The organism is Halomonas sp. M1 (assembly GCF_029581375.1).
In the GTDB taxonomy this organism is placed as follows: domain Bacteria; phylum Pseudomonadota; class Gammaproteobacteria; order Pseudomonadales; family Halomonadaceae; genus Vreelandella.
Window position 1 is genome coordinate 344,661 of sequence record NZ_CP121119.1, and the last position, 115,343, is coordinate 460,003.

Genomic DNA, 115,343 nt, shown 5'->3' on the forward strand with positions numbered 1-115,343 from the left:
AGACACTGCTTTTGATAGCCTTAGTCTTCGTCGCTAGTGCTGCCGTGTTACAGTGGCGGATGCTATCTGTGACTGCGCGCCAAGGCTTGCCGAAGCTCATTATGCGGTTGGCTGTAATGATGGTATTCGGAGCACTAGCCATGGGAAGCTGGCATGCGCTATTTACTGACTGGATCAGTTGGCAGGTCTTTATTTCTCATGCTGCCACCGCTGGCTTGCTGCTACATGCCGTTAGTTTGTGGTGGTTCAGGCGTGAAGAGTGAAAAATGAGATGAGTGGTTAGTTAAAAATAGCTACATTCGAACGAATAGAGCAGCGTTTCCGCTCAAAGTGACGTTTTAAGCACGGTATTTAAGGGTTATTCCCTTGTAATTGATGGTTCTGACCCCATCTTGCGAGCATGGCGCTTGCCACCATGCGCTAGGGTTCTTAAAATCGCCCCTTGAACTTATTATACGCAATCAACACAACGCCCAGCCGCTAGAGGACAATTCATGCAAGTTTCCGTCGAGACGACCTCCCAGATCGAACGCCGTATCACAATTCAGGTGCCGGCTGCCGAAATCGACGAGGCCGTCAGCGCTCGCTTGAAAGACACTGCGAAAAACGTTCGCTTGAATGGTTTTCGCCAAGGCCGGGTGCCGATGGCTGTAGTTCGTCAGCGCTACGGCGATAGTGTACGTAATGAAGTGGTTGGCGAGGTAATGCGTGAGCGTTATGTGCGCGCAATCACTGAAGAGGGTCTTAACCCTGCAGGCTTCCCGCAGATTGAGCCGAAAGTTAATCAAGCGGGTAAAGACCTTGAGTTTGTTGCACTGATGGAAGTTTACCCTCAGGTTGAATTGGCTTCGATTGAAGGTGTCGAAGTTGAGCGTCCTGTGGTGACCGTCAGCGATGCAGATGTCGATGAAATGATTGACACGCTGCGTAAGCAAAACGCCGGGTGGGAAGAAGTGGATGCCGCCGCCGCTGATGGCGACCAAGTGACCATCGACTTTCAGGGTTTCCTGGGCGATGAGCCATTTGAAGGCGGAAGCGCTGAAGGTCATGCCCTTGTTATCGGTTCTAACAGCTTTATACCCGGCTTTGAAGAGCAGTTGATTGGCGCTAAAGCAGGTGAAGAAAAAACCATCAGCGTTACCTTCCCTGACGACTATCAGGCTGAGCATCTTGCCGGTAAAGAAGCGACGTTCAAAGTCACCGTCCACAAAGTTAGCACCCAGAAGCTACCTGAGGTTGACGCTGAATTTATCGAGCGTTTTGGTGTGGAAGGCGGTGACGAGACCCAGTTCCGTGCTGAAATTAAGAAAAATATGACCCGTGAAGCGGCTCAGGCGGTTGATAACCGCGTCAAGCAGCAGGTATTGGATGCGCTGAAAAACGCTAATGAAATCCCTGTACCTAGCGCCTTGGTTCAGCAAGAGACGGATGGTATGAAGCGTCAGGCTGCCCAGCAGTTTGGTTTAGGCGAAGATTTCGACGTTAGTCAGCTGCCCAACGAATTGTTTGCAGAGCAAGCCAAAGGTCGTGTTCAAGTAGGCCTGTTGCTGGCGGAAGTTATCAAGGCTAACGAGCTAGATGCTGATGATGATGCCATCAAAGCTAAGGTCGAAGAGTTGGCTGAACAGTACCAAGATCCATCAGAGGTTGTTAGTTACTATATGGGTAACGAACAGCTAAAAACCCAGGTGAAGTCTGCCATTCTTGAAGAGAAGGCGGTAGAGAAGCTGCTGGAGCAAACCAATGTCAAAGACGTTGAGATGTCTTATCAGCAAGCGCTAGCGGCTGCTCAACAGCAGGCTGAACAAGATGAGAACGCTGAAGAGGGCGAGCAGGCAAGCGCCTGATCTCATTGAGTAGCGCACCTTTAACGGGTGCGCTTTTCCCTTACCGGACGCAAGGAATCACCCGAATGAGTGAATTTGATATTCAAAACGCCGGCGGTTTAGTGCCCATGGTGGTTGAGCAGAGCGCCAAAGGGGAAAGAGCCTACGATATTTATTCACGTCTGCTAAAAGAGCGTGTCATCTTCCTGGTAGGCCCAGTAGAAGATTACATGGCGAATTTGGTCGTCGCGCAGCTGTTATTTCTTGAGTCGGAAAATCCTGATAAAGATATTCATCTCTATATCAACTCGCCAGGCGGCTCTGTGACAGCGGGTATGTCAATTTACGACACCATGCAGTTTATCAAGCCTGACGTTTCTACCGTATGTATCGGTCAAGCGGCCAGCATGGGTGCGCTGCTGCTGACAGCCGGTGCGGCTGGCAAGCGCTACTGCTTGCCCAACTCTCGGGTAATGATCCATCAGCCGCTAGGTGGTTATCAGGGGCAAGCGTCGGATATTGAAATCCACACCCGTGAGATATTGGGTATCCGCGAGAAGTTAAACCAGATTTTGGCGCATCACACAGGCCAAGATATCGAGACAGTTGCCAGTGATACTGATCGCGACAACTTTATGAGCGCTCATAAAGCCAAAGAATATGGCTTGATTGACGCAGTGCTGGATAAGCGCCCTACATCCTGATAGCGTGATAGGATTCTGCTTTTCTAACGAGCTTTTCCGGCGGCGTAAGCCGCCGCAGTGATAGAGGTACGCGAATGGCCGACGGCAAAGGCAAGGACGAAGGTGGTAAGCTGCTTTACTGTTCGTTTTGCGGTAAAAATCAAAACGAAGTACGTAAACTAATTGCAGGCCCGTCCGTATATATCTGCGATGAGTGTGTCGACTTATGTAATGACATCATTCGCGAGGAAGTTCTCGAAGCCGATGCCGAGAGCGATGAGGAGCGTTTACCTACGCCCCGCGAAATACGTCACACATTAGACGACTACGTTATCGGGCAAGATCGCGCCAAAATGGTGCTTTCTGTAGCGGTTTATAACCACTACAAGCGCTTAAAAGCAGACGTACGTGATGGCGATGTGGAGCTAGGTAAATCTAATATTTTGCTCATTGGTCCTACCGGTAGCGGTAAAACGCTGCTAGCAGAAACCATGGCGCGGCTATTAAATGTGCCTTTCACCATTGCTGATGCAACAACATTAACGGAAGCAGGCTACGTGGGTGAGGATGTCGAAAACATCATCCAGAAGTTGCTCCAGAAGTGTGATTACGACGTCGAAAAAGCTGAGCGCGGAATTGTCTACATCGATGAAATAGATAAAATTTCACGCAAATCTGATAACCCATCCATCACACGGGATGTATCAGGTGAAGGTGTACAGCAGGCGCTGCTTAAGCTAATTGAAGGTACGACCGCCTCTGTGCCGCCGCAAGGTGGCCGTAAGCACCCGCAGCAAGAGTTTGTTCAGGTAAACACGGGTAATATTCTGTTTATCGTAGGTGGTGCGTTTGCTGGTTTGGATAAGGTTATTCGTGATCGCGCTGAGAAAGGCGGCATTGGCTTTAACGCCAGCGTGAAGAGTAAAGAGTCCTCGCGTGGTGTTGGCGAGCTGCTTGCGGATGTTGAGCCAGAAGATTTAGTGAAATTTGGGTTAATACCCGAATTCGTAGGTCGACTTCCGGTAATAGCAACGCTCACCGAGCTAACCGAAGATGCACTGGTACAGATTCTGACCGAGCCCAAGAACTCGCTTGTGAAGCAGTATGCCAAGCTCTTCGAAATGGAAGATGTCACACTTGAATTTAGGGATGATGCACTGCGCTCAGTGGCGGCTAAGGCAATGGAGCGTAAAACCGGTGCCCGTGGTTTGCGCTCTATTCTTGAGTCTGTCCTGCTTGACACTATGTATGAGATTCCTTCGCTGGAAGGTGTCAGCAAAGTGGTTATTGACGAGTCTGTAATTGCAGGAGAAAGTGAGCCACTGTTGCTCTACTCCCAAGAGGAAGCTCGCGTTGATGGCACTGACGGCTAGCCAGTTGGCTTGCACTGCGGCCTAGCATATGTCGCTTGTGTTGAACCAGGGGGTCGCCTAGGCGACCCCCTGCTATTAGGCATAATACATTTTTGTGGCATGCTTTTAGTTATAGTGCTTTTACATAGTGTTCTTGTACAATGTTTGTGCAAGTGCTTTTCATGCTGTGAGGTGCTTGTTCAAGTACCCTTAAAGTACACATCCGATTTTGAGGAACGTCTGCGATGCAGCAGAACGCCGAACAGACACAATGTCTACCCCTGTTGCCACTGCGGGATGTCGTTGTTTACCCGCAAATGGTCATCCCTCTTTTTGTTGGCCGTGAAAAATCTATCCAAGCCTTGGAAGCGGCGATGGAGGCCGACAAGCGTGTACTGCTGGTGGCTCAGCGCGAGGCTTCTCAGGATGATCCGGACAACGCAGACCTTTACGCCATGGGGACTGTGGCGGATATTATGCAGTTGCTTAAATTACCAGACGGCACCGTAAAGGTGCTTATTGAGGGTAGTTTTCGAGCTGATGTTGTCACTATTGAAGAAAATGAAGCAGGTTATACTCAGGCCCATTTAGTGGCGCGTGAAAGTGAACCGCTTACCAGTCGCGAGCAAGAAGCGCTGGTGCGCGTGCTGCTAAATCAATTTGAGCAGTACGTAAAACTATCCAAAAAAGTCCCCAACGAAGTTCTTAACTCCCTTTCGGGGATTGAAGACCCGAGCCGTTTGGTGGATACCATCTGCGCTCATTTGTCGCTGAAAATTGGTGACAAACAAGAGCTATTAGAGATGGATCGTGTGCGGGATCGCATCGAACATCTGATGGCGCTAATTGAGTCTGAAATCGATTTGCTTCAAGTCGAGAAGCGCATTCGTTCTCGCGTCAAAGAGCAGATGGAAAAGACCCAGCGTGAGTACTACCTGAATGAACAGATGAAAGCCATCCAGAAAGAGATGGGTGAGCTGGATAATGTTCCTAATGAGACGGAAAAGTACGAGCAGGCCATCCAAACTTCAGGTATGCCCAAAGAGGCGGCTGAAAAAGCGACTCAAGAGCTTAATAAGCTTAAGATGATGGCAACTAACTCCGCCGAAGCTACTGTCGTGCGGTCTTATCTGGACTGGCTAATTGCTGTTCCCTGGAAAAAGCGCACTCGGGTAAAGCATGACTTGGTAAAAGCTCAGCAAGTGCTTGATGAGGATCACTACGGCCTGGAAGAGGTCAAGGCGCGTATACTGGAGTATTTGGCGGTACAGAAGCGCGTACGCAAGATGAAAGGCCCTGTGCTGTGTTTGGTGGGGCCGCCTGGTGTGGGTAAGACTTCTCTGGGGCAGTCCATTGCGCGAGCGACCAATCGTAAATATGTGCGTTTGGCGTTAGGGGGGGTGCGCGATGAATCAGAGATTCGTGGCCACCGGCGTACTTATATCGGGTCGCTACCCGGTAAATTGATGCAGCGAATGAGTCGTGCAGGTGTGAAGAACCCGCTATTCTTACTTGATGAAGTGGATAAGCTGGGCATGGATCATCGTGGTGACCCCGCGTCAGCGCTTTTGGAAGTTCTCGACCCTGAACAAAATAATAGCTTTAGTGATCATTACTTAGAGCTTGATTACGATCTCTCCGAAACGTTGTTTATCTGTACGGCCAACTCGATGAATATCCCTGGTCCGCTGCTTGACCGTATGGAGATTATTCGTCTGCCGGGTTACACCGAAGATGAGAAGCTGGCCATCGCCAAACGCTACTTGTTGCCCAAACAGCTGGAAGCTAATGGCCTCAAAGATGCAGAGCTGGCACTGCAGGATGACGCGTTATTAGAACTAGTGCGTTACTACACGCGTGAAGCGGGTGTGCGTGAGTTAGAGCGCCAAATCGCAAAAGTATGTCGAAAGGTGCTGCGCGAACGTCTAGAGGCGGAGCGGGTCTCTCAAGAGCAGAAAGGTGGCAAATTACAAGCGGGCCAAGTGCTGACCGCTGAAGAGATCGAAGCCTATGCGGGTGTACGCCGCTATAGCTACGGACTAGCTGAGAAAGCGAACCAAGTGGGGCGTGTAACTGGGCTTGCCTGGACCTCCGTGGGAGGGGAGCTGCTCAATATTGAGTCTGTGGTGACGCCTGGTAAAGGCCGCATTAATAAAACGGGTTCGCTTGGCGACGTGATGAAAGAGTCGGTCAGCGCTGCTCAAACGGTGGTCAAGGCGCGTGCGCATGAGTACGGGATCGACCCCCAGCGGTTTGAGACCGAAGATCTTCATATACACGTTCCGGAAGGTGCGACACCGAAGGACGGACCAAGTGCTGGTATTGCCATGGTGACAGCGATTGTCTCGGCCTATACTCAGCGTGCGGTGCGCTGTGATGTTGCCATGACAGGTGAGGTTAACCTGCGTGGAGAAGTATTGCCTATCGGCGGGTTAAAGGAGAAATTGCTGGCAGCTCGTCGCGGTGGTATAAAGACCGTCTTAATTCCTGAGGAAAATCGTCGAGATCTCAAGGAAGTACCGGAAAATATCAAAGGTGCACTTGATATTCGTCCCGTACAATGGATAGATGAGGTGTTAGCGGTAGCGCTTGTGAACAATCAAGTCGATGAAGGTGCCTCGTTAAAAGGTACTGATAAGTCTTTTAGTTCGAATGCCGTAGTCAGCACGCATTAAGCATTAGGGCTCTTTGGAGCTTTAATATTACGTAATAAGTTTGCCCATTGCCGTGTGCAAAGGGCATTCTGCGGCTCGGTCGCTTGACAGGTGTTTCAAGGCATTGCTATAAAACGCAGCTATGCTTTGAGGTTGTAGTACCCGGTGATCGCGCCGTTCAGAGCCATTTTTTGAAACAGTTAAGGGGTGAAGTGTGAATAAGTCCGAGCTGATTGAAGCTATTGCCGCGTCTGCTGATATTCCTAAAGCAGCGGCAACCCGCGCATTGGATGCCATGGTGGAGTCTGTCACCGATAGCCTCAAAAAAGGCGAGAGTGTTTCACTGGTAGGCTTTGGTACTTTCGCGATTAAAGAGCGCGCTGCACGTACAGGCCGGAACCCACAAACGGGTCAGCCAATTCAAATCAGCGCTGCTAAGGTTCCCAGCTTTAAAGCCGGAAAAGCGCTGAAAGACGCCGTCAACTAATTGGCGCATTTGTTGTAATCTAATGGGCGCATCGCATCCGCGATGCGCCCATGTTATTTTCTAGCCCGTTATTTGGGGCGATGGTTTTTGCTGTAATAATCTGAGGCTAGCATGCTGCAAAGTATTCGAGATGGCTCCAGAAGCTGGGGTGCCAAAATAATCATCGGTGTTATGGTGGCTGCCATGGCACTGTTCGGTATTGAGTCGCTGTTCAGCGTATTTGGCAGTGATCCTAATGAAGTAGCAAGCGTCAATGGCGAGCCGATCATGCGTCAGCAGGTTGAGCTTGAGGTTCAGCGCGCATTACGCTCTGGTCAAGTGCCGCCAGAACAAGAGCGTGCTTTGCGTAATGAAATGCTTGATCAGCTGATTACTCAAAAGCTGTTGACCCAGTATGCAGAGGATGGCGGGTTCTATGTGTCGGATGCCCAGTTGGACCAGATGATTATTGGTCTACCTGAATTCCATGATCAGGATGGCCGCTTCTCATCTGAAGTTTTTCGTAACCGTTTGGCCGGAGCGGGCTATACACCGCTCTCATTCCGAGAAGAGCTCCGGGTAGATATTAAGCGCCAGCACCTTCAGCAAGGTTTAGCATTTAGTGACTTTAGCTTAGCCAGTGAGCAGGAGCGTTTGGCAGAACTGCAGCGCCAGCAGCGTAGCTTCCGTTATTCAATGCTAAGTGCCGATGATGTTGAGCTAGACATCCAAATTACTGAAGAGCAGATGCAGGCGTATTACGATGCCAATCAGTCACGCTTTGAGCGTCCCGAACAGGTGCGTGTTGAGTATGTGATGATTGATCGTCAGGAAATGGCTGCGGGACGTGAGGTCGATGAAGATGCCTTGCGTGCGGCATGGCGCGAACAGAATCGAAGCGCTGATCGCCAAGTGTCCCATATTATGGTGACGTTTGGCGGAGATCGCAGCCGTGAAGAAGCCCAGGAACGCGCGGAGGAAGCGTTGCAGGCTTTGGAAGAGGGAGATACCTTCGCTGAAACGGCTTTACGCTACTCCGACGATACTGCCAGTGCAGAAGAGGGTGGCGACTTAGGCGTGATTAGTCGTGGTTTCTTTGGTGATGCCTTTGACGAGGCTGCTTTTGCGCTGAGCGAAGGTGAAACGTCTCAGCTGGTAGAAATGGACGGCGCTTTCCATATTTTGCAGGTGACTGGCATAGCAGCGCCAACGTTTGAAGAACAGCGCGATGCGCTTCAGCAGGAAGTAGCGCTGCGTGAAGTGAACGATGATTTTAATCGCCAGGTTCAGCGCTTAATTGACGAAAGTTTTGCGGCTGATGATCTGGAAAGCGTAGCAGATGACCTTGGCTTGATGCTCAATCAGACAGACTGGTTAGCCCGTGGCGAAGGCGAGGGTGCGTTATCCGAACCGGGAGTGCTGGATGAAGCATTCAGTGCTGACGTGCTTGAAGAGGGTTATAACAGCGAAGTGATCGAACTTGACGACGATCGTCGTCTGGTACTTCGCGTCGCCGAGCATCGTGAACCTACCCGTCTAGATTTGGATGATGTGCGCGACGAAGTCGAAAGTGCTGTCGCTGCACAGCAGCGTCAAGAAGCGCTTCAGGACGAGGCTGCGCGTATTATTTCAGCGCTAGAGTCAGGTAACGATGTAGATGTTTCATGGCTTGAGGCTGCTAATGTATCGCGCCAGTCTGATACTACATTGCCACAAGCGCTGGTGCAGGAGGTGTTTCGCATGCCTCGTCCTCAAGAAGGGCAAAGTATCTATCGTTCGATAGCGTTACCGCAAGGTGTGGCGGTGGTCGCATTGGACAGCGTGTCTACCGGAGAGGTGGATGAGCAGATAACCTCTTTTGTGGCGCAAATGGCCGAACAGCTTCGCTCGCAATCAGTCATCCAGGGGTTGATTGATGACCTGCGCAGTAATGCTGATATTGAGCGATAAATACTCAATAGCACCAAGACTAAATAGCTCTAAAACTGAAAAAGCCGATCATGTGATCGGCTTTTTTACTGCATTTTTTTACTGCTACTAACGATAGCTATGGCGGGGAGTGCAGTGCGAACTGGCGAAGCACGGGCATGGCATGGTGTTCAGGTGTTTGCTCAATGATTACATCCCAACCGTGCTGGTTATCCCAGTCACCGAGAACAAACCGTTTAGCCGGCACGTCCTCCACCGTTATGTCATGCACTTTCGGGCGGTGTGTATGGCCGTGAATCATGGTCGATACGCCAAAACGTGCCATCAGCCGCACTACTTCATCATGGGTAACATCCATGATCTCTTCAGCCTTGTTAGCGTTAGCATCCCCCGACTGCATGCGTAAGCTTTTAGCGAGCTCAGAGCGCTGTTCCAGGGGAAGCGCTAATATTTGCGCTTGCCACTGTGGGTCCCGAGACTGTTGGCGAAACGCCATATAGGCCTCATCTCTCGTGCATAAGCTATCGCCATGGAGAATGAGCACGGGTACACCTTGAAGCTCAACTGCCTGGGCTTCGGGTAGTAGGTTCCCCTGGCAGGCATTAATAAAGCGCTCCCCGATTAAAAAGTCACGGTTGCCATGCAGGAAGTTGACGGCCGTTCCATTGCTGCTGAGTGCTCGTAACCGCTGGATTACGTCATGGGCGATTACGCTCAGGGGGTGCGGCGTGTCGAGCAGGTCATCGCCGATCCAAGCATCAAATAGGTCGCCCAAAATATATAGGGCGTCTGCCCCCGTGGCAGTTTGTTCTAAATAGCGATAAAACCCTTGGTTAATCTCAGGTGTCTCGCTACTCAGGTGCATGTCGGCTACCAACAAAGTACGCATAAGACTCCCGGCGTTTTATTCTGCTTCTTTCACGTACGCACGCTCAATGATCACATCTTCAGCGGGTACGTCCGCATGCATGCCGCGGCGGGTAGTGTTAACGCCTTTGATAGCGTTGACTACGTCCATTCCGTCGACCACTTCACCAAATACAGCGTAACCCCAGCCTTGAAGGCTCTTACCGCTATGGTTTAGGAAGCTATTGTTGCCCACATTAATAAAAAACTGTGCAGTGGCAGAGTGTGGGTCTTGGGTGCGCGCCATAGCGAGCGTGCCTTCGGTATTTTGCAGGCCGTTATCGGCTTCGTTTTCAATAGGGTCGCGGGTCGGCTTTTGATTAAATTCTTGGTCGAAACCGCCGCCCTGAACCATGAAACCATCGATGACGCGATGAAAGAGCGTGCCGTCGTAAAATCCTTCGCGCACATATTGCTCAAAGTTAGCAGCGCTAACGGGCGCTTTTTCATGATTAAGCGCAATAGTGATGTCACCGTGGTTGGTCTGTAATACGATCATAGATAAATTCCTGTTCAATAAAGGCGTTCGCCTTGGCGCTGTGCATCGGCGTCACGTTATAATAGCGGTTTTGCCCGGCGCCGCGAAGCGCTAACCCTATTAGCGTAGGCATCGGTTGCCTAGCACGCCATCCACCATGAGGTTATCAACACCACCATGACCAACGAGACCACCCCAGCGCCGAACTTCATCCGCAATCAAGTACGCGACGAAATTGAGGGCGGCCAGGTCAGTAAAATTGTCACGCGCTTTCCCCCCGAGCCTAATGGCTTTCTGCATATCGGTCACGCTAAGTCGATCTGCCTAAATTTCGGGTTGGCGGAGCAGTTGGGTGGTGAGTGTCACCTACGTTTTGACGACACCAACCCGGCGAAAGAAGAGCAAGCGTATATTGATGCCATTCAGGAAGATGTCAGTTGGCTGGGTTTTGAGTGGGCTGGCCCGGTACGCTTTGCATCAGATTACTTCGACCAGCTCTATATCTGGGCGCAGCACTTAATCCGTGAGGGTAAAGCGTATGTTGACGATTTATCGCCGGACGAAATCCGTGAATATCGCGGCACCTTAACCGAACCTGGCAAGCCAAGCCCTTACCGCGAACGTAGCGTCGAAGAGAACCTTGATCTCCTTGAGCGGATGCGTATCGGCGAGTTTGCAGAAGGTGGAAAAGTGCTGCGCGCTAAAATTGATATGGCGTCTCCCAATATTAATTTGCGTGACCCGATCCTCTATCGCGTTCGGCACGCCCACCATCATCAAACTGGGGATAAGTGGAAAATCTACCCCTCTTACGATTTTACCCATGGCCAATCAGATGCTATCGAGGGCATTACCCACTCAATCTGCACGTTGGAATTTGAAGATCACCGCCCGCTTTATGAGTGGTTTTTAAACAACCTTCCAGTGCCAGCGAAACCGCGCCAAATTGAGTTCGCCCGCCTGAATCTTGATTACACGCTAACCTCTAAGCGCAAGTTGAAGCTATTGGTTGACGAGCACATTGTCGATGGGTGGGACGACCCGCGTATGCCGACAATTTCCGGTATGCGCCGTCGTGGCTACACACCAGCCTCAATTCGTAAGTTCTGTGAAATGATCGGTGTTACCCGGGCTGATGGTGGCTTAGTGGATATCGCCATGCTGACCCATGCGATTCGCTCAGACCTTGAGGACAATGCTCCGCGTGGTATGTGTGTGCTAAAACCGCTTAAGGTGGTGTTGACCAACGTTCCGGAAGACCATGAAGAAGTCTACGAAGTGCCGGGACATCCCGCGCGGGATGATATGGCCGTGCGTAAAGTGCCGTTTGGCCGCGAGCTTTACATCGACCATGATGACTTTATGGAAGATGCCCCTAAAAAGTTCTTCCGCCTAGCGCCGGGGAAAGAAGTGCGGTTGCGCAATAGCTATGTGATTCGCTGCGATGATGTGATTAAGGACGCAGCGGGCGAGGTGAGCGAGCTGCAGTGCTCAGTAGATTTCGATACCCTGGGCAAAAACCCAGAAGGGCGCAAAGTGAAAGGCGTCATTCATTGGGTGAGCGCGGCCCACGGTGTGCCCATGGAAGTTCGCTTGTATGAAAACCTGTTCTTAGTTGAGCAGCCGGATCGTGACAAAGATGTCGACTTCCTAGAGCACCTCAATCCTGAGTCTCTGACGATTTGTCAGGCGATTGGTGAGCCTAGTTTGGCCGATGCCGCCCCCGAAGATCGTTTCCAGTTTGAGCGGATGGGGTATTTTTGTGCCGACCGTCACGCCTCCAAACCAGGACAGCCGGTGTTTAACCGGACCGTAGGATTAAAAGATAGCTGGGCGAAAATCAAACAGAAGGGTTAAGGAATAGTCATATGCAGATTTACAATACGCTGACACGCCGCAAAGAACCGTTTACCCCGCTCGTCGCGGGTAAAGTAAGCATGTATGTCTGTGGCATGACGGTGTATGACTATTGTCACCTTGGTCACGCACGAGTCATGGTGGCCTTTGATGTAATTACCCGCTATCTTCGCCATCGAGGTTACGATGTTACCTACGTTCGCAATATCACCGATATAGACGACAAAATCCTTAAGCGCGCTGACGAGAACGGAGAAACGATCAGCGCGCTGACGGAGCGTATGATTGATGCAATGCACGATGATGAAGCGCGCCTAAGCGTGCTGCCACCGAGCAGGGAGCCACGCGCTACGGGGCATATTGGCGATATCATCGCGATGATCGAAACACTCATTGATAAAGGCTTTGCTTACCCTGCTGAAAATGGCGATGTCTATTACCGAGTGCGGAAATTTGCGAACTACGGCAAGCTGAATAATCGTCAGCTCGACGATATGCGCTCGGGCGCACGGGTGGAAGTGGATGTTCATAAAGAAGATCCGCTCGACTTCGTGCTATGGAAAGCCGCCAAGCCTACTGAGGCACACTGGCCCTCGCCATGGGGAGATGGGCGTCCTGGCTGGCATATCGAGTGCTCTGCCATGTCGACCTGCTGCTTAGGTGATACTTTCGATATTCACGGTGGCGGTCCCGACCTCACGTTTCCTCACCACGAAAATGAAATTGCCCAGTCTGAGGCGGCTACCGGCAAAACCTACGTTAATACGTGGATGCACGCAGGCGCTGTGCGGGTTAATCAGGAAAAGATGTCAAAATCCTTAGGCAACTTTTTCACTATCCGTGACGTGCTGGCAGAGCACGATCCAGAGGTTGTGCGTTATCTGTTAGTCGCCAGCCACTACCGTAGCGCGATTAATTATTCGGTGGATTCACTGGTTGAGGCACGTAAATCGTTGACGCGGTTTTATACGGCACTGGAGGGCGTAGAGGTACAGGAAAGTGTAGGTGAAGAGCTACAGCAGGCGCCAACCAGTGAGGGCGCGTTTATCGCCAGCAAAGAAGAAGTTGCTGCTTATAGCGAACGTTTCACGACGGCGATGGATGATGATTTCAACACACCTGAAGCACTGGCAGTGCTGTTTGATTTAGCCCGTGAGGTTAACCGTGCGAAAGGTGAGTCCCCTCAAAAAGCGCTGCTTCTTGCACTTGAGCTTAAGCGTTTAGCCAGCGTGCTGGGCTTGCTACAGCAGTCGCCCGACACCTTTTTAAAGGGGGCGCAGCAGCACGGCGTTGCGCTAAGCGAGACCGAGATTGAAGCTAAAATTGCCCAGCGCAAAGAGGCTAAAGCCAGTAAAGATTTTGCGCAAGCAGACGCGATCCGCGACGAGTTGGCAGCGCTTGGTATTATTCTAAAAGACTCTCGGGAAGGAACCACGTGGGTTATTGAAGCGCCTCAATAAAATCCCAACGTTCAGACGCCGCGAGAGCGGCGTCTGACTTCAACGCAGATGGCTCTTATACTGAAGTGACTGCAAAAGCCGCTTATGAAAAGGACAACTAAGATGCGCTATGTCATGAAGCCTATACTCGCCGCTGGCTTATCAGCACTGGTTTTCTCGGCGGCTAACGCCAGTGATCCGGTTGTCGTTTCTTCCAAGATAGATACGGAAGGATCGGTGCTGGGTGAGTTAATCATTCAGACCTTAGAACGTAACGATATTGCTACTCAAGACCGTTTGCAGCTTGGGGGCACTAGCGTAGTACGTAGTGCGCTACAAGCCGGCGAAATTGATCTTTACCCTGAATATACCGGTAACGGTGCATTTTTCTTCGATATGACCGATAGCCCGGTGTGGAACAGTGCTGAAGATGCCTACCAAACGGTTAAAGAGCGTGATGCGGAGCAAGGGCTTGTCTGGCTGCAGCCCGCGAGTGCCAATAATACCTGGGCGATGAGTGTTCGAGAAGATGTGGCCACAGCTCATGAGCTGGTCACCCTGGACGATCTTGCCGAATATTTAGCCGAAGGTGGAGTGTTTAAATTTGCCGCCAGCGCGGAGTTTGTCGAATCTGAACAAGCGCTTCCGGCCTTTCAAGAAGCCTATGGGTTCGAGCTAAGCGGCGATCAATTGCTAGTGCTATCCGGCGGTAACACGGCAGCGACAATGCGCGCCGCTGCGCAGCAAACGAGTGGTGTCAATGCGGCGATGACCTATGGTACTGATGGTGGTTTGAGTGCGCTTGGCTTGGTGGTGCTGGAAGACTCCAGAGGTGTACAGCCGGTTTATCAACCCGCCCCGGTTGTGCGCGCAAGCGTCTTAGAGGCGCATCCCCGTATTGAAGCGCTGCTTAACGATGTGTTTGCGACGCTAGATTTAGTCACGCTGCAGTCCTTAAATGCTGACGTAGCGGTTAATGGCTTATCGCCTAACCAAGTGGCACGTGATTACCTTGATAGCTTGGATGACTAATGAATGCCGTTAACTGATGCGCTGCCCATTGCTAAGCTGAATCAGCGCATATGGCACCCTAATGCGGTGCTGTTGAGTTTAAGCCTAGTGATGTTGGCGGTTATCTGGCTGTTAAACCCAGTCAGTGTTGCTCCCAACCGAATTGTACCAGGTACCTCTTACCACCTATTAGACGCGGTGGGGTGGTTTGGGGCGCTACTCATCTCATTATTGATAAGTGCGCTGGCTGCATTGGCGCTGCTTCCAACGCGGGCTAACTACCGGGCAATGTTGGCACTAGTAATTGTCATGCTGTTACTTATGCCGTTTGGCCTGATGGTCGCTAGTCATTGGTTAGTAGACCCTGAACTCCCTCAAGCGCGTTTAAGCATTGGCGCCGCTTCCTGGTCGCTGTTGTTTATACTGTTACTCTGCCTGGTAGAGCTACGTCTTCGGCTGGGTTTGTCTCGACTTGCGACCACGCTGTTATTGAGCTGCGTGGGTGTTGTGTGGTGGTTGAGTGCTTCGTTGTGGCTGCAGAATATGGCGCTGGTGCAGGAATTTCAGGCCCGTGAGCAGCAGTTTTGGCGCGCCACGCTTCAACATATTCATTTAGTTAGCACGGCGGTGGGGGTGAGCGTTGTGGCAGGCTTGCTGTTAGCAATGCTAATGCGACGCTATGCCAAGCTACAAAAAATTGCTTTTTCTCTGCTGAATTTTTTACAAACCATTCCCAGTATCGCGCTATTTGGCCTGCTACTGGCACCTCTGGCATGGGTAGCGGCTAACCTTCCATTTTTGGCAAAGCTCGGGGTGAGTGGAATTGGGACCACGCCCGCGTTAATCGCGCTGATCGCATACAGTTTATTGCCTATGGTGCGTAATACTTACATCGCGCTGGAAGAGGTAAGTAGTGACACCTTGGAAGCGGCTAAAGCGATGGGAATGCGCAGCAGCCAACGCTTTTGGCAGGTACGCTTTCCTTTGGCCTTGCCGGTGCTGTTGGAGGGCGTACGTATTACCACTGTCCAAGCGATAGGCTTAACCGCAGTAGCGGCATTGATTGGTGCAGGAGGGCTGGGCACCTTTATTTTTCAGGGACTAGGCCAGGCTGCGATGGATATGGTGCTACTTGGTGCTCTCCCTATTTTATTACTAGCGTTGGTCGTTGACGCTGGCTTAGGGGCGTTGGCCGACGCGCTGCGTCCCGGAGGACATGAATGATAGAGCTTTCCCATGTATCAAAACACTTTGGTGAAGAAGCCGCCGTTGATGATATATCGCTGCGTGTTGCCAAGGGAAAGTTCTGTGCGTTGGTCGGTACCTCTGGCTGTGGTAAGTCCACCACCCTACGTATGATTAACCGCCTTATCGAACATAGCGCAGGCGACATCCTGCTTGACGGTCAGGCTATCCAGAGTTACGACCCCGTAAAGCTTCGCCGACGTATTGGTTATGTCATCCAAAGTACCGGACTTTTCCCCCATTGGACGGTCGCGCGTAATATTGGTTTGGTACCCAGGCTTTTGAAGTGGCCGCGTGACGAGGTCACCGCGCGAGTAGAAGAACTCATGGGAATGCTGGGTCTGCCGATAGAAGAGTTTGCCCATAAATATCCTCATCAGCTGTCGGGAGGCCAGGCTCAGCGTGTGGGCGTTGCCCGGGCGTTAGCCGCCAATCCTGATATTCTATTAATGGATGAGCCGTTTGGCGCCCTTGATCCTATCACCCGTGAAAAACTTCAGGATGAAATGGTCAAGCTTCAGGCTCGCCTGCATAAAACAGTGGTGTTCGTGACCCACGATATGGATGAGGCCCTAAAGCTTGCCGATCATTTAGTGGTGATGCGCAACGGACGAATTGTCCAACAGGGAACGCCGCTGGCGCTATTGCAGCACCCGGAAGACCCTTTCGTCGATTCGCTGCTAGGGGGGCTTGAGCGGGGCCTGAAACAGGCAGCACTGACCCGAGTGAAAGATCACATGACCTCTCTTGGGCAAAGCCTACCGGCTCAGTCGCGGGTGCCTGCTGAGTACTCTCTCCGTCAGGCGCTTTCCATGATGCTGCGCGACCATTGTGACCGGCTTACGGTGGTAGACCAGCAAGATATGCCGATCGGAGAGCTCTCGTTGCGAAAAATTGTTAAAGAAGCGCAGCTAGATAAGGTTAGTGCACGCGATGTTTACTAGTCGGCGTATTGAGCCTTCATCAAACGCTCACCATGGGTGGGTGTTACCCCTTATTTGGGGCGTGCTGTTAGTTGCTGCTGTGTTAGTTATGCCCTATCTGGAGAGCGTATTCCGCTGGTTGGAGCCTGATGCACGCCAGGTCATATATCGCCGGGCTGAGTTTTCTAATCTATTAGGTCGCCACTTATTGGTGGTGGGGGTCGCAGCGGTGGTCACGGTCTTAGTGGGGGTGCTGGCAGGAATTGCGGTCACCCGCAAACGTGGGCAAGATTTTTTACCGCTAGTTGGGCAGTTAGCTTCCATCGGGCAGACGTTTCCGCCTGTGGCTGTATTGGCGCTAGCGGTTCCTACGCTGGGCTTTGGTACGCTGCCTATTATCGTCGCGCTGATGCTTTATGGGCTGCTGCCTATTGTGCGTAATACCTTGGCGGGTCTCCAGGGGGTAAGCGCTGATATCAAACAGGCAGCGCTTGCCATGGGCATGACTCCCTGGCAAGTATTGCATCGCGTTGAGCTGCCCTTAGCAGCACCCGTGATACTGGCGGGTGTTCGAACATCGGTAACGATTAACATCGCAACCGCTGCCTTAGGCGCGACGGTGGGTGCCAGTAACTTAGGTGACCCCATTATTGCCGGCATTGTGAATGGCAATATGGCCTATGTGGTGCAGGGGGCCTTGCTCATAGCACTGCTAGCGTTGACAGTGGACAGCCTCTTCGATGCTTACCAACAAACCCTACGTTCCCGCCTTTCTGCGTCTTAAGTTGTATCCCCTAAAGTAGCCTACTGAGTTACTGTCCTTGTGTTGCGTTGATCGCTGTCAGATAAATCCACTGGCATAAAAGGTCAGCACCGACAACACTGCCCTCAAAAGGGGCAAAACAAGGATAATAATGATGACACAGTACGTACATCAGCCGCTCTTCTTGACCGGTGACGAGTTTACAATTGACACCTTTAGTTTGCTCGACCCAGAGGGCGAGCTTTATGAAGGTGCCAGTGAGCCAGCCCTTGAGCGTGACCACGCGAGACGGCTCTATCAAGCGATGCTAGCAACCCGCATTCTTGATGAACGCATGCTAGCCGCTCAGCGCCAGGGGCGGCTTAGTTTCTACATGCAGTGCACGGGTGAGGAGGCAGCCGTCGTCGGGGCAACTGCCGCACTTAACGACGCTGATATGATCATGGCGCAATATCGTGAGCAGGGCGCTTTGATGTACCGCGGCTTCTCCATTGACGAGTTCATGAACCAGCTCTTTGGTAACGAGCTGGATTATGGAAAGGGTCGGCAAATGCCGATCCACTATGGCTCGCGCAAGCTGCACTACATGACGATTTCCTCCCCCCTTGCTACGCAAATTCCTCAGGCGACTGGCTATGCTTACGGCCAAAAACTGGCGGGGGATGGCCACTGCACGCTGACCTTCTTTGGCGAAGGCGCCGCCTCTGAAGGGGATTTTCACGCCGCACTCAATATGGCCTCGGTGCATCAAGTGCCAGTGATTTTCTTCTGCCGTAACAACGGCTATGCCATTTCGACGCCTTCTACGGAACAGTTCGCCGCCGATGGAATTGCGCCGCGGGCATTCGGCTACCACATGCATGTTATTCGTGTGGACGGTAATGATGCACTAGCGGTGTTTGAAGCGACTACCCAGGCCCGTAAAATTGCCGTAGAGAAAAACCAGCCTGTGTTGATTGAGGCAATGTCCTATCGGCTTGCGGCTCACTCTTCCTCTGATGACCCTTCCGGCTATCGCTCGAAGGACGAAGAAGAGATATGGAGAGCGAAAGACCCACTGCTGCGCCTGCAAAAGTGGCTCGTTAAAAAGGGCTGGTGGAGTGAAGAAGAGGAGGCTGCCCAGCAAGAGAGCCTGCGAAGAGAGGTGCTCGACATCCTGAAACGAGCTGAAAAACGCCCGCCGCCGCCGCTGGACTCATTGATTAGCGATGTCTACGCCGATGTCACCCCCGCGCTACAACGTCAGCTAGACCAGCTCAAGCGTCATATTCGTCGCTACCCAGACGCGTACCCGAAAGGTGCCAAGTCTCTTGACCTGGATGTTGATACGGCCACTGATTCCCAGGGGGATGCGTAAAATGCCCACTATGAATATGTTACAAGCGATTAATAACGCCCTTGATATCGCCATGGCCGAAGATGAAAAAGTGATCTGCTTTGGTGAAGACGTCGGGGTATTTGGTGGGGTTTTTCGTGCCACCAGCCATTTACAGGAGAAATATGGCAAAGCTCGCTGTTTCAACACGCCGCTGGTGGAGCAGGGAATCATCGGCTTTGCTAACGGCTTAGCCGCACAAGGCTCGGTGCCCGTTGCGGAAATTCAGTTTGCCGATTATATCTTTCCTGCGTTTGACCAAATTGTTAATGAAACAGCCAAGTTCCGATATCGGTCGGGAGATTTGTTTAACGTAGGCGGTTTAACCATCCGCACGCCCTACGGCGGCGGTATTTCAGGCGGTCTCTATCACTCGCAATCTCCAGAAGCGTACTTCACGCATACGCCAGGCCTGAAAGTGGTGGTGCCCCGCAACCCCTATCAAGCTAAAGGGTTGTTGTTGGCGGCTATTCGCGACCCAGACCCCGTGCTTTTTCTTGAGCCTAAGCGACTCTACCGTGCAGCGGTAGGCGACGTGCCGGAAGAGGATTACCAACTGCCGATAGGTGAAGCTGAGATTATCAAAGAGGGCAGTGACATCACGCTAGTGGGCTGGGGCGCGCAGATGGAAGTTATTGGTAAAGCTGCAGAGCTTGCCGAAGAGCAAGGTATTTCCTGTGAGGTTATTGACCTAAGATCCCTGCTGCCGTGGGACGAAGATACGGTGGCGGAGTCAGTGCTCAAAACCGGACGCTTGATTGTTAGCCACGAGGCCCCCTTAACCGGCGGCTTTGCTGGAGAAATTGCTGCGACCATTCAAGAGCGTTGTTTTCTCTATCTGGAATCGCCCATTTCACGGGTGACTGGGCTGGATACGCCATTCCCGCTAGTGCTGGAAAAAGAGTATCTGCCCGACCATCTGAAAATTTTTGAAGCGATTCGCGAAAGCGTTAACTTTTAGCGCCAGGGAGAAAAATAATGAGCGATTTTATGCTGCCGGATATCGGTGAAGGCATTGTTGAGTGCGAAGTCGTTGAATGGCGCGTTGCTGAAGGCGATCGAATTGAAGAAGACCAGCCAATTGTTGAGGTAATGACCGACAAAGCGCTGGTAGAGATTACTGCACCAGAGCCAGGCATCGTCACTAAGCTCTACGTACCCCAGGGCCAAGTGGCCAAGGTGCATGCGCCACTGTATGCCTATCAGTTAGAAAGTGAGGTAACGGGAGGGACAGGGCAAAGCAGCGATGCTGATACAGCGGAAGCGCCCAAAGCAGCTGCGCAAGCGCATTCGGCGCCTAAATCCACGGAATCAACGTCGTCACATGCTGCACCGAGCAGTTCCATGGGTAAAACCACCATGGGAAAAGTACCCGCTAGCCCCGCGGTTCGTCGTTTGGTACGGGAACATGAGCTGCAGTTAAACGACATTTCGGGCAGCGGTAAAGATGGCCGGGTATTAAAAGAGGATGTGCTGGCGCACCTTGACCAAACGGCGCTAGTGCCAGCATCTGCAAACCAAGTGAGTGGCCAGCCTTCGGTGCGAAGCGAACCACAGACGCCTAGGGTTGAGCCGCTGCGTGGCGTGCGAGCGGTGATGGCTAAGCGAATGGTTGAGTCTGCAAGCACCATTCCGCACTTTCACTACGGCGAAGAGATTGACGTTACCGAGCTGCTAGCCCTGCGCGAGCGCTTAAAGCCACAAGTAGAGGCCCTGGGCGAACGCTTGACGCTGATGCCTTTCTTTATGAAAGCGATGGCGCTTGCCGTTGACCAAGCACCGATCGTTAATGCCCAGCTTAATGCCGCAGGTGACGAGCTTCACTACTATGCCCAGTGCAATATCGGTATGGCAGTAGATAGTAAAGCGGGCTTACTGGTGCCTAATGTCAAAGGCGTTGAGCAACTGACGCTGCTGGATATAGCCCGTGAAGTAGGGCGGCTAACCACCTCCGCGAGAGAAGGCCGCGTAGATCAGGCAGACCTAAAAGGCGGCACCATCAGCATTTCCAATATCGGGGCGCTGGGTGGGACCTATGCAGCGCCGATTATTAATGCCCCTGAAGCGGCTATTGTGGCCATTGGCAAAACCCAGTGGCTGCCGCGCTTTGATGAGCATAGTGCGGTGCAACGTCGGGCGATTATGACGATCACCTGGGCAGGAGACCACCGCTTTATTGATGGTGGCACCATCGCGCGTTTCTGTAACGCTTGGAAAGGTTTTTTAGAAGCGCCGGAAACCATGCTGCTGCACTTGGGTTAGGTGCACGTTAACCCATGACTCAGGCACCGCTTCAGCAGTTTTATATACCTGAAGAGCAGTCGGTATATCTGCTAAGCCACCATGATGCCCGTAAGCTCAAAGACTGGGTGGCGCTGTGCCAAACACAGCTCACCCAGCTTGGCTACACGGGAATTGAGCTGATCGGCAAAGGTGCCTATGGGTTCGTATTTGCGGGCAGTGCGCTTGAGCAAGGTGTACCTGCCCACTACGTTTTCAAGTTTTCGCGTATTACCCTACCCGCGCATCTGCAAGAACGCCTCGAAGAAGAGGCGTTTATGCTCGATCAAGTGGCCCACCCGCTGATTCCTAAACTAGTGGCCTACCAGCGTGCGAGAGGCCAATCAATCCTGGTGATGGAGCGTGCGCCAGGCTGGAACCTGGAGCAGGTCTCGCTCAAAGAGGGGAAGCTTTCTCCCCGCTTAATTATCCGCATTGCCGTTCAACTGGCAGATATTCTGACAACGCTTCGCCGTGAAGCAGGCCCCAATGCCCGCCCCGTCGTGCACGGTGACATCAAGCCTTCTAATTTGGTGTTTAACCCCTCAACTGAGCAGGTCGCGCTGATTGACTGGGGCTCCTCTGTGTTTGCGCAACTGGATGAAAAGCTGCAGTTTGTAGGCGCGAATGTGATGGAGCTGATGTCGGATAACTTGCAGCAAACGAACGCCCGCTTAGGGGATGTCTACTTTATAGGGGAGGAGCAGCTTAACGGGGCACTCTCGTCGCCGCGCTTTGACGAGCAGGGCGTGGCGGGCACGCTTTATGCGCTCGCCTCAGCACAATCCTGCCGTTTTGGGCATCGTGCCATCCCTGCAAGCTCACTGGGGCTGCCAATGGAGTTTGCCCGCACCTTAGACGGTATGCTGGACCCTGACCCGCAAATGCGTCGGCGTGCTGGGGACTATTTTTTAAGCGCCATGCCACGACTAGCCCAAGGGGTGATGATTGACCTACCCGTTACACCACAAACACCGCTTGTGCCGGTATGGGGGCGTCCCGCGCGACAAGAAATAGACACAGTGGTGTATAGCTCGCGCAAAGCCTTTCTACGTGAAGCGAACGCGGAAGAAACGCTTAACGACGTTAATGATGTGCAGCTGGACCGCTATTACAAGCAGTTTATGCAGGGCATGGGAGAGACCGAAAAGGCTTTTCTGGCCTCGGTGAGCCGTTTGGGAAAATACCCTGTGGTGGGCGGCCTAGCAGTGCGTTGGGAGCGGGAAGGTGTCTATATCGATTCGTCACTTAATCTGCACGACCCGGCGCTAAAACCTGCCTTTATCGAAGCGGTTAATAACATGGTGCATTTGGCCCGTGCTATTCATCGTCAGGGAATTTTCAAAAGCTGCCTGTTTAATGCCCGCCAAACGCTGCACTTAGAACGCGACAGTGTGCAGGCGTCGTTTCATTGTGAGCCGGGCATGGTGATTAGCTATGAACTCAGCGCGGCGCCTGAAATGGAAGACCGCACTCGTCAGCATAGTTACTTTGAAGATGGTCCTGATCCAGAAGAGCTTCTTGCGCTTCCCAGCAGCATCATTCAGATATTAAAGCGGCTTAATGAGATTCATCATACGGGGATGATTATCTTCGAAGCACTGCCTAAGCATCTTAAAATCCACAGCTATTATCGGTTACTTGATCCTAGCCGCGAGCAAGAGTTTTGCAGCTTGCTGGCGCGTATGCTGGACTCCGTTAGCCAGATCGAGGGGCTTGGGGTGTCTGGGTTTATGAAAATGCCCTATAAAGATACGCGGTTTTTCACCCACCTTGAGCGTCAGCCCGAGCACTACTACCCTAAAGACCCTCGGTCGTTCCTAAGAAAGCACTCATAAATGGCTTATAAACTGCGGGCCTGATCCTCCAGCCATGTCGCCAACTGCTCGTTGAGCACATCGCTTGCTTGGCCAAAAGCATCAACTACGTCAGGAATTTCAGCACTGCTTGCCTGGGTGCGAGTTGAGAAACTGTTGGCCACTATTGGCTGACGATCTTGAGTACCTACCAGTTGTACGTCTAGCTGAATCTTAACGCTGGGCGGGGTGGTGTCGTACTCGCTTTGAAAGTGGCGTAGCTCGCTAAGTAGTAATAGATCATGAGGCAGGCGGTCGCTGCCTACGCTATTAAACAGCTGGCGTTGCTGTAAACCAGTAATCAGCCGAGCTTGTAGCATAGCCGGTGCATCTTCATGCCATCTAGAGCCTTCGTATACATTAACCACATTGCGCTCTGGATACACCACAATGCGGTTACTGCTTAGCAAGTGGCCAGCTTCAGGGGTCGCTATACCCAGCCGTATAGGGAGTGCTGAGGAGGTTGCTTCTGGCGTAGCAGAGGGCGTAGAAGCGGGCAGCCGATAGAACGTGGCGGGTTCGCTTTCCGGCAGTATTGAGCAACCGCCAAAGGTTAGCAATAAAGTCGCCAACATGACGACTGTAAGCGGGGAACGAAGGCTCATGGGCGGAACTCCTCTACCTGATCACGACCCAGGAAAAAATCTCTGGGGCTCTCTTCAAGTTGACGGGTAATGCGGTCTAACGAATTAAGCATAGAGCGCAGCGCAGAAAGGGCGGGGGCGATATCCCGCGTACCCTGTAGCGTGCTCTCAACGGCACCCGCATTGTCATTTACCAACTGCTCAATACGCTGAGCGACACTAGCGACATCACGGCTGGCGACAGCCGCGCTCTCCATCACTAGCTTTCCATCCTGTCTCAGTAGCTGCGTAGCTTCCTGACTAAGCGCGTCAATGCTGCCAAGGGTAGAGGTGGCTTGGCGTGACACGTTACCAAACAGCGCCATATTTTCTTCAAGCGCTGCCTGTTGGGAAGCTATCATGTCAGTGATTTGGGCAATGTTAGTGAGGATATTGCCCGCTTGTTCCCGGTTACCATCGTCGAACAGCTCGTTGACGTTTCGAAGAATGGAATTGATGTTCTCAATCATCTCTTCGCCCTCGTCAAAGAGCGTAGCGATAGGCGAAGCATCCGCCTGAATGAATGGCGCGTCATCACTGGTTTGGTCGGTCAGGCGTGGGCTTTCCGGACTGCCACCGTGTAGCTGAACTGACATACTGCCCGTGATATTAGCAAATGCCAGCTTCGCGCGGGTATCCAGTTTGACGGGGGTATCCTCGTACACGCGAATCGCTGCAATGACTTGGCGCGGGTCTCTTGGGTTTAATTCTAAGCCGGTCACATTCCCTACTTCGATACCGTTATATTGCACTCTGCTGCCAACGGAAAGGCCACTGACGCTGCGCTCAAATAAAATTTGATAAGGTTGGTAGTCTCGTTCGCCTGCTGCATGGCTCATCCATAGTGCAAACAGCAGCGCGCCAACCCCTGTTAGTAGCGTGAAGAGTCCAATCAGTATGTGATGGGCACGCGTCTCCATATGCGTTCTCCTGTGGTTGATGAGCGTCTATTGTTGATGAGCGTGTTGTGCCGCTCTGCCCCTGGGGCCTTGGAAATAATCTTGTATCCACTCATCGTCGTACGATGCGACGCGCGCAAGCGTGTCAGCTACAAGCACCTTTTTTTGCGAAATAACCGCTACCCGGTCACAGGCCGCGTATAACGTATCCAGGTCATGGGTCACCAGAAAAACGCTGAAGCCCAGCGCATCGCGCAGGGTAACCAGCAGTTCATCAAAAGCTGCCGCACCAATAGGGTCAAGGCCCGCCGTTGGCTCATCGAGAAAGAGAATGTCTGGGTCTAGCGCAAGGGCACGGGCCAGCGCTGCGCGTTTTATCATCCCGCCCGAAAGCGACTCAGGAAATTGCAGTGCGGTATTAGGTGAAAGCCCCACCAGCGACAGCTTGATTCGTGCCAAATACTCTGCTTCTTCTCTTGAAAGCTTTGCGTGCTCAATGAGCGGTAACGCAATGTTCTCCTGCAAGTTTAGCGAGCTAAACAGGGCGCCGCGCTGAAACAACACGCCAAAGCGCCGCTCTACTTGACTACGCTGCTCTTCGTTGAGGTCATTTAAGCGCGTACCTAACACTTCAATAATGCCGTCATTAGGTCGCTTTAAGCCAACAATACTCCGTAGTAGAACTGACTTCCCTGTTCCCGAACCGCCCACTACCCCCAGGATTTCACCGCGCTCAAGGGTGAAGTCCAGGTCTTCATGAACAACATGGTCGCCAAAGCGATTCACCAACCCTCGGACTTTAATTACCGGCTGATTGGATTGTTGTGTAGGTTTATCTGACGCCATCACCAGCCCATCTCCATAAAGAACAGCGCAGCCAGGGCATCCAGCAAAATCACCATAAAAATCGATTGCACGACGCTTGAGGTAGTATGTTCACCCACTGATTGCGCGCTGCCGCTAACCTTAAAGCCTTCCAGGCAGCCGATTACAGCAATCACAAACGCAAATACAGGTGCCTTGCTCAGCCCTACTAAAAAGTGCGTTACCGAGACATCCTTTTGTAACGTGTTCATGAATTGAGTAAGGGGTATATCCAGTGAGAGCGTTGCCACTACAGCGCCACCTAACAGCCCGCAGAGCATGCCAACAAAGGCCAGTAGCGGTAGGCTGATCAGCATCGCCATGACCCGGGGAAGTACCAACAGCTCAATAGGATCAAGGCCTTGTGCTTGAAGGGCATCAATTTCTTCATTGGATTTCATAGCGCCCAACTGCGCAGTAAATGCGCTTGCGGTGCGGCCAGCGAGCAAAATAGCGGCAAGTAGAACGCCAAATTCGCGTAGAAAAGAGAAGGCGACCAAATCGATGGTGTAGACGGTGGCGCCAAACTCCGCGAGCACCGTGGCGCCCAGGAAAGCGACCACGGCTCCCACCATGAAGGTTAAAAGAGCGACAATGGGCACCGCATTCAAGCCACTTTGCTGAATATGGGCAATCATGGCGGTGAAACGCCAGCGGCTTGGGCGCAGTAGTAAAGAGAAAAAAGTGGCAAGTACCAAGCCAATAAAGGCTAGCAGTTGGCGCTGTTGAGACCACAGCCCAATCACTTGCTGACCGGTGGTAGCCAGCGCATCAGTTATTCGCTGTTGTTTACGGGGTTGGATATCCAGAGGCGCTTCCATTGCTTCGGCAATGCGCACCAGCAACGCCTGTTGCTCTTTCGGTAAGTCACCAGCCCACTCGGGCACTTGCTTGGCCTTTTCAACGCCGATCATTTCAACAATCAACGCCGCACCTGCGGTATCCAGGCGTTCAATACCGTTTAGCATGACATGAGTATGTGAAGATAGCTGACGCTGTTGGCTAAGCGCGCGCTTTAGGGTATGAAAATTGCCAAGCGTCCACTCACCGTGAAGCGATAGCTTCCCGCTCTCGTTGGTTATCCACTCGTCTGGCATCCCTGCTCCTCATCGACATCCACGGTAACGTGATGGCCTTATGATGCAATCAAACGAGTGTTAGTTAAAGAAAAGTTATGAACTACTTTAACGTGAAACACGATATCGCGGTGCTAGCTCCTGCTTAATATTGGCGGCTACTTCTTTTAAGCGAGGCCCTAAATTGTTAACTAAGCGATCATGGTCTAGGCGTAGACTGGAACCGCCACAGTTAATCGCCATTACTTCTGCGCCATCCTCTAGGATAAGCGGCATAGCTACTGCGCTTATATCGCGCTGCCACTCTTGCTCAGAAAGGCAAAAGCCGTATTGAGCATAATCCTTGAAGCTCTGCTGAATGCCCGCCTCATAGCGTGGCCACTCACTGCCATACACCTCAGCCAGCTCTTGAAGCACCTGCTGGCGCCTTTCGTCAGACAAACCGCATAGCCAGGCGCGGCCGATCGCTGAGGTGGCAATAGGCAACCGCGAGCCAGCATCCAAGCGGATAATGAGAGGGCCATGACCATGACAGGTTTCCAGATAAACCATATCATTGCGGTCGGCACCCCCCAGGCTCACATTGCAGTCAGTGGCATCGGCAAACTTCTGCAGATGCGGTCGGGCAATTTCACGAATGCCCATATTGGCAAGAAAGCGATACCCCAGCGCCAATACACCTGGGCCGAGCCGATATTTCTCCAAATGAGTGTTGTGCTGCAAATAGCCAAGCTGTGTAAGGGTATAGGTTAACCGTGACACCGTGGGACGAGGGATATGCGTCCGGTTCGAGAGTTCGGCATTGCCTAAATACTCTTCACCCGCGCCAAAAGCACGCAGCAGCTCTAGCCCGCGTGCTAATGCGGTTACGAAGTTACGATCTTTTTCGGGCAGTTGTGAATCATCACCAGTGGTGTCAACGGGTTGCATTAAGAGTCCCAACTAAATGGCTTATTTAAGGGCAATTATCGCATATCTACTTAGCAACGGCTTATACGTGCATCAACGAAATATGCTGCCAGTATGGCTAGCTCAGCGCTCCAGCCGTTCAATAACCGTTGCGATACCCTGGCCCACACCAATACACATAGTAACCAGCGCATAGCGGCCATTAGTGGCTTCAAGCTGGCGCAGCGCGGTAAGTGCTAAGCGCGCCCCAGAAGCTCCCAGCGGATGGCCGATAGCAATAGCGCCGCCGTTTGCGTTCAAGCGTGAGTCATCGGCAGAAAGCCCCAACTGTTGAACGCAGCCAAGCACTTGCACGGCAAACGCTTCGTTAATTTCGATAACGTCCATCTGCTCAAGGGTGAGCCCTGCACGAGCAAGCGCTTTTTGTGACGCAGGCACTGGCCCTAAACCCATCACCCGAGGGGCTACACCGGCAACGGCGCTGGCAACAATTCGTGCACGGGGTGTTATACCGACGCGCTCTCCGGCGGCCTGCGTACCGACAATCAAAGCGGCAGCGCCATCATTCAGGCCTGAGGCATTCCCGGCGGTGACCACGCCGCCTTCAAATAGCGCGCCTAGCTTGGCAAGCTTATCTTCGGTGCTCTGGGGGCGCGGATGCTCGTCTTTATCAACCAATAGTGGCGGCAGCTTGCGCCCTTGGGGTACCTCAACGCCCATCATTTCGCCGTCATAGAAGCCGTCTGAGAGCGCTTTTGCATAGCGCGCCTGGGAGCGGGCGGCAAAGGCGTCGCTAGCATCGCGACTGATACTCAAGTCATGAGCGATGTTATCAGCGGTTTCCGGCATGCTGTGGCTGCCAAACGCGTTGGCAATATGAGGGTTAGGGAAGCGCGAGCCGATCACTGTGTCATACATTGGCTGATTGCGAGCAAAGGGGGAGTCCGCCTTTCCCAGCACGTAAGGCGCGCGAGACATGGACTCTACACCGCCCGCTAAAAACAGCTCGCCTTCGCCCAGCCGTGCCGCCCGGGCTGCATCCATCATTGCCGCAAGGCCGCTACCGCAAAGGCGGTTCACCGTTTGGGCGGCCACTTCGATAGGCAAGCCGGCTAACAGCCCCCCATGGCGCGCTACGTTTCGTGAATCTTCGCCTGCCTGGTTGGTACAGCCTGCCAGCACTTCTTCATAGCTCTCTAGGGCGAAAGGATTACGGGCCACCAGTGCTTTGAGAGTGAGGCCGAGTAACTCATCTGGCCGAATCGCCGCCAAGCTACCGCCATGGCGACCAAAAGGGGTACGTAAACCGTCGTAAATATAGGCGTGTTGCATAGTAGAGCTCCTTGTTATTTGGATGTGCGTTACACAGTGGTTAACGATAGTTGCAGTGCGGCGCGACGGCGTAACCACGGGCTAGGGCGATACCGAGGGTCGCCGGTGGCATCAAGCAGGTTGGTCAGTATCGTCATGATGCGCGTGGCGCCGTAATGGTCGCCCATGCGCAATGGGCCGAAGGGGTAGCCCAAGCCAAGCTCAACTGCCCGGTCGATAGTGGTAGGTTCGGCGACGCCTTGTTGAGCAATGTCCGCCCCTACGTTGACGATGCAGGCAATAATGCGCTGCAGAACAAAGCCATTACTATCCTGCAAGGTGCTTACCGGTGTGCCATCGTGATTGAACAGGCTGCACGCTGACTGAAGGTAGGCGGTGCCGGTCACCGGCGTGGCCATTAGGCTTCGGCGTTTATCTAGTCCGGCGAGCATATCCACGGCGACGCACTGTTTAGCGTCTAGCCCCTGGCGTAGCGCACAGCTGGTGGCATCTTCTCCAAACGGGGTAAGCAGGCACAGTGCTTGGCCAGAGGGAGTCGCTTCTGTTTCTAACGGCCAGCCGGCAGTGGTTACCAACGCTGCGAGTGCGTCAGCGCTTTCGGGGTCGTCCTGACTGATCCATACCGGGCAAGGGGATACAGACTTAATATCGGGTGCTTCCGGCATTTGCTGCTTGCCATCCACATAGCGATAAAAGCCTTCACCGGTTTTGCGGCCCAGCAAGCCCGCGGCCAAACGTTGCCGAGTTAAGGGGGAGGGACGAAAGCGTGCCTCCTCATAATATTGGTGGTAAACCGACTCCATCACCGCGTGAGAGACATCCAGCCCGGTAAGGTCGAGTAGCGTAAAGGGGCCCATTTTGAAACCGCCCTGGTCGACCATAATGCGGTCAATGGTGGCCGGGTCTGTTACGCTTTCGCCTAAAATGCGCAGGGCCTCGGTACCGAAGGCGCGACCGGCATGATTGACCAGAAACCCAGGGGTATCAGTTGCCTGGGCTGTGAAATGGCCCATGGCTTTACCGAGCGCGTTGACCTGCTGAGTTACGTCGTCTGATGTGCGAAGACCGGGGATGACCTCGGCAATTTTCATTAGCGGGACGGGGTTAAAGAAGTGAAAACCAATGACGCGTTCGGGATGCTGGCAGGCGGCGGCAATGGCCGTGACTGAGAGCGAAGAAGTATTGGTCGCCAATACCGCCTGTTGGCTGACAATCGCTTCTAAATCGCTAAATAACCCCTGCTTGGCCTCCAGCTTTTCAACAATGGCTTCCACCACGATATCGCAAGGGGCGAGGGCGTCGAGCGCGTTTGCTTCGAGTAGCCGCTCGCTATAGTGCTGGGCCTGTTCTGGGGTAATTCGCTGCTTCTCAGCGCTTCGCTGCCATAAGCCATTAATAAAGTGCTTAGCCTCTTTCACAGCCCCCTCTTTTACATCGAAAAGCATAACGTTTAGACCTGCCTGAGCCGCCAGCTGAGCGATGCCACGCCCCATAGCGCCGGTACCGACAATGCCAAGCGTGGTAAAAGAGCACGTCGTTGATTCGCTAGACATACGCTAAATCCTCTCTTGAGTGAGTTCTTGTTATAGAATTTTTAATAGCCAAGTTTTGCAATGCAGAATGGTGTTTCAATTATTGACTGCCATCCTAGGCTATGCAAAAGTGCCTGACAAGCTGAGTGAACACTAATTTCGCTATGCAAAATAGATGGCGCACTCTTTGACGTAAGCCACTCAGCAAGCGCCACTTCTAACGATAAAAAACTGTTGCCACCAGGAGCCGTCATGATCCGCGATCCCGAACTGCTTAATCAGCTTGTTGATACTATTTCTCGCTTTGTCCGTGAGCGCTTAATTCCTAACGAGGCGCGTTTAGCGGAAGAGGATGCAGTGCCTCCGGAGCTTCTAGCGGAAATGAAAGAGATGGGTCTGTTTGGGCTATCGATTCCAGAAGAGTACGGCGGCCTAGGGCTTACCATGGAGGAGGAAGCCCTGGTAGCGATAGAAATTGGTAAAACATCGCCAGCCTTTCGCTCAGTGTTTGGTACCAACAACGGTATTGGCGCCCAAGGGATTTTGATTGATGGCACCGACGAGCAAAAAGCAAAGTATGTGCCGCGCTTGGCCACCGGCGAGATTTTAAGTTCTTTTTGTTTGACCGAGCCGGATTCAGGCTCTGATGCTGCCAGCCTGCGTACTACCGCGGTGCGCGATGGCGACCATTACATTTTGAATGGCACCAAGCGCTATATCACCAACGGCCCTGAAGCTGATTTATTTACCGTAATGGCTCGCACGGACCCTGCTAACAAAGGCGCGGGCGGCATATCAGCCTTTATTGTAGAAGGTGATACACCTGGATTAATTCGCGGCCCTGCAGATAATAAAATGGGTCAGAAGGGCGCTCATACCTGCGATATTATTTTCGATAACTGCCGGGTGCCCGCCGAAAATATTATTGGCGGAAAAGAGGGGCAAGGTTTTAAAACCGCAATGAAGGTGCTTGACCGCGGACGGCTGCATATCTCAGCGGTTTGTGTAGGTGTTGCTGAGCGATTAGTAGAAGAGTCGCTGCGCTATACCATGGAGCGTAAACAGTTTGGCGCAGCCCTTGCTGAGCATCAATTGATTCAAGCGATGTTAGCGGATAGTAAAACCGAAGCCTATGCAGGCAAAACCATGGTGATGGATGCGGCACGCCGCAAAGACGATGGCGAAAATGTGTCTACCTTGGCTTCTTGCTGCAAATTGTTTTGTGCAGAAATGGTGGGTCGAGTGGCCGACCGTGCAGTGCAGGTACATGGCGGTGCAGGCTATATGTCCGAATATGCCGTTGAGCGCTTTTACCGCGATGTACGGCTATTCCGCATTTACGAAGGGACGACACAGATTCAGCAAATCGTCATTGCGCGGAATATGGTGCGGGAGGCGTCTTAATGGCTTTATCGGTCTCTTACCAAGCGCCGGATGAAAGCATCTTTGGTCGCCTCGCCAGTGAACTGGTAGCAGAGCTTCCCGACCGGCTGAGTACCCGCGTGCTGGAAAATGCCAAATTGCTTAGTGAGCATCCTGCCATTGTGGATGGCGATGTGCGCTGGAGCTACGCTGAGCTTGGTGAGGAAATACACGCCGCTTGCGACTGGTTAAGCACGATGGGTATTCGTCCTGGCGATCGCATTATGACGGTGAGTGAAAACTGTCGTGCCCTGGTTGTCTTACTGCTGGCAGCCAGTGAACTTAATGTATGGGTCGCGATTGTTAATTCACGGCTTTCGGCTCAAGAAGTTGACCTGATTCAGGGTAACTGCCTGCCCCGGCGGGTGTTCTATACCTGTGATGCTTCGCCTGAGGCTGGCCAGCACGCTCAGCGTCACGCAACCGACCGCTATCAGCACCCTACATTGGGTGGTCTGGGGATCTCGCCGCTTTATGACAGTGAGCCTGAGCCAGTGAGTATAAGCGGTGGCGAGCAAGTGGCAGCGATGATCTACACTTCGGGCACTACCGGGACACCGAAAGGCGTCATGCTGACCCACAGAGGCATTCTTTACATTGCCTCAATCTCAGGCGGTATGCGCCATTTAAGCGAAGGCCAGCGGGTCTACGGCGTATTGCCAATGTCCCACGTGTTTGGTCTCTCCTCGGTGTGTATGGGGTCGCTGTATAATGGCGCTTGCCTATATACCGTGCCGCGCTTTGATGCCGCTCAATTGTTGGCGGCTCTGAAACACGAACGAATAACCGTCCTCCAGGGCGTGCCTGCCATGTATGCTCGTGCCTTAGAGTATTTGAAGCGCGAGCAGCAACCACTTGAAGCACCTGAGTTAATTTATATCTCTGCAGGTGGCTCACCGTTAGATAGCGACACCAAAGTGCGCGTGGAGGCGGCCTTTGGGCTAGCACTGCATAACGGCTATGGATTAACCGAGGCTAGCCCCACCATCAGCCAAACGCGCATCGATGATCGCCATAGCAATAGCACCGTGGGCCGCGTGCTTCCTCTACTGGAGTATCGTCTAGAACCCCTAAGTGATAGCGGAACTTCTGAGCAGCCTGGCGAAGAAGTGGGTGAACTGTGGGTTCGCGGTCCCAATATTATGAAGGGCTATTTTCGCCAGCCAGAGGCAACCCGCGCAACATTAACCGAGGATGGCTGGCTGAATACCGGCGATATCGCCAAACTCGACCACGATGACCAGCTCTATATCGTTGGGCGCAGCAAAGAGCTGATTATCCGTTCGGGGTTTAATATTTACCCACCGGACGTAGAAGCGGTGATTAATGAGCACCCGGCGGTAACGCTGACTGCAGTGGTCGGTCGGCAAATCGCCGGGAACGAAGAAGTCGTCGCCTTTGTTCAGTGTGAACCGGGCGTCGAGGTGGAGCTTACAGAGCTTAAGGCGTTTATCGCCGAGCGGCTGGCGCCCTACAAAAGGCCCACGCAAATTGTATTAATGGATTCGCTACCGTCCACAGCCAGCGGAAAAATCCTTAAAGGGCGACTGCGGGATTTAGCTCAGCAGGAGAGCGGCAAATGAGCCAGTCATCTCAGCAAGCGCTAATGGGCTATCACGAACTGCTGGGCATGCATGTTGTTGAGTGGGAAGAGGGGCGAGTCGTCGTTGAACTGACCATTGAGCCAAAGCATCTTAACCGCAGCGGCAATGTCCACGGCGGTGTATTAGCCTCTATGTTGGATAGCGCCCTAAGCTTGGCGGGTCTGCACTGTCGCGTGCCGGGCAATATTCGCCGCGGCATGACGCTGTCCTTGACCACCACGTTTGTTGGGCCCGCTCAGCAAGGTTTACTGCGCGCCACGGGGACGCTGCGCGGAGGTGGACAGAAAACCTATATGACCAGCGGTGAGATAGTGGATGGAAACGGCAATTTAGTCGCCGTGGGTGAGGGATCATTCCGGCGCCGAAGCGGCAGTGAGTCCCCCGAAGGCATGCCCGATACCCAGCCCCAACTGACCAAGCCGTGGGAGTCCGCTGAGTGAGTCCAGCCCGCCTGCGGGTCTCTTTTCTACTGCTGGTCACTCTGGCAACGCTGTTTCATCTGGTGTTTGGGGGTGTGGTATGGCAAGCCGTTGGTATTGGCGCGCTGCTACTGTATTTAACAACACTGGGTGCTCAGCTAACCCGCATGGCGAAAGGGTTACTGTTAGCCGCAGGAGTGTTAACACTGCTTGCGCTCTGGCGCGCATCAAACCCTGGACAGCTTCTTTTTGAGGCCAGCGGGCGTTTTGCTTTTTTTGCCACCTTTGTGGTGGCTTTGAGTATGCTTCGTTTGCCTGCCTATCGCTCGCGTTTAGTACGCCGTTGTGGGCAGAGCATGCTGCTTCAGCCGCCTAGCCGTCGCTACCCAATTTTATCCCTTGGTTCAGCGCTATTTGGGATTATTCTCAATATCGGCGTGCTTAACCTGTTTGCCGCCATGATTGAAAAAAGCAATACCTTAGGGGCGGCTCAGGGGCGGGTGTGGGTACGTGAGGCGCGCCAGCGGCGCATGATGCTGGCGCTATTGCGTGGGTTTTCCCTGGCGCCGCTGATTTCTCCTATGGGTATTGGTGTGGCGGTGGTGCTGTCGAGTCTTCACCAGGTGACTTGGCTGGAGCTTGCTCCCTACATTTTGGGCGCGGCGGTGCTGATATTTCTGGCGGGATGGGCTGTGGATTTTCTCACCGGGCCGCATCCTCCTGGCAATAAAACCCAGGCCAGTAAAAACCACCTAGCCGCACCCTCATTGCGCCCGCTGGGCCAGTTTAGTGTGCTGTTGCTGGGGATTGTCGCGCTGGTGTTTAGTATCGCGTGGCTACTAGAACTGCGCTTACCGATTGCCGCGCTTATTGGTGCGCCCACAGGAGCGCTGGTTTGGCTTGCCTGGCAGCGGCGCAGGCTTGGTTATGCTGGTCTACCCGCTGCCGTCAGCGCGGTACACCGTCAGCTGCCGTGGCTGCTTTCACCCAGCGCCAATGAAATCGTGGTGCTTGGGGCGGCGGGGTACTTGGGGCACCTATGCGTGGGGCTGGTGGATACCCAGCAACTGGCGCCGCTGTTAACCGTACTGAACCAGTGGGGAGCGTTTAACGCCGTGCTCGCGATGTTGATGGTGGTAGGGCTAGCGCAAATAGGCGTTAATCCTATCGTTACGGTGACGTTGCTGGTGGGTTTATTGCCACAGCTTGGTATTGAGGGACTATCGCCTGCGCTAATCGGCGCATCGTTGATGGTTGGCTGGGCGTTGGCGCTAATGTCGTCGCCGATGACGGCATCGATGCTGATTTTGTCTCGGTTTACCGGCGTACCGGCTACGCGTATTGGCTACCGCTGGAACGGCAGATTCTTGGTCGCTTCGATTCCGCTATTGGCGGCGTGGTTTATGTGGTCACCTTTTTAGAGGTACCGACTAAGAAGTACTGTTTGAAAGGGGCAAGAACGCGGAAGCGCTTGACCTTTGGTCGGCGTTTTTTTATTGTTATTTCTATAAAGTAAAACAGTATTTTGCTATGCAAAATAAAGTGCTTTTTAATCGCCCGGAGCCGGCCTTATGAAAATACTCGTCGCGGTTAAACGCGTCATTGATTACAACGTCAAAATCCGTGTCAAAGCGGATCACTCAGACGTTGATCTTACCAATGTCAAAATGGCCATGAATCCGTTTTGCGAAATTGCTGTGGAAGAGGCGGTGCGCCTGAAAGAGAAAGGCGTGGCCACGGAAGTAGTGGCCGTAACGGTGGGGCCCAAAGCGGCCCAGGAGCAGCTGCGTACGGCGCTGGCGCTGGGTGCGGATCGCGCCATTCATATCGAAACCGATGAGCGCGCTGAATCTCTGGCGGTTGCCAAGCTGCTGGCCAAGGTGGTCGAGGAAGAGCAGCCGGGCATGGTCATTCTTGGCAAGCAAGCCATCGATACCGACAACAACCAAACCGGCCAAATGCTGGCAGCGTTGACTGGCCTGCCGCAGGGCACGTTCGCCTCAGAAGTGGCGGTGGACGGAGACAAAGTAAACGTTACCCGTGAAATTGACGGCGGCCTGCAAACTATTGCACTGACGCTGCCGGCGATTGTTACGACAGACCTGCGTTTGAATGAGCCGCGCTACGCCAAACTCCCCGATATCATGAAGGCCAAGAAAAAGCCGCTGGATGTGAAAACGCCTGCTGATTACGGCGTCGAGGTGGCTTCCAAGGTGAGCCTAATGAAAGTGGAATCGCCAGCTGAGCGTAAAGGCGGTGTCAAGGTTGCCTCCGTAGACGAGCTAATCGACAAACTAAAAAACGAAGCCAAAGTACTTTAACTAAGGTGCTTTAAATAGGAGCTAATTCCATGAGCATTCTGGTACTTGTTGATTTACACGAAGGCCAACTGGCTGGCGCTACGGCCCATGTCGTGGCAGCTGCGAAAGCCATTGGTGGTGATATTGATGTCCTCGTTGCCGGAGAGGGCGTTCAAGCCGCTGCCGACGCAGCCGCACAACTGGATGGCGTCTGCAAAGTGCGCGTTGCCGACAACGCCGTTTACGCCCACCAGCTAGCCGAACCGATGGGCGCGCTGCTGTTTGAACTGGCCGATAGCTACACCCACGTGCTTGCTAGCGCTTCCACCACCGGGAAGAACGTGCTGCCGCGCCTGGCAGCGCTCAAAGACGTTAGCCAGCTGTCTGACGTGATAGCGGTCGACAGCGCCGACACTTTCAAGCGGCCTATTTACGCGGGTAATGCCATCGCCACGGTTAAAAGCGCCGATGTGCTGAAAGTGATCACCGTGCGCACCACTGGTTTTGACGCGGTAGGCGCAGGCGGCAGCGCCAATATTGAAGCCGTGGACGTAGTGGTAGATAACAGCCAGTCGAGCTTTATCAAAGAAGAGCTGGCGAAGTCGGACCGGCCCGAGCTGGGCGGTGCCAAGGTGGTCATCTCCGGCGGCCGCGGGATGGGCAACGGGGAGAACTTCAAGTTGCTTGACGGCATTGCCGATAAGCTGGGCGCGGCTATTGGCGCCTCCCGTGCGGCCGTCGACGCAGGCTTTGTGCCCAACGATATGCAGGTAGGGCAGACCGGTAAGATTGTCGCTCCGGATTTGTATATTGCCGTGGGTATCTCCGGTGCCATTCAACATCTGGCGGGAATGAAAGACTCCAAGGTGATCGTTGCCATTAACAAGGACGACGAAGCGCCGATCTTCCAGGTCGCTGACTACGGGCTGGTGGGGGACTTGTTTGAGCTTTTGCCTGAGCTTGAGAGCAAGCTGTAAGCAGTTCATAAAAGGCTCCGAAAGGGGCCTTTTTAGTCATGAGTTCACACAATAACAACCAGTGAGTTGTCCTATGCTAACGCGCCTAACTGCCTCGTTAACTCTGCCGGTAATTGGCTCCCCTATGTTTATCGTCTCTGGGCCTGAATTAGTGATTGCCCAGTGCCAAGCAGGGATCATCGGTGCCTTTCCGGCATTAAATGCTCGGCCCGCCGAAGCGCTCCGTGATTGGCTACAGCACATTACCCAAACACTGGCTGACTATGATGAGCAGCACCCCGATAAGCCCTCAGCACCCTTTGCGGTTAACCAAATTGTGCACCCCACTAACGATCGCCTAGAGCACGATGTTGGACTGTGCGCCGAGTTTAAGGTGCCGCTGGTGATTACTAGCCTGCATGCACCTAATCAGGTAGTGGAGCAGGTGCACGCCTATGGTGGACTGGTTTTTCACGATGTCACCACGTTGCGGCACGCCAAGAAAGCCATTGATGCGGGTGTCGATGGGCTGATACTGGTATGCCACGGCGCGGGTGGTCATGCGGGGCAATTAAACCCCTTTGCGTTTGTCGCTGAGGTTCGCCGTTTCTATGATGGTCCGCTGGTGTTAGCGGGGGCCATTACCAGCGGTGAGCAAATAGCGGCTGCCCAGGCGCTAGGCGTGGATTTTGTGTATATGGGTACGCGCTTTATTGCCACCCAGGAAGCCAACGCCCAAGCGGCCTATAAGCAGATGGTACTGGAGGCGGGGGCAGGAGACATTGTATATACCAACCTATTTACTGGCGTGCACGGTAACTACCTACGGCAAAGTATTGAGCAGGCAGGGTTGGATCCTGATGCGCTGCCTGAAGGCGATAAAGCCTCAATGCGCTATGGCTCCGGTGGCAGCAGTAAAGCAAAAGCATGGCGGGATATTTGGGGCGCGGGCCAGGGCGTAGGTGGTATTGCAACGCTTAATAGCGTGGCCGAAGAAGTGACCACGCTACGTGATGATTACCAGAAGGCCTTGGAGAAAGCGCAATCTCATTTGCGGCGGCTTTGACGAAACGCGGCTAGCCGCGCCTGAAACTCTTCAGACGCTTTGCACTGATCTTGAAGCTCGCCTTCTAATGCCATGGTGTCACTTAGCGAGCGTTGCGCTGCTTCACGCAACGCTCGCTTGGTGGCGCTTAGTGCCTGGGCTGACTGTTCAACCAGCATTTTTGCGAGCGTGCGAGCTTCCTGTAACACCTGGTCATCTTCAACCGCTCGATTGGCCAAGCCTAGTTCCAAGCATCGCTCTGCTGAAATCGGCGTCGCCAAGGCGGCCATTTCAAAGGCCTGGGCGTGACCAAGCTTGCGTACTAAATGCCAACAGGCGCCGCCATCGGGAATCAAGCCAATATTAATAAAGGCAAGCTTCAGGTAGGCTGATCGCCCCATTACTACCATATCGCTGGCGAGAACATAAGAAACACCAATACCTGCTGCTGCACCGGACACTGCCGCAATGATGGGCTTATTCATTGCCATCAAACTGCGCAGAGCAGGTAAAAAGAGCGTTTCCAGTCGTTCGCTAGCCGGTTGAGACGATGCCTTCTCAAACTCTGCCAGGTCAGCACCTGCACAAAAAGAGCTGCCTTCGCCGCTAAGAATAACGCAACGGATCTGCTCATTGACGGCTACCGCCGCCAGCACTTTGTTGAGCGCTAGGGCGGTTTCTTCATTAAGAGCATTACGTACCTCTGGACGTGCAATGGTGACTTCTACTACACCGTTTTCAATTGCACTGACAGTAACTAACTGGCTGGGGTGATCTGACATATATCGCTCCTTTATCACCGTTCTAAGGCCGCCTTAGGCGACGTCTAATAGATCGCTGACCGTTTCGAGGTGATAGTCACTGTCGCCTAGGTAGTGATCAAACATCACTAGGTGTTTAGCGTAGTGAGCCACATAGCACTCTTCTGTCATGCCCATGCCGCCGTGAAGTTGAATCGCCTGCTCGGCAATAAAGCGTGCCGACTCACCGCAATAAGCTTTGGCTGCGGCAATTTTATAATCCCGTTCGCTGGCAGGCAGCGTAAGGCTAGTGGCGGCTAAAATGGCCATGGAGCGGGACTGCTCCAGATGCAGGTGCATATCCACCATACGGTGCTGAAGCGCCTGGAAGGTCGATAGCGGCAAACCAAACTGCTTGCGTTCTTTTAAATAGGCAAGCGTTTGGTCGCAGGCCTCTTCCATGGCACCAATAGCCTGCGCGCATAGTGCGGCGCGGCCAAGGGCCAGCACATCGGCCAGTGCATCGCTGACATCTTCGCTCAAGCAGTTTTCTGGCGGCAGCGTGACGTTATCCAGCGTTAGATCACCGGCGGGCTGGTCGTCCATGGTCAGGTAGAGGTGCGAAGATTTACCTGCGGTATTGTGGGGCACCACAAATAGCGCTAATTTACCGCTGTCTAATCGGGCGATTACCAAAGTGGCTGCAGCGGCCCCCAGGTTAAGAACCACGTCCTTTCTGCCGTTGAGATGCCACTGGCCGTCACGCTGAGCGGCGTGGGTGGACACGTCAAACGCATCGTAGCGGGCGTCATGCTCCTGCCAGGCCAATGCCAGCTGATGCTCGCCTTCCAGCAGCGGAGTGAGCCAACGTTTTTGCTGTTCGCCGTTGGCAGTAAGCGCTAATAGCTGGCCTGGTAATACTAGGCCAGCTAAGTAAGCTTCAGGCACTAGGCCGCGGCCGAGTGCCTGCATGATAATCATTAGGTCGGTGCCGTCGCCGCCTAAGCCGCCAACGTCTTCGCTGAAGGGCATATGCAGCAGGCCCAGCTCAGCAAAGGTGTGCCACAGTGGGGAGCGTTCAGCGTTAGCGCTGCTGAGCATTGAACGGCGCTGTTCGGGGGATACTTGGTCAGTCACCAAGCGAGTAAGCGTCTCTTCGAGCATGCGCTGCTCGTCGGTTAAAGCAAAATCCATGTTGACCTCACATTTCTAAAATTGTTTTGGCGACAATACTTTTTTGTATTTCGTTGGAGCCGCCATAAATTGATAGCTTGCGACGGTTTAAATACTGGGCACTTGCCGCAGCGCTTTGCGTGTAGGCATCATCTAAGCTTTCATCGCCATGCAGGAACTCAGGAAAGAAGGGCAGTGCGGCGGGGCCAAGCGCGCGCCGAGTGAGTTCACTTAGTTCTTGGCGAAGTTCCGAGCCACGTACTTTTAGCAGTGAGCTTTCTGCGCCGGGAGCGCCGCCGTCACGGGCAGCGGCAATCACACGTAAATTGGTGACTTCCAGCGCCATTAGCTCGAGTTCGGCCTTCACCACCCGCTGACGAAAGCTGGGCAGCGCCAGCAGCGGCTTGCCGCGATGCTGAATGCGGCTGGCCAGTGACTTTAAATGCCGCAGGGCCTGCTTAGCGTGACCGAGCCCGGCAATGCCGGTGCGCTCATGGGTAAGCAAAAACTTGGCGCAGGTCCAGCCCTGGCCTTCTTCACCAACGCGGTTTTCAATCGGCACAAGAACATTGTCTAAAAAGATTTCGTTAACTTCGTGAGCACCATCGAGGGTAATAATTGGCCGCACGGTAATACCAGGCGTCTGCATATCAATCAGCAAAAAGCTAATGCCGGCCTGCTTCTTGGCATCGGGGTCGGTGCGTACCAAACAGAAAAGCATGTTGGCGTGCTGACCCAGCGTGGTCCAGGTCTTCTGACCGTTAACAATGTAGTGATCACCGTCCCGCACGGCACGGGTATTCAGGCCTGCTAAGTCAGAGCCAGCGCCGGGCTCGGAATAGCCTTGGCACCACCAGTCCTGGTTACTCAAAATACGCGGCAGGTAGTGCTGCTGCTGTTCTGTGCTGCCAAATTTCATGATGACGGGGGCCACCATGTTGACGCCAAAAGGGACCACCGTTGGCGCGTGAGCAGCGGCGCACTCTTCATCGAATATATGCCGTTGCACCGGCCCCCAACCTGGGCCGCCGTGCTCCTTTGGCCAGTTAGATGCCAGCCAACCCTGCTCGCTGAGAATATTCTGCCAGCGCAGGTGGTCATCAGCGCTAAGGTGACGCCCTAGGCGCACGCGTTCGCTGATATCGCTGGGTAACGCATCCGCCAGAAAGCGCCGCACTTCTTCGCGAAACGCCTGCTCTTCGGGGCTAAAGGTGAGGTTCATGTTAGTCGTCCTTAGCAGTTGAATTAGCCGTTGAGCCAGCCTTTGAGACTATTTTTGAGAGGGTAGCTTGACGATGAGGACCGCCCAGGTGGCGTGGGTAGCCGAACGCTTCCACGGCCAGCAAATCAATGTCGCTTGCGCGATAGCAAAAGCCCTGTTCTGAAATACCCACGCTCACCCGTTCAAGGGCTGTTTGCTTGTCGCTGGCTGGCGCCTGTTGCATGGCTTCATACATTGTCTTCAGCAGGCTTTGCTGTTGGCTAACCACTACGTTTAGGCGAAGTGCTTTCAGCGTAAGTGCAGCCTGTTGTTGGATCAGTGGCCCTGCACTTAGGTCGACCAGCTCAACCATGCTGCCGTTATCAGCAATGATCAGGCTAAGCGCTGTGTCCTTGCCGCCGTTTTCACTGTTGCCACCATGAGTGCCAATGTCTTCCATCGTGATAATGGGACATTTGGTGGCAACGCTAGTGGCGCTATTAGGGGCAATGAGGCATAGCTCAGTGGCACTGTTTGGCGCGCTGGTTAAGGTAATGCCTGCCCGTTGGGCAGCTTTTTCCAGGCGTTCAAAGAGCCGATGCTGTCCGATTAACGCCACGTGGCTAAATGCGCTGGCGCTCTCAACGTTGGGCACTAGGTGGGGGCTGCGCGCGGCAAAAAAGAGGTGAATAAGGCCTGCGCGCTGGGGTGAGTCCATGCAGGCCAGAAACAGCTCCCGCTCGCGGCGTAAGCCGTCCTGAAGTGACGCTGCAGTCACGCAGGCCTCGATCGCTTCTACAATGCGAAAGGGTGAAAAAAGCGCTGAAGCGTCTTGGTTCAACTGTTGCAGGGTAGAGGCGATCGCCTGTGGATTCGCCGCAGGGGCAGGAAGCTCTCCGGTGATGCGTGACGTTTGCCTACCTGTGAGCACCTTCTCAGCGGCAGCTAAACCTGCTTCCAGGGGCGTTTGGGCATCACTAATCGCATCGATAATGCCTGCTTCAAGGGCTTCTTCAGCTTCTACAAAACGCCCGCTAGTGATCATCTCCAACGCGCGCTCGACGCCAACCAAGCGTGGTAACCGTTGTGTACCCCCCGCGCCGGGCAGTAAGCCAAGCTTCACCTCAGGCAACCCAACGCGAGTGCCCTTCAGTGCCACACGATAGTGACAGCCCAACGCAACTTCTAAGCCACCGCCTAGGGCGGTGCCATGTAGAGAGGCAATTAACGGTTTAGAACAGGCTTCCAGTTGGGTAATAACATCGGGTAGCAAAGGAGCCTGGGGAGGTTTGCCGAATTCTTTAATATCTGCACCGGCAATAAAGGTGCGGCCATCAGCTAACACTACCAGCGCTTTGGCTTGCGAGTCAGCGATACCTTCTTCAAGTGCCTTCACTAAGCCACTGCGCACGGCGTGCCCCAATGCGTTAACCGGTGGATTGGCAATGTGAATAACGCCTACATCGCCGTGACGCTGGTAATGAACAGACATGAATTGCTCCAATGTTTCGCATCGCGAAACTTATGATTATTTATTGGAATTGATAATGATTGAATAATGACGAAACAGGGCGGCTTAGTCAATATAGTAGAACTGTGTTCCGCAATGCAGAATTAGGCGGTTGCGAAATAACTGCTTTTAACGTTAGAAAAAATGCCGCCTACTGAGGCGACATTTTTAGAAGGATTTTTAAAAGACGGGATTCATGCTGGCGTCTTCCAACGCCGCGCGACGCGCTGTCATCCATCCAGCTATAAAGGCTTCTTCGTCCTCCGGGGCATCTGCTTTATAGCTTTCCCAGGTATCCATAAGTAGTGCCTGGCGCTCGACCAGTGCTTTTTGATGCTCTTCCATTGCATCTGTCCAGACGCCAGTGTCTCGATAATAGTCAACAACCGCATCGTGAAAAGGCACCACCCAGGTCATGTTCTGATTCTCCAGCGCATAGCCGCTTGCACCTGGGGCGTTGTCTTTATAGTCATCAAATGATTCAGTCAGCGTGGTGATCAACCCGCGCGCAGTTTCTGGAGCAAGGTCGGCATTGCTGACCATAATGGGGTAAGGGTAGCTTGCGCTGGCGAGTGGGGCGTCGGCATCAATACCAGCCCCTGCAGTAACGTCGTGGGGCTGAAAGTAGGGTGCGACGTCGAGCATGCGCTCCCAGCCATCTTTATCTTCTGTGGGTAATGTAGGCCACTGTAATCCGCGAGGGCTGGCAGAAAGGCGCTGCGCAGCTGGCGTGACGGTGGTGGTGATAGCAGCATCGGCTCGACCGCTGATTATGCCATCAAAGGCTGCGTTGTAGCCGGGGAAGTCAACGCGTTCAACGTCATCCCACGTCAGACCGGCAAATGCTAAATACGCCTCTGCGGCCTTGTTGAGGGCATCGTCTCCTCGTAGGTAGGCCAGCCGTTTACCCTCAAGGTCAGCGATTGAGTCAATCTCAACGTCACCTGCCACAGCCATACCTAAGCCAAAAGTGGCTATGGACGTGGAAATAACGCGAATAGGCTGTGGCCCCCAGTCGGGGCCTGCAAACATCATAACGCCTTCAGAACCGTAGTAGCTGGCAATGCCGCAGGCGCAAAGGTCAACCCGGCCTGTTTTTAAAGGCGTCATGCGCATTGTGTCGTTCTCGCCAGGAATAACGCGAGATTGGGTGCCATGCTCTTCCTGCAGTAGCTGACTGATGGCCATGATTTGCGCGTGGCCACTGGTTCCGGTGCCGTAGGCAGTCCAGTTAAGCGCATTAGGCATAGCAACCGCTTGGCCCGCGAAAAGAATACCTATCGCTACTCCGCTTAATTTAAATGAGATTTTTGTTTTTGTGTGCATAAAATTCCTCAGGTTGTCGTTGCTCACATTAAGCGCTAGCTGAATGTGAGCGCTGATGGTGGCGCTGGCTTAAGCGCGCTAGTAGCACGCCAGGAATTAACGCTGCGACGGCCATGCCAAGCAGTTCAAGCTGGCTTAGCGGCACCATGCCACCGCCGGGCAGGGCTAGCAGTAGGCCTGCGATTAACACCAACCCCCGAATAATGGTTTCGTGGAATACGCCATGGCCTAGTCGGCCAATCACAATCAGGTAACCCTGCATGGCGGAAGCAAATAGGATGATCCCGGCCACAGCCTGGATAAACACGGCCACTATCGTTAACGGCTCGCCTTGCATAATGAGCGCGGGATTAAGGACAAACAGGAAGGGGATAAAGTAAATCACGCTGCCTAAACGCATGGCCTGTAGGCCGGTTGCCATTGGCCGAGCGCCAGCCACGGTTGCGGCGGCAAAAGCACCGAGTGCCACGGGAGGCGTAATAAAGCTCAACATGCCCCAATAGAGGATGAACATGTGTACCGCCATGGGATCAAGGCCTCCGCCTTGAATGAGCGCAGGGGCTAGCGCCACCGCCAGGAAGATATAGGCCGCAGTAACCGTCATTCCAATACCTAACACGAAACTGGTTACCGCACCCATGATCAGCAGAAGAGGCACGCTGCCACCGGCGATGTTGATAAAGTCGTTGGCAATGGTGCCGGAAAGGCCGGTCATGGAAAGCGCGCCCACCAGCATGCCTACGCCTGCCAAAATGGCAATTAGCTCTGCAAACAGCTTGGCGGCAGACGACAACGTGTCGCCAACATCCTTCCAGCCCCAGCGGTTATGCTTTGAGAGTTGGTTAAGAACCAGTAGTAGCGCTGTTGCGTAAAAGGGCGCAACGGCTTCTCGTTGCATCACCAGTAACATCCACACCAAGAGCGCGAACACGAAGATAAAGTACCAGCCCTCTTTTAGGGTTTGCCACAGCGAAGGCAGCTCAACCACAGGCAAGCCTTTAATATCGTTACGCGCCGCGTAAGCGTCGATCTGTATAAATAACCCCAAAAAATAGAGTACCGAAGGAATAACGGCGGCAAGAGCAATAGTGGAGTAAGGAATATCCAAAAACATCGCCATAACAAAGGCGGTGGCACCCATAACGGGTGGCATTAAGACACCGCCGGTAGAGGCGCAGGCTTCTACACCCCCAGCAAAAGAGCGGGTCATGCCAATGCGTCGCATCGCCGGAATCGACAAAACACCAGTAGTCAGCACGTTGCTGATCACACTGCCGCTCATTGACCCCATTAAGCCACTTGAGAAAATCGATACTTTGGCAGGGCCACCACGTACATGCCCTAACAATGCAAAGGCCAAGTTAATAAAAAATTTACCGCCGCCGCTTTTTTGCAGTACTACGCCAAACACCAGAAAGCCGATTACAAGGCCCGCAAATGCTTGCAGCGGTACGCCCATGATGCTTTCAGTGCTCATGGTGTGGTACATGGCGGTTTCCTCTAGGCTTGAAGGAAACGCTTGAATAGGGCCGGGCACAATATCTGCTACTAGCGGGTAGAGCGAGAATACCCCGGCAATAATGGCAATAGGTAAACCACCTGCGCGTCGAGCCGCTTCAATAATCAGCAGCCAATAGGCGTAGCTGGCGTAGATAGCGAGGTCAGGTGCCGCAAATGCCCAACCGCGTTCTAAAATCGGTACTGCGTTATAAACAAAATAGCCACCGACAATGAGTGTTATGGCGCTAAGTAAGTAGTCGTACCAGGGAATCGGGCGATCTTGTAGGCTGCTGCGTATAGGCCATAGCAAAAAAACCAGCGGCAAAAGCAAGGCAACGACAGCGTAATAGAACTGCGTCTCCAGACCCGTCACAAAGGTAAGCCAGCCGATATTGAATAAGTAGTCCAGCGTCATCAGCATTAAAACGACGGTGACAGTGGCTGGAATCCAGCGTATCGCCGACGGAAGCTGACGAATTTGGCTGATCTTTTCTTTCACTTGTTGCGTAGAGGCGGGCGCGGTATCTGTGGTCATGGCGAGGTATCTGTGGTCATGGCTGAGTGTCTATTGTTATGAAGAGGTTCATCCATTAGCAGGGGCGGCAAGCGCCGCCCCCCAAGCCGGTTATTCGAAGATGGGTTCGAAGCCAGCATCGTTCAGCGCAGTGGCGCGTGCTTCCATCCAGTCAGCAGTAAATGCCTCAGCATCACTGGGTGCATCCTGCATAAAGCTTTCCCATGCGCTTAAGAGAACGTTCTGACGCTCAACGAGCTGATCTTGATGCGCCTGCATTTCATCCGTCCACACATCGATCTCTTTGTAGTACTCCACGACCGCATCGTGAAATGGCATCACCCACTGAAGGTCTTGCTCCTCTAAGGCGTAGCCAAGTGCCCCCGGGGCATTGTCTTTATAGTCATCAAAATTTTCCTGCATTGCTTTGATCAGGCCGTAGGCGACGTTGTCATCTAGGTCTTGATTGGCAACCACAATCGGGTAGGGGTAGCTGGCACTTGGAACGGGATTGTCGGCGCTAATGCCACCGGCACCAGCGGTGACTTCATGGGGGCGGAAATAGGGTGCCACTGCGGCCATACGCTCCCAGCCTGCTTCATCTTCTGGGTCGAGCACTGGCCAGCTAATACCTCTAGGGCTGCTGGCAAGCTGCTGAGCAGGCGGTGTGACTGTCGTGGTGAACGAGGCGTCAACATCGCCGGCAATGATGCCGTCAAAAGAGCGGCCATAGCCGGGGTAGTCAACGCGCTCAACGTCGTCCCAGGTTAGCCCACCAAAAGCAAGGTATGCCTCGGTACCTTTGTTGAGCGCATCGTCACCCCGAATATAGGCAACGCGCTTGCCTGCTAAGTCAGCAGGCGTTTCAACGTCTAAGTCACCGGCGACCGCAAGGGATAGGCCAAAGGAAGCGGTGGATGTGGTAATGACGCGTAGCGGCTGAGGCCCCCAGTCGCGGTCGGCAAACATCATTACGCCTTCCGCACCGTAGTAGCTGGCGATCCCACAGGCGCACAAATCCACTCGTCCTTGCTTAAGCGGTGTCATACGAGACACATCGTTGTCGCCGGGCAAAATACGCACGGATGAACCGTATTTGTTTTGCAGCATGTTGCCGATGGCAACCGCTTGGGCATAGCCGCTGGAGTTAGTGCCGTAGGCGGTCCATGCCATGGTGCGTGGCAGGTCAACTTCACTGGCGTGGCTTACTGCAGCGCCTAGCAGTGATAAAGGTAAAGCGGCAATCAGTAATCGGTGAGCGAGTGGGCGCATTTAAATGCTCCTTTATTGTGGTTGTGGTTACATTTAGTTACTTTATGTTTTGCTATGCGGTATTTGGTTTTGCTAAGTGGTCGACTGATAGTAGGTAAGCCCATAGGGATATGTCAACGCTGTTCTAACAAGCGACCCTAAATAGCATGAACTTTGCGCAAAAAAGCCAGGCATTTGCCTGGCTTTTCAAGGTAGTAAGTTCGGAGAAATTAGCTAAATTCTCGCCATGCAGCGTAGGTGCTAAGGAAGACGCGCCCGGTAAGCGCTTCAAGGAAGTCGCTTTTTTTAAGCTGATCCATGACGGGCCCTTTTACTTCGGAGAGGTGGAGCTTTACATCGGAGTCTTTTAATCGTGCATTTATGGCATCTAGGCTTTCTAGAGCTGAGGCATCAATTAAGTTTACCGCTGAACAAATGAGCACGACATGCTCAAGCTCTGGGCGGCTGGCGACTAGATTATAAACGGTATCTTCTAAATAACGGGCATTGGCAAAATAGAGGCTTTCATCTATACGTAAAAGCGCCGCAGTGCTGACTGTTTCTACATCATGGCGCTCTATGTTACGAAAATGCTCAGTATTGGGCACCCGACCCACCAGCGCGCTATGAGGGCGACTTGTGCGATATAGGAAGAGGGCAATGGAGAGCGTTACACCGCCAATAATTCCCGCCTCAATACCTTCAACTAACGTGAGCAGAATGGTGACCGCCATGGCCGCAAAATCACTGCGTGAATAGCGCCACGTCTGGCGTAGCATGGGGATATCTACCAGCGTCAAAATTGACACGGTGATGGTGGCGGCCAAGGTGGCAATCGGCAGGTAGTAGAGCCAGCCGGTAAACGACAGCGTGACCAGTGCAATGCCCAAGGCGGCAAATGCACCTGCCGCAGGCGTTTGGGCGCCTGCATCATAGTTAATGACGGTGCGTGAAAGGCCGCCCGTTACTGGCATGCCGCTGCTAACGCCAGCGGCTAAGTTGGCAGCTCCTAAGCCGATTAGCTCTTGGTTGGGTGAAATACGCTGGCGCCGTTTAGCGGCAAGCATTTGCCCCATGGATACCGACTCCACAAACCCAACTAAGCTAATCAACAGCGCTGGAATTAACAGCGCCCGCCACAGCGACGAATCCCCCCAGGGAAAACTCAGGGCGGGCAGGCCGCTAGGAATATGGCCTACCACGGCCACGCCCGCATCCGCTAATTGCCAGTGCCAAGCGGCCAGTGTGGTGGCGATGACAGCAAACACAGGACCCGCCTTGGCCGTTAAATCAGCAAGCGAATTGGGTACACCTAGGGCGCAAAGTCCCTGTTTGCCAAAACGACGCAAGGTGACCAGAAACACCAGAGTGCCACCTCCTATCGCAAAGGTGTAAGGGTTAACGTTGGGCACGTTAGGCAGCAGGGTCATCAAGCGCTCGACCAAGGTAAAACCGCTGCTAGATATGCCGAGCAAGCTACCCACTTGACTGGCAGCGATAAGAATACCTGAGGCGGTTAAAAAGCCTGAAATCACCGGGTGGCTTAAAAAGTTGCTAAAAAAGCCCATTTTAAGCCCACCCATCACTACCAGCAGTCCCCCTGAGAGCAACGAGAGCACCAGTGCTGCTTGTAGGTACGCATCACTGCCAGGGGTGGCCACAGAGCTGAGCGCGGCGCCGGTCATTAACGCAATAATAGCCACCGGCCCCACGGCTAAGGTTCGGCTGGTCCCTAACAGCGTATAGACCAGCTGCGGTAAAATGCTGGCATACAAACCAACCACGGCAGGCAAGCCTGCCAGCAAGGCATACGCCAGGGACTGCGGTATGACCATCACCGTAACGATTAGCCCCGCCAGGATATCGGCACCAAGCAGACGCCGATGGTAATGAGGAAGCCAGGTCAGAATAGGTAAATAGCGCTTTAACATAGGCTCCTAGGCATGCTCCTACTGTGCTCAACAGCTGCTGGCAGGGAATGTCGTTGAAATATGGCTGATTAGTTTAACGCGTTATACCTTAATAATCGTTTTTTTCGCTGTGGGCATCATTTTTTCTAATCCGTTATCTCCCCCCAAAGTGCTACTTCTTTCATTAGCATTACCCGTTAAGCTGGCTTGGAAATAAGTAATCCCCAAATGGCATCGTTTAGACGATAGGGGTGGGTTTGCTTTTTTCTCGCATTGCTTCGTTGCTCAATAACGTCAATTAAAAAAGAGTGTTTCTTATGCGACTAATTTTTATGCTAGTACCGTTGGGGTTGCTGGGCCTGTCCGTTTGGCTGGCGTCACAGGCAAATATGCTGCCCTACCTCGCGGTCGCCTGCGCTGTATTGGCTGGCGCAGGCTTAATGCTCAGCGCGTTGCAAAGCGTTTATTCTGCCGATCAGAACCGTTTAGCAATGCCAACGCGTGGTTTAAAACCGCTGCGAGACTACGCTTCTTTGCGGGCGATGGCCTATGGGCTTATGAACCGCGCCAGCAGAACCGCCATTGCTTCGGCTGAGGTTTCTCACTACGCCGACTTGATGGATCAACGTCTATCCAAGCAAGAAGTAATGGCCAGGGATGCCTCGTCCAGCATGGGTGCGATTAACGCGGCCATTATGCAGGTCAGCGCCAGTGCTACCCAGGTGGCTTCGCTTGCTGAGAGTGCTCGACAGTCGAGCCACCTGAACCATAGCGAATTGGTTGACATTATTACTGATATGGCGGATGTCGCCGAGCGCTCCGATCAAGCGCTTGAGATGTTGACGGCGCTTAACGATAAAATTGAACGCGTGCGCAATGTCACCTCCATGATTGAAGGCATTGCTGAACAAACCCACTTGCTGTCACTTAATGCGTCTATTGAGGCAGCGCGGGCAGGTGAGCATGGCAAGGGGTTTGCCGTGGTGGCCGGGGAAGTGCGTAATTTAGCGCTAAAAACATCAACGGCTACCCAAAGTGTCGATGAGCTTGTTAAGGACATGCACCAAAGCGGGCATAGCGTTGTCGCTACCATGGGGTCGTTAATGACTCGTATCCGCGAGCGTTCACAAGGACTGCAGCAAGTAGGTGGCAGCCTGGCGACAATTACCCAGGAGTTTGATGATGTGCAGCGTGAAATTACCAGCGTGGCAGAAGCCATGTCCAGCACCAGAGAGCACAGTCAAACGGTTGCGGACAGCCTGCGCCAGTTAGAAGACGATGTAGATGAAGGCAACAGAAATATGCACGATTTAGCCACCCAAGCCCGTGCATTAATGGATGCCGCAGAGGGTGTTGATGGTGAGCTAGCACAGCAGCGTTTAGAAGGACGGCACCAGCAAGTATTTAGCGCTGCGCGCCGCACCGCCGACCAAATAGGCAAGTTATTTGAAAAAGGGATCGCGAGTGGCCAGCTATCACAGGACGCGTTATTTCAGCCGGAGTATCGCCTTATCCCTGGCACTCAGCCGCCGCTTTACCACACGGGGTTTGACGACTTTACCGATCAACATCTGCACAGCCTGCAAGAGCCGCTGCTTTCCCAAGTTGGCCTGAGCTACGCCATTGCTTGTGACCGTAAAGGCTATGTGCCTACCCACAACGCGGCGGTAAGTCGGAAGCCCACCGGCGATATTGATCACGACTTAAAGTACTGTCGTAGTAAGCGTATTTTCGATGACCCAACGGGCAGCCGCTGTGGGGCCCATGAAAATCCGCTGCTGTTACAAACCTACAAGCGCGACACTGGAGAAATTATGCATGACCTTTCAGTGCCGATTTATGTGAATGGCAAGCATTGGGGCGGTTTCCGCGTTGGCTATTGCCCGGTACATGACGAAGTCACCCACCGTGATACTCCTGTACTGCCCCCCGCTAGCCAACCAACGCTAATTGACCCTCGGTTGACGCGGGCGTGATTGCCAGGAAGACCAGGAGTAGAGTGCAAGGCCTGTCCAGATCATCAAGAAGGTTGCCAGTTGAATAAGGCCGAGCGGTTCACCGAAAACGGTTAATGCAATCAAGAACTGGATGCTCGGGTTGATGTACATTAAAAACCCAAGCGTGGCGAGTCGTAAGCGGCGTGCGGCTCCCGCAAAAGCCATCAGTGGCAGCGCGGTAAGCACTCCGCTAATGACCAGTAGAATCGACATCGGCACATCATGGATAAAGTGCGACTCCCCTTGCCAGCTAAGCCAAGTGAGCGCCATAAGTGCAAGGGGAAACAGCAGTAGCGTTTCCACAAACAGGCCTGAAAGCCCGTCTAACGGCACCTGCTTACGAAATAGCCCATAGCTACCGAAGCTTAGTGCTAGTAGCAGGCTAATCCAGGGAAGTTCTCCAAGCATTACAAACTGTATGCCAATAGCAAGGCTGGCTAACCCAAGCGCCACCAGTTGTAGGCGCGCCATGACTTCGCGAAGTACCAGCATGCCAAGGGCCACGTTTACCAATGGGGTTAAAAAGTAGCCTAAACTGGCCTGAAGTACCTGCTTACTTTCCACGGCATAAATGTAAATTCCCCAGTTAAACGCAATCAGCAGCGCGCAGGCTAATACACGTCCTAAGCGTTTAGGCTCTACCAGTGCCGCAACCACCGGTGGCCAGCGCCGTAATAGGCTGATTAAGCCCACTAAAAAAAGGCACGACCAGAGGATCCTGTGAATAAGGATTTCAAAGGCAGGAATTCCCTGGAACAGAGCAAAAAATAGTGGAAAGCAGCCCCACATGGTGTAAGCGGTTAAGCCAAACATAACGCCTTTAACCGCCTCGGGATCCCGGGAAGAAGGTGGAAGCATAGCAGCCTCATTAATTTAAAATGCTAATCTAGCACACAATAAGAGAAGACACTGACGAAAGGAGAGGTGGCATGAGTCAGCTGAGAACGAGCCTAGTACAGTGTGATTTACGCTGGGAAAACCCCGAGGCAAATCACACACACCTTGAAAAGTTGCTGGGGGAACTGGACAGTCGTGATACCGACCTTGTTGTGTTGCCCGAAATGTTTGCCACGGGCTTCACTATGAACTCTCGGGAAATGGCCCAGCCAATGGAGGAGAGCCAGAGCGTTTCTTGGCTTCAAAACCAAGCCAAAGCGAGGGGCTGCGTCATGACCGGCAGCGTCGCTATTGTTGACCAGGGCGAGTACTACAATCGAATGGTCTGGGCGACGCCGGAGGGCAGCCTTCGCTATTATGACAAACGCCACCTATTCCGTATGGCAGGTGAGCACGAGCGTTATGATATGGGTAAGCAGCGTCAGCTAGTTGAATTAAAGGGCTTCAAGCTACTACTGAGCGTTTGCTACGACCTACGCTTTCCCGTTTGGATGCGTCAGCAGCCAGCAGACGATGAGCATTTCGAGTATGATGCGCTGCTGTGTGTCGCCAACTGGCCTGCCCCGAGGCGCCAACCCTGGCGTACATTGCTTCAAGCTCGCGCGGTTGAAAACCTTGCCTACGTGGTAGGTGTTAATCGAGTGGGTCAAGATGCTAAAGGACTCGCCTACAGTGGTGATTCCATGCTGGTCGATTTCAAAGGGGAACCGCTGATCGACCAACCCGCAAATGCTCCGTTTATTGAAACGGGGACGCTAGATAAAACGGACCTAGATGCTTTTCGTGAAAAATTTCCTGCTTGGCAAGATGCCGACCGCTTTTCATTACTGCCAGGAGTGGGTCAATAATGCGCCTTGATCGCTTCTTGAGTGAAACAACTCCATTAACCCGCAGCTTAGCCAAGCGGGCGCTGAAAAATGAAGAAGTTACCTTAAATGGTGAACTCATCAAGCAATCAGCGACCCAGATAGATACTGCCCACGATGAAGTAAAACTCAACGGTGAAACGCTGGTATTAGTCGGGCTGCGTTACCTGATGATGCATAAACCGGTGGACGTCGAGTGCACCGCTCGGCGTGGGCTCTATCCACGGGTAATTGACTTGATTGACCTGCCGAAAGTGGAGCGGCTACAGCCGGTAGGGCGGCTAGATGTCGACACCACCGGCCTGTTATTGTTGACTGACGATGGGCAGTGGTCCCACCGGGTGACTTCTCCGCGCCATCGCTGTGCGAAGGTGTATATTGCTGATTTGGCTGAGCCATTTGAGGATGAGTCGGCTCAGTGGGCGGTGAAGCAGGTGGCCGAAGGGATCATGCTAGACGGTGAAGAGACCCCCACTCAGCCCGCCACGCTGCGCTTTATTACGCCACAACAAGCTGAACTGACGATAACCGAAGGGCGCTATCACCAAGTAAAACGAATGTTTGCTGCTTTAGGTAATCACGTGACCACGCTGCACCGACGTTCGATTGGCGACGTGGTACTGCCGGATGACTTAGCGCCGGGTGAATGGCGAGTGCTTACTCCCGAAGAGATTGCTAGTTTCTAGCCCTATATGGATGAAAGTTTTCTGGCGCCCCATTGGCATGGCTTTGCAGTGGGGCGTTTTAATAGCAATGAGCATTTTTATACCGTTATCTTGTGTTGAGCTATACAGGCTGTTCATCTGTTAGCAAGTAGCGCCAAAACTGAGCGTTAAGCAGACGCTAGCTTAGATGGGCGGCTTCTATAAGCGCTTTGGTATAAGCGTGCTTAGGGGTAGCAAGTACTTCAAGGCAGTTCCCTTGTTCAACCACGACACCATCCTTGAGCACCATGATCCGGTGTGCCATGGCGCGAACCACGGCGAGGTCGTGGCTGATAAACAGGTAGCTTAGCTGGCGGCGTGCCTGAAGTTCGCGAAGTAGCGTCACTAGCTGCTTCTGCACGGTACGGTCTAGCGCTGAGGTTGGCTCATCCAATACCAGCAACTCTGGTTCTAAAATGATGGCGCGCGCCACGGCAATGCGCTGTCGCTGTCCGCCGGAAAACTCGTGAGGGTACCGCGCAGCACAGCTTTCCGTTAGGCCCACTTCGCGTAGCGTTCGGTGCACCCGCTCGGTGACTTCTGTGGTCGACAGAGTAGGGTAATGAAACCGCACACCTTCGCTAACAATATCAAACACGGACATGCGCGGGGAAAGTGCGCCGTAAGGGTCTTGAAACACCATTTGTAAACGATGACGCTGGCGCCTTAGCGCATCGCCGGAGAGTTGGCTTAGCGTGGCATCGCCCAATGAGACGTCACCTTGGCTAGTCACCAAACGCATGATCGCCGAGGCAAGGGTGGTCTTGCCAGAGCCAGATTCCCCGACAATGCCCAGGGTTTCACCAGGGGCAATAGTTAAATCTGTCGCTTTTAGGGCTTCAAAAGCGGGTGGCTGGCGCTGAAAAAGCCCCGTTTTAGGCCGCTTAAAACTAACGCTAAGCTGGTGCGTGGTTAATAGCGGTGTGGTATCGGTCGGTGCTGCTGGCCGGCCTTCGGGCTCCGCGGTAATCAGCGCTTTTGTGTAGTCGCTTTGCGGATTGTTAAATACCTCGGTAACGCTACCGGCTTCCTGCAGCTTACCTTGATACATGACGCAAACCCTGTCCGCGTGGCGGCGTACGAGATTCAAATCGTGGCTGATAAACAGCACACCCATGCCATGTTGGTCACGCAGTTCTTTGAGCAGGGCTAGAATTTCCTGCTGTACGGTGACGTCGAGGGCGGTAGTGGGTTCATCGGCTATTAACAGCGTTGGATTGTTGGCAATTGCCATGGCAATCATCACCCGCTGACGCTGGCCACCGGAAAGTTGATGAGGCCATGCATCAAGCAACTCTTCCGAGCGGGGTAGTTTGACCTGCTCTAGTAGCGATTTGGCGCGCATGCGAGCTGCTTGGCCGCTAAGCCCTTGGTGCAGCCGCAAGGTTTCACCGATCTGCTTTCCAATGCGGTGCAAGGGGTTAAGCGAGGTCATGGGCTCTTGAAAAATAAAGCCAACTCGGTTTCCCCGCACCCCGTTCCAATCCCGGCCAGTTAGTTGATTTAAGTCGATGTCCTCTAGCCACCGCCCACCATGAACAGTGGCGTTGCTGGGTAATAAATTAATGGCACCCAATGCAGAAACCGACTTGCCTGAGCCCGATTCACCCACAATGGCCAGCGTTTCACCCGCGTTCACAGTGAGCGAAAGGGAATCGACAACCACGTTGCCATCGAAGGAAACCGAAAACTCGTTTAAGCGTAGTAGCGGCTTAGCGGTGTTTACCTGATTAGGCATGCTGGGTTTCCTGGGCGGATGATGGGTGCTGCTTCACATGGCGTGGGTCGAAGGCATCCCTTAGGCCTTCGCCAATGAATACCAGCAACGAGAGCATAAAGGCTAACGTCATAAAGGCAGTAATGCCTAGCCAAGGGGCGTGTAGGTTGTTTTTGCCTTGTGCCGCCAGCTCCCCGAGGGAAGGAGCCCCAGGGGGCAGGCCGAACCCCAAAAAGTCGAGAGCGGTGAGTGTCCCGATAGCGCCAGTGAATAAGAAGGGAATAAAGGTAAGGGTAGCCACCATCGCGTTAGGTAGCACATGCCGCCACATAATTAGCCGAGAGGGCAGGCCCATCGCCTTTGCGGCGCGCACGTATTCCAGGTTTCGGGCGCGCAAAAACTCAGCGCGTACGATATCCACCAGCCCCAGCCACGAAAACATCAGCATAATGCCCAGTAGCCACCAAAAACCGGGCTGCACAAAGCTTGCAAGAATAATCAGTAAAAAAAGCACCGGCAGCCCCGACCATATTTCTGTCATGCGTTGCCCAATTAAATCCACCTTGCCGCCGAAGTAACCCTGAATGCCCCCTACCAGCACACCCAGAACCAGTGAGCCTGCGGTGAGCACTAAGGCAAAGACCACCGATAACCGAAACCCGTAAATGACACGTGCTAACACATCGCGCCCCTGGTCGTCGGTGCCCAGCCAGTGGCGGCCATCGGGCGGTGCAGGGGAGGGTTGGGTCATCTGCATGTCTAGCGTTTGGTAGGAGAACGGGATAAGGGGCCAAAGAGCCCAGCCGTTTTCGTTAATTTGCTGCTGAATGAAGGGGTCTAGGTAGTCGGTTCGTGTGGGTAAAAAACCGCCGAACTCTGTTTCTGGATAGGCGACGAGCAGCGGTATATACCATTGGCCGTCGTACTTCATCACGATAGGTTTGTCGTTGGCAATGAGTTCTGCGAACAGGCTGAGAATAAACAGCACGCCAAATAACCATAGCGAAACGCGTGCGCGTCGGTTGGCTTTGAAAGCCGCTAAACGGCGCAAGGTGATAGGCGATAGCCGAGAGGAGATAAAGCCCATCTTCACGACTCCCTTGAGGCAAAGTCGATGCGCGGGTCGACCCACACATAGGTTAAATCGGATATTAGCTTCAGTATCAGGCCGATGACGGTATACAGAAACAGCGTGCCAAAGATAACGGGGTAGTCCCGTTGCATAACGGCCTCAAAGCCCAACAAGCCCAGCCCATCCAGCGAGAAAATAACCTCAATGAGCAGTGCGCCGGTAAAGAAAATACCGATCATGGCGGCCGGCAGGCCAGCAATAATAATCAGCATCGCGTTACGGAATACGTGGCCGTAAAGAATACGATGCTCATCAGCGCCTTTGGCGCGGGCAGTGAGTACATACTGCTTGTGAATTTCGTCCAAGAAGCTGTTTTTGGTTAGCATGGTTAATGTCGCAAAGCTACCAATGGCGGCAGCCGTAACGGGAAGCGTGATGTGCCAGAAATAGTCTTTTACTTTGCCCCAGGGTGATAGGTCGGCAAAATCGGGCGAGGTTAAGCCACGCAGCGGGAACCAGTCCAGGTAGGTGCCCCCTGCGAACAGCACAATCAGCAAAATAGCGAATAAAAATCCTGGGATAGCGTACCCCACTACCACAAGCCCTGAGGTCCACACGTCAAAGCGCGAACCATGCCGAAGGGCTTTACGAATACCAAGCGGGATCGAAATTAAGTAAACCAGTAACGTCGTCCAAAGCCCTAGCGAGATGGACACCGGCAGGCGCTCAATCATTAGCTCGATCACCGGTCGGTCGCGAAAGAAGCTAGTGCCGAAGTCGAAGGTAAGGTAGTCCACCATCATGCCGATGAAACGTTCATGGGCGGGCTTATCAAAGCCAAACTGCTGCTCCAGCTGCTCTATAAAACGTGGATCGATACCCCGCGCACCACGGGAATCATCGCTTACTTGGACATCGGCACCGCCCATGTCCAAGCGTGTGCTGGCCATGGCATCAGCACCCTCAAAGCGTGCCAGCATCTGGTCGATGGGGCCGCCGGGGGCTGCTTGGACAATCATAAAGTTGAGCAACATGATGCCGAACAGGGTCGGTATCATCAGTAGCAAACGACGCAGGGTATAGCGTGCCACGGAATACTCCTTAAACAGGTTCAGCGGCGTCGATGACGGCGCTGCAGTTCTGCCTCGCGGTCGGTATCCACCCACCAGGCATCTAAATCCATGGCATATTCAGGGAAGGGCTCTGGATAACCAAATTTATCCCACACGGCAATACGGGTTTCCCCCGAGTGGTAATGGGGGATCACGTAAAATCCCCAGCGAAGTACTCGGTCAAGGGCGTGGGCAACGGTGTCGAGTGATTCACGATCCTCTGCGCGGATGAGCTGTTCAACCAGTGCATCAACGGCAGGGTGCGCTAATGCCATACGGTTACGGCTCTGGGGTGCTTCTGCGGCGGCACTTGTCCAGTAATCGCGCTGTTCGTTACCAGGGTTGTTTGACTGTGGAAAGTGGCTGATCACCATGTCGTAATCGTAGCTGCGTTGACGATTAAGGAATTGGTTAATATCCACTATACGCAGCGATGTTTGAACACCTAGGCGCGCCATATTGCGAAGCATGGGTTGTACCACCCGCTCCAAACCAGAATCATAAAGCAGCACTTCTAAGCTTAACGGGCGACCGGTGTCATTATTAACGAGCACGCCATCAACGACGTCATATCCCGCTTCACGTAATAAGTCCAAGGCTAGCCTCAAACGCTCACGTAGCTCAGTGGGGTGGGCAACAGGCAGTGGGTCGGTAAACAGTCTTTCAGACTGGTGAGAGGCGAGTAGCTCGTCTCGAAATGGCGCTAACAATGCCAGCTCTTCCTCTGAGGGTGGCCCGACAGCCTCCATTTCAGAGTTTTGGAAGAAGCTTTCAGTGCGCTGGTAAGTGTCGTAAAAAATATTGGTATTGAGCCACGGAAAATCGAAGGCCAGGCTCAACGCTTCACGCACGCGTGGATCTTGGAATTTCTCTTTACGCAGGTTGAACACAAACGCCTGCATCATCGAAGGATTTACATCGGGCACGGTAATGCGTTTCACCAATCCATCGCGATAAGCAGGGAAATCATAGCCGATGGCCCAGGTGGCCGCCCGAGCATCAACGCGAAAATCTGTCAAACCTGCTTTAAAAGCTTCCCAAGCAATATCACGGTCTCGGTAGTACTCATACACAATTTGGTCAATGTTGTAGCGGCCGACATTAACCGGTAGGTCTTTACCCCAATAGTTTTCGTCTCGCTGAAACACGATGCGTCGACCAGGATCTACGTTACTAATACGGTAAGGGCCAGAGCCGGGGTGGGCAGCAAGGGTAGGCGCGGTGAAATCCCGCGGCTCCCAGTAGTGACGGGGCAAGATGGGGAGTTGCGCCACAATTAACGGCAGTTCACGTGATTCAGTATCGTTAAACTCAAAGCGCACCTGGTGCTCGCTTTGGGCGATGACGCGCTCTACCCCCGCGTAATAACTAGCATAAAAAGGGTTACCTTCATCGCGTAATAGGTTGAACGAGAAGACCACGTCATAGGCTGTAACCGGCTCGCCATCTTGAAAACGTGCCTCAGAACGAAGGTCAAACTCAATCCACTCTCGGTTAGGGTCTAAGCGAACGCCTTTTGCCAATAACCCATACAGGCTAAAGGGTTCGCCAGGGTTGCTGGCCATCAACGTATCGTAGATGTTTGAAATTCCCGTGGCCGGGGTGCCGCGAATAATAAAGGGGTTGGTCGAGTCAAAGCTGCCGCCTACGGCGGTATGGGTGATAGTGCCGCCTTTGGGCGCCGACGGATTGACGTGAGGAAAGTAGGCGAAGTCCACTGGCAGCTCGGGGCTGTCGTAAAGAGACAGCCCGTGCTTGGTTTCAATAGGGGTAGAGGCGTACTCATTTACCACAAGTGGCGGTGTGCCGGTATTCGCCTCACGTTCCGAGGCAATGAGTGGCATGCTGAGCATAAAGCAGCTGGCTAGCATCATTGCTTTGGCAAACAACACACTGCGTGACATGAGTGACATCCTTTGTGAACACAGCCATTGGATACCCAGCTTTAACGCCCTGAGAGGCTAAGTAGTTGCCCTGGCTGAATGGATTCAGGTCGGGTTAGTGCATTCCATCTGATTAGATCCTGCTGATTAAGATTATAGCGTGCCGCAATGGCTGACAGGTTGTCACCATTTTCAACGCGGTGCACATCTGGGGTCGCCGTTGTGGCAAGCTCGCTGCTGCCTGATTGCGAAAGCTGAGCTAATACCTGTGTATCGACTTCTTCGGGCACTAATAACGTTTGTGCACTATGCAAATCGATACTGCCATTCAGCAGACCAGGGTTTAGCTCGGCCAGCGCGGATTGGCTGACATCTAATAACCGCGATGCTTGAGCAAGACTGACCGGCTGCTCTAACTGCACCTTGGCAAAGGCGGGGTCGGAGTGAATTTCCGGCAGGCTGATGCCATAAAATTCAGGGTCATTGATAATGGTGGCGATGGCTTTAAGCTTGGGGACGTACTGCATGGTTTCATTGGGGAGGGCAAGATCCCAGTACTCGCCTGGTAACCCTTGGCCCTGCGCTTGCCGTTGAGCGCGATTAACCGTGCCTGCGCCCGCATTATAGGCCGCCAGCGATAGCATCAAATCACCTTGGTACCACTCATCGGCCTGCATTTCTAGGTAATCCAGTGCTGCTTCGGTGGAAGTGACGACATCCAGCCGACCGTCGTAGTTACCGTTGCGCACTAAACCGAGCGCATCGCCCGTGCGCGGCATAAATTGCCATAGCCCGGCAGCTCCTCGGTGGCTACGTGCATTCGGGTCAAAGGAGCTTTCGACAAAAGGAATAAGGGCAATTTCACCCGGCAAGCCACGCTCTTTAACCTGCTGATTGATCCACGCTAGCCAGGGCGTAGCTCGCTCAGTGATGGCCACAATATTTTGCGGGCTTGCCTGATAATGCTCAATCCACTTATCGACTCTGGCTTGAGCCTCGGTAGATAGCTGCTTTTCTTGCCATTGAAAGTTTGCGCGTAACGAACTCCACGCATCCTTTGGTTCTAATACCAAGGCATCCCAGAAATGGGTATGAAAAGTGGAAGGCTGCGGCGTGGCCTGGGCAGTTGCAGGCTGCACTGTGGTATCCGGGGTGGCTGTTGCCGGCGAGGCGGTAGAAGATTCACCCGGCGTAGCGGACCTGTAAGTGCTTGTGTAATCGGTAGCAGAGGCCTGTGAATTTGCTGCCGCTGCCATAAAAAAGCCCATTATTACGGTGCTACCCGCGCTTAACAGCAGGCGCTGGCGAATCGTTCGATAAGTCATAGTCGGTACGTTTCTTTACGATAGTTTTCTTAAAAACGGTTCTTCCACTCGCGAAGAGTGGTGAATGTGGCGAGATCGTCATCATTAGAACCCTGTGTTCCTGCCGCTTGGCGAACGCTGTCGGTGCTCACACGCAGGTAGGGGTTAATTTTCAGCTCGCGTCCTATCGTGCTGGGTAAGGTGGGCCGGTCGAGTGCCCGCGCCTTTTCACACTCCTGCAAGGCGTATTCAACGTCTTTATTGTCAGGGTCTGCAGCACGTGCAAACGTTAGATTTGCTTGCGTATATTCATGGGCTGCAAAGACCAGTGTATCCTCAGGGAGTTCCGTAATCTTTTTCAGCGATGCGAACATTTGCTCAGGTGAACCCTCAAAAAGGCGGCCGCATCCTGCACAAAACAGCGTGTCGCCGCAGAACAGTAAAGCAGGAATGCCCGGTGTAAAGTAGCTGATGTGGTCCAGGGTGTGACCCGGTGTCGTAATTACTTCAAACAGCCGCCCCATGACTCTTACTTCGTCGCCTTCACCTACTGCTACATCAATACCTTCGATGGATGAGTTAGCAGGACCGATAACACGGGGCGAGTAGCGTTTAATCAGTTCATTCAGCCCACCGGTATGATCGTGGTGATGGTGGGTAATTAATATGGTGTCTAGTTTTAGAGAGTCTCGCTCCAGAATCTCGATAACCGGCGCCGCTTCACCAGGATCCACTACGCAAACGCTTTGACTGGTATCTTGTCTCAATAGCCAAATATAGTTATCGCTAAGGGCGGGAATCGGTGTCACGCTCATCATGGGCGAGATCCTTTGAAGTTCGAATAACGAATAAGTAGTAATAAATTGGTGCTAGTAATCTGCACACTAACTGCACATAACTATGCTGTGCTGAGCAACTGTTAGACCGTTTATTTGACGCGCGCAAGACCGGCGCCAATGTCGCTAAAAGATAGCTACTGTGGAGGGAAGCGCTGTTCATGTCAAATTCGTCAATGGCACCGATGCTCGCTAAGCGGATGGCTCAAAGTCAGGCGTACTGGCAAACCGAAGCTGGCCGTTCACTATGGGATGTGCAGCGCGCTTGCTTAGGCCCGGTTGTTGAAGGGCGCAAGGGGGGGCATAGCTTAGAGATGAGTATGGGGCCGGCATTAATGACCATGTCAGCGATTCCCCACATGATGCGCTGGGCGCCTACCCGCGCCCTGGCAGAGTCGCCCTCTACGCTGGTGTGCCCGCCAGGCCAACTGGCGCTGCCAGACCGCTGTTTAGATACCGTGGTGGTACATCATTGGCTGGAGCATCTACCTGATGCTCACTACACCCTTCAAGAGGCAGCGAGAGTGACGGCTGATAACGGTGTATTAGTACTGTTTGGCTTTAACCCTGTTAGCCTCAGCGGGGTCGCTCAGCGCTGGCGTAAAAAGCAGCCTCAGTTTCCGTGGAATGGGCAGTGGCGCACCGCGAATCGGCTGCGAGACTGGCTGGCGTTTGTCGACTTTGAGGTGGAGCGCGTAGACTATTGCTGCTTTCGAGGCCTAGTGAACGCCAAGTGCGGCGAACATTGGGAGGCTTGGGGGCGAAGACATAATCTTCCCCTTGGTGAAAGCTACATGATTCAAGCGCAGCGGCGCCAGCGCCATGCGCCTATCGAGCGAGTTAAGTTTGGCCTAAGCGCCCCCGTTTCATCCTCCACGTTAGGTGCGACACGAACCGGCGCTTCGGCGCGCTATCAGGCATCAGATCAACGTCGTCAAAATAAGGATAGAGAGCGTGAGTAAGCAAGTAGCCGAGGGGCTGCCTCAGGTGACGGTTTATACCGACGGGGCGTGCCGAGGAAATCCTGGCCCAGGTGGTTGGGGAGTGGTGCTCTCTAGTGGTCAGCACGAGAAGACGCTCAAAGGCTACGAAGCCGAGACGACAAATAATCGTATGGAGTTAATGGCCGCTATTATGGCGCTGCGTACCCTTAACAAATCCTGTGAAGTGGCGCTTTGGACGGATTCTCAATACGTGCGTCAGGGCATTACTCAGTGGATACATAACTGGATTAAGCGAGGCTGGAAAACCGCCGCCAAGCAACCGGTAAAAAACGCTGAACTTTGGAAAACCCTTCACGAAGAAACTCAGCGGCACAAGGTGGAGTGGCACTGGGTGAAAGGGCATAGCGGTCATCCCGGTAACGAACGTGCAGATGCCTTGGCCAACGAAGCAATTGATGAGCACCAAAGGAGAGCCGCATGCGCCAAGTAATCTTAGATACTGAAACAACGGGCATTGATCCAAAAGATGGCCATCGTTTGGTAGAAATTGGTGCTGTTGAAATGATCAACCGGCGCTTTACTGGCCGCACTTACCATCAATACATCAATCCCGAACGGCATATTGACGCTGAAGTTGTCGCTGTTCACGGCATTGATGACGCCAAAGTTGCTAATGAGCCAGTATTTGCAGAAATCGCCGAGGCTTTCTGGGCATTTATCGATGGGGCCGAGCTGGTTATTCATAACGCGCCCTTCGATGTTGGGTTTATCGACCATGAATTGACGATGCTCAGTCAGCGTCATAAAGCGCCAGTGCTGGGTCCTGTTCGGGAACATTGCCGTATTTTGGATACGCTGGTGATGGCGCGCGAGAAGCATCCTGGCCAGCGCAATAATCTGGATGCGCTGTGTAAGCGCTACGATATCGACAACGGCCACCGGGTGCTCCACGGTGCACTGTTAGATGCCGAAATTCTCGCCGAAGTGTATTTGGCCATGACCGGCGGCCAAACAGCGCTCATCCTGGATGCTGATACCTCATCAAATAAACAGCAACAGCAGCAGGCAACTGAAGGTCTAGCGGTTAAGCGGCTTTCACTTACCCCTGGTCAGCTACGGGTGATTCGCCCGAGTGCTGACGAGCAGGCAGCCCACCAGGCTAAGTGTGAAACTCATCACCTGCGCTGGTTTGAGGAAACTCAAGCCGATGCTTAAACGTGAAATACCCCACCATGCCCGTGAAGGCCGCGTGATTCGTGTATCCCGCAGCCGTATTGCCCCTGCACTGCTCGACGGTGAGCTAACCCCGCTTCAGCCCCTCCAGCCTTGGAGTGAGCAGATGCAGCCGCTGTGCTATTGGCACGATGAGCCTGTTGCGCTGCTGGTTGAGCGCACGCCGGGCGAAGACTGGATTGACGGCCGGCAATGGCTAGGGCAGTTGGCAGCTTCATGGTTCAGCTTGCTTTCTACTGCGTTACAGGTGGGTGCTTGGCTTGAAAACCATCGGTTTTGCGGGCGCTGTGGCGAGAAGGCCACCAAACTTGAAGCCGAGTTTGCTATGCATTGTCACGCCTGTGGGCACCGCAATTATCCACGTATTTCACCGTGTATTATTACCCTAGTGACCAGCGGCGAAGCGATGTTGTTGGCGCGTAGCCCGCGCTTTCCTCCTGGCCGCTATTCAACGCTTGCGGGATTTATTGAGCCTGGCGAGTCTGCTGAAGAGGCTGTGCATCGAGAGATATTCGAAGAGGTTGGTGTCCACGTAGATAAGCTCCGTTACCACCAGAGCCAGGCGTGGCCGTTTCCGCATTCGTTGATGTTTGGCTTTTTTGCTGAAGCGACCACGCGGCGTATTCGCATTGATGGCGTGGAAATTAGCGATGCCGCGTGGTTCTCGCCGCGTCAGCTACCTGCGCTGCCGCCGCCTTACTCTATTTCCCGTGAGCTCGTTGAAACTCACTTGGCCCGTTGGCGTTAATCACTTTGGCCGATTAACGCCCACCGAAGACGATGTTTTAGGGCGGTGTACGGATTACTTGCTGGGGAACAGCGTTGTGAGTTTAGTGGCGAGCATGACATTACCGGTCGCTTTCAGCTTGCCGGTCATGAAAGCCGTCATGCCGTTTACATCGCCACTCATGATGCCTTTTAGGGTGTCAGTGCTCATGGTTAGGCTGACAGAAGGGTCGTCGTGCTCACCTTCTTGGGCATCTAAGGTGCCGTCTTGAATATTCAAATAGTGGCTTCCCGCATCAGTGAAATGAAACTGAAACACTTCGTCCATGCCTTTGGCAGCTTCTGGGTTGAAGCGGGCTTGCAACTTTTCAAGGGTATTCGATGACATAGTAAAATTCCTAATGGCTTATGGGTGAGTTATGGGTTGCTGTCCAAGATTGTTGGTGAATCAGCACGTTGACCATGAGATTATTTCAAACAATTGTTTTAATCAAGCGCCGTAGGCTGAGTGCAATACGTTCTTAGGCCTAAGGGTGGGCACGGTAAAGCTTTTAAGCGTTTAAACACAGTATTGGGAGCAGCATATGAGTGAGTGGGTAGTAGAGATAGGCACCTTCCTGGTTCAGGCGGTCATTGTGATAGCGCTAATTGGGTTCGTTCTGGTGCTGATCATGCGCAGCAAGGAATCTGACGATGGCAGCCTTAAGCTGAACGTTGAGTCGTTAAATGATCAGCGTCGCTCCCGAGGGCGTCGCTTACGTGTGACCACCACAGAGCATGGGGCGCGTAAAAAGCTCATCAAAGCGTTTCGCCAAGAGGAGAAAGCGCGACATAAAGCGGCAAAAAGCGGTAAAAGCGAGCAACAGCATTCACCGAAAGTGTGGGTTCTGGATTTTCATGGGGACTTGAAAGCGTCGCAAACTGAGCAGTTCGCTCAAGAAGTTTCAGCGATTATCGAGGTCGCAACGGCAGAAGATGAAGTGATTGTGCGCCTTGAGTCCGCAGGTGGTTTGGTTCACGGCTATGGGCTTGCAGCGGCTCAATTAGACAGGCTACGGGTGGCGGGTCTAACGACTACTGTGTGTATCGATAAAGTGGCTGCTAGTGGTGGCTACATGATGGCCTGTACCGCTAATCACATTAAAGCAGCCCCCTTTGCAGTCATTGGCTCTATTGGCGTTGTTGCGCAGGTGCCCAATATTCACCGGCTGCTTAAGCGCCACGATATTGATGTGGAACTGCTGACCGCTGGTAAATATAAGCGCACCTTGACCGTCCTGGGAGAAAATACCCAAGAGGGGCGCGAGAAGTTTATTGATGATCTGGAAAACACTCACCAGCTGTTTAAAAACTTCGTCTCCCAGCATCGTCCTGCTATGGATATCGACAAGCTAGCGACGGGTGAAATCTGGTACGGGAGCGAGGCCCTTGAGCAGCAGCTAGTGGATAGCGTTGGTACTAGCGAGGCTTACCTAGTTGAGCGTATGGCCGAAGCAGAGGTTTATCACGTTAAGCTTGAACCACCCAAAACGATTAGTCGTAAAATCGGCTTGGCGGTTTCAGTCGGAGTAGAGCAAGCCGCCGTCAAAGCGCTAGGGCTAATTGACTCTGCGGGGTGGCAGCGTCGTTAGGAGGCGCCCACCTAAGCCTGCTTCAACCACGGTTTAAGGCGCCATAGAGTTACGCTGCGTAGTGGTGCGCCAAGGTGTCAATAATGGCCTTGGCGCTATCACTTTTAAGTGAATAATAAATGGTTTGGGACTCCCTGCGGGTGTTAACCAACTGGTCGCGCCGCAAGATTGCAAGGTGTTGTGAGAGTGCCGACTGGCTAAGAGCAAGTTGCTGATTAATTTGGGTTACCGACAGCTCTGTTTCCGCTAATAAGCAAAGGATTTGCAGACGCTTTTCATTGGCAAGGGCTTTAAGCAAATTAGTACCTGCCTCAATGGCATGGCCGTTATGCTCTAAGAGGCGTGAGGCGGCGCTTGGGGAAGCAGACATGAGTTTCTCCTTGCCTACACTGATGACACAGCGTTGTTATGGTTTTATAGGCATTTTCGCGTCGGGAGCATACCGCGAGAATTGTTTATTCAATGATCAGTAATTTAGCGTGTTTTGTCCAAAAGCTGGTTTAACGGTTAATCAATGGTAGTGTCTTCTTGATTTGTCGACAATCTGTGTGGGCTTATGCGGCTTTGGTCGCGATTTATCCCATAGTATGAGGGTGGTCAAGCGATTAACTTTATAAAGTGTCAACAATCAGATCCATTTCGTTGACAAAGCCCAGGCAAGGCCACTATGACTCTCTATCAGAACATCTTCCAGCAATCGGTGGAGCACCCCGAAACCTTTTGGGCTGAACAGGCTAAAAGGCTTCCATGGTACACGCCTCCCACTCAGACGCTCTCCTATGATGATCAGCAGCATGCCCGCTGGTTTGGCGATGGCGAGTTGAATATTTGCTATGCCGCCATTGACTATCATGTGGAACAAGGACGCGGTAGCCAGCCGGCTATTTATTGGGATTCCCCCGTAACTCAGTCAAAGGAAACTATTACCTACCAGGAGCTACGTGACCGCGTGGCCCAGTTCGCAGGCGGTCTTGCAACGCTCGGGGTGGCTAAAGGCGACCGAGTGGTGATCTACATGCCGATGGTGCCTGAAGCACTAATTGCCATGTATGCCTGTGCTCGGCTGGGCGCGGTGCACTCTGTCGTGTTTGGTGGTTTTGCACCCCATGAGTTAGCCGTTCGAATTGAAGACGCAGAGCCAAAGGTGGTTATTGCGGCCTCTTGCGGAATCGAAGTTGATAAGGTGCTGCCTTACAAACCTATTATTGATCAGGCTATCGCCCAAAGTAGCTTTAAGCCTGAAGCGTGTGTGGTCTTCCAGCGTGATGCCCTTCAGGCCGACTTAGCGCAGGGGGATCATGACTGGCAAGCGCTAGTAGCAGACGCTCCCTTTGCTGAGTGTGTGCCTGTTAAGGCAACTGACCCCTTGTATGTGCTCTATACCTCAGGTACGACGGGTAAGCCCAAAGGCGTCGTGCGTGATACTGGCGGCTATGCGGTGGCACTGGCCTACTCCATGGAAGCGATTTATGCGCTGCAGCCGGGCGATGTAATGTTTACCGCCTCGGATGTCGGGTGGGTCGTCGGGCACTCCTATATTGTTTATGCGCCGCTGCTGAGAGGCTGCACGACGATTATTTATGAAGGGAAGCCAGTAAAAACGCCGGATGCGGGTAGCTTCTGGCGATTAATCCAAGAGTATAAGGTTAAGAGCTTCTTCACCGCGCCAACAGCCTTTCGGGCGATTAAAAAAGAGGATCCAGACGCTAAGCTACTGGAAAATTACGATATCAGTAGCCTTGAGCATCTGTACGTTGCTGGCGAGCGGCTAGATCCACCGACTTTCCATTGGTTAGATGATTTGTTAGATGTGCCAGTGATCGATCACTGGTGGCAAACCGAAACAGGTTGGCCCATTGCCGCTAACTTACCTGGTATAGAGGCTACACCTACCAAAGCAGGTTCTGCGACGTACCCTGTGCCTGGGTTTAATGTGCAAATCTTAGATCGCGATGGTGAAACCGCAGCGCCCATGCAGCAGGGAAGTGTGGTGATCAAGCAACCGCTTCCGCCAGGGTGCTTAACCGGTATTTGGCGCGACCCACAGCGGTTCCATAGCGCCTACATGGCGGCGTTCCCTGGCTATTACTTAACCGGTGATGGCGGCTATTTTGATGAAGATGGCTATTTGTTCATCATGGGCAGAACCGACGATGTTATTAACGTGGCTGGGCATCGTCTCTCAACGGGTGAAATGGAAGAGGTGGTAGGCGGGCACCCAGCCGTTGCTGAATGCGCAGTCATTGGTATCCACGATGACTTGAAAGGTCAGCTTCCGATTGGCTTGGTGATTACCAAAGATGGCTTTGAGGGCGATGAAGCGCAACTCGAGGCCGATCTGATTAACTTGGTGCGTGAGCGTATTGGGCCGATTGCGTGCTTTAAGCAAGTGCTGGTGGTTAGCCGTTTGCCTAAGACGCGTTCCGGGAAAATATTGCGTAAGCTGTTACGCAATATTGCTGATGGTAAGTCGTTTGGCATACCTTCAACAATCGATGATCCAACCAGCCTAAGTGATGTGCACACCGCCATGTGCGAACGTTCAGTAGGTGCTGCTGAACAGGCTACACCGTTGGACGCTTAATGTTGTGAAACTGTGGCACGGCGACTGCCCAAGCCGCTCGATTCGTCGAGCGGCTTTTTTATTGCCCAGCGGAAAGCGTATAATGCGCGCCCGTTAGCGTTAAAACGCTTTTTTGAGGGTTCCCTAACCCCTCATGTGATTAAAAAAAGGCCATCCTGAATGTTTGCATTAACTGATACCCAATACCGCCGCTGCTTGGTGGTGATGATCGCTTTTCATATTGGCATTATTGCTGCAAGTAACTACTTGGTTCAGCTGCCGTTTACGTTATTTGGTTTTCATACCACCTGGGGTGCATTCAGTTTCCCCTTTATCTTTCTGGCGACGGATTTAACCGTACGGTTATTTGGTAAAAGGCCAGCACGTTCAATTGTCCTGCGTGTTATGTTTCCGGCGTTGGTAGTCTCGTATGTGGTATCGGTTGTTTTTCCACGGGGCAGCTTTGCTGGACTAGAAGCCTTGGGCGAGTGGAATTTGTTTGTGGCACGTATCGCGCTGGCTAGCTTCCTGGCCTATGTGATAGGGCAGTTGCTAGACGTGCAGGTGTTTGATCGTTTACGCCAATGGGCGTGGTGGGTAGCGCCAGTATGCTCAACGGTATTAGGCAACTTAGCCGATACCTTCGCGTTTTTCTTTGCGGCTTTTTACAACAGCCCAGACCCCTTTATGGCTAATCATTGGGTTGAGATTGCGGTGGTCGATTATGTGATTAAGCTAGGTATCAGCCTACTCTTTTTCCTGCCACTTTACGGCTTATTGTTAGCCTGGCTTACCCGTCACTTGGTGGTGTGGACAGGCCAAACAGATGCGCCCCCTCGAACTGCATAATGGCTAAGGAGCCCGCATGACCGAACTTGCCGCCGTTGAACTTCATGTCATTGACCTGCCTGCCGAGCAAGGCAGTCATGACCAGCTTCCGTTAGTGGTTATCCATGGCCTGTTGGGCAGCGCTGATAACTGGCGCTCTCATCTCAAAGTGTGGCAGCAGACTCGCCGTGTAATTGCAGTTGATCTGCGTAACCATGGCCGCTCACCCCATGTAGAGGGCATGAGTTATAAAGCCATGAGCCAAGATGTGCTGGCAGTATTGGACAAGCTTTCGATTGAGCGTGCGCATGTTCTTGGGCACTCCATGGGCGGCAAAGTCGCTATCACGTTAGCCCGTGTTGCACCAGAGCGCTGCGCGTCCTTGGTGGTGGCTGATATCGCACCGGTGGCTTATCAGCATGGTCATGATGATGTGTTTGCTGCTCTTGAGCGTGTAAAAGCAGGGAAACCTACTAACCGTCGCGAAGCGGATGCGTTGCTTGCCGAACACGTTGATTCACGTCCTACCCGGCTGTTTCTTGCCACGAACCTAGTGCGCAACGATGAAGGAAGTATGAGTGTGCGTGTTGGTTTAGATGAGATTCAGCGGGGCTATGAAGCCATTATTGGTGTGCCAGACGGCGAGGGTGCTTTTGATGGCCCAACGCTGGTGCTGCGTGGCGCTGATTCTCATTACGTCAGCGATGATATGCTGCCAGCACTGCGGGAAATGCTACCGAAGGCAAGAGTGGTAACCCTCAAAGAAGCGGGCCACTGGCTGCATGCTGATCAGCCTGAAGCATTTCAGCAAGCGGTTGAGGTTTTTATCGCGGCGCAGTCTTAGGCATTGAGGCCGGCTGATTCTCAAGCTGGGTGATTTTTAGACAGTGTTGCTCTGGGTTGCGTAGGAATCGATTTAGGATACGGTAAGTGTCGGCATCAAACTGTGGGTTTGAAGCGATAAGCTTTCTAGCCGCAGTTAACGTTCCTGCGCGACCTAGGTAGCACCAGTGATCTACCACATGATACGCACTGCTCCGAGTGTTTTGGCCTTTCTCACGGATCACAATTCGGCCAGGCCATGGCCAAGTGCCAACCTGGAGTTTTTCCATTGCTTCCTGTGCACGTTGAGTGTGCTCTTTCAGTCCTTCTTTACCGCAGCAAGCACCTTTGCATTTACCCAGCTGGTTGGCAAAGCAGCGGCCCTTACCTTTTTCTAAGCCAAGTACCTGTGGACATAGCTGGTGCGTTTCACTCAGAGAGCGCAGTGTGTCTTTAGCTTCTTTGGCGCTGCGAAAAAGTCCGTAAAAGCTACCTGACTGGGGCTGCCCCAGGGCGCTGCCATTAATCAAAGTGGGAGCGTGTTGCTTGGCTGGCCAGTGCCAGGTGTTTAATTTTCCTTGGCGCCTAAGTTGTCGGTTCATTATGGGCATCAGTTGCTTAATCAGCTGAGCCTCTCGAAGTTGGGCGCCCATGTCGCCTGCCGTCTCTTCCCACTCAACATGCTGTATTTGTTGGGCTAGGCGCATTTCTTTGTCATCTTGGTAATCGCGCTGAAAGTGGCCCAGCACGCGGCTGCGTAAATTGATGCTTTTGCCAACATAAAGGGGTAGTCGGTTATGACCGTAAAAGAGATAGACGCCAGGCGTTGAGGGTAACCCTTCAAGCTGTGTGCTATCTAAATGGGCGGGTAAGCTGCGGTGGCGCTGTTCATCGCTAAGGGCAGCCTGCCAGGTAGCCTTGTCATAGAGGCGTTGCCACGCTTGCCACAGCTGCCATAGCGCTAACGCGTCGTCTTCTGCCCGATGGTGGCGGTCTACCGCTATTGCATAGCGCTCCACAAGTGCTGCGAGGTTGTGCTGAGCTGCCTGAGGGGCAAGGCGTCTTGAAACGCGTAATGTGCAGATTAACGTGGCGCGGAAGTCGATGCCTGAACGCTTAAATTCATTGCGCAGAAAGCTGTAATCAAAGCGTGCATTGTGCGCGACTAAACGGCCATCCCCCAGCCACTGGCGAAACTCAGCTGCTACCTGCTGAAACGAGGGGGCATGAGTGAGCATGCCGTCCTTAATTCCTGTCAGTTGGCTGATGTGCGCAGGAATTTTACATCCAGGGTTAATCAAGCTGCTCCAGCGCTCAGTGATGCTGCCGTCAACTACCTTCAACGCTGCCACTTCAGTGATGCGGTCACGGGTGGCTCGTGTGCCGGTGGTCTCTACATCAATGAAAATTAACGGTGCTTCGCTCATATCGCTCCAGCACAAAAAATTCAGTTTACTAAATTACATTGAATGGGGGTCAATCGCTAAGCGTGACACGGGCAGTACTGCGTCGATAAGTTCAGCCTGCAGTAAAAAACTTTCAAACGCCGCATAGCGTCGTGTATCAAGGGCGGCTGGGCTCAAGGTCATCCGTCTGAGCAAATCTTCCCAGGCAGCGGCGTTAATGGTGTTATCAACGACCGGATAGGTTGTGGCTAATAGAGACCAGGCGGCATCAGGGTTTTCGATAATCCAATAACTGGCTTCTTCAAGCGCGATTAGAAAGCGAGACCACGTGGGGGCGCGACGAATAGCTGTGTCGCTATTGGCCAATATGATGAGCCCGTCATGGCGGGGTATTTCTAAATCGTGGTATTGGATGACATGGGTTGCAATGCCTTCTGTTGCAAGCTGAGGGGGTAAATAGTGAAAGAAACCATCCGCGATGGCATCCACTCTTCCTTCTCGTAGTGCCGTAGTGGTGCCAAAACGGACGCTCTCTGGCCGCATGAAATCATCTATTTGCTGGACTGAGCGGGGCAGTAATTGTTGTAGTACCGCATCACGACCTTCACGGGTAGAAAAGCCATAGTGTAGTTCCGCAAGATGCATGTGGGGATCCTCGCCCTGGTGTTGGGCCCCGGATACAATAACTGCGGTCAGTGGTGTTTCAAAAAGGGTGCCAATACGGATAATCGGCGACCCTTCGTGGGCATGCAAATGCAGCAAGGGTTGTCGAGTTAGCGCAAGATCGACGTCGCCAGCAGCTAACAGCTTAATCGCGATGGTGGGGTCTGCGGGGGATTGTAGTTCAATCTCAAGCCCCTGTGCGGCAAAAAGGCCTCGCTCTTGGGCAATAATTAGGGCTGCATGTTGAGGGCTCAAGTACCAGTCCAGCATGAGCGTAAGCTGCTTTAAAGGAGGAGGGTCTAACGGCGGCGGTGGGGTCAGTGCCATTGTTGGCACCTCCTCGTCGGCGTTCTCCTCAGCCATAGACTGCAATAACGCTTCTGGAACCTTTACCTCGCTTTCAAGGTGCAGCACTTCAACTTCTTCGACGCTTGCTTCATTGGCGTAAGCAACTGAATCTGAAAATAATAATAAAATTACTAATGCCAGCGGTGTGAGTGCCAGCGCGACTAACCATCGGTGAGGCAAATGTTGCAACATAAACAATAACTCCAGACATCGTGACGGCGGAGTGTAGCCGTGAGGTTAAGCATCTGACCAGCCCCATCGCGAATCAACCCGGTAATATGTCACAGTAAATTCAACGGTGGCATGCAATAATAGAGCGGCATTGATGTAGAGACGGAGACACATGGACGCAATTTATACGTTCTTTTTAGTTGGTGGTTCGCTCATGGCGCTTAGCATTTTAGCGAGCCGCCTTTCATCAATGGTTGGCCTCCCGTTACTGCTTATCTTCCTTGGGCTTGGCATGTTGGCCGGTGAGGAGGGTGTGTTAGGCGTCGTGTTCGACGATTATTCAATGGCCTTTACGATTGGCCACTTGGCCCTGGCCATGATTTTGTTAGATGGTGGTTTACGCACCCGCCTGAAAACATTCCGTGTAGGCTTCAGGCCCGCGCTTTCTCTCGCAACGTTCGGCGTTTTTATTACTAGCGCCATTGTTGGTTTGATTGCCATGTGGGTGTTTGATCTAACGCTGATTCAAGGGCTTTTGGTGGGGGCGATTGTTGGCTCCACCGATGCGGCAGCCGTTTTCTCAATGCTAAGCGGCCGTGGTGTTAACTTGAATGAGCGGGTGGGTGCAACCCTTGAAATTGAGTCGGGCACCAACGACCCGATGGCAATTTTTCTAACGTTGATGCTGGTTGAGTTACTGGTCGGCGATATTGGCGGTTCGCTCGATACACTATTGTTCTTTATTTCCCAGTTCGGTATTGGCTTGTTAATCGGCATAGGAGGGGGCTGGTTAAGCGCTAAGCTTTTGCGATGGCTTGACCTTGCGCCAGGGCTTTACGCGATGCTGGCGCTGGCGCTTGGGTTTAGTGTCTTTGGTTTAACCAGTGTGCTAGGTGGAAGCGGTTTCTTAGCTATCTATTTAGCCGGTTTGATGATTGGCAACCAACCAGGCCGCCACCTCAACTTTATTTTGCCTGTGCACGATGGTTTGGCATGGTTAAGCCAAATAGGCCTTTTCCTGGTGCTGGGGCTGTTGGTTACCCCAAGCGAGCTCTGGGAAGTGGCACTGCCTGCTAGTTTAGTCGCATTGGCGCTAATTTTTATTGCTCGCCCTTTGGCCGTACTGATTACGATTAAGCCCTTTTTCAAATTTCGTTGGCGAGAAACCTGGTTCATTGCCTGGGTAGGATTGAGAGGGGCTGTTCCTATCGTATTGGCTATTTTTCCGGTGATTGGCGGCGTCGAAAACGCCTCGCTCTACTTTAATGTGGCATTTGCAGTGGTGTTAATGTCGCTGCTCATTCAGGGCGGCTCACTCACGCTAATGGCGCGTTGGTTAAAGGTAGAAGTGCCCGTAGGGACTACCCCCAACCGCCGTGGACCGCTTGGCATACTGCCGGAAAATGATTTTGAAATGTTTGTCTATGTGGTCGAAAACCAAGACTTAGAAGATGTGCCGATTCGGCTTTTACGCTTTCCGTCCGGCGCTCTGATTTCTGCTCTGTTTCGCGATCATGCCATGCTTCACCCTAAAGGCAGTACGCGGCTCAAACTCAATGACGTGATTTGTGTTATCGGGCGTTCAGAAGACCTGGTAGCGCTGAATCGACTGTTTAATGGCGATGCTAAGCTTAAGCAAGAGCGCGCTTTCTTCGGTACCTTTACCCTAGATGGCAGCGCTCAAATGCAGGATGTTGCCCAGGCTTACGGCTTAACGTTAAGCCCGGGGGAGCAGGATATGACGCTGGCCGAATTTGTCTCGTTGCGAGTGGGTGGACACCCCGTCGTAGGTGATGACGTAGATTGGCATGGCATTCACTGGGTCGTCAGTGCTATGGAAGGCGGCAGTATTACCCGGGTAGGTTTAAGATTGTACTAATTCACCCTAAAGGCATTGACTTCGAAGGAAATACTGTTATTATACGCACCCATAAGCCGGAGGGATGGCAGAGCGGTTGAATGCACCGGTCTTGAAAACCGGCATAGGTGAATAGCCTATCCAGGGTTCGAATCCCTGTCCCTCCGCCATATATTACGAATAAGCCGCTGATTTCAGCGGCTTTTTTGTTGCTTGAAGGTTTTTGACCTACACTTTGACCCACACCTTTCAATTGGCTTTCACTGAACAGAACCAAACTTCTTTGGACGCTCTCTCTTCGTTAGTTTTTTGATACTCGCCACCAAAGCTCAATTCCCTCAAAAGCTTGATCGATCCACGCTCGTGCGTGGGGAGGGTGACAACCACTCTAGATTAAGATACTGTCTTCCTAAGAATTATGAATACTCTAGCTATTGGCTGGTAGCGACCCAAAGCAGACCTTACGGGGAGCACGACAGCCGTGAATAGGCCGTCGTGCATTCTCATAGCACGTTTCTGACTGCTTGCCATTTCCAAGGCAACATCGGCCTCTTTCCTAGATAACAGCTGCCTTACTTGAGATAGTCAGCTGGTCGTTTCATTTGCTCTAGCTAATTGATTGGCTTTGCGCCTAAAATGACTGTGATTGAACACTACTGAAATATTGGTATTTCAAGTTCGGCAATAATATTCTCCCCAACTATCTCCTCAAAAGCAGGGCTAGCATAACTGCTCCAGCCAGTATCCTCGCGAACCAGCATGAGCACAGCCAAGTTTTGGCTAAGTGCTAATTCCATACCATCCTTTTCACCTAGCACCATCATAGCTGTAGCCCAAGCATCTGCCACTGTATTTTCAGGATGTGCAACTGTTACTGAAGCAAGTGAATGTTGTATAGGCTTGCCAGAGCGAGGGTCAATCGTATGTGAATATCGTACGCCATCTTCTTCGAAGTAATTGCGATAATCGCCAGAAGTAGCGACTGATGTGTTCAGTAGCGGTATGATATGCTGGGCCTGCCTGCGATCATCAAGCGGTGCTTCAATGCCTATCCTCCACGGAAGTTGCTCGTTTTTGTCACGATAACCCTTTACCGTTAGGTCTCCACCAAGATTAACTAGATAGTTATTAATTCCTTCTTCATCCAAATAAGCAGCAACTTGATCTGTTCCAAAACCTTTAGCAACCCCACCTAAGTCAACAAAGACATCCTGCAGGCGTCTTGCATGCCCGTTAGTTATATCTAGCTCAATATGCCTATAGCCGACCTCAGATAACCGTTGCTCAATAATATCTCTTTCCGGCGCCTCACGAGGCCTGTTTTCAGAACCAAAGCTCCATAGATTAACGAGCCCACCAATAGTAACGTCAAAAGCACCGTTACTATGAGCTGATACCATTTGGCTTACATTTAATACATGCATGAGATCTTCAGATAACTGGAACCACTCTCCTACTGGTGTGTTGTTAAATTTGATCAGCTCTGAGTCGCTGCGATAAATGGACATTGCCATATCTACATAATCAAGCTCTTTTTCTAGACCCTCTTTAAGCGTCCTTGCCTGCCCTTTTGTAAGTGAATCTGCAATTGTTACCTGATAAAAGGTACCAAAGATATCACCTTCTAAAGTGACAGGGGGAGTAAGGGGGCGCGATGTTTCTGAGCATGCTGATAGGGCTAAAAGCATGCTGGCTATCAAAAGTAAAATAAATTTATGCACTTTAGTTTTCCTATCAGGTATTAATATTTTGGACGTTAGAAAAAAGTCAGCCCAACCTGAAAGAGTCGCTCGACCTCACGAATACGTCGTTTATCGATGACGAATAGAATGACGTGGTCGCCACTTTCGACCACTACATCCCCATGGCCAATAATGACCTCTTTGCCTCGCACTATGGCACCAATAGTGGTGCCTTCGGGTAGATGGATGTCTGCAATAGTACGACCAACAACCTTGGAAGACTGCTTGTCGCCATGGGCGATAGCCTCGATGGCTTCCGCCGCGCCACGGCGCAGGGAGTGAACGTTGACGATATCGCCCCGGCGGACATGGGTTAGCAGGCTGCCAATGGTGGCTTGCTGGGGGGAAATAGCGATATCGATGTCGCCCCCCTGAACCAAATCGACGTAGGCTGCGTTGTTAATCAACGTCAGCACCTTTTTGGCTCCCAAGCGCTTGGCCAGCAGCGACGACATGATATTCACCTCGTCGTCATTGGTCAGGGCACAAAATATATCGCAGTCTTCAATATTCTCTTCTTCCAGCAGCCGCTTGCTGGTGGCACTGCCGTGAAGCACTACCGTGCGGTCAAGTCGTTCGGAAAGGGTGGTGCAGCGCTCTAGGCTGTGTTCGATAATCTTGACTTGGTGACTGTGCTCCAGATGCTCGGCCAATCGCTCACCAATATTGCCGCCTCCAGCAATCACCACCCGACGAAAATCTCGCTCAACACGGCGTAGCTCGCTCATTACCGCGCGAATATCGCGACGTGCCGCCAGGAAAAACACCTCGTCATCGGCCTCAATCACCGTGTCACCACGGGGAATAATTGGGCGGTTCCGGCGGTAAATCGCCGCCACACGCGTTTCAACATTGGGCATATGCTTGGCTAGAAAGACTAAATCCTGTCCCACCAGCGGGCCACCGTAAAACGCTTTTACCGCCACCAGCTGCACCAACCCTCCGGCAAACTCAAGTACCTGCAGAGCCCCCGGATGCTCAATCAGGCGACGTACATGATCGGTCACTACTTGTTCAGGGCTGATCAGTACATCAATAGGAATCGCCTCGTGGGCAAACAACCCCTTGCGGGTGAGATAGGCCGTTGAACGCACGCGAGCAATTTTGGTGGGGGTACGAAAAAGCGTATGTGCTACTTGGCAGGCAATCATATTGACTTCATCGGTATTAGTCACCGCGATCAACATATCGGCGTCTTCACAGCCCGCCTGACGCAGCACAATGGGATACGAAGCTGCGCCCGTAACCGTGCGAATATCCAGTTTGGTATGCAATTCGCGCAGTTTTGCGCCGTCGGTATCGACGACGGTGATGTCATTTTCTTCGCGGGCGAGGTGCTCCGCTAGGGTGGCACCGACCTGGCCGGCACCCAAAATAATAATCTTCATCGGTAGTTAGGTCACTCTGGCGACAGTCACAGCAGATAGTCACCTATCTACAGTGAGACTGTCGAGTGACTGAGCTATTGGAATCCCTCAAAAGCTCATTTTTTTACGCCTTTTTGACGGCTAATGCCTTAAACATCATCGATTTTTTACGCAGGCAATCTCTAAGCTCTGGGTGCCAATCAAAGGAGGCACTTCGATGAATTTTGTATTGTTGATAATCGCGACCGGCACAGCCGCGTATTTGTTTTACGCGCTAGTTTGCCCCGAGCGTTTTTAGGAGATCGCTATGAACGACATGATCGCCATTTATGCCATCGTGGCATTACTGGGTGTGCCGCTGGGGATATACATTGCCCGCGCGCTAAGTACTCAGCCAAGCCGAATTGACACGCTCTTCAGAGTGATAGAAGCACCTATCTACCGCTTAGCAGGTGTTAACAGTCAAAGCATGATGACGTGGCAAGTATATGCGCTAGCCATTCTGAAGCTGCATGTAGGCTTGATACTGCTGGCATGGTTGGTGTTTATGTGTCAGGGGTTACTGCCTCTGAATCCTGATGACATACCCGGCATGAACTGGGATACAGCGCTCCATACGGCTGTGTCATTTGCCACCAATACTAATCAGCAGCACTACTCAGGCCAAGCGCAACTTTCCCACCTAAGCCAAACTTTTGCCATTGTAACGCTGCAGTTTTTAACACCTGCCACGGGGCTTGCCGTTCTGGTCGCAATAGCCCGTACCTTGCTTGTCACTCGGCCTGCGGGAACGGTAAAAGGGGTTGGTAATTACTACCATGACTTGACCCGTACAGTGGTGCGCGTGATGTTGCCGCTAGCTGCAGTGGTAGCGCTGTTGCTGACCTCACAAGGAGTGCCTTCCAGCTACCAAGCGGCGCACCAGATTGAAATGTTGGACTCGCAAGTGGAAGAAGTGCAGTCGATCCCCTTAGGGCCGGTTGCATCCATGGTCGCGATCAAGCAGTTGGGTACCAATGGTGGTGGCTGGTATGGACCAAACTCTAGCGTTCCGCTTGAGAACCCAACACCATTATCCAACGTGATTGAAACTGCCTCGTTGACGATCATTCCCTTTGCATTACTGATTGCCATCGCGCTGATTAGTGGCCGACGCCGGTTAATGATGGGCATTGGTGCTGTGATGCTAACGTTCTCGCTGATATCCACCTCTGTGGTGGTCTCTTCGGAACGCATGCCGAATGCTGCCCTTGTCGAGCTTTCTCAGCCCGGCGCTAATCTGGAAGGCAAAGAGCTGCGATTTGGTACTGATCTTTCCGCTTTATGGGGCAGTTGGACGACACAAACATCGAATGGCTCCGTTAACGCTATGCACGACAGCTTCAACCCCATGGGCGGCATGATGCTGTTGATGGATATGTTTGTGAACGTCACCTTTGGCGGCGTAGGTGTTGGGCTAATCGGTTTCTTTCTCTATCTGATGTTGGCGGCCTTTGTTGGCTCATTGATGGTCGGTAGAGCGCCAGAGCTGTTTGGTAAACCGCTAGAAACCCGTGAAATGCGCTGGATCTCGCTAGCAATCCTGGCGCAGCCGTTAGTCATTCTTGGTCTCTCTGCGCTTACCGTGGCGATGCCTGGCGCTGCTGGAACCTCAAACCCTGGTTTCCACGGCCTATCCCAAGTGCTTTACGAATTTACCTCAGCATTTGCCAATAACGGCTCTGGTTTTGAAGGGCTTGGCGATGATACGCCGTGGTGGAACCTCGCCTGTGTTATCGCACTGATGGTCGGCCGATTCCTGCCCATGCTAGTGCCATTAGCGGTGGCTGGATGGCTGGCAGCGAAGCGCACTGCACCCGCAGGACGTGGCACCTTACCGATGGATAGCCCGGCATTTATGGGATTGACCGCCGGTGTGATTGTGATTGTTAACTTGCTGGGCTTCTTACCGGCGTTAGTGCTTGGCCCGATTGCTGAAGCCGTGACGCAAGGCTTCTAGGAGAAACGAGATGTCACATACTGAGCTTGCTAAACCGCTGCGTCGTTCGCCACCCATTGGCCAGGTCGTCGCTGGGGCTGTAAAAGGGCTTGCGCCTCACCAACTCGCACGCAACCCCGTGATGGCGGTGGTCGCTATTGGTACCGTGGTGTGCTTTGGGCTGACGCCCATTGCCTTTTCCCAAGGAGAAAACGGCGGCTTTGCGTTGGCTATAGCGTTGTTGTTGCTGGCCACCGTACTGTTCGCCACGGGTGCCGAGTCGCTGGCGGAGTCTCGTGGTAAAGCCCATGCTGGGGCGCTGCGTAAAACCAAGGGAGAACTGAAGGCGGCTAAGCTGAACGCTGACGGTACGACTAGCAATGTTACTGCCGATTCCCTCCGTAAAGGCGATCATGTGAAGGTTATTGCGGGAGAGCTGATTCCCGCAGATGGCGATATCATTAAAGGTGCTGCCTCGATCAATGAGTCGGCTGTTACCGGAGAGTCTGCGCCCGTACTGCGTGAAGCGGGCACCGACAACAGCGGTGTCAGTGCCGGGACAAAAGTACTGTCGGATTATCTGATTATTGAAGTCAGCGCTAATCCTGGCGAATCGTTGCTGGATCGCATGATTGCTCTGGTGGAAGGCGCTAACCGACAGAAGACACCTTCCGAGCTGGCGCTATCGGTACTCTTGGCCATGCTAACGTTGGTGTTTTTGATCGTGGTCGTCACGTTGGTGCCCATGGCGGCTTTCGTGGGCGTTGAAACCTCCACGGTCATGCTCGTGGCGTTACTGGTGTGTTTGATTCCCACCACCATAGGTGGCCTCTTACCCGCTATTGGTATTGCGGGTATGGAGCGCGCTATGCGGGCTAACCTGGTGGCTAAATCCGGTAAAGCCGTCGAGATTGCTGGTAGCATCGACACCCTACTACTGGATAAAACCGGCACGATAACGCTTGGCGATCGTCGTGCAACGGAGTTTGCCCCTTGCCAGCAGGTTCCACGTCAGCGAGTTCGTGACGTGGCTTTTTTAACGTCCCTGGATGATCCCACGCCGGAAGGTCGTTCAATTGTGGAGCTAGCCACTGAGCAGGGCGTCGATGTCCAGCTTAGTGAAGAAGCCGATGGTGCAACCTTTGAAGCGTTTAGTGCGGAAACACGCCTGTCAGGCGTTGACCTGACCAGCGGTAAAAAACTGCGCAAGGGGGCACCTAATGCCATTGCTGAATGGGTAAAGGCCCAAGGCGGCGATATACCCAACGATTACGAGCAGGTCATTGCACGTATCTCACGGGATGGCGCAACCCCTATTGCCGTAGCAGAAGGCAAGCAGATTTTGGGCGTGGTGGCGCTGTCTGATGTGATTAAAAGCGGTATCGCGGAGAAGTTTGCTGAACTGCGTGCCATGGGTATCAAAACTGTAATGATCACGGGTGACAACCCGATTACTGCTTCGGCCATTGCTGCCACGGCAGGGGTAGACGACTACATTGCTGAAGCCACGCCAGAACGCAAACTAGCGTTGATTCGCGAAGAGCAGGCCAGTGGTCGCTTGGTTGCCATGGTGGGTGACGGTACCAACGATGCTCCCGCTCTCGCTCAAGCTGATCTAGGGTTGGCAATGAACTCAGGCACCCAGGCAGCCCGTGAAGCGGCCAATATGGTGGATCTGGACTCTGATCCCGGCAAGCTGATTAGTGCGGTGGAAATTGGCAAGCAGTTGCTGGTTACCCGTGGCGCGCTAACGACGTTCTCGCTAGCGAATGATGTGGCTAAATACTTTGTTATCTTGCCCGCGCTGTTTGCCGCCAGTTTCCCTGCGCTTGGCGTACTCGACGTGATGAATTTGCACTCGCCGACCACGGCGGTGCTAGCGGCGGTGCTGTTCAATGCGTTAATCATTCCGGCATTAATCCCCTTTGCCTTGCGCGGTGTGGCTGTGAAGGCGGCATCGGCGACGGAGTTGTTACGTCGAAATCTGCTGATTTACGGGCTAGGTGGGCTGCTGCTGCCATTCCCTGCCATCAAGCTTCTCGACATGCTGATTGCGTTATTTATCTAGGAGAAACGTGATGAATGTAGATATGAAACGCCAGATCGCTGCGAATGACGATGTGCTGCAGGCAAAGGCCTCCTGGGGCAATGCACTTCGCTTTATGGTGGTAATGGCCGTTCTTCTGGGGCTGATTTACCCGTTGGTGACCACAACACTGGGCGGCTGGTTATTCCCCGAGCAGGCCCAAGGCAGTTTGGTTCGGGATGCCGATGGTAGAGTGGTCGGGTCAAGCCTGGTGTCCCAAACGTTTGTCAGCGATGAGTACTTTATTGGTCGCCCATCAGCGGCGGGTAATGACGCGGGTGAGGTCTCAGGGTCTAACCTAGCACCAAGTAACGTATCGCTGCGCGAGCGTGCCCAGGCAGATGCAAATACCATTGCTCAACGCGAAAATGTGAACATTGATCAAATCCCTGTAGATCTGATTACTGCGTCTGGATCAGGTATCGACCCGCATATCTCACCAGAAGCAGCTAAGTTACAGGTTGCAAGAGTCGCGCAAGCACGCGGAATCGATGAAGCGGCGGTTATGGCATTTATAGACGAAGCACTTGAAAACACAGGCTGGCTAGGTACACCGGTGGTGAATGTGTTACGGCTGAATGTCAGCTTGGATGATCGTTTTCCAGTATCATCAAGCGCCGCAGCGCCATTAACCGCAGCCCCCGCCACCTCAACGGCTTCAGACACCATGGAGTAAACCAATGTATTCAGCGGATCAGCGACCCGATCCCGATACATTGCTAAAAGCCGCGCGCCGAGAGGCGCGCGGCTGTTTGCGTGTATTTCTGGGAGCCGCGCCCGGTGTCGGTAAAACCTACACCATGCTACGCACTGCGCGTGAACGGGCAGAAGAAGGTGAAGACATTGTAATTGGCGTGGTGGAGTCACATGGTCGCGCCGATACCGAAGCCTTATGTGATGGGTTGGAACGACTTCCGCTAGCGCCTTTAAAGCACCATGGCCGAACCTTCTATGAGTTTGATATTGATGCGGCCCTGGCGCGACGTCCCACTATTTTGCTGGTGGACGAGCTTGCACACCGTAATATCCCTGGCAGTCGGCACCCACGTCGTTACCAGGATATTGAAGAGCTGCTGGATGCAGGTATTGACGTGTGGACAACCGTTAACGTCCAGCATCTCGAAAGTTTGAATGATGATGTCGCGCGGATTACTGGGATTCGCATGCGTGAAACAGTGCCCGATGCGCTGTTAGAGCGCGCCCGCGATGTGTCGCTGGTTGATTTAACCCCTGACGAACTCCTTGAGCGCTTAAGGCGCGGCAAAGTCTACATACCCGAACAAGCCCGTGCTGCCATGGAAGGTTACTTTAATGAATCCAATCTCAACGCGCTGCGTGAACTGGCGATTCAAACCATGGCTGAACGCGTGGATGCTGACGTGAAGGTGGCAATGGATGCTGGCGGCAGGGCTGGCCCCTGGCCGGTAAGACCGCATCTCTTGGTGGTGATTAATGGAAGTGAAGACGACGTATCGCTGGTTCGCGCGGCTCATCGAATGGCCGAGCGGCGCTTAGCGGTATGGCGCGCGATCTATGTTGATAAAGGAATTGTTTCTCCAGAGCAGCAATTGGCCGTTGAGCAAGTTTTCAGCTTGGTTACTCGGCTGGGTGGAGATTCAATACGTTTACAAGGGCATAGTCAGCTAAATGAAGTTCTCAACTATGCGCGTTCAATTAATGCGACCACCATTGTGGTGGGCCGCGAAGCGAAGCGACGCTGGTGGAAATGGTCACGGCCTCTGGCCCAACGCTTGATGGCGCATGCCGAGGCGTTCGATATTGTTGTAGTGGCTAAAGGGGCTGTGAAAAAGCGCACCGATCAATGGCAGCGTGGCTGGACACTGCATCCTCCCCAATTGCTCGGCACGAGCTTTGCGGTATCGGCGTCCCTCGGGGTAGCACTCATGCTGGAACCCTGGCTTGAACTGGCCAACTTATCATTGGTGTTTTTAGTGGCCGTACTGTTTAGTGCCGTATGGGCGGGCACTGCCATGGCAATGTTAAGTGCCATCGCGAGCTTTTTAGTATTTAACTTCTTCTTTACCGAGCCACGTCTTACTTTTGCCATGGTGGAGCGGGGGCAACTGCTAACTGTGGTGTTCTTCTTACTCGTGGCCGTGGTGGTCGGACAGCTTGCTGGACGTGGGCGTCGACGGTTGTTGGCACTGCGTGCTAGCCGCGACCAGACCCAGCTTTTATTGCGTTACGCTGAACAGCTATCAACCGCAACAGACAGTGCCAGTGCAGCAAAAATTGGCGTTGATACATTGGTGCAGTGCTTTGCGGTGCCCACTGTATTTATTGAAAGCGCCGAAAGCGCGAATGAAGTGCGTGTTGTTCATGCGTTGCCAAATTCAGAACGATTGGACATGGCGGCCAAGCAGGCAGCGGTGTGGAGCTGGCAGCATCAAAAACCCAGTGGCCAAGGCACCGATACTCTGAGCCAACAGTCGTGGCGTTTAATACCCCTGACAGTGCAGGGAGAAAAAGTAGGAATGCTAGCGCTTAAGCTGTCGGAAAGCCAAAAAGCGCTCAACCATGAACGAGAGTCGTTAATGGATACGTTAATACGGCAGCTTAGTATGGCGTTAGAGCGCACTCGACTAGTGGCAGAGCTGAACACAACCCGTGTCTCCGAGGAGAATGAACGTCTGCGTTCGGCGTTACTCTCATCGGTGTCTCATGATCTGCGTACGCCACTCTCTTCTATTATTGGCTCGGCCAGCTCGTTGATCGAACTCAAACCGCAGCTAAGCGATAGCGACCAGCGTGAGCTGCTCGATGGCATCTTGTCCGAGAGCGAGCGCCTCAATCGGTACATACAAAATTTGTTGGATATGACCCGGCTAGGGCACGGCACATTAAAAATTGAGCGGGATTGGGTCGCGTTTGACGACGTTATTAACTCAGCGCTTAAGCGCTTGGGCCAGTCACTGAAGCATGTTGTTGTCCGCAAGTCTTGGCCTCCTGTGTTACCGCTACTTTATGTCCACCCTGCGCTGGTAGAACAAGCGCTGGTGAATGTTTTAGATAATGCTCAACGTTTTTCACCACCAGGGGGTGAGTTGAGCATCAAAGCGAACCTTAACGAAGGTGACCCCGAGACATTGGTTATCACCGTAGAAGATCAAGGCCCTGGTATTTCCCCCGCGCTGCGCGAGCAGGTATTCGATATGTTTTACAGCGGTGGCGACGGCGACAGGAGTGCCCATGGCAGTGGCCTTGGTTTAGCCATATGTCGTGGCATGATTGGTGCTCACGGCGGCACTATTACAGCTGATACCGGCGAGAGTGGAAGAGGCACTGCGATTATTATAACGCTGCCACTGTTAGGGGCAGATATTAGGAGGGGTGATGAAGAATGAAGGCAGCGGTCGCATTCTAATTGTTGATGATGAGCAGCAGATTCGGCGATTTCTGCGTATCAGCCTAGCCTCCCAGGGCTATGGAGTCTTGGAAGCGGAGAACGGTAAGCAGGCATTAGCCATGGTCTATACCCAAGCGCCTGACGTCGTGCTGCTCGATTTAGGCTTGCCTGATATGGACGGCCACGAAGTACTGCAGGGGATACGTGAGTACAGTACCGTGCCGGTCATAGTGGTATCTGTTCGTGATAGAGAAGAAGAGAAAGTTTTTTCGTTGGATAACGGCGCCAACGATTACGTTACTAAGCCCTTTGGCATTCAAGAGTTACTAGCGCGTATAAGGGCGGTATTGCGCTTGGCCCAGAAAGCTCGGGGAGAGCAAACATCAAGTTACTATGTCAACCAGGGGTTAGCGATTGATCTGGAGCTAAGGCGGGTAACGCTACAGCAAGAAGATGTGCATTTAACGCGAAAAGAGTTCGCTGTGTTAGCGCGCTTATGCCGCTACGCAGGGCGTGTCGTTACACAGACTCAGTTATTAAAAGAAATTTGGGGGCCAACGCATGTGGATGATACGCACTATCTGCGCATCGTGATCAGCCGGTTAAGGCAGAAACTGGGGGATGACCCACAAACACCCTCCCTGCTTCAAACAGAAGCAGGCGTCGGGTATCGGTTATTGGTAGAAGCTGCGCTACGCCCTGAAACGTAGCATCGATCTAAATAAATCAGCGCCGCCAGAACATGGGAGTGAGCAGCACCACCACGGTCAAAATTTCCAGGCGTCCCATTAACATGCCAATGCACAGTAGCCATTTAGCAGCATCGGGGAGTGTTGCAAAGTTACCTGCCGGGCCAATGGTGTCACCGAGACCAGGGCCTACATTCGCCACCGCAGTGGCTGCACCGGAAAGGGCAGTAACCAAGTCCAAACCCAATGCTGAAAGGCCAAGAGCAAGCACAGCAATTGTAATAAAGAAGAAGAAAGAGAAGGCCACCACACTTCGGGAAATATCGCTGGTCACTGGCTGCTGATTGTAGCGAGAGGTAAATACACCGTTAGCGTGGATTAGGTAGCGAAGCTGGTTAAGCAGCATCATCATGGCAATCTGGAAGCGGAAGATTTTCATACCTCCGCTGGTAGATCCGCTACACCCGCCTACAAAGGTAAGGTAGAAAAATGCAACTATTGGCAGTGAGCCCCATAGTGTGTAGTCATCTGAAGCGTAGCCAGTGGTGGTGACCACTGAAATCACGTTAAACGTCACATGCGTTAGCGAAACAAACCAGTCATCGCCCTGGAACACTCTCCATGCGCTCAGCATGACGATGGCCGCTAGCAGAAGCTTTAACAGGCCACGTACCTGCTGGTCTTTCCACAGCGCACTACGAGATGTTCGAATAAAGCGAATATATAAAACAAACGGTAGTGCGCCACACAGCATAAAAAAGCTACCCATCCACAATAGCCACGGCTGCTCAGAGTAGGCACCAAAGGAGGCGTCAGAGTTAGCAAAGCCTCCGGTCGCCAGTGATGTCATGCCATGTACAATGGCGTCTAGTGGGTGCATTCCTCCTGCCCAATAACTCAGCATGGCTACCAGTGTCAGCCCTACATAAATACTTAGCGTCGCTTTGGCAATGCCGCCCGTACGTGGCATCACTTTATCAGACCAATCCGAAGATTCAGTGTGGAATAGCCGCATGCCGCCCACTTTAAGAAACGGCAGGATGGCGATGCCCATGACGATAATGCCGATACCGCCCATCCACTGCATTAAACCCCGCCACAGCTTCAAACCATCGGATAACTCGTCAATCCCCGATAAAATGGTTGAACCGGTGGTAGTGATAGCGGAGACCGACTCAAACACCGCGTTAGTGGCACTGAGCTGCGGTGCACCCAAGATAAGTGGAAGGCTGGCAAAGCAGCTAATACTGGTCCAGCTGCCTGCCGTCAATATAAACATCTGCCAGGGCTTTAGCTCCAGCGACACTCGACGGGTGAGCAACCAAGTGATAAGCGTGGCGCTCAGGATAATAAGAAGAGACATTCCAAACGCGGGAGCGTCTGGATCTTTTTCAATAACAAGAACAATCCAAGGCAGTGTCATAAACATGGCAAGCACTAACCATAGCACTGCCATAATTTTAAAAATTTGTGCCCAATTACGATAAGCGTCTCGATAGTAAGTTCCGCTGGGAAAGATGGTCATAGATCCGCTCTTAAAGTGCCCTAATATTTATCGCGACATAACACCATGACGAGCGGAAAAAGTCCGTAAAATTTTCCTAAATTTATGGTTTTTATTTAATTAAGTATTTGATTTTAATTGAAAGAGGTTGTTCCTCCGGTGCCGAAATAAAAGGGGCGGACTTGTTGTGGGAGCAGCACACGAGATCACGTCACAGATATGCCGACGAAAGCAATTACTTAAGTTTTGCCTCGCTGTAGAGAAAAGAACCGCGAATATGGCCGCTATCCTCTTCGCTGATTACTGTATCTCTTCAACGCAGTTAGTAAGGGGACGCTGGAACCAGCTACCATGTCTGCTCCTCGTCACTTGAGTCTTTGCTATGCCATACGAACTTCCATCAGCCGAAAAGCCCGCGCCGCGCTCTGGCTTAGCGTGGGTGGCTTGTGGTGGCTCACTGCTGGCTGGAACAGCCGGCTATGTAAACGTCGTTATGCTCGGCTTCTTCGCGGTGCCGGTCAGTCACATGACAGGCGCAGTATCGCGGATGAGTATCGATATGGGTACCGCCGAGGGTCTGGATTTCCTGCTGATTAGCTCGATTTTGGCGGGTTTTGTAATCGGTGCTATTGCCTCCGGGGTCATTATCGGTAATGCGACGCTAAAGCCAGGCCGACGTTACGGTGTTGCCCTACTACTTGAGGGGATGCTGCTTGCGCTCGCAACGGTGTTCGCGATCCAAGAGATGATAGTGGCTATACCGCTTGCTGCTACTGCGCTAGGTTTGCAGAATGCAATGGCAAGTAGCTACCGGGGCCTGGTGCTACGAACCACGCATGTTACCGGCATTGTGACAGACATCGGTGTTCTGATTGGTCATCGGTTGCGTGGACGCTACGTCAAAACCTGGAAAGTGAGCCTTCTCATAGCGATTCTAATAGCGTTCTTTGTTGGTGGAGTGCTCGGCATGCTGGCCTTGAAGTGGCTAGGATTAGCAGCGCTTGGTATTGCTGCTTCTGGTTGCTTGGTGGCGGGATCGTTCTATTTGCTCGCGCAGAGGCTCAGAGGGCAGCAGGCCAAATAAGGTTATTTTCCAAAGACAGTTGTTTAGCAGTTGACTAACTTTCCTTGCTGGGGGCATTAAATATTATAAAAAGCTTAAGGTCCGCTCCTGGCCGAAAACGTCAGTCCAGCAAGGGCCACATGATCAATCAAAGCAATCAATGAGTATTGGGGTTGTTCACAAAATAGCCAGGTAATGGCAACTCCAGGCATATTACGTCAAATCACAATGAGGCTCAGCTCGATAGCCCTTCGTGACTAGGCATAAAACCGCCCAGCAGGCGATTTATTTCCTTGGCTGGCATCGGGCGAAAGAAGAAGAACCCCTGGATGAGGTCGCAATGCATGTCGCGAAGCAATGACAACTGTTCGGCGTTCTCGACGCCCTCGGCCACCACCTCCAATCCCAGCCGATGACCGATGAAGATGGCACCCTCCATGATGGCCCTATCCTTCGGCTGTGTGGGAGCGTCTTGGATGAAGGAGCTATCGATCTTCAGGGCAGTGACTGGAAAGTGCTTGAGATAGCTCAGGGAGGAATAGCCGGTCCCGAAGTCGTCGATAGCAATATGAAAACCGCGATGGTAGAGGCGCCGAAGATCCTCGATGACGGCCTCGTCGGCTTCGATCAGGACATTCTCGGTCAATTCGATGCCGATATCCCGCGGACCTAAGCCGTGGCGCTGCAGCGAGTCCTCGAAGCGCTTGAGGGCACCGGGACGCACCAGCTGACGCCCCGAGATATTGATGTCGATGCGGTGCTCATGAAATCCCTTGGCACGCCATTCAATCTGCTGGCAGCAAGCCTCTTCGATGACCCAGTCGCCCAGGCGATGGATCAAACCGGAACGCTCGGCCAGCGGGATAAACTCGGCAGGGGAGATGGTCGGCCCTTCGGCAGGCTCCCAGCGTATCAAGGCCTCGAGATTCTCTATTCGCCCGCTGGCCGCCGAGACCTGGGGCTGGTAGTGGAGGGAGAATTCACCGTTATCTAGGGCTTCCTCGAGTCTTGCCGAGAGATAGTGCTGGCGAACCAGCTCATCATGGAGCTTCTGTTGGAAGAAACGTACCGCTCCTCGGCCCTCTAGTTTTGCGCGGTTCTTGGCAACATCGGCATTGCGGATCAATTCGCGTGATGATTCACCATTTTCGGGAAAGAGCGCCACGCCCAGGCAGGCCGTGACCTGACGCTCCCGACCATCCAGGACGAAAGGTTCCAGAAAGACATTCTGCACACGACGAACGACCCGTTTAACATCGGTGGCCAAGTGGGCGAAGGGAAAGGCCAGCACGAATTCATCGCTAGAAACACGAGATACGAGATCGGTGACTCGCTGGCACTCTTTCAGACGCCGAGTCAGTTCAACGAGCAGGCGATCACCCTGATCATAGCCAAGGGCATCATTGATCTCGACGAAGTGATCAATATCTAGGTAGAGGGTTGCCAGGCCATTGCCCAAACGTCGACAGGCATCCAACAGACTGTCCAGGTCGGCTTCAAACGTCTGACGGTTGGGGAGATGGGTGAGCCTGTCGAAACGGGTGGCGAACTCCAAGTCACGGTGGGCGCGCTTTTGATCGGAAAGATCGACATCCACGCAGAACAGCAACGGGGAATCGGTATGCTCATTGAGCATCAGATGCTGCGAAAAGACCGATATCAGCTCGCCGGTTTTGTGCTTGAGTTCAAGTTCATCGGCGGGAATGGCGACGCCTTCTTCGATCCAGGCGCTATGCGCTTGGATCACGTCGTCACGCATGAAGGCAGGAATGATCAGGTCTTCCAGTAACCGCCCCTGGGCTTCCTCAGCGGTATAGCCATAGAGACGGGTGCTACCCTCATTCCAGTAAATTACTCGCCGATCGCGATCATACCCCTGAACCGCCACCTTCGGCAGACTCTCCAGCAGAGCACGGAATCGTTGCTCACTCTCCAGATACTGGCGGCGTACTAACGCGACTTCGTCCCTGCCGGCATCATGCGAATCGATGCCATCAGTGGAAGGTGTCTTTGACACCCCCAATACGAGCGCACCGGAAAACTTCCTGCGGTTCTTCTTCAGGCGTTCCGGATCTCTGTGATGTCGGGAATCGCTGGCAGTCATGGTATCCACTTAAAGAAAAACACTGTCAAGAGCCATCATAATGGCAAAAATAAGCACGTTGTTAGAATTATCCTACACCTATTTTTAGGAGATAACCTACACATATACGTCATCAACGGTCTGATCTTTTTTTCAACAAAATCACTCTTTTTAAGTACATTTCTTTGACATATTCTTGCAAAGCTTTTCATTTTCCTCCTGTTGGCCGGGGCGTTTACACCGGCCACACCGGGCAATTCCGCCCAGTAAGCAGGAGAATACCTACATGAAACTCGATAATCTCAAGCATGGTTTAGACCTCACCTCCATGCCTGCCGATTCACTCGCCGATTATTGGAATCCGGGAGTGGCTGAAGCGCTGAGGCATCAGGATTGGGCGCAAACCGATATACGGGAGCGAATCGATCTGACCGCCTGGCAGGGGTTTACCGCTGACTTGCCGCGCGATCCCTATGTCAATCAGCGATGGAAGCGGATGTCATGGCTCGCCCTGAATGATCAGGGCGATGTCGAGGAGTTGGGCCAATGCCCCATGGCCCAGGGGGGAGCCTTTAACGATGCTGAAAGCATGGCGGATCGCCTGCGGTACTATGATCCGCTGACGCAGGAGTTTTTAGCACGCCCCGATGTAAAGGCTTTCGTCCGCGCGTGGGCAAGGCTGTGGAGTATCGGTGCGCGCGAACCCATTCTGATGCAGATCACCGGGGTTCGCGGAGAAGGCAGCATCGACCCCCTTCAGGGTCAGGGAATTCATGCCGATGGCTGCAAGGCCCTGAGCATTCTGGTCCTCAATCGCGAAAACGTGGCGGGAGGTGAAAACCACCTCTACGACGACAAGGCTGGAACGCAGCCCTTGGTCGATATCACCCTGAGTCCGGGTGACATCCTTCATCTGAGCGATGATCGGCTATTCCACAGTGTCGACGGGATTGAACAGCTCGACAGCGAGGCACCCTTCGAGCGGTTCATTATCATCATCAACAGCCGCTTCGTGGACGACTTTCAGAGCCGGATGTTGCGTCGCCACTTCCCGGAAGCGATCCTCAATGAGAGCGACTGATACTCTTGGTAAATTGAGAACCTAGCCACACCAACGCCCCCGGAACTCCGGGGGCGTCTTGGTTGTGCGCCAGGCATGGCGCTGTTCCCGAACCCTGCCGCTCGACACCTGATTGACCACTACGGATCAGATATTAGCGATGGCTATAAGCTGCATGCTTCAAAAAATTTGCAGCTTCCCATCGCAATACGGACGCTTAGTCTTTAAAGAAGAGTGCGATGTGTTCCAGAACTGGCTTCCCACTCACCCGATGCTCTTTCCCACTCCTTAGTTAACTGGCTGGCATTATGCAAGTCGAACTCCACTTGTTTGCAAAAAACCTTATCTATCGCAATTATTTTGTAATTAAGTGGTAGTCATAATTGCGGTTTGTAAGTCGATAGTACTATCTTTACGCCTCTTAATTTATACAAAAACAATACTCTCCTGAAAATACTTGTGCAAAAAGGAAGCCATCATGCGTGATAATGGATCGGTGACTCAGCGGGAGTACGTTCTTGAAGAGGGCGACGTTCTAATTTCAAAAACCGATAGCCAAAGCCACATTCTGTACGCTAACCAAGCGTTTATTGATGCAAGTGGATTCAGCTATGAAGAGTTGTACTCCTCTCCGCACAATATCGTTCGCCATCCGGATATGCCCGAAGTGGTATTCCAAGATATGTGGCAAGATTTGCAAGCGGGCAAATACTGGTCGGGGTTGGTCAAAAATCGGCGTAAAAACGGCGATCATTACTGGGTTCGAGCCAATGTGGTTCCCATCCGCGAAGGTAATAAGGTCACCGGTTTTTGCTCTATTCGCATTAAACCTAATCGCCAAGAAGTGGCGCACGCTGAAGAGGTGTACCGAGATATTCGCGAGCAGGGCCGACGCTATGAAGTTAAACATGGCGTCGCTTATCGCCGCTTGGTGCGTCGACTTATACCGCTTAATTTTAACAGCATGCGTGTAAAGTCGGTTCTCTCGGCCATTGCCGGTTTTGGTCTTTTTAGCAGCTTTGGCATTGCCGCTTTCATCACTCTTAACCAGCTTGCACCGCAAAGTAGTGCGGATATGGCATTCCTTGGTATAGGTTTGGTGGGCGGCTTATGTGTTGGGGCATGGCAGCTGTTTAATGGCCTGCGCCATCGGCGTTTTATATACAAAACTAACGACTTTGCACTCCAGCTAGCGGCGGGCAACCTAGATGCCACTATTCCCCGAATGGGCAAACGGGAAATGGATGACACCTTAGGCACCATGAACTTTATGCGTCGCTCGCTTGAGGCGTTAATTGGTGATCTCAACCAACGCGTCACTCGTATTCGCCCTGCCGTGGAAAGTATCTCGGGGGGCAACGACGCCATGGCCTCACGCCTTGAGCAACAGGCATCGGCTGTGCAGCAAACCGCCGCAAGCGCCGAAGAGATATCGTCTACTGTGGCGCAAAGTGCTGAAAATGCCACCCAGGCCAGTAATGCCTCTGTTGGCAACGTGAACGAGGTTGTCCATACCAGCCAAATAATGGCCAAACTAGCCAGAGCTATGGAAGATATCACTCAACACGCCGATAACATGGCTGGCATTGTCAGTACGATCGATACGATCGCTTTTCAAACTAATATTTTGGCGCTTAACGCTTCCGTCGAGGCCGCTCGCGCGGGCGAGCACGGACGGGGGTTTGCGGTTGTGGCTGAAGAAGTACGCAAACTTGCCAGCCAATCTGCTGAGGCAGCAAAGCAAGTCCAAAGCTTGATTAATGAAGCGCGCAAAAGCATTCATGGCGGTCAAGCGCAAGCGCATGAAGCGACCGATGCAATGGAAAAAATTCGCTCGGCGAGCCACAGGGTCAACGATCTGATGAGCGAAATTACTGCGGCGACTCACGAGCAAAGCCAAGGCATTCGCCAGATCAGCAGTGCTATTAACGATATCGACCACAGTACACAATCCAGCGCCGCGAGTATGGGCACTTACAAAGATGCCACTATCGAGCTTGCTGAACAGATTCATGGTCTCTCGCACAGTGCCATGGCATTTTTGACCGAACATGAGCGCTTGGCTTACACCCAAACACTGCCCAGTGCCAACCCCCAGGCATCGCAACGAACAAGTACCAATATACTAGTCCAGGTAAGCTGTCCTACCCATGGGATACCGCCATCGCAACGCTTGGCTCGAAAGACTTCAGAATCTGAATGGGCCGAGTTCTAACCGGTGAAAAAGTAACGTGCCGTTGTAATACTGCATCACGAAAGGTTCAAACAGTGCCTTTTGAGAGTTGGGGATGCCCCATCAGTTAGCGACCTTAGCTTTTATACACAGTGAAAAATTTTGAGCATTCTGAGCTTCTTAAAGGCTGCTCAGGGTAGCAAGCAGCAGTATTCGGCTTCTGCCCAGTGTCAGGCTAAGTTTTAGCCACCTGACAGGAGTGAATATACAGCGCACAAATATTGATGAGAGTAATGCGGCATGGATAAAACATGTTCGGGAGTTGAAAACACTTACAGTGCTGAGCTGTTAGCCACAGCAGTTAACGGCATTATTGTGTCTGATAAGTGTGGTCTCATTTTGCGGGCCAATCAGGCGGCGGAGATGATGTTTCGTTACGCGCCGGGTAGCCTGGTGGGTCATCCCATCACTGTTTTGATGCCTAACCCTGAGCACTGTCGCCACTCAAACCATGTGGCGGCCTACTTTGAGCATGGTTCACGTTATATGGTGGGTGCTACGCGGGAAGTAGAGGGCATCGATTACGCCGGTAACAAGCTACCCTTATTGATATCGGTGAGTACTTTTATTGAAAACGGCGAGCTTCGCTTTGCTGCATTTCTGCAGGATTTCAGTGAGCGCAAGCACGAGGAGCGGTTACTTAAAAGTGTCAACGCCGAGCTTGAAAGGCGGGTGCGTGAACGTACGGCGCAATTAGAGAAGGAAGTCGCAAGCCATCGGCGAACTATTAACAACCTCGAACTGGTCAATCGAGTCATAGAACGTGCCAGCCATGCAGTCGCTATCACTGATGCCGATAATCGCATTCTCTATGTCAATCCAGCCTATGAGAAAATGACGGGATACAAGCTCAAGAATGTCATCGGTAAAAAACCATCGATTTCCAAATCTGGTCGGCATGGCCCCGAGTTCTACCGCAAGATGTGGGCCGCTTTAAATAAAGAATTACACTGGGAAGGCGAGATATGGGATCGCAGTGAGGATGGTGCTGTATTTCCTAAATTAATGAGTATTGACCGCCTGGTGGATGAAGAGGGCAAGACCCGCAATTTTATTGCAATGTTTCATGATCTTTCTGAGCAAAAAGCGTCGGAAGAGGAAATCGAGCGATTGCAGTATTATGATTCGCTCACCACGCTGCCTAATCGTTCGCTGTTTCGCCATCGTCTTCAGCATGAGTTCGAAGTTTCTCGACGTCAAAAGACATGTGTTGGGGTCATGCTAATCAATATCGACCGCTTTAAACAGGCCAATGATACGTTCGGCTTTCCTGCTGGAGATCAACTGCTGGTGGAAGTGGCTGAGCGCTTGGCGATCGCAGTGCGCAGAACTGATCTTGTCGCGCGGCAGGAGAGTCGTCGTGAGCGCCATCCCGATATCGTCTCCCGTGTGGGGGGTGACGATTTTGCTGTTATTCTCAATGATCTTAAACAACCTGAAAATGCCACCGTCGTGGCAACGCGAATACTGGAAGCGATGAATGAGCCTTTCACGATTCAAAATAAGACGGAGACAATTACAGACATCTTTCTTCAGGCCAGTATCGGTATTGGCATTTATCCCGATAATGCCCATAACATTGATGAGCTTGTGCGGGTGGCAGAGACCGCCCTGCTAGAGGCCAAATCATATGGGGGAGGCGAATTTCGTTTCTTCTCCGACAGTATGAACCAGAACAGTGCCGCACGGGCGCGCCTAGAAAGCGACTTGCGCCGGGCGGTGGTGGAAGGCGCCTTTACTCTGTATTACCAGCCTAAATTAGATGTAACTACAAATCGATTCTCTAGTATGGAGGCGCTTATCCGCTGGCCTCGTGATGACGGTATGGTGCCGCCTAACGATTTCATTCCCTTGGCCGAAGAAACCAATCTGATTGTGCCGCTGGGTGCTTGGGTGTTGCGCCGAGCCTGCCAAGATACCATGACACTGAGCGAACATATTGGTTGGGTGCCGGGCATTGCCATTAACCTCTCCGCTCGTCAATTCCGTCAGCCAGGGCTCATTGATGCCGTGCGTGTTGCTATTGAAGAGAGTGGCATACCGCCTGAGAAAGTGGAGCTAGAAATTACCGAAGGCATGGTGATGGATGATGTAGAGACTGCCATCGAGACCATGCGCGCGCTACGCGATCTCGGTGTACAACTAGCCATTGATGACTTTGGAACAGGCTACTCATCGCTGAGCTATCTCAAACGTTTTCCGGTGAATACATTAAAGCTTGATCGTGCTTTTATCCGCGACTTGCCCCAGGGGGCAGAAGATGCGGCCATCACGGAGGCCGTAATTGCGCTTGCCAAGGCGCTGAAACTGAATGTAGTGGCGGAGGGGGTGGAAACTAGGGATCAGTTACGCTTTCTCAGTACACGACACTGCGCTTATGTTCAGGGTTTTCTTTTGGCCCGACCAGGGCCGCTTGAAAACATGCCAACGGTTTTTTCCAGCGATTTCGTCTAGCAATAAATAACGACTCCTCATCACCCTGAAAACGAAGCGTTATTAGCAGAAGCCCAACAACGTCTATTTGAGCAAGCATTGCTCCTGAACCGTTGGTCAGGCCAACAGTAAGAAGAGTTGGCGACATTACGCAAGCGCCAGAACGATCTAGGAGTACGCAGCTGTACAGATGCCCTTACCAATTTGGCAAATAGAGGGTGGCTGGAAGAGCAGTTACAAGAGCGTTTTAATCAAAGTAGGGAGCAGGGCGGAACACTCTTAGTGGTATTTATTGACCTTGATTAATTTAAGGTCATTAATGATGAACATGGTCATTAAAGGTTGGGGAGGGTGAAATGGATCGTATTTATGCATGGGATGACCACGAGGAGCGAGTTGTTTATCGTATACCAGGGCATGTCTTTGATGATGGCCGAGAAGATAGCGACGTGTCTCCAGTGTGGATACCCGCCGATGAAACAGACTTGCCTGATGAGATAAGCGTTGAGGATTTACAAAAAGTTACGGTGAAAAAATAATATCCACCGACTTCCGTTTTTACTGGTGTAGTGTCAGGTGGAGTAAAGAGAGAAGCTGGCTAAGTTAGGGGCTACGGGCCAAGAACAAACGCTTTTCATTTGGTCGTTGATTTCTGTGCGGGTTGGGCTATTATCCGCCTATGCGTAGATTTTGTTAGCCCACTAAGGAAAATCGCCATGTTGAAAGGTCTTGTGCTCTGCTTTGCAGTACTATTTGCGCAGTTGGCGGTTTTGAACATGCTTGATGCTCGTTTGTACAATGCTCAAGATGCTCGACAAGCGGTGACACCTGCAGCTACCCCCCTCAGGGAAGATGATATAGAGGAAGAAACTGAGCAGAGTTAATGTGAATAAATTGTAACGGTGGTTGAGAGATTTAGACGCGTTGCGTGACAGTGGTTCTCGTCCACTGTTAAAACAAGCTCAAGAATCGGTCAGTACCTCAGCCACTGGATAAATGTTTCCCATGAACGTTCGTCGGTATGCTGGTCGTTTCTCTCGATTACCGGCATACGGCATTGCTGGCGCTTGTAATTCTCTAGGCTATCCCAGATTAAAATGCTGCCTTTGGCCTCGTCACCTGCTAAAACAAAGCAGCCCTCGAAAGCTTCCCCACCTACTTCATAGGCAATACCTTTCTCAGCAGAGGCAAATTCTAGGCAGGTTAGGCCGGAATAGAAAAGCCAAGAAAGCAAACGAAAGTAGGGATTTTTTGGCGCATTTATCGTGTCTAACTGGTCGATGAAAGGTAAGTATCGTCAATGTCTATTAAGGAGTGGCCGTATTAAGCAAGGTAGCGTGGAAGACAAATACTTGCGTCTGGAACTTGGTAACGGCATTCTTGTCCGTTGTTAGCATTATCATTAGGGAGCAAGAACGATGGCTTTTAACGATTCTCACGCGGCAAGATCGCAAACGGGCAGTGCGGTTAGCGGTGCTCAAGCAAACAAGGTGCTACGTAGCACTTACGCCTTGCTTGCCATGACGTTGCTTTTTTCGGCAGTGATGGCTGGCGCTTCAGTTGCGATGGGTATTGAGCGAATGAACATTTTTGTGTTCTTCATCGGTGCCTACGGTCTGATGTTTTTGGTGCACAAAACGGCTAATTCGGCCGCTGGTTTATTGTCAACGTTCGCGTTCACAGGCTTTATGGGGTTTACCCTTGGGCCAATTATCTCAGCTTACTTAACCCTGCCTAATGGCGGTGCTTTGATTATGAACGCGCTGGCAATGACCGGTCTGACGTTTATTGGCCTTTCTGCGGTAGCACTCACCACTAAGAAAGACTTTAGCTTCTTAGGCAACTTCCTGATGGCGGGCGCTATCGTCCTCATCTTGGCAATGGTGGCAGGCTTAATTTTCAATATTCCCGCCCTCTCGCTAATGGTTTCCGCTGGTTTCGTATTGTTTGCTTCAGCGGCGATTCTTTACCAAACCAGTGAGATCGTGCACCGCGCCGGTGAGACTAACTATATTCTCGCAACCGTCACGCTGTATGTATCTATCTACAATCTGTTCGTCAGCCTGCTTGCTATTCTTGGTATTATGAGCAACGACTGACCGTCACGGCAGCCTCGAACTGCCAGTAATAATCTTTTTATAGGCCCTACCTGGTAGGGTCTTTTTTGTGTGACAACCAGATGAGGTCGCGATGGAGTACGGTTTGTTAGTCATGGGGGCGCCTTATACCAGCGCAGCGCCGCATTCAGCGCTGCGCTTTGCCCGTGCAGTCCTTAGCAAAGGCCATCGTATTGCGGGTGTTTTTTTCTACCAGGACGGCGTGCACAATGCCTCGCAGCTAATGTCACCTCCCCAGGACGAGCTCAATATGCGTGAAGCATGGATAGCACTACATCGTGATCATAACGTAGCGTTAGATGTGTGTATTGCGGCAGCTCTTCGACGTGGAGTGATGAGTACGGCAGAAGCGCAACGCCATGGCCTGCTAAACCATAATCTGGAAGCGCCATTTGAACTAACGGGGTTAGGGCAGTTGCTGGCATTGCAGCAGCGATGTGATCGATTTATTACCTTTGCATAGGGGAAGCGCATGACGGCACCAAATGAGCGGCTAATCGTTATTCGTCATGCCCCGCATAGCTCTAATTCACTTCGTGAAGGCCTGGATACAGCATTAGTAGCTGCTGCCTTTGGCCAGCAGGTGAGTTTGCTTTTTATGGGGCAAGGGGTTTTTGCGCTCTTAAAAGATCAAACGGTAGGGGCACCTGGGCAAAAAGCCACGCTACCGACGATTGATATGCTGGAGATGTACGATATTAATCAACTGTTTATACCTGTTGAATCCCTTAAAACCTTGAATATTAACGCTAGCATGTTGGTTGAGAAGGTGACGTTGCTGCCGTCAGAAGAGCTGCCAAGTTTATTCAATCGGTATTCTCATATTTTAAATTTTTAAGAAGACGGCGAAAATGTTACATATCCTAAATAAAGCACCTCACAGCGATACGGCCCAGCAAATGTTGCAGGCTGCTAGTGGATATGACGTGCTGCTATTGATTGAAGAAGCCGTGCAGGCAGCTTTGTACCCTAATTGGGACGGGTGGCATTCAGGAGTCTCATCTATTTTTTTGTTAGCAGAAGACTTATCTGCCCGTGGGCTTCATCAGGTAGCAGTCACAAACGGGTTGCCCATGGTTGAAATGGATGAGTTTATTGTACTGACTGAGCAGAATGAACAAATTGTCACGTGGTACTAATATGGTAGATCAATCTTTATACCGTTATATTGATGCGGAAAAAAAAATCAAAATCGACCCAGAGGGATATCTTGTTGATCATGAGCAGTGGGATGAGCAGGTAGCACGTTTATTAGCCAATGCTGAGGATGTTGAGTTAAGCGTCGAGCATTGGGAGATTATCAGTGTTGTGCGTGATTTCTATGCGCGGTATGAAATGGCACCGGCTATGCGTCCACTCGTAAAAGCAGTACAGCAGGCGCTAGGCGATGAAAAAGGGCGCTCGGTTTATCTGATGATGTTGTTTCCCGGGAGTCCAGCTAAACGCATTGCGCGCTTGGCTGGCTTACCTAAGCCAACTAACTGCTTATAAGAGAAAAATGGGTGTGGTGCAGCCCAAGAAGTTCTAAATATTGTTAAACAATATCCCCGTGGGTGCATACCGATAGCACTATCGCATCATCGGTGCTAGTAGACACCAGCGCATGCCCCATATCGCTATCAAAATAGATGCTGTCACCTTCGGCCAATACCAAGGGCGCGTAAAATTCGGTGTAGAGGATAATATCGCCGTGTAAAACCATCAGAAACTCTTCCCCGTCGTGACGTACCCATTGCTGATACTCTTCAAAATTGCGCGCACGCACGATGGTTTTAAACGGGATCATGCGCTTTTGAGCCAGCTGGTGTCCTAGGAGTTCATGTTCGTATGTAGGAGTAGGGTGCAGTTGGCCTTTACCTTTACGCGTGAGGTCTCTGCGCCCCATGGTGTAACGCTCACGCTTTGGTGGTGTAAACAATTGGGGTAGGTCAATGTTCAAGCCTGTAATGAGCTTTTGAACCACGCTAAAAGTGGGCGAGACCTGATCGTTCTCGATTTTCGAGAGCGTTGAGCGAGCCAGCCCTGTGCGCTGGCTTACATCTTCTAGTGTCCATTGATTAGCAAGGCGAATTTGCTTGAGCCGCTCTCCAAGACGCAAGGGTTCAACAAAGGGTTTTCGCCCGGATGCAATGCGCAGCGCTGCATGCTCTTCAGAAGTCGCGGTCATAAAAGTCACGTTGGGAAGACGTCAATAAAGCCGCATAGTACCACATACTATTTGCACTACGCTGACAGGGGCTGCTCTTATGAATCGGGTAATGCAGTGTTAGGGCGCAGTGCTGAAAGGTAAACCCAGCAGTGCTTTTAAATGCGCTTCAACGCCACTCGCAAGCGTTTTAAGGTTGTACCCGCCTTCCAGAACAGACACCACACGGTTTTCCGCATAAAGAGCGGCAATTTCCATGGCTAAGTGAGTTACCCAGTAAAAATCTTCGTCCTCAAGGCAAACATCACCCATAGGATCGTCTCTATGGGCATCAAACCCTGCCGACAGCATTACCAAGTCTGGTTTGAAAGCATGCAGCGCAGGTAGCCAGCGCCGTTCAACCACACGCCTAAATTCGACACTATCGGTGCCTACTTCGAGGGGGGTATTGATCACATTCTGCCATTCGCTGCGCAGGTAGCGCCACGGGTAAAACGGATACTGAAAGCTGGTACAAATCAATACTTCCGGATCGTTCTTAAAGATATCAATGGTGCCATTGCATTGGTGAACATCAAAATCAAGAATGGCAATGCGTTTAGCGCCATACTTAGCGCGCGCATGAGCAGCACCTACTGCTACGTTATTATAAAAACAGAAGCCCATCGCATCAGACGCTTCTGCATGGTGTCCAGGAGGGCGGACAGCACAAAAAACGTTATCAGCTTGGCGTTTAAAGACTTGATCCACGCCGCGCACCACCGCGCCAGCAGCCACACGCGCCGCGTGTAAACTGTCAGGGTTCATCATGGTGTCACTGTCCAGGGTGATAATACCCTCAGATGGCACGCACTTTTCTAACGCCCGTAAATGCCTTAAGGGGTGCACTCTTGCGAGTGCCTCTTCGCTAGCACCCAGTGCATCAGCCTGCATGGTTTGCTGAAGTAGGCCAGCAAGAGATAAACGTGCCCGTATGGCTTCCAGCCGCAATGGGCTTTCAGGATGTTCAGGACCCATATGGTGCAATGAACAGTCAGGATGGGTAAGGTAGGCAGTAATCATGCAAGCGCTCCGTTAATATTGTAACTACCATAATCGCCACGGGTGCTTGCGCGACAGTCTCAATAAGTCGTACACAGTGCTTATCCACCCCAGGGAGACATGTCTGTGAGCACACGCTTCTTACATCATTTTTTTGAACCTCGAACGATAGCGGTGTTTGGTGCCTCTGAGAAACCAGCTTCACTGGGCGGTTTGGTGCTCAATAACCTTCAAGAAAGTGGTTTTAAAGGAAAAATTTGGGCAGTCAACCTGAAAGGTTACAACTCTGTCTTTGGCGCTGATTGTGTACGTAACGTCAGTGAGTTACCTGAAGTTCCTGACTTAGCCGTTATTTGCTCGCCAATAGAAGGTGTTGCGAATTTAATCAAAAAACTCGGCCATTTCGGCGTTAAAGCAGCACTTGTGCTTTCTGGTGGTGCCTACTTAGATCGTGAGAAAGGCAATAAAGGCTCTATTCGTCAGCGGATGCTGCAAGCAGCTAGAGAGTCTGGAATACGGGTGCTGGGGCCTGAGTGTATGGGGCTAATTGTGCCTGGCAAAAAGCTCAACGCATCTTATGCAAGCCAGCCTGTAAAAGCCGGCAGAGTAGCTTACTTGGGGCAGTCGGGTATGCTAGCCAATGCCATGATTGACTGGGCAGCGGGGCGAGACGTAGGGTTTTCTCATTTAATAACGGTCGGAGACAGTGTCGATGTTCTGTTGCCGGACTTGATCGACTACGTTAATCAGTTTTCGCCTGCTCAGGCAATTCTCTTACACCTTGAGCGTGTCACTGATGCCCAGCATTTTATGACCTCAGTGCGCGATGCCTCACGTAACCGGCTTGTGCTGGCCATTAAAAGTGGTCGTACTCCCCAATCAGATATTTCAGGCATGGCGCCGACCCCGGGCATTGCCAATCGTGACGTGGTGTTTGACGCCGCTTTTGCCCGTGCAGGCGTGGTGAGGGTAAACGACTCAGATGAACTGTTAGATGCTCTTGAGACCCTATCACGAATGAAACCGCTGCGCGGTGATCGGTTGGCAGTCGTATCTAATGGGTTAGGCCCCGCCATGCTCGCTATTGATAAGCTGATTAGCGCGGGTGGAAAGCTGGCTGAATTCACGGAGGAAACGCAGGCGGCACTGCATAAAAGCCACGTAGATATGAGTAAGCCTGGCGAAAATCCTGTGGATTTAGGCGGTAACGCGACACCTGAGCGCTTTGTTGAGGCGCTGAGCATCGTTACCAACGATGCTAATGTCGATGCCGTATTAGTGGTACATGCACCTACTCGTTTAGCGCCTTCGGTTGTTACTGCTAACGCATTGATTGATAACCGCAAGTCTTTTAAACGTAATCTGTTAACTAGTTGGATGGGGCTAAAAGAGGCTTTAAATGCCCGCCACGAATGTAACGTGGCAGGTATCCCCACCTACACATCGCCAGAAAAAGCGGTTAAGGCGTTTATGCATATGGTGGATTACCAGCGAGTGCAGGCGCTTCTTCAAGAAATACCTCCTAGCTTACCATTCTCTACCAGCCCGGCCATTCGTGCGGAGTGTCGCGCCCTCATTACTCAAGCCAAAGAGCAGGGTAGACAAACGCTTACTCATTCTGAAACAGCGCAGGTGCTGGAAGCATATGGCATACCTGCGGCCCCTAGCGTTTACCTATCCAGCCCAGATGATGCTTTGGCATTATCAGACAACTTTCCGGGGCCCAAAGCACTAAAAGTCATCCACGAAGGTAACTGTCGACCTTATCGCTACCGCAAGCACCCTCACAAAATATCTGCCGGCTTAATGCAGGATTTAGAAACCCCTGAGCAAGTAGCGGAGGGCGTGCGTCAGCTAGGCGACAAGGTGCGCGAAAAATTTCCTGAGTACGCTATTCGTGAATACTGTTTGCAGCCGATGCAGCGGGGTAAACACTCGATGCAGATCTGCGCGGGTATTACCCGTGATCCCGTTTTTGGGCCGCTTATCGTCTTCGGTATAGGCGGTTACAAAGTCAATGTTTTGGCAGACCGTCAAATAGCCTTGCCTCCGCTTAATATGAGCTTGGCTGCCGATGTGGTGGGTAGAACCCATGCTGCCTCATTAATTCGTGAGCACTCGGCTGACCCTGAACGGGACATTCAGCACTTATGCCAGCTGCTGGTGAAACTGTCACAAATGGCGTCTGATTTAGGTGATTTACGCGGCCTGGAGCTTAACCCCTTGCTGTTAAACCGTGATGGTATGCTGGCCGTAGATTTTGCCATGGATCTTGGACCGCCCGCTCGTTTTGCCATCATGCCTTACCCAGAAGAACTTCGTGAGTGGGTAACGCTGAAAAATGGTTGGCAGGTAGAGGTTAGGCCAATTCGAGCGGAAGATGCGCCATTGATCACAACGTTCCATCGACAGCTGTCGGAAGAGAGCATTCGCTTTCGCTATTTTCATCATAAATCTAACCTGACCCAGCGAGATTTATCGATCCTTTCGCATATTAACTACGATCGACAAATGGCCTTTATTGCCGAGCATCAGCATGATGACGGTAGCAAAGAGATGTTAGGTGTCGTGCGAGTGTGGAATGATCCGGATAATATTCGTACAGAATTCTCGGTGATTATTCGCGATGACTTGCAGGGGCTGGGGATTGGTAGCCTTTTGATGAAGAAAATGATCGACTATTGCACCAGCATTGGCACCCTTGAGATGATTGGGAAGATAATGGTTGATAACCATCCGATGCGGGCTTTGATGAAGCACTTGGGCTTCAAGTGTCGATACAATATGGAAGAGCAGGTGGTTGATGCCGTGTTGCGCTTAAACGAACCTGAGAGTGAGTGGCAGTTGCACCGATTGGAGAGCCAGCCTGACTAATAGCCTCAGGCCTACAGTAAACATGTAGGCCTGGTTAAGAGCTATCTGTGTTAGTTGCTAGGGGGCGAGGCGGAAACGACTCCACGCGCCACCGTCACGCCGCTCGAAACGCAGTCGGTCATGAAGGCGGCTGGGTTGTCCCTGCCAGAATTCAATCATTTCAGGTGTAACTCGATACCCGCCCCAATGAATGGGTCGAGGAATGTCTTGTCCATCGTACGCTTGTTCAAAGCGTTTTTGGCGCTCTACGATCCAGTTGCGATCAGGTATCACCACACTTTGGGTGGCAATCCAAGCACCTAATTGGCTGCCCCGTGGTCGGCTGGAGAAGTACTCATCGGACTCGTCTGCTGCCACTTGTTCGACCGGCCCTTCAATACGTACCTGGCGTGATAACGATGGCCACCAAAACGTCAAGGCTGCGAAAGGCACATTGCTTAATTCGCTGCCTTTATGGCTATGATAGTTGGTAAAGAAGACCATGCCGCGTTCATCAAAACCTTTCAGTAACACTACTCGTGCATGGGGACGCCCTTGGCTATCCACCGTTGAAAGGGTCATGGCGTTGCCGTCTTTCCCCTCGTTTTCTAGGGCGAGGCTGAACCATTCGTCGAATAGTACGAATGGGTTGTCGGGGGCTTGTGCCTCATCTAGGCGGCCGCCTTCATAATCACGCCTAATATCGGCTATGTTACGCGTCATTGAATGGTGCTCCCTTGCGGTAAAGTTGAACTTTGCTTTCCATGTTCGCTGGTCTGCCGTTAAAGCTCAAGTATTGATCAGAAAGCGGTGCATCAGATGTTTTGTTCTAGGAGCCGCTGCGGATTAATGAGAAACTCTCTCAGCATGACAATAGAGGACTCTAAATGCTCCGTAATACACAGCGCGTATTGGTATGGGATGGGCTAGTACGCTTATTTCATTGGGGACTGCTAGTGGCAGTCGCTTTTTCGTACTACACCACCAAAACAGATGGGGCTCCTTTTTTATTCCCCATCGAAGTACATGCGCAAGCAGGTTACATCATTATAGGCTTGCTGGTCTTTCGTGTTATTTGGGGCTTTGTGGGCAGTTTTTATGCGCGTTTTAGTACTTTTTTATACCCTCCTAGTAAGACGGCTGCTTATGCGAAAGCCCTTCTGATCCGCCGCGCTTCCCCTTATGCCAGTCATAACCCGCTGGGTGGCTGGATGGTGATTGTGTTGCTGTTATCATTAGCTTTTCAGTCAGTGAGCGGTCTTTTTTTAAGCGACGATATTTTCTTTCAGGGGCCGCTTTATAGCCTTGTAGGCCGTGATATTAGTCGAGAGATTACGAGTTTGCATGCTCTCAACAGCGACTTTTTACTCATGTTAATTGGTTTGCATGTGGCGGCATTGGTTGCCCATAAACTGCTTGGAGAGGGCTTGGTATCGGCGATGGTGACAGGAGCTAAACGCTTCCAGCAGCCACCCGTTGACTTAGTGTCGGCAAGAATTCGCGTTCGTCGGGTACAAGCGGGGGCAGCGCTGCTGATTGCGGTAGGTGTCACTGGTTGGCTGTGGTTCTATTAGTAGGGTCTTGAAAGACAAGGGGTAGTAGACACGGGAGCAAGGCATGTGGAAGGGGGGGCGATGGCCTTGGTAGCAGCGCAAGCGTCAAGGCCAAGACCATAACAGCCTACTTCTCTAGGCGCTGCTGACGGCTGCGAAAGCGTGCATAAGCCATGCAGCCGGTAAAAAGGGCGAGTGAAACGAGTGCTTCTAACACACCACGAAGCCCTTGTCCTGGCAGGGTGGCCAGCATTACCCCCTGTGTAAAATAGAGCAGGCTCACAAACGCAAGCCATGCATGCCCCCGCGCCCGTTGTCCAATAATTGAGGGTAAAAACAGCACCAGTGGCAGCACGAAAGCCACCACCGGGCGCCAATTAAACGTATCTTCTTGGATAAAAAAACCTCGGTAAATCACCAGCAGTAATAGGACAACAAAGCTGATAAGCACAAGTTGTCGCGACTGATGAGTCAATTTAGCGAGCCCATGACGTGTTTCAAGCTCCTCTAGCCACTGCCTCATGGGGCACTTCCTCCGCGCATTTGATTTAGTGCTAATGCCAGTCGCGCAAGCCGTTTTCCTTGAGCAACGCACAGCGTTCGTTCGTGCTCATCCACTGGTCTATCGCTGCGCACGCCTGCCACATGGCTTGCACCGTAGGGTGTGCCGCCTGTCTGGGTATTAATCAATGCAGTCTCGCTGTAGGGAACACCTGCGTAGACCATGCCATGATGGAGTAAAGGTACCAGCATGGTCAGAAGCGTACTCTCTTGGCCACCATGCAAACTGGATGATGATGTGAAGGCGCTGGCGGGTTTGTCAATTAGAGCGCCGTTCATCCAGAGGCTGCTGGTGTTATCCAAAAAGTACTTAAGGGGCGCTGCCATATTGCCAAAGCGCGTGGGGCTGCCTAACGCCAATCCGCTGCAGTGGCGCAGATCATCCAGCTCCGCATATACCGCACCTTCTTCAGGAATCTCTGGGTCCACGGCTTCACAGGTGGTGGAAACAGGCGGCACCGTGCGTAGCCGTGCCTCTATGCCTGATATGCTCTCAACACCTGCAGCTATCTGGCGCGCCATATCTGCGGTGGCTCCAGAGCGTGAATAGTAAAGAATCAGCACAAATGGTGTGGAATCACTCATAACATTTCCTAAGTGTGAGAAGGGCAGCGAGTCATAGAGGGCGCTGCGTATCCCTCTATGGTACCAGAGCTACCTGATAGTCAGGAGAGTTCGAAAATAATTGGCTAAGGGTTGGCAGCCGGACATACACCCAGGCAGTTGATCCATCGGCTAAGGTTTGTTTTATGCGTTCATAGCGTATGCCCAAACGCTCATAGCGGTCTAAACGGGCCAGCTGCGCTGGTGTAACCTCAAGTAGCAAGCCTTCTACCCGTTCATTTTTATTAGGGACTAAATCCAAATTATTGCGCTCGAAGCCTTCAAGAACCGCTTGCCGTGGGTTTCCCGATGCGCGCATCACCACCCAACGAACAGGCGCGTAGCGTAGCGTGCCGTAGACAAACACCTGATGTGAGCGTTGTTCAATATCAGCCACATGGTCAGGGCGATCATAAAACCATGGGCTAAGCATGGTTAACCATAACCAGCCGGCAATGCCTATTACCAATACCAAACTTACTATCAACAACTGTTTAACCAAAGGCATGCTTTTTCCTATTGGGTACGCTAAAAATAAAGTTTGGCTCGCCAACTAAGTGAACACAAGTCTTAAGCAATTCCTACGGGTTTGCTAGGATAAACAGGAGATGCTTTAGGCATTCGACCCTACCGGAGGAGCCTGCTATGAACCAGCCACTTCGTGATGAAACGGACTTCCGTGCGTTTATTGGTGATGTGAAGCCTCTTCCCAAGCGGAATAGAGCAGATACGGGCTTCCAGCGACAGCGTCCCTCTGAGGCTCAGCTAGCCCGGCGTGAAAGTGCTGAAGAGCAACTGGATGAGCGCAATTTTTTATCGGACGACTTTGTGGATCTTCTGCCGCCATGTGACCCCATTGAGTATCGCCGGGAGGGGATACAGCAAGGCGTGGTCGATAAACTAAAGCACGGAGGCTACAGCGTACAGGCGCAGCTACATCTATTGAGACGCCCTCTGGCTGAGTGCCGGAGGATGCTTTTTCCTTTTGTTCAAGACGCCTATGCACACGATCTTCGCTCTGTGCTGATTGTGCACGGAAGAGGCCGCGAATTAGATAGCCCCGCTAACGTACTGCGCTCTTACCTAGCTAAATGGTTATGCCAGTTTGAGGAAGTTCAGGCCTATGTCTCTGCCCAGCCTTCGGAAGGTGGGCTTGGCGCCACCTGGGTCATGCTACGCAAAAGTGACCGTGCCAAGGCCAATAACCGTGAACGCCAGCAAAAACGGCGAGGGTGATGGGAAGCCGACAAAGGCAAAATGCCTTTGTCGGTTTTTTTTGAATAGCGGTTTCTTATTCGCCAGCGGTTAAGCGGCGCTCAAACAGTGCCTGACGCTCTTCTACATCGGTTTGGTAGCGCACGCTGAACGCATTGAGCGCACGCATAGCATCATCAGGGTGCTGGTCGTCACGTAAAGCCATGGCGGTAAAGCCGCAGCGGCGCATGTAGTCCAACTGATCGACGAGTACATCGCCTACCGCGCGAATCTCACCGGTATAGCCATAACGCTCACGCAGCAAACGTGCGATGGTATAACCGCGGCCATCAGTAAATGCTGGGAAATCAACCGCAACAGTATCAGTGGTGCTGAATTGCTGAACAAGTTCAGCGGTTAACTCAGTGTTGCTGGCAAGCAACGGCGCTAGCTCTATATCATCTTGATTTGCCTGCCATAGCGCTAAGGGTACAAACGCCGGACGCTGCTCAGGGAGGGCTTCATCGTCGTAAGAGACACACCAGGCGTTCTCAGGGGCGAGTTCACCATCAGCAATCAGGTGGTCAACATGCACCGGCGCAAACGCTGTTGCGTCATTCTGAGTATTACTGTTACTGGGCATAAACGCGCTCCTTAAACGGTTTCAAGCCAATGCGGCGGTACGTGTCCAAGAATCGCTCGTCTTCATAACGCTCAGCGACATAAACGTCCAAGACCTTCTCGACCACGCTGGGCACGTCTTCACGGAAGAAAGAAGGGCCGAGAATTTTGCCCAGTGACGCATCGTCAGTTGAGTTACCACCAATCGAGATTTGGTAATACTCTTCGCCTTTTTTATCGACCCCCAAAATGCCGATATGCCCGACATGGTGGTGGCCGCAGGCGTTCATGCAGCCAGAAATATTAAGATCCAGCGGGCCTAGGTCGTAAAGGAAATCCAAATCCTCGAAGCGTTCTTGTAGCGCTTGCGCAATTGGAATGGAGACCGCGTTCGCCAAACCACAGTAGTCGCCGCCAGGGCAGCAGATAATGTCGTTAAGCGTACCCACCGTTGGATTAGCCATGCCCAGAGCATCAAGCTCTTTCCAAAGCGCTTCCAACTCATCTACTGGTACATCTGAGAGTACCAAATTCTGCTCATGGGTTACTCGCACTTCGCCAAAGCTATAACGATCTGCCAAGTCGGCCACGGCGTCCATTTGGTCGGCAGTCACATCACCGGGGGCATGTTCACGACGCTTCAGGGAAAGCGTTACCGCTTTATAGCCAGGTACTTTGTGGTCAGTGACGTTATTGGTCACAAAGCGGGCGAGGCTGCGATTCTCACTACGCAGCTTTTCAAAGTCTGCGACAGCGCTCTCGGCGACCGGGCGGCGCTCTGGTTCAGGGAAATGACGTTTGGCGGCATCAACCGCTGCCTGATTTAGCGTCTGAGGGCCATCTTTAAGGTGGGCCCACTCTTCATCAACGCGGCGGCGGAACTCTTCAATGCCTAGCGCTTTAACCAGAATCTTAATGCGTGCCTTGAACTTGTTATCGCGGCGACCAAACTGGTTGTAAACACGCACACAGGCTTCAAGGTACGTTAACAGGTGCTGCCAGGGGAGATCCTCGCGCACCACGTCGGCAATCATTGGGGTGCGGCCAAGGCCACCGCCTGCTAACACTTTAATGCGCAGCTCTCCATCGGCGTTATGCCATAGGCGCAGGCCAATATCGTGAACCTGAATAGCGGCACGGTCTTGCGCAGCGCCGCTTACCGCTATTTTAAATTTGCGGGGCAGGTAGGCGAATTCAGGGTGCAGCGTCGACCACTGGCGGATTAACTCACACCAAGGGCGTGGGTCTTCAACCTCATCGCCCGCGATGCCAGCAAACTGATCGCTCGTCGTATTACGAATACAATTACCGCTGGTCTGAATGGCATGCATTTGTACGTTGGCGAGTTCACCTAAAATATCGGGCACGTCTTCCAGCGCTGGCCAGTTTAGCTGCAGGTTTTGCCGAGTCGTGAAGTGGCCATAGCCCCGGTCATAGCGTCGGGTGATGTCCGCCAGCGCACGCAGTTGGTTGCCTGCCAGCATGCCGTAAGGAATGGCGATGCGCAGCATGGGCGCATGCTTTTGGATATATAGGCCGTTTTGCAGCCTCAGTGGGCGAAACTCTTCTTCTCCCAAACGCCCAGCCTGGTAGCGTTCCATTTGGTCACGAAACTGAGCAACGCGCTCGTCAACCAAGGTTTGGTCATGAATATCATAACGGTACATGTGGCACGATCCTGCTAAAAGCGAAGTGGTCACGTCGAAACGGACGGCAATGTGCCGCCACCTTAACGCGGAGATCATATTCTACAAAAGAATATATAATTATCTTTTTATCGCCAAATGATATTTGAGTGCTTGAGTCAACATGTTTGAGCTAACCAGCGTCGACGCTGCCATACCCATAAGAAGCTGCCTGAATTTAGTAGGCGATAAAATAGCTGCACAAGCCATACTCCGAGCAATCCATACTCCATTCCAATGCCTACCCACCAAGCCAGCGGTAGAAACACTAACCACTGCATGCTTAAAGTCAGCAGCATTACTGTGCGCTGGGCGCCAGCGCCCATTAAGGCCTGGGCCAGTACGAGCGCGGCAGCATCTAGCACAATCATAAAGCCGGTAATTTGTAGCGGTAGGGTGCCGAGCTGTATCAACCCATGATCAGTAAAGAAAATGGCTAGCACAGTCGTAGGAAACAGCAGCATGGGGAGTGCCAAAACGGTCAGCAGCATACCGGCAACGCTGAGCGCATCGATACCCCAGCGGTGGGCAGCCTGCTGGTCATCGCGACCCAGTGCTTCCCCGACCAGGCTCATCGCCGCTATGCCCACCCCAACGCCCGGCAAAATCAGCAGCAGTGATAAATTCACTAACACATGGCCCACCGCGACGCTCTCTGTCCCTATCCCACCTAATAGCCAAAACAGTACAACGTAGCCTGCTGCGAACCAGAGTTGCTGCATAGAGTGGGGGAAAGCGAGATAAAGCGTTGACCGAACGGCACCTAAAGCAGGCAGCCGATAACCCCAGGGTCGGTTTTTTTGGACTGTGACACTGGCCCATATGACTAGGCCGAGCAGCAACGAAAGCGTGGTGCCAATGCCAGCGCCATTGGCACCCAGCTTGGGCAAGCCAGCAATACCGTAAATGAGCCCAGCACTGACCAGTACATTAAACACGTGCACGATCACAATAATGCGTAAATAAAGGTGCGTATGTTGTAGGCCGTTCCAATATCCGCGCAAGCACAGCGTTAGCGCAATGGCTGTCAATCCAATTACCCGCCAGCGGAAGTACTCCACCGCAATGCGCGATACATCATCCGCGGGCGACAGTAGCGTGATAAGTGCTGGTGCTTGCCACCATGCTATACAAGACAGCGGGATTCCCACCAAAGCAGCAAGAAGAAGTCCAGCGCCTAACGAACGAGATACGGTCTTTTTGCCCGCCCCTAGGTCTTGTGCGGTTTGTGACTGTACGCTGGAAGAGAGGCCAAAGACCAACGCCGTCATCATAAACATGGTATAGCCGCCGATCCCGACGCCTGCTAATGCCTCTTGGCCTAAATGCCCCACCAGCGCAGCATCAACCAAGTTGAGCATGCTTTGGGAAAGCATGCCCAGCATAATAGGTAAGGCTAAGCGCATAACCCTACTTTGGCGGCGTACCACAGGTGACATTAGCTAGGGTCGTAAGAGAGTACAGGGGATAGCCAGCGCTCCATCTCTGCTAACGGCATCTGTTTACGTTCGGCGATAGCCTCAACTTGGTCGCGGGTGATTTTTCCGGTAGAGAAGTACTTTGACTGCGGGTGGGCGAAATACCAGCCGGAAACCGCTGCGGCAGGCCACATAGCGAAGTTTTCCGTGAGCGTAAGCCCAGTGTTTTCCGGCGCATTAAGCAGGCGGAAGAGCGTGGCTTTTTCGGTATGATCCGGGCAGGCAGGGTAGCCTGGAGCAGGGCGGATACCCTGATACTTCTCGGCAATCAGCGCATCGTTATCTAGCGTTTCTTCCGGCACGTAGCCCCAAAACTCTTTACGCACCCGCTCGTGCATGCGTTCAGCAAAGGCTTCAGCCAGCCGGTCGGTCAGTGCCTGGACTAAAATGGCGTTATAGTCGTCACCCGCCGCTTCGTAGGCTTTGGAAAGCTCATCCACACCGTGGCCAGTTGTGACGGCGAAGCCACCAATCCAGTCGGCTTTGCCGCTCTCTTTGGGTGCGATAAAGTCTGCAAGGCTATAACAAATGCCGTCGCGGCCTTTGGTAGTTTGTTGACGAATATGATGCAAGTGTTCCACCACCTCGGTGCGGCTTTCATCGGCGTACACTTCGATGACATCATCATCTACGCTATTTGCTGGCCACAAGCCGATAACCCCTCGGGCTTGAACGCGCTTTTCGTCGATAAGTTTACGCAACATAACCTTTGCGTCGGCAAAGAGGTTACGCGCCGCTTCGCCGACAATGTCATCTTCGAGAATTTTGGGGTACTTCCCGGCGAGCTGCCAGCTCATAAAGAACGGTGTCCAATCGATCCGCTCTACCAGTTCTTCTAGATCGTAGTCATCAAAGGTGATTAAACCAAGGGTATTAGGTTTAGCCGGCGTGAGGGTGTTCCAATCGGTGCGAAAGCGTCGCTTACGCGCTTGGGTGTAGTCCAAGTCCGCCGCTTTCGGGCGACGTTTGGCGTTACGCTCGCGCACTTTTTCATACTCTTCACGAATCTCTGCCACGTAGGCGGGCTTTAAATTAGGTGCTAGCAGCTTGCCAGCAACGCCCACTGCGCGGGAGGCATCGGTGACGTAGATCACTGGATGCTCATATTGTGGCTCAATTTTAACCGCCGTATGCGCTTTGGAGGTGGTCGCCCCGCCAATTAATAGCGGCAGGCTCATCCCGCGGCGCTGCATTTCTTTGGCAACGTGCACCATTTCATCAAGCGAGGGCGTGATTAAGCCGGAAAGGCCAATGATATCGGCATTGTGATCAATAGCGGCTTGCAGGATTTTTTCAGTGGGTACCATCACACCCAGATCGATAACTTCATAGTTATTACACTGCAACACCACACCAACGATATTTTTGCCGATGTCATGAACATCCCCTTTGACCGTGGCCATAACAATTTTACCCTTGGCCTGGGTCTCTTCACTTTTCTCGGCTTCGATATAAGGAATCAAGTAGGCAACGGCCTGCTTCATAACCCGCGCTGACTTAACCACCTGAGGCAAGAACATTTTGCCCGCGCCAAAGAGGTCGCCCACCACGTTCATGCCATCCATTAATGGGCCTTCAATGACCTCGATGGGGCGGGCCGCTTCGGCACGGGCTTGCTCGGTATCTTCTTCAATAAACGCGGTAACACCTTTTACCAGTGCATGTTCAATGCGCTTGTTGACTGGCCAGCTGCGCCACTCCAGGTCCTCCTTTTTGGCAGCGCCGCTGCCGTCGCCCTTGTACTTATCGGCAAGCTCAAGCAATCGCTCGGTGCCGTCGCTTCGACGGTTGAGTACCACATCTTCTACAGCATCGCGAAGCTCAGCGGGCAAGTCATCATAGACCGCAAGCTGCCCTGCGTTGACAATCCCCATGCTAAGGCCAGCGCGAATAGCGTGGTATAGAAATACCGAGTGGATGGCTTCACGTACCGGGTTATTGCCCCGGAAAGAGAACGAGACGTTAGACACACCACCGGAAATCATCGCATGGGGCAGGTTGTCACGTATCCACTGTGTCGCCTCAATAAAATCGACTGCGTAGTTATTGTGCTCGTCAATGCCGGTGGCGATGGCGAAAATATTGGGATCGAAAATGATGTCTTCTGCAGGGAAGCCAATGTCATCAACTAGCAGGCGGTAGGCGCGTTCACAGATCTCAGTTTTGCGGGCAAAGGTATCCGCTTGGCCCTCTTCGTCAAACGCCATGACGACAATCGCTGCACCGAAGCGGCGGCACTTGGTGGCTTGTTCGCGGAATGCGGCTTCGCCCTCTTTCAGTGAGATCGAGTTCACAACCGCCTTACCTTGAACGCACTTTAGGCCCGCTTCGATGATGTCCCATTTAGAGGAGTCGATCATAATCGGCACACGAGCAATATCAGGCTCACCGGCAATTAAGTTCAGAAAGCGCACCATGGCTTCCTGGGACTCAAGCATGCCCTCATCCATGTTGATGTCGATGATCTGTGCGCCGTTCTCCACCTGCTCAAGCGCTACCTCTAAGGCAGTAGTGAAATCTTCCTCGACGATCAAGCGTTTAAAGCGTGCGGAGCCAGTGACGTTGGTCCGCTCACCCACGTTTACAAACAGCGAATCCGCTTGGATGTTAAAAGGCTCTAGCCCCGATAGGCGGCAAGCGTGATCACGCTTGGGCACTTGGCGTGGCGTCATGGGGCGCACGGCGTCAGCAATAGCACGGATATGTTCAGGCGTTGACCCACAGCAACCACCGATGATGTTAACCAGCCCGCTCGCGGCGAACTCGCTGACTATCGCGGCCATCTCTTCCGGCGTTTGGTCATATTCACCAAACTCATTAGGCAGGCCAGCGTTGGGGTGGGCAGAAACAAAGGTATTAGCTTTAGTAGAAAGCTCTTCAATGTAAGGACGCAGCTCTTCGGCGCCGAGGGCACAGTTCAACCCCACGGAAAGCGGCTGGGCATGGCGAACGGAGTTCCAGAACGCTTCGGTCGTTTGGCCAGAAAGCGTGCGGCCGGAAGCGTCGGTAATAGTGCCAGAAATCATCACCGGCAGGCGCCGTCCTAAATCATCGAAGAGCTCTTCAAGCGCATAGATGGCCGCTTTGGCGTTGAGCGTATCGAAGATGGTTTCGATCATGATGAGATCGGCGCCACCCTCAATTAAACAGCTGGCC

Annotated in this window: 97 protein-coding genes and 1 tRNA gene (2 of these 98 cut by a window edge); 56 read left to right on the plus strand and 42 right to left on the minus strand. The window is 52.6% G+C overall.

The features are described from left to right. The 7 genes from P8S54_RS01565 to P8S54_RS01595 form a co-directional block, all read left to right on the plus strand. Positions 1 to 263, plus strand: partial view of a hypothetical protein gene (locus tag P8S54_RS01565; RefSeq protein WP_035540216.1) — the 3' portion only. The gene continues 109 nt to the left of window position 1, outside the view; only the last 263 of its 372 coding nucleotides appear in the window; its start codon lies off the left edge, out of view; the stop codon is at positions 261 to 263. A 231-nt stretch (positions 264 to 494) separates the two neighbouring features. Next, entirely contained in the window at positions 495 to 1,847 is a 1,353-nt protein-coding gene (gene tig / locus P8S54_RS01570; RefSeq protein WP_281442939.1) for a trigger factor, read from the plus strand. Between the two features lie 65 nt (positions 1,848 to 1,912). Then, a complete protein-coding gene (gene clpP / locus P8S54_RS01575; protein ID WP_009097587.1) occupies positions 1,913 to 2,530 on the plus strand; it encodes an ATP-dependent Clp endopeptidase proteolytic subunit ClpP in 618 nt (205 codons plus the stop codon). 74 nt (positions 2,531 to 2,604) lie between these two features. Next, positions 2,605 to 3,882: an ATP-dependent Clp protease ATP-binding subunit ClpX gene (clpX, locus tag P8S54_RS01580; RefSeq protein WP_009097586.1), complete on the plus strand. Its 1,278-nt coding sequence runs from the start codon at positions 2,605 to 2,607 to the stop codon at positions 3,880 to 3,882. A 224-nt stretch (positions 3,883 to 4,106) separates the two neighbouring features. Then, positions 4,107 to 6,536: an endopeptidase La gene (gene lon, locus P8S54_RS01585; protein WP_281442940.1), complete on the plus strand. Its 2,430-nt coding sequence runs from the start codon at positions 4,107 to 4,109 to the stop codon at positions 6,534 to 6,536. A gap of 193 nt (positions 6,537 to 6,729) precedes the next feature. Next, on the plus strand, positions 6,730 to 7,002 hold the full coding sequence (locus P8S54_RS01590) for an HU family DNA-binding protein (RefSeq protein ID WP_007114333.1): 273 nt from the start codon (positions 6,730 to 6,732) through the stop codon (positions 7,000 to 7,002). Positions 7,003 to 7,113: 111 nt separating this feature from the next. After that, positions 7,114 to 8,931 (plus strand): SurA N-terminal domain-containing protein, encoded by a 1,818-nt coding sequence (locus P8S54_RS01595; protein ID WP_281442941.1) that lies wholly within the window; start codon positions 7,114 to 7,116, stop codon positions 8,929 to 8,931. A 97-nt stretch (positions 8,932 to 9,028) separates the two neighbouring features. Here P8S54_RS01595 and P8S54_RS01600 read toward each other — a convergent pair whose 3' ends face one another. After that, positions 9,029 to 9,799, minus strand: a complete 771-nt coding sequence (locus P8S54_RS01600) for a UDP-2,3-diacylglucosamine diphosphatase (RefSeq protein WP_281442942.1) — start codon at positions 9,797 to 9,799, stop codon at positions 9,029 to 9,031. A 15-nt stretch (positions 9,800 to 9,814) separates the two neighbouring features. Beyond that, on the minus strand, positions 9,815 to 10,315 hold the full coding sequence (locus P8S54_RS01605) for a peptidylprolyl isomerase (RefSeq protein ID WP_009097579.1): 501 nt from the start codon (positions 10,313 to 10,315) through the stop codon (positions 9,815 to 9,817). Between the two features lie 156 nt (positions 10,316 to 10,471). On the opposite strand from P8S54_RS01605, the gene P8S54_RS01610 reads away from it, so the two are divergent. The 10 genes from P8S54_RS01610 (at position 10,472) to P8S54_RS01655 (ending at position 23,025) form a co-directional block, all read left to right on the plus strand. Continuing rightward, positions 10,472 to 12,151, plus strand: coding sequence for a glutamine--tRNA ligase/YqeY domain fusion protein (locus P8S54_RS01610; RefSeq protein WP_281442943.1), 1,680 nt, complete (start codon positions 10,472 to 10,474; stop codon positions 12,149 to 12,151). 11 nt (positions 12,152 to 12,162) lie between these two features. After that, entirely contained in the window at positions 12,163 to 13,611 is a 1,449-nt protein-coding gene (gene cysS, locus P8S54_RS01615) for a cysteine--tRNA ligase (protein WP_281442944.1), read from the plus strand. A gap of 102 nt (positions 13,612 to 13,713) precedes the next feature. After that, the gene (locus P8S54_RS01620; RefSeq protein WP_281442945.1) at positions 13,714 to 14,622 is read left to right on the plus strand and encodes an ABC transporter substrate-binding protein; all 909 of its coding nucleotides are present in this window, start codon (positions 13,714 to 13,716) and stop codon (positions 14,620 to 14,622) included. Positions 14,623 to 14,625: 3 nt separating this feature from the next. Further along, the gene (locus P8S54_RS01625; protein ID WP_281442946.1) at positions 14,626 to 15,825 is read left to right on the plus strand and encodes an ABC transporter permease; all 1,200 of its coding nucleotides are present in this window, start codon (positions 14,626 to 14,628) and stop codon (positions 15,823 to 15,825) included. Then, positions 15,822 to 16,790, plus strand: coding sequence for an ABC transporter ATP-binding protein (locus P8S54_RS01630; protein ID WP_281442947.1), 969 nt, complete (start codon positions 15,822 to 15,824; stop codon positions 16,788 to 16,790). The genes P8S54_RS01625 and P8S54_RS01630 overlap by 4 nt, the downstream gene beginning before the upstream one ends. After that, positions 16,780 to 17,553 carry an ABC transporter permease gene (locus tag P8S54_RS01635; RefSeq protein ID WP_281442948.1) on the plus strand — a complete coding sequence of 258 codons (774 nt, stop codon included), beginning with the start codon at positions 16,780 to 16,782 and terminating at the stop codon, positions 17,551 to 17,553. The genes P8S54_RS01630 and P8S54_RS01635 overlap by 11 nt, the downstream gene beginning before the upstream one ends. Before the next feature lie 133 nt (positions 17,554 to 17,686). Next, positions 17,687 to 18,889, plus strand: a complete 1,203-nt coding sequence (locus P8S54_RS01640; protein ID WP_281444053.1) for a thiamine pyrophosphate-dependent dehydrogenase E1 component subunit alpha — start codon at positions 17,687 to 17,689, stop codon at positions 18,887 to 18,889. 1 nt (position 18,890) lies between these two features. Further along, positions 18,891 to 19,868, plus strand: coding sequence for a transketolase C-terminal domain-containing protein (locus tag P8S54_RS01645; protein ID WP_281442949.1), 978 nt, complete (start codon positions 18,891 to 18,893; stop codon positions 19,866 to 19,868). 17 nt (positions 19,869 to 19,885) lie between these two features. Then, on the plus strand, positions 19,886 to 21,169 hold the full coding sequence (locus tag P8S54_RS01650) for a 2-oxo acid dehydrogenase subunit E2 (RefSeq protein ID WP_281442950.1): 1,284 nt from the start codon (positions 19,886 to 19,888) through the stop codon (positions 21,167 to 21,169). A gap of 14 nt (positions 21,170 to 21,183) precedes the next feature. Further along, the gene (locus P8S54_RS01655; protein WP_281442951.1) at positions 21,184 to 23,025 is read left to right on the plus strand and encodes a protein kinase; all 1,842 of its coding nucleotides are present in this window, start codon (positions 21,184 to 21,186) and stop codon (positions 23,023 to 23,025) included. Between the two features lie 5 nt (positions 23,026 to 23,030). Here the strand turns inward: P8S54_RS01655 and P8S54_RS01660 are convergent, their stop codons facing one another. The 7 genes from P8S54_RS01660 to P8S54_RS01690 form a co-directional block, all read right to left on the minus strand. After that, entirely contained in the window at positions 23,031 to 23,648 is a 618-nt protein-coding gene (locus tag P8S54_RS01660) for an ABC-type transport auxiliary lipoprotein family protein (RefSeq protein WP_281442952.1), read from the minus strand. Beyond that, a complete protein-coding gene (locus P8S54_RS01665) occupies positions 23,645 to 24,586 on the minus strand; it encodes an MlaD family protein (RefSeq protein ID WP_281442953.1) in 942 nt (313 codons plus the stop codon). Before P8S54_RS01665 ends, P8S54_RS01660 begins: the two co-directional genes overlap by 4 nt. A gap of 27 nt (positions 24,587 to 24,613) precedes the next feature. Next, a complete protein-coding gene (locus P8S54_RS01670; RefSeq protein WP_281442954.1) occupies positions 24,614 to 25,411 on the minus strand; it encodes an ATP-binding cassette domain-containing protein in 798 nt (265 codons plus the stop codon). Beyond that, positions 25,411 to 26,526, minus strand: coding sequence for an ABC transporter permease (locus tag P8S54_RS01675; protein ID WP_281442955.1), 1,116 nt, complete (start codon positions 26,524 to 26,526; stop codon positions 25,411 to 25,413). The genes P8S54_RS01670 and P8S54_RS01675 overlap by 1 nt, the downstream gene beginning before the upstream one ends. Before the next feature lie 87 nt (positions 26,527 to 26,613). Then, on the minus strand, positions 26,614 to 27,435 hold the full coding sequence (locus P8S54_RS01680; protein ID WP_281442956.1) for an IclR family transcriptional regulator: 822 nt from the start codon (positions 27,433 to 27,435) through the stop codon (positions 26,614 to 26,616). A gap of 102 nt (positions 27,436 to 27,537) precedes the next feature. After that, entirely contained in the window at positions 27,538 to 28,746 is a 1,209-nt protein-coding gene (locus P8S54_RS01685) for a 3-oxoadipyl-CoA thiolase (RefSeq protein ID WP_281442957.1), read from the minus strand. Positions 28,747 to 28,775: 29 nt separating this feature from the next. Then, the gene (locus tag P8S54_RS01690; protein ID WP_281442958.1) at positions 28,776 to 30,299 is read right to left on the minus strand and encodes a 3-hydroxyacyl-CoA dehydrogenase; all 1,524 of its coding nucleotides are present in this window, start codon (positions 30,297 to 30,299) and stop codon (positions 28,776 to 28,778) included. 231 nt (positions 30,300 to 30,530) lie between these two features. Between P8S54_RS01690 and P8S54_RS01695 the strand changes: the two genes are divergently transcribed. The 7 genes from P8S54_RS01695 (at position 30,531) to P8S54_RS01725 (ending at position 38,045) form a co-directional block, all read left to right on the plus strand. After that, positions 30,531 to 31,682, plus strand: a complete 1,152-nt coding sequence (locus tag P8S54_RS01695; protein ID WP_281442959.1) for an acyl-CoA dehydrogenase family protein — start codon at positions 30,531 to 30,533, stop codon at positions 31,680 to 31,682. After that, positions 31,682 to 33,283: a class I adenylate-forming enzyme family protein gene (locus P8S54_RS01700; RefSeq protein WP_281442960.1), complete on the plus strand. Its 1,602-nt coding sequence runs from the start codon at positions 31,682 to 31,684 to the stop codon at positions 33,281 to 33,283. Before P8S54_RS01695 ends, P8S54_RS01700 begins: the two co-directional genes overlap by 1 nt. Continuing rightward, on the plus strand, positions 33,280 to 33,744 hold the full coding sequence (locus P8S54_RS01705) for a PaaI family thioesterase (RefSeq protein ID WP_281442961.1): 465 nt from the start codon (positions 33,280 to 33,282) through the stop codon (positions 33,742 to 33,744). The genes P8S54_RS01700 and P8S54_RS01705 overlap by 4 nt, the downstream gene beginning before the upstream one ends. Continuing rightward, positions 33,741 to 35,144 carry a hypothetical protein gene (locus P8S54_RS01710; RefSeq protein WP_281442962.1) on the plus strand — a complete coding sequence of 468 codons (1,404 nt, stop codon included), beginning with the start codon at positions 33,741 to 33,743 and terminating at the stop codon, positions 35,142 to 35,144. Before P8S54_RS01705 ends, P8S54_RS01710 begins: the two co-directional genes overlap by 4 nt. A 150-nt stretch (positions 35,145 to 35,294) precedes the next feature. Then, complete coding sequence (locus P8S54_RS01715; protein ID WP_281442963.1) at positions 35,295 to 36,044, plus strand: electron transfer flavoprotein subunit beta/FixA family protein; 750 nt, start codon at positions 35,295 to 35,297, stop codon at positions 36,042 to 36,044. Between the two features lie 29 nt (positions 36,045 to 36,073). Continuing rightward, positions 36,074 to 37,000 carry an FAD-binding protein gene (locus P8S54_RS01720; protein ID WP_281442964.1) on the plus strand — a complete coding sequence of 309 codons (927 nt, stop codon included), beginning with the start codon at positions 36,074 to 36,076 and terminating at the stop codon, positions 36,998 to 37,000. A gap of 73 nt (positions 37,001 to 37,073) precedes the next feature. Beyond that, complete coding sequence (locus tag P8S54_RS01725; protein ID WP_281442965.1) at positions 37,074 to 38,045, plus strand: nitronate monooxygenase family protein; 972 nt, start codon at positions 37,074 to 37,076, stop codon at positions 38,043 to 38,045. Here the strand turns inward: P8S54_RS01725 and P8S54_RS01730 are convergent. The 8 genes from P8S54_RS01730 to sulP form a co-directional block, all read right to left on the minus strand. Next, on the minus strand, positions 38,027 to 38,806 hold the full coding sequence (locus P8S54_RS01730; RefSeq protein ID WP_281442966.1) for an enoyl-CoA hydratase-related protein: 780 nt from the start codon (positions 38,804 to 38,806) through the stop codon (positions 38,027 to 38,029). The two genes, P8S54_RS01725 and P8S54_RS01730, sit on opposite strands and share 19 nt — an antisense overlap. Positions 38,807 to 38,839: 33 nt before the next feature. After that, positions 38,840 to 39,958: an acyl-CoA dehydrogenase family protein gene (locus tag P8S54_RS01735; protein WP_281442967.1), complete on the minus strand. Its 1,119-nt coding sequence runs from the start codon at positions 39,956 to 39,958 to the stop codon at positions 38,840 to 38,842. 7 nt (positions 39,959 to 39,965) lie between these two features. Next, positions 39,966 to 41,159, minus strand: coding sequence for an acyl-CoA dehydrogenase family protein (locus tag P8S54_RS01740; protein WP_281442968.1), 1,194 nt, complete (start codon positions 41,157 to 41,159; stop codon positions 39,966 to 39,968). A gap of 1 nt (position 41,160) precedes the next feature. Further along, a complete protein-coding gene (locus P8S54_RS01745; RefSeq protein ID WP_281442969.1) occupies positions 41,161 to 42,630 on the minus strand; it encodes an enoyl-CoA hydratase/isomerase family protein in 1,470 nt (489 codons plus the stop codon). A gap of 198 nt (positions 42,631 to 42,828) precedes the next feature. Further along, entirely contained in the window at positions 42,829 to 43,974 is a 1,146-nt protein-coding gene (locus P8S54_RS01750; RefSeq protein WP_281442970.1) for a TAXI family TRAP transporter solute-binding subunit, read from the minus strand. Between the two features lie 28 nt (positions 43,975 to 44,002). After that, positions 44,003 to 46,009, minus strand: a complete 2,007-nt coding sequence (locus tag P8S54_RS01755) for a TRAP transporter fused permease subunit (protein ID WP_281442971.1) — start codon at positions 46,007 to 46,009, stop codon at positions 44,003 to 44,005. 90 nt (positions 46,010 to 46,099) lie between these two features. Beyond that, positions 46,100 to 47,260 carry a TAXI family TRAP transporter solute-binding subunit gene (locus P8S54_RS01760; protein ID WP_281442972.1) on the minus strand — a complete coding sequence of 387 codons (1,161 nt, stop codon included), beginning with the start codon at positions 47,258 to 47,260 and terminating at the stop codon, positions 46,100 to 46,102. Between the two features lie 209 nt (positions 47,261 to 47,469). Continuing rightward, positions 47,470 to 49,170 (minus strand): sulfate permease, encoded by a 1,701-nt coding sequence (gene sulP, locus P8S54_RS01765; RefSeq protein ID WP_281442973.1) that lies wholly within the window; start codon positions 49,168 to 49,170, stop codon positions 47,470 to 47,472. 296 nt (positions 49,171 to 49,466) lie between these two features. Between sulP and P8S54_RS01770 the strand changes: the two genes are divergently transcribed. Then, positions 49,467 to 51,125, plus strand: coding sequence for a methyl-accepting chemotaxis protein (locus tag P8S54_RS01770; RefSeq protein ID WP_281442974.1), 1,659 nt, complete (start codon positions 49,467 to 49,469; stop codon positions 51,123 to 51,125). Here P8S54_RS01770 and rarD read toward each other — a convergent pair. Continuing rightward, positions 51,096 to 52,004, minus strand: coding sequence for an EamA family transporter RarD (rarD, locus tag P8S54_RS01775; protein ID WP_281442975.1), 909 nt, complete (start codon positions 52,002 to 52,004; stop codon positions 51,096 to 51,098). The two genes, P8S54_RS01770 and rarD, sit on opposite strands and share 30 nt — an antisense overlap. Before the next feature lie 71 nt (positions 52,005 to 52,075). Between rarD and P8S54_RS01780 the strand changes: the two genes are divergently transcribed. Continuing rightward, positions 52,076 to 52,891, plus strand: a complete 816-nt coding sequence (locus P8S54_RS01780; protein WP_009097501.1) for an amidohydrolase — start codon at positions 52,076 to 52,078, stop codon at positions 52,889 to 52,891. Continuing rightward, positions 52,891 to 53,595, plus strand: a complete 705-nt coding sequence (locus P8S54_RS01785) for a pseudouridine synthase (RefSeq protein WP_281442976.1) — start codon at positions 52,891 to 52,893, stop codon at positions 53,593 to 53,595. The genes P8S54_RS01780 and P8S54_RS01785 overlap by 1 nt, the downstream gene beginning before the upstream one ends. A gap of 157 nt (positions 53,596 to 53,752) precedes the next feature. Here P8S54_RS01785 and P8S54_RS01790 read toward each other — a convergent pair whose 3' ends face one another. Genes P8S54_RS01790 through gloB form a run of 6 tightly spaced genes read right to left on the minus strand, consistent with a single transcriptional unit; the run spans position 53,753 to position 61,519 of the window. After that, positions 53,753 to 55,351, minus strand: coding sequence for a dipeptide ABC transporter ATP-binding protein (locus P8S54_RS01790; RefSeq protein ID WP_281442977.1), 1,599 nt, complete (start codon positions 55,349 to 55,351; stop codon positions 53,753 to 53,755). Next, positions 55,344 to 56,417 (minus strand): ABC transporter permease, encoded by a 1,074-nt coding sequence (locus P8S54_RS01795; protein ID WP_281442978.1) that lies wholly within the window; start codon positions 56,415 to 56,417, stop codon positions 55,344 to 55,346. The genes P8S54_RS01790 and P8S54_RS01795 overlap by 8 nt, the downstream gene beginning before the upstream one ends. Before the next feature lie 2 nt (positions 56,418 to 56,419). Continuing rightward, positions 56,420 to 57,493 carry a microcin C ABC transporter permease YejB gene (locus P8S54_RS01800; RefSeq protein WP_009097492.1) on the minus strand — a complete coding sequence of 358 codons (1,074 nt, stop codon included), beginning with the start codon at positions 57,491 to 57,493 and terminating at the stop codon, positions 56,420 to 56,422. Between the two features lie 20 nt (positions 57,494 to 57,513). Further along, entirely contained in the window at positions 57,514 to 59,418 is a 1,905-nt protein-coding gene (locus P8S54_RS01805) for an extracellular solute-binding protein (RefSeq protein ID WP_281442979.1), read from the minus strand. Positions 59,419 to 59,459: 41 nt separating this feature from the next. Continuing rightward, on the minus strand, positions 59,460 to 60,722 hold the full coding sequence (locus P8S54_RS01810) for a transglycosylase SLT domain-containing protein (RefSeq protein ID WP_281442980.1): 1,263 nt from the start codon (positions 60,720 to 60,722) through the stop codon (positions 59,460 to 59,462). Between the two features lie 29 nt (positions 60,723 to 60,751). Beyond that, positions 60,752 to 61,519 carry a hydroxyacylglutathione hydrolase gene (gene gloB / locus P8S54_RS01815; protein ID WP_281442981.1) on the minus strand — a complete coding sequence of 256 codons (768 nt, stop codon included), beginning with the start codon at positions 61,517 to 61,519 and terminating at the stop codon, positions 60,752 to 60,754. Positions 61,520 to 61,698: 179 nt separating this feature from the next. On the opposite strand from gloB, the gene P8S54_RS01820 reads away from it, so the two are divergent. From P8S54_RS01820 to nudC, 4 genes are read left to right on the plus strand one after another with little or no spacing between them, the layout of a single operon-like run. Then, positions 61,699 to 62,499: a methyltransferase domain-containing protein gene (locus P8S54_RS01820; protein WP_281442982.1), complete on the plus strand. Its 801-nt coding sequence runs from the start codon at positions 61,699 to 61,701 to the stop codon at positions 62,497 to 62,499. Next, positions 62,492 to 62,971, plus strand: coding sequence for a ribonuclease HI (gene rnhA / locus P8S54_RS01825; RefSeq protein WP_281442983.1), 480 nt, complete (start codon positions 62,492 to 62,494; stop codon positions 62,969 to 62,971). Before P8S54_RS01820 ends, rnhA begins: the two co-directional genes overlap by 8 nt. Continuing rightward, entirely contained in the window at positions 62,959 to 63,696 is a 738-nt protein-coding gene (gene dnaQ / locus P8S54_RS01830; RefSeq protein ID WP_009097480.1) for a DNA polymerase III subunit epsilon, read from the plus strand. The genes rnhA and dnaQ overlap by 13 nt, the downstream gene beginning before the upstream one ends. Beyond that, on the plus strand, positions 63,689 to 64,462 hold the full coding sequence (gene nudC, locus P8S54_RS01835) for an NAD(+) diphosphatase (RefSeq protein ID WP_281442984.1): 774 nt from the start codon (positions 63,689 to 63,691) through the stop codon (positions 64,460 to 64,462). The genes dnaQ and nudC overlap by 8 nt, the downstream gene beginning before the upstream one ends. Before the next feature lie 54 nt (positions 64,463 to 64,516). Here the strand turns inward: nudC and P8S54_RS01840 are convergent, their stop codons facing one another. Continuing rightward, positions 64,517 to 64,828, minus strand: coding sequence for an SCP2 sterol-binding domain-containing protein (locus tag P8S54_RS01840; RefSeq protein ID WP_281442985.1), 312 nt, complete (start codon positions 64,826 to 64,828; stop codon positions 64,517 to 64,519). Positions 64,829 to 65,024: 196 nt separating this feature from the next. Between P8S54_RS01840 and sohB the strand changes: the two genes are divergently transcribed. Further along, positions 65,025 to 66,071, plus strand: coding sequence for a protease SohB (sohB, locus tag P8S54_RS01845; protein ID WP_281442986.1), 1,047 nt, complete (start codon positions 65,025 to 65,027; stop codon positions 66,069 to 66,071). A 49-nt stretch (positions 66,072 to 66,120) separates the two neighbouring features. Here the strand turns inward: sohB and P8S54_RS01850 are convergent, their stop codons facing one another. Beyond that, positions 66,121 to 66,441, minus strand: coding sequence for a metalloregulator ArsR/SmtB family transcription factor (locus P8S54_RS01850; RefSeq protein WP_009097469.1), 321 nt, complete (start codon positions 66,439 to 66,441; stop codon positions 66,121 to 66,123). Between the two features lie 297 nt (positions 66,442 to 66,738). Between P8S54_RS01850 and P8S54_RS01855 the strand changes: the two genes are divergently transcribed. The 3 genes from P8S54_RS01855 (at position 66,739) to P8S54_RS01865 (ending at position 70,306) form a co-directional block, all read left to right on the plus strand. After that, the gene (locus P8S54_RS01855; RefSeq protein ID WP_281442987.1) at positions 66,739 to 68,655 is read left to right on the plus strand and encodes a propionyl-CoA synthetase; all 1,917 of its coding nucleotides are present in this window, start codon (positions 66,739 to 66,741) and stop codon (positions 68,653 to 68,655) included. Positions 68,656 to 68,814: 159 nt separating this feature from the next. Continuing rightward, a complete protein-coding gene (locus tag P8S54_RS01860) occupies positions 68,815 to 69,483 on the plus strand; it encodes a 7-cyano-7-deazaguanine/7-aminomethyl-7-deazaguanine transporter (protein WP_009097465.1) in 669 nt (222 codons plus the stop codon). Between the two features lie 16 nt (positions 69,484 to 69,499). Further along, positions 69,500 to 70,306 (plus strand): alpha/beta fold hydrolase, encoded by an 807-nt coding sequence (locus P8S54_RS01865; RefSeq protein WP_281442988.1) that lies wholly within the window; start codon positions 69,500 to 69,502, stop codon positions 70,304 to 70,306. Here the strand turns inward: P8S54_RS01865 and P8S54_RS01870 are convergent. Together P8S54_RS01870 and P8S54_RS01875 are read right to left on the minus strand one after the other, a co-directional pair. Then, positions 70,287 to 71,711 (minus strand): 3'-5' exonuclease family protein, encoded by a 1,425-nt coding sequence (locus tag P8S54_RS01870; protein WP_281442989.1) that lies wholly within the window; start codon positions 71,709 to 71,711, stop codon positions 70,287 to 70,289. The genes P8S54_RS01865 and P8S54_RS01870 overlap by 20 nt on opposite strands. Before the next feature lie 33 nt (positions 71,712 to 71,744). Further along, positions 71,745 to 72,893: an ABC transporter substrate-binding protein gene (locus P8S54_RS01875; RefSeq protein ID WP_281442990.1), complete on the minus strand. Its 1,149-nt coding sequence runs from the start codon at positions 72,891 to 72,893 to the stop codon at positions 71,745 to 71,747. Between the two features lie 151 nt (positions 72,894 to 73,044). Here P8S54_RS01875 and P8S54_RS01880 point away from each other — a divergent pair, with 151 nt between their 5' ends. Next, on the plus strand, positions 73,045 to 74,751 hold the full coding sequence (locus tag P8S54_RS01880) for a potassium/proton antiporter (protein WP_105208884.1): 1,707 nt from the start codon (positions 73,045 to 73,047) through the stop codon (positions 74,749 to 74,751). Positions 74,752 to 74,809: 58 nt separating this feature from the next. After that, positions 74,810 to 74,900, plus strand: a tRNA-Ser gene (locus tag P8S54_RS01885). A gap of 483 nt (positions 74,901 to 75,383) precedes the next feature. On the opposite strand, the gene P8S54_RS01890 is transcribed toward P8S54_RS01885, so the two are convergent. Beyond that, the gene (locus tag P8S54_RS01890) at positions 75,384 to 76,451 is read right to left on the minus strand and encodes an FAD:protein FMN transferase (RefSeq protein WP_281442991.1); all 1,068 of its coding nucleotides are present in this window, start codon (positions 76,449 to 76,451) and stop codon (positions 75,384 to 75,386) included. 35 nt (positions 76,452 to 76,486) lie between these two features. Beyond that, entirely contained in the window at positions 76,487 to 77,860 is a 1,374-nt protein-coding gene (trkA, locus tag P8S54_RS01895) for a Trk system potassium transporter TrkA (protein ID WP_281442992.1), read from the minus strand. A gap of 286 nt (positions 77,861 to 78,146) precedes the next feature. Between trkA and kdpA the strand changes: the two genes are divergently transcribed. From kdpA to P8S54_RS01920, 5 genes are read left to right on the plus strand one after another with little or no spacing between them, the layout of a single operon-like run. Continuing rightward, on the plus strand, positions 78,147 to 79,838 hold the full coding sequence (gene kdpA, locus P8S54_RS01900; protein WP_281442993.1) for a potassium-transporting ATPase subunit KdpA: 1,692 nt from the start codon (positions 78,147 to 78,149) through the stop codon (positions 79,836 to 79,838). A 10-nt stretch (positions 79,839 to 79,848) separates the two neighbouring features. Further along, positions 79,849 to 81,885: a potassium-transporting ATPase subunit KdpB gene (gene kdpB, locus P8S54_RS01905; protein WP_281442994.1), complete on the plus strand. Its 2,037-nt coding sequence runs from the start codon at positions 79,849 to 79,851 to the stop codon at positions 81,883 to 81,885. 10 nt (positions 81,886 to 81,895) lie between these two features. Beyond that, positions 81,896 to 82,579 (plus strand): potassium-transporting ATPase subunit KdpC, encoded by a 684-nt coding sequence (gene kdpC, locus P8S54_RS01910; protein ID WP_281442995.1) that lies wholly within the window; start codon positions 81,896 to 81,898, stop codon positions 82,577 to 82,579. A 4-nt stretch (positions 82,580 to 82,583) separates the two neighbouring features. Then, positions 82,584 to 85,268, plus strand: a complete 2,685-nt coding sequence (locus P8S54_RS01915) for a sensor histidine kinase KdpD (RefSeq protein ID WP_281442996.1) — start codon at positions 82,584 to 82,586, stop codon at positions 85,266 to 85,268. Then, positions 85,258 to 85,980, plus strand: a complete 723-nt coding sequence (locus P8S54_RS01920) for a response regulator transcription factor (protein ID WP_281442997.1) — start codon at positions 85,258 to 85,260, stop codon at positions 85,978 to 85,980. The genes P8S54_RS01915 and P8S54_RS01920 overlap by 11 nt, the downstream gene beginning before the upstream one ends. Positions 85,981 to 85,996: 16 nt before the next feature. On the opposite strand, the gene P8S54_RS01925 is transcribed toward P8S54_RS01920, so the two are convergent. Further along, positions 85,997 to 87,484, minus strand: coding sequence for a TrkH family potassium uptake protein (locus P8S54_RS01925; RefSeq protein ID WP_281442998.1), 1,488 nt, complete (start codon positions 87,482 to 87,484; stop codon positions 85,997 to 85,999). A 361-nt stretch (positions 87,485 to 87,845) separates the two neighbouring features. On the opposite strand from P8S54_RS01925, the gene P8S54_RS01930 reads away from it, so the two are divergent. Continuing rightward, positions 87,846 to 88,547, plus strand: a complete 702-nt coding sequence (locus tag P8S54_RS01930; RefSeq protein WP_281442999.1) for a YoaK family protein — start codon at positions 87,846 to 87,848, stop codon at positions 88,545 to 88,547. A gap of 214 nt (positions 88,548 to 88,761) precedes the next feature. On the opposite strand, the gene P8S54_RS01935 is transcribed toward P8S54_RS01930, so the two are convergent. Next, positions 88,762 to 90,630 carry a GGDEF domain-containing phosphodiesterase gene (locus tag P8S54_RS01935; RefSeq protein WP_281443000.1) on the minus strand — a complete coding sequence of 623 codons (1,869 nt, stop codon included), beginning with the start codon at positions 90,628 to 90,630 and terminating at the stop codon, positions 88,762 to 88,764. A 265-nt stretch (positions 90,631 to 90,895) separates the two neighbouring features. Between P8S54_RS01935 and P8S54_RS01940 the strand changes: the two genes are divergently transcribed. The 10 genes from P8S54_RS01940 (at position 90,896) to P8S54_RS01985 (ending at position 99,943) form a co-directional block, all read left to right on the plus strand. Further along, positions 90,896 to 91,690, plus strand: a complete 795-nt coding sequence (locus tag P8S54_RS01940; protein ID WP_281443001.1) for a 2OG-Fe dioxygenase family protein — start codon at positions 90,896 to 90,898, stop codon at positions 91,688 to 91,690. A gap of 457 nt (positions 91,691 to 92,147) precedes the next feature. Then, the gene (locus P8S54_RS01945; protein ID WP_281443002.1) at positions 92,148 to 93,884 is read left to right on the plus strand and encodes a PAS domain-containing methyl-accepting chemotaxis protein; all 1,737 of its coding nucleotides are present in this window, start codon (positions 92,148 to 92,150) and stop codon (positions 93,882 to 93,884) included. Positions 93,885 to 94,142: 258 nt separating this feature from the next. Beyond that, a complete protein-coding gene (locus tag P8S54_RS01950) occupies positions 94,143 to 96,356 on the plus strand; it encodes a bifunctional diguanylate cyclase/phosphodiesterase (RefSeq protein ID WP_281443003.1) in 2,214 nt (737 codons plus the stop codon). 335 nt (positions 96,357 to 96,691) lie between these two features. Beyond that, the gene (locus P8S54_RS01955) at positions 96,692 to 96,874 is read left to right on the plus strand and encodes a hypothetical protein (RefSeq protein ID WP_281443004.1); all 183 of its coding nucleotides are present in this window, start codon (positions 96,692 to 96,694) and stop codon (positions 96,872 to 96,874) included. 177 nt (positions 96,875 to 97,051) lie between these two features. After that, positions 97,052 to 97,219: a hypothetical protein gene (locus tag P8S54_RS01960; protein WP_281443005.1), complete on the plus strand. Its 168-nt coding sequence runs from the start codon at positions 97,052 to 97,054 to the stop codon at positions 97,217 to 97,219. A 534-nt stretch (positions 97,220 to 97,753) separates the two neighbouring features. Continuing rightward, positions 97,754 to 98,434: a Bax inhibitor-1/YccA family protein gene (locus P8S54_RS01965; RefSeq protein WP_281443006.1), complete on the plus strand. Its 681-nt coding sequence runs from the start codon at positions 97,754 to 97,756 to the stop codon at positions 98,432 to 98,434. A gap of 91 nt (positions 98,435 to 98,525) precedes the next feature. After that, entirely contained in the window at positions 98,526 to 98,915 is a 390-nt protein-coding gene (gene tusD, locus P8S54_RS01970; RefSeq protein ID WP_281443007.1) for a sulfurtransferase complex subunit TusD, read from the plus strand. Between the two features lie 9 nt (positions 98,916 to 98,924). After that, positions 98,925 to 99,290: a sulfurtransferase complex subunit TusC gene (gene tusC / locus P8S54_RS01975; protein WP_009095161.1), complete on the plus strand. Its 366-nt coding sequence runs from the start codon at positions 98,925 to 98,927 to the stop codon at positions 99,288 to 99,290. A gap of 13 nt (positions 99,291 to 99,303) precedes the next feature. After that, positions 99,304 to 99,591, plus strand: a complete 288-nt coding sequence (gene tusB, locus P8S54_RS01980) for a sulfurtransferase complex subunit TusB (protein ID WP_281443008.1) — start codon at positions 99,304 to 99,306, stop codon at positions 99,589 to 99,591. A 1-nt stretch (position 99,592) separates the two neighbouring features. Further along, positions 99,593 to 99,943, plus strand: a complete 351-nt coding sequence (locus tag P8S54_RS01985; protein ID WP_281443009.1) for a TusE/DsrC/DsvC family sulfur relay protein — start codon at positions 99,593 to 99,595, stop codon at positions 99,941 to 99,943. A 43-nt stretch (positions 99,944 to 99,986) separates the two neighbouring features. On the opposite strand, the gene P8S54_RS01990 is transcribed toward P8S54_RS01985, so the two are convergent. Next, a complete protein-coding gene (locus P8S54_RS01990) occupies positions 99,987 to 100,619 on the minus strand; it encodes an XRE family transcriptional regulator (RefSeq protein WP_281443010.1) in 633 nt (210 codons plus the stop codon). 99 nt (positions 100,620 to 100,718) lie between these two features. After that, entirely contained in the window at positions 100,719 to 101,660 is a 942-nt protein-coding gene (locus P8S54_RS01995; protein WP_009095156.1) for a histone deacetylase family protein, read from the minus strand. A 105-nt stretch (positions 101,661 to 101,765) separates the two neighbouring features. Between P8S54_RS01995 and P8S54_RS02000 the strand changes: the two genes are divergently transcribed. Beyond that, positions 101,766 to 104,513: a bifunctional acetate--CoA ligase family protein/GNAT family N-acetyltransferase gene (locus P8S54_RS02000; protein WP_281443011.1), complete on the plus strand. Its 2,748-nt coding sequence runs from the start codon at positions 101,766 to 101,768 to the stop codon at positions 104,511 to 104,513. 57 nt (positions 104,514 to 104,570) lie between these two features. Here P8S54_RS02000 and pdxH read toward each other — a convergent pair whose 3' ends face one another. After that, on the minus strand, positions 104,571 to 105,215 hold the full coding sequence (pdxH, locus tag P8S54_RS02005; RefSeq protein WP_009095154.1) for a pyridoxamine 5'-phosphate oxidase: 645 nt from the start codon (positions 105,213 to 105,215) through the stop codon (positions 104,571 to 104,573). A 164-nt stretch (positions 105,216 to 105,379) separates the two neighbouring features. On the opposite strand from pdxH, the gene P8S54_RS02010 reads away from it, so the two are divergent. Further along, positions 105,380 to 106,066: a cytochrome b/b6 domain-containing protein gene (locus tag P8S54_RS02010; protein ID WP_281443012.1), complete on the plus strand. Its 687-nt coding sequence runs from the start codon at positions 105,380 to 105,382 to the stop codon at positions 106,064 to 106,066. A 106-nt stretch (positions 106,067 to 106,172) separates the two neighbouring features. Here P8S54_RS02010 and P8S54_RS02015 read toward each other — a convergent pair whose 3' ends face one another. Genes P8S54_RS02015 through P8S54_RS02025 form a run of 3 tightly spaced genes read right to left on the minus strand, consistent with a single transcriptional unit; the run spans position 106,173 to position 107,717 of the window. Beyond that, positions 106,173 to 106,568 (minus strand): DUF2069 domain-containing protein, encoded by a 396-nt coding sequence (locus P8S54_RS02015; RefSeq protein ID WP_009095151.1) that lies wholly within the window; start codon positions 106,566 to 106,568, stop codon positions 106,173 to 106,175. Continuing rightward, positions 106,565 to 107,191, minus strand: coding sequence for an NAD(P)H:quinone oxidoreductase (gene wrbA / locus P8S54_RS02020; RefSeq protein ID WP_281443013.1), 627 nt, complete (start codon positions 107,189 to 107,191; stop codon positions 106,565 to 106,567). Before wrbA ends, P8S54_RS02015 begins: the two co-directional genes overlap by 4 nt. A gap of 55 nt (positions 107,192 to 107,246) precedes the next feature. Then, entirely contained in the window at positions 107,247 to 107,717 is a 471-nt protein-coding gene (locus P8S54_RS02025; RefSeq protein WP_281443014.1) for a gamma-glutamylcyclotransferase family protein, read from the minus strand. 137 nt (positions 107,718 to 107,854) lie between these two features. On the opposite strand from P8S54_RS02025, the gene smrA reads away from it, so the two are divergent. Beyond that, entirely contained in the window at positions 107,855 to 108,445 is a 591-nt protein-coding gene (gene smrA / locus P8S54_RS02030; protein ID WP_281443015.1) for a DNA endonuclease SmrA, read from the plus strand. Between the two features lie 55 nt (positions 108,446 to 108,500). Here the strand turns inward: smrA and P8S54_RS02035 are convergent, their stop codons facing one another. The 4 genes from P8S54_RS02035 to metH form a co-directional block, all read right to left on the minus strand. Then, on the minus strand, positions 108,501 to 109,046 hold the full coding sequence (locus tag P8S54_RS02035; RefSeq protein WP_281443016.1) for a DUF934 domain-containing protein: 546 nt from the start codon (positions 109,044 to 109,046) through the stop codon (positions 108,501 to 108,503). Further along, positions 109,036 to 110,691 carry a nitrite/sulfite reductase gene (locus P8S54_RS02040; RefSeq protein ID WP_009095142.1) on the minus strand — a complete coding sequence of 552 codons (1,656 nt, stop codon included), beginning with the start codon at positions 110,689 to 110,691 and terminating at the stop codon, positions 109,036 to 109,038. The genes P8S54_RS02035 and P8S54_RS02040 overlap by 11 nt, the downstream gene beginning before the upstream one ends. A gap of 137 nt (positions 110,692 to 110,828) precedes the next feature. Then, the gene (locus tag P8S54_RS02045; protein WP_281443017.1) at positions 110,829 to 112,148 is read right to left on the minus strand and encodes an MATE family efflux transporter; all 1,320 of its coding nucleotides are present in this window, start codon (positions 112,146 to 112,148) and stop codon (positions 110,829 to 110,831) included. Further along, positions 112,148 to 115,343, minus strand: the 3' portion of a protein-coding gene (metH, locus tag P8S54_RS02050; protein ID WP_281443018.1) for a methionine synthase. The gene runs 500 nt beyond the window's last position; only the last 3,196 of its 3,696 coding nucleotides appear in the window; the start codon falls outside the window, past its right edge; it ends in the stop codon at positions 112,148 to 112,150. Before metH ends, P8S54_RS02045 begins: the two co-directional genes overlap by 1 nt.

Excerpts from the sequence above, each read along its gene's own strand:
- tig (WP_281442939.1), top strand. The coding sequence starts at position 495 with ATGCAAGTTTCCGTCGAGACGACCTCCCAGATCGAACGCCGTATCACA.
- clpP (WP_009097587.1), top strand. The coding sequence starts at position 1,913 with ATGAGTGAATTTGATATTCAAAACGCCGGCGGTTTAGTGCCCATGGTG.
- clpX (WP_009097586.1), top strand. The coding sequence starts at position 2,605 with ATGGCCGACGGCAAAGGCAAGGACGAAGGTGGTAAGCTGCTTTACTGT.
- lon (WP_281442940.1), top strand. The coding sequence starts at position 4,107 with ATGCAGCAGAACGCCGAACAGACACAATGTCTACCCCTGTTGCCACTG.
- P8S54_RS01595 (WP_281442941.1), top strand. The coding sequence starts at position 7,114 with ATGCTGCAAAGTATTCGAGATGGCTCCAGAAGCTGGGGTGCCAAAATA.
- P8S54_RS01600 (WP_281442942.1), bottom strand. The coding sequence starts at position 9,799 with ATGCGTACTTTGTTGGTAGCCGACATGCACCTGAGTAGCGAGACACCT.
- P8S54_RS01605 (WP_009097579.1), bottom strand. The coding sequence starts at position 10,315 with ATGATCGTATTACAGACCAACCACGGTGACATCACTATTGCGCTTAAT.
- P8S54_RS01610 (WP_281442943.1), top strand. The coding sequence starts at position 10,472 with ATGACCAACGAGACCACCCCAGCGCCGAACTTCATCCGCAATCAAGTA.
- cysS (WP_281442944.1), top strand. The coding sequence starts at position 12,163 with ATGCAGATTTACAATACGCTGACACGCCGCAAAGAACCGTTTACCCCG.
- P8S54_RS01620 (WP_281442945.1), top strand. The coding sequence starts at position 13,714 with ATGCGCTATGTCATGAAGCCTATACTCGCCGCTGGCTTATCAGCACTG.
- P8S54_RS01625 (WP_281442946.1), top strand. The coding sequence starts at position 14,626 with ATGCCGTTAACTGATGCGCTGCCCATTGCTAAGCTGAATCAGCGCATA.
- P8S54_RS01630 (WP_281442947.1), top strand. The coding sequence starts at position 15,822 with ATGATAGAGCTTTCCCATGTATCAAAACACTTTGGTGAAGAAGCCGCC.
- P8S54_RS01635 (WP_281442948.1), top strand. The coding sequence starts at position 16,780 with ATGTTTACTAGTCGGCGTATTGAGCCTTCATCAAACGCTCACCATGGG.
- P8S54_RS01640 (WP_281444053.1), top strand. The coding sequence starts at position 17,687 with ATGACACAGTACGTACATCAGCCGCTCTTCTTGACCGGTGACGAGTTT.
- P8S54_RS01645 (WP_281442949.1), top strand. The coding sequence starts at position 18,891 with ATGCCCACTATGAATATGTTACAAGCGATTAATAACGCCCTTGATATC.
- P8S54_RS01650 (WP_281442950.1), top strand. The coding sequence starts at position 19,886 with ATGAGCGATTTTATGCTGCCGGATATCGGTGAAGGCATTGTTGAGTGC.
- P8S54_RS01655 (WP_281442951.1), top strand. The coding sequence starts at position 21,184 with ATGACTCAGGCACCGCTTCAGCAGTTTTATATACCTGAAGAGCAGTCG.
- P8S54_RS01660 (WP_281442952.1), bottom strand. The coding sequence starts at position 23,648 with ATGAGCCTTCGTTCCCCGCTTACAGTCGTCATGTTGGCGACTTTATTG.
- P8S54_RS01665 (WP_281442953.1), bottom strand. The coding sequence starts at position 24,586 with ATGGAGACGCGTGCCCATCACATACTGATTGGACTCTTCACGCTACTA.
- P8S54_RS01670 (WP_281442954.1), bottom strand. The coding sequence starts at position 25,411 with ATGGCGTCAGATAAACCTACACAACAATCCAATCAGCCGGTAATTAAA.
- P8S54_RS01675 (WP_281442955.1), bottom strand. The coding sequence starts at position 26,526 with ATGCCAGACGAGTGGATAACCAACGAGAGCGGGAAGCTATCGCTTCAC.
- P8S54_RS01680 (WP_281442956.1), bottom strand. The coding sequence starts at position 27,435 with ATGCAACCCGTTGACACCACTGGTGATGATTCACAACTGCCCGAAAAA.
- P8S54_RS01685 (WP_281442957.1), bottom strand. The coding sequence starts at position 28,746 with ATGCAACACGCCTATATTTACGACGGTTTACGTACCCCTTTTGGTCGC.
- P8S54_RS01690 (WP_281442958.1), bottom strand. The coding sequence starts at position 30,299 with ATGTCTAGCGAATCAACGACGTGCTCTTTTACCACGCTTGGCATTGTC.
- P8S54_RS01695 (WP_281442959.1), top strand. The coding sequence starts at position 30,531 with ATGATCCGCGATCCCGAACTGCTTAATCAGCTTGTTGATACTATTTCT.
- P8S54_RS01700 (WP_281442960.1), top strand. The coding sequence starts at position 31,682 with ATGGCTTTATCGGTCTCTTACCAAGCGCCGGATGAAAGCATCTTTGGT.
- P8S54_RS01705 (WP_281442961.1), top strand. The coding sequence starts at position 33,280 with ATGAGCCAGTCATCTCAGCAAGCGCTAATGGGCTATCACGAACTGCTG.
- P8S54_RS01715 (WP_281442963.1), top strand. The coding sequence starts at position 35,295 with ATGAAAATACTCGTCGCGGTTAAACGCGTCATTGATTACAACGTCAAA.
- P8S54_RS01720 (WP_281442964.1), top strand. The coding sequence starts at position 36,074 with ATGAGCATTCTGGTACTTGTTGATTTACACGAAGGCCAACTGGCTGGC.
- P8S54_RS01725 (WP_281442965.1), top strand. The coding sequence starts at position 37,074 with ATGCTAACGCGCCTAACTGCCTCGTTAACTCTGCCGGTAATTGGCTCC.
- P8S54_RS01730 (WP_281442966.1), bottom strand. The coding sequence starts at position 38,806 with ATGTCAGATCACCCCAGCCAGTTAGTTACTGTCAGTGCAATTGAAAAC.
- P8S54_RS01735 (WP_281442967.1), bottom strand. The coding sequence starts at position 39,958 with ATGGATTTTGCTTTAACCGACGAGCAGCGCATGCTCGAAGAGACGCTT.
- P8S54_RS01740 (WP_281442968.1), bottom strand. The coding sequence starts at position 41,159 with ATGAACCTCACCTTTAGCCCCGAAGAGCAGGCGTTTCGCGAAGAAGTG.
- P8S54_RS01745 (WP_281442969.1), bottom strand. The coding sequence starts at position 42,630 with ATGTCTGTTCATTACCAGCGTCACGGCGATGTAGGCGTTATTCACATT.
- P8S54_RS01750 (WP_281442970.1), bottom strand. The coding sequence starts at position 43,974 with ATGCACACAAAAACAAAAATCTCATTTAAATTAAGCGGAGTAGCGATA.
- P8S54_RS01755 (WP_281442971.1), bottom strand. The coding sequence starts at position 46,009 with ATGACCACAGATACCGCGCCCGCCTCTACGCAACAAGTGAAAGAAAAG.
- P8S54_RS01760 (WP_281442972.1), bottom strand. The coding sequence starts at position 47,260 with ATGCGCCCACTCGCTCACCGATTACTGATTGCCGCTTTACCTTTATCA.
- sulP (WP_281442973.1), bottom strand. The coding sequence starts at position 49,170 with ATGTTAAAGCGCTATTTACCTATTCTGACCTGGCTTCCTCATTACCAT.
- P8S54_RS01770 (WP_281442974.1), top strand. The coding sequence starts at position 49,467 with ATGCGACTAATTTTTATGCTAGTACCGTTGGGGTTGCTGGGCCTGTCC.
- rarD (WP_281442975.1), bottom strand. The coding sequence starts at position 52,004 with ATGCTTCCACCTTCTTCCCGGGATCCCGAGGCGGTTAAAGGCGTTATG.
- P8S54_RS01780 (WP_009097501.1), top strand. The coding sequence starts at position 52,076 with ATGAGTCAGCTGAGAACGAGCCTAGTACAGTGTGATTTACGCTGGGAA.
- P8S54_RS01785 (WP_281442976.1), top strand. The coding sequence starts at position 52,891 with ATGCGCCTTGATCGCTTCTTGAGTGAAACAACTCCATTAACCCGCAGC.
- P8S54_RS01790 (WP_281442977.1), bottom strand. The coding sequence starts at position 55,351 with ATGCCTAATCAGGTAAACACCGCTAAGCCGCTACTACGCTTAAACGAG.
- P8S54_RS01795 (WP_281442978.1), bottom strand. The coding sequence starts at position 56,417 with ATGGGCTTTATCTCCTCTCGGCTATCGCCTATCACCTTGCGCCGTTTA.
- P8S54_RS01805 (WP_281442979.1), bottom strand. The coding sequence starts at position 59,418 with ATGTCACGCAGTGTGTTGTTTGCCAAAGCAATGATGCTAGCCAGCTGC.
- P8S54_RS01810 (WP_281442980.1), bottom strand. The coding sequence starts at position 60,722 with ATGACTTATCGAACGATTCGCCAGCGCCTGCTGTTAAGCGCGGGTAGC.
- gloB (WP_281442981.1), bottom strand. The coding sequence starts at position 61,519 with ATGATGAGCGTGACACCGATTCCCGCCCTTAGCGATAACTATATTTGG.
- P8S54_RS01820 (WP_281442982.1), top strand. The coding sequence starts at position 61,699 with ATGTCAAATTCGTCAATGGCACCGATGCTCGCTAAGCGGATGGCTCAA.
- dnaQ (WP_009097480.1), top strand. The coding sequence starts at position 62,959 with ATGCGCCAAGTAATCTTAGATACTGAAACAACGGGCATTGATCCAAAA.
- nudC (WP_281442984.1), top strand. The coding sequence starts at position 63,689 with ATGCTTAAACGTGAAATACCCCACCATGCCCGTGAAGGCCGCGTGATT.
- P8S54_RS01840 (WP_281442985.1), bottom strand. The coding sequence starts at position 64,828 with ATGTCATCGAATACCCTTGAAAAGTTGCAAGCCCGCTTCAACCCAGAA.
- sohB (WP_281442986.1), top strand. The coding sequence starts at position 65,025 with ATGAGTGAGTGGGTAGTAGAGATAGGCACCTTCCTGGTTCAGGCGGTC.
- P8S54_RS01850 (WP_009097469.1), bottom strand. The coding sequence starts at position 66,441 with ATGTCTGCTTCCCCAAGCGCCGCCTCACGCCTCTTAGAGCATAACGGC.
- P8S54_RS01855 (WP_281442987.1), top strand. The coding sequence starts at position 66,739 with ATGACTCTCTATCAGAACATCTTCCAGCAATCGGTGGAGCACCCCGAA.
- P8S54_RS01860 (WP_009097465.1), top strand. The coding sequence starts at position 68,815 with ATGTTTGCATTAACTGATACCCAATACCGCCGCTGCTTGGTGGTGATG.
- P8S54_RS01865 (WP_281442988.1), top strand. The coding sequence starts at position 69,500 with ATGACCGAACTTGCCGCCGTTGAACTTCATGTCATTGACCTGCCTGCC.
- P8S54_RS01870 (WP_281442989.1), bottom strand. The coding sequence starts at position 71,711 with ATGAGCGAAGCACCGTTAATTTTCATTGATGTAGAGACCACCGGCACA.
- P8S54_RS01875 (WP_281442990.1), bottom strand. The coding sequence starts at position 72,893 with ATGTTGCAACATTTGCCTCACCGATGGTTAGTCGCGCTGGCACTCACA.
- P8S54_RS01880 (WP_105208884.1), top strand. The coding sequence starts at position 73,045 with ATGGACGCAATTTATACGTTCTTTTTAGTTGGTGGTTCGCTCATGGCG.
- trkA (WP_281442992.1), bottom strand. The coding sequence starts at position 77,860 with ATGAAGATTATTATTTTGGGTGCCGGCCAGGTCGGTGCCACCCTAGCG.
- kdpA (WP_281442993.1), top strand. The coding sequence starts at position 78,147 with ATGAACGACATGATCGCCATTTATGCCATCGTGGCATTACTGGGTGTG.
- kdpB (WP_281442994.1), top strand. The coding sequence starts at position 79,849 with ATGTCACATACTGAGCTTGCTAAACCGCTGCGTCGTTCGCCACCCATT.
- kdpC (WP_281442995.1), top strand. The coding sequence starts at position 81,896 with ATGAATGTAGATATGAAACGCCAGATCGCTGCGAATGACGATGTGCTG.
- P8S54_RS01915 (WP_281442996.1), top strand. The coding sequence starts at position 82,584 with ATGTATTCAGCGGATCAGCGACCCGATCCCGATACATTGCTAAAAGCC.
- P8S54_RS01920 (WP_281442997.1), top strand. The coding sequence starts at position 85,258 with ATGAAGAATGAAGGCAGCGGTCGCATTCTAATTGTTGATGATGAGCAG.
- P8S54_RS01925 (WP_281442998.1), bottom strand. The coding sequence starts at position 87,484 with ATGACCATCTTTCCCAGCGGAACTTACTATCGAGACGCTTATCGTAAT.
- P8S54_RS01930 (WP_281442999.1), top strand. The coding sequence starts at position 87,846 with ATGCCATACGAACTTCCATCAGCCGAAAAGCCCGCGCCGCGCTCTGGC.
- P8S54_RS01935 (WP_281443000.1), bottom strand. The coding sequence starts at position 90,630 with ATGACTGCCAGCGATTCCCGACATCACAGAGATCCGGAACGCCTGAAG.
- P8S54_RS01940 (WP_281443001.1), top strand. The coding sequence starts at position 90,896 with ATGAAACTCGATAATCTCAAGCATGGTTTAGACCTCACCTCCATGCCT.
- P8S54_RS01945 (WP_281443002.1), top strand. The coding sequence starts at position 92,148 with ATGCGTGATAATGGATCGGTGACTCAGCGGGAGTACGTTCTTGAAGAG.
- P8S54_RS01950 (WP_281443003.1), top strand. The coding sequence starts at position 94,143 with ATGGATAAAACATGTTCGGGAGTTGAAAACACTTACAGTGCTGAGCTG.
- P8S54_RS01955 (WP_281443004.1), top strand. The coding sequence starts at position 96,692 with ATGGATCGTATTTATGCATGGGATGACCACGAGGAGCGAGTTGTTTAT.
- P8S54_RS01960 (WP_281443005.1), top strand. The coding sequence starts at position 97,052 with ATGTTGAAAGGTCTTGTGCTCTGCTTTGCAGTACTATTTGCGCAGTTG.
- P8S54_RS01965 (WP_281443006.1), top strand. The coding sequence starts at position 97,754 with ATGGCTTTTAACGATTCTCACGCGGCAAGATCGCAAACGGGCAGTGCG.
- tusD (WP_281443007.1), top strand. The coding sequence starts at position 98,526 with ATGGAGTACGGTTTGTTAGTCATGGGGGCGCCTTATACCAGCGCAGCG.
- tusC (WP_009095161.1), top strand. The coding sequence starts at position 98,925 with ATGACGGCACCAAATGAGCGGCTAATCGTTATTCGTCATGCCCCGCAT.
- tusB (WP_281443008.1), top strand. The coding sequence starts at position 99,304 with ATGTTACATATCCTAAATAAAGCACCTCACAGCGATACGGCCCAGCAA.
- P8S54_RS01985 (WP_281443009.1), top strand. The coding sequence starts at position 99,593 with ATGGTAGATCAATCTTTATACCGTTATATTGATGCGGAAAAAAAAATC.
- P8S54_RS01990 (WP_281443010.1), bottom strand. The coding sequence starts at position 100,619 with ATGACCGCGACTTCTGAAGAGCATGCAGCGCTGCGCATTGCATCCGGG.
- P8S54_RS01995 (WP_009095156.1), bottom strand. The coding sequence starts at position 101,660 with ATGATTACTGCCTACCTTACCCATCCTGACTGTTCATTGCACCATATG.
- pdxH (WP_009095154.1), bottom strand. The coding sequence starts at position 105,215 with ATGACGCGTAACATAGCCGATATTAGGCGTGATTATGAAGGCGGCCGC.
- P8S54_RS02010 (WP_281443012.1), top strand. The coding sequence starts at position 105,380 with ATGCTCCGTAATACACAGCGCGTATTGGTATGGGATGGGCTAGTACGC.
- P8S54_RS02015 (WP_009095151.1), bottom strand. The coding sequence starts at position 106,568 with ATGAGGCAGTGGCTAGAGGAGCTTGAAACACGTCATGGGCTCGCTAAA.
- wrbA (WP_281443013.1), bottom strand. The coding sequence starts at position 107,191 with ATGAGTGATTCCACACCATTTGTGCTGATTCTTTACTATTCACGCTCT.
- P8S54_RS02025 (WP_281443014.1), bottom strand. The coding sequence starts at position 107,717 with ATGCCTTTGGTTAAACAGTTGTTGATAGTAAGTTTGGTATTGGTAATA.
- smrA (WP_281443015.1), top strand. The coding sequence starts at position 107,855 with ATGAACCAGCCACTTCGTGATGAAACGGACTTCCGTGCGTTTATTGGT.
- P8S54_RS02035 (WP_281443016.1), bottom strand. The coding sequence starts at position 109,046 with ATGCCCAGTAACAGTAATACTCAGAATGACGCAACAGCGTTTGCGCCG.
- P8S54_RS02040 (WP_009095142.1), bottom strand. The coding sequence starts at position 110,691 with ATGTACCGTTATGATATTCATGACCAAACCTTGGTTGACGAGCGCGTT.
- P8S54_RS02045 (WP_281443017.1), bottom strand. The coding sequence starts at position 112,148 with ATGTCACCTGTGGTACGCCGCCAAAGTAGGGTTATGCGCTTAGCCTTA.